This is a genomic window from Sphingomonas sp. 320_CC, from assembly GCF_059691795.1.
Genome location: NZ_JCAWAE010000001.1, coordinates 1,348,902 through 1,463,028, shown reverse-complemented (window position 1 = coordinate 1,463,028; position 114,127 = coordinate 1,348,902). Strand labels below are relative to the sequence as shown.

Genomic DNA, 114,127 nt, shown 5'->3' with positions numbered 1-114,127 from the left:
GGGTCAGCCACATCCACTTCGCCTTGTGACGGTTGGGGCCGAACCGATACAGGCAGGCCGCCGCCGTCACACCAAGCGAGGCGAGCACGGCGTAGCTTGCGAGGCGGATCGCCAGGAGCAGGATTTCCGGCGCGCCGGGTATCAGGCTGTCGAGAAGCGCGAACGACGCCGTCGAGAGCGCCGCGACAAGGGCCAGCATCACCGCACCACCGGTGATCGCAAAGGCGAGCAGGTTCAGCGTTATGAACCCGCGCGTTTCCTTTTCTTCATAGGCGATGTTGAGCGCGGTGACGATCGACGACGCACCCTTGGTGCCGCCGTACAAGGCGATGCCCAGCGCGATGAGGAGGCCGAAACCCTTTTTGCCTTCCGACGTGTTGACGACCGTCGCGAGCTGATCGCCGATTACCCTTGCCGCATCTTCGGGGAGGACGTTGAACAGCGCGCGGATGTTCGCGACCACCGTCGCGGTGTCGGCGACCAGACCGTAGATCAGTACCACCGACGCCAGCAGCGGAACGATAGCAGCGAACCCGTAGAACGCGGTACCCGCCGCGATGAGACCGATATTGTCATCGTTCCCCTCGGCCCAGGTGCGCTTCAGGACCTTCCACCATTCGCTTGCTGACATCGACCAGGGGCTGGTGGCCTGATGCTCGGATGATGTTTCGTGCGTGCTCAGCGTCTTGCCCCCTTCGGTGTATTGCGGCCCAACGCAGCACGGACGCAAACGGACCCTCAGAGTTGCCGCAACGCCTGTGCGGGCCGCGCGCCGAGAATGGGCCACGCACCGATCAACCCGATCACCATCGTCAGCCCCGCCCCGCCCAGCAACGTCGCCAAGACGGTCGCGTAATCCGGACGCCACTCGAAACTGAAAAGTTGCGTCACGACATACCAGGCACCACCGAGCCCGAGCAGCAATGCGAGTATCGACAGCACGATGCTGAGAAACGCGTATTCGAGCGCCTGCACCGCGAGCACCTGCCGCCGGGTCGCGCCGAGTGTACGCAGGATCACGCCGTCATAGGTGCGCGCCTCTCGCGCTGCGGCGATCGCGCCGATCAGCACCGCGATCCCGGCCAGGATCGCCACCGACGCCGCCGCCGTGATCGCGGTCGCCATCTGCGAGACGATATCACGGACCTGCCCGAGCACGCCGCGAACCTCGATCACCGATACAGATGGGAAGCGCGGCAGCAATGCTCGCATGACAGGCGCTTCCTGCCCTGGCGCAAGCTCGATTGTCGCCGCCAGATCATGCGGCGCGTCCTCGATCGCGTTGGGCGAGAAGACCATGACGAAGTTGAAGCCGAGCGTATCCCAGCTGATTCGTCGGAACGACGCGATATGCGCGGTCCGCTCTACGCCGAGCAAGGTGTAGGTGAGCGGATCACCGATCTTGAGGTCGAGCACCTTGGCCAGTCGCTCGTCGATCGAGACCAGCGGCTGACCCGTATAGTCACGCGGCCACCACCGACCGGCGGTGAGTTCGCTCCCCTCGGGCAAGGTCACGGAATAGGTCAGCCCGCGTTCGCCGCGCAACGCCCATGCGCCGTCGGGCAGCGTCTTGAGATCGGCGACGCGCGTGGTGCCGTAGCCGGTGATCGTGCCGCGCATTGCGGGCACGGTGCGGATCACCGGGTGGGTCGCTACGCCTTCGATCGTCCTCCGGAACTCCGCCTCGCGGTCCGGCGGAACGTCCAAGGCGAACAGTGCCGGCGCGCGCTTGGGTACGGTGAGCGCGATGTTCGCGTCGATACTGGTGCGGATGCCGGCGAGGAGGACGAACAGCGTAAGGCCGAGACCGAGCGCGACGACCAGGGTGCCGGTGCGAGCCCCAGGGCGATGGAGTCCGGCGATGGCGAGGCGGAGCAACGGCTTGCGCGAACGAGGGAGCGCCGCGGCGATCCGGCGTACGGCCCAGCCGAACCCAGCCAACACCAGCAACACGCCGGCCACTGCAGCGAGGAAGCCTGCGCTGAGACCGGGCTGGTCCGCGGTCGACAGCGCGAGTGCGACTATCGCGGCTCCTGCACCGAGAACCCAGGGCAAGGTCCGGCGCAACGGCACGGACCGATTGCCGAACACGCCGCGCAACAGGCCGGCTGCCGGAATGCTGCCAGCCTCGATCAGCGGTGGCGCGGTGAAGGCGAGCGCGATCAGCATGCCATAGGCAGCGGCGAGCGCGAGCGGCGCGAACTGGAGCGAGAATTGCGGCGCGACCGGCAGGACGTCGCCCGCGAGCCAGACGATCAGCGGCACCGTGACCGCGCCCGCGACCAACCCGGCAACGATCCCCATCGCGGCGACGACAGCGACTTCGAGAAGGTAGATTTTGGCAATCAGGCCGGACGTCGCGCCGAGCACCTTCAAGGCCGCGATGCTGCTGCGGCGTGCGGCGAGATAGGATGAGACGCCGTTGCCGACCCCGATTCCTGCGATGACGAGCGCGGACAGTCCGACCAGCAGCAGGAACTGGCCCATGCGCTCGACGAAGCGTTCGGCACCGGGCGCGGCACGATCGCGTGTCTTGGTTTCCCAGCCGCCGGTCGGGAATGCCGCCTTCAACCGATCGACCGCGGTCGTCGGCGAGGCGCCGGGTGAAAGGCGTACCCGGTATTTGCTCTCGTACAGGCTGCCGGGCTGGACCAGACCGGTCCGCGCTATACCCGCCATCGACACGATCGCGACGGGGCCAAGCGTAAAGCCCTCACCGAGCCGGTCCGGTTCGTTCGCGATCACCCCCGCGACGGTGAAGTCGGCGATCCCGAGCCGTACGCGCGCCCCGCGGCCGACGCGGAGCCTCTGCGCCAAGGCCGGGACGATCCAGATCGCCTTGGGATCGTCGACCTTCGCGACCGATCCACCCTGTACGGCCAGCGTCCCGTAGAGCGGATAGACCGCGTCGACGCCCTTGAGCTGGACCGGCACGCTGTTCGTTCCGCGGATCGCGGTCGCCTGCATGCGGACGGTCTCGGACACCGTCCCGAGCCGCGCCATCGCGGTGCGCTCGTCAGGCGTGGCGGCGCGCTGCGACGTGCCGAACTCGATGTCGCCGCCGAGGATCGCGCTACCGCGGGCCGCAAGCTCGCCGTCGATCGACTGCGTCAGGCTGCCGATCGCCGCCAGCGCGCCGACGCCGAGGAACAGGCATGCCAGCAGAAGCCGCAGCCCGCGAAACCGAAGATCGAGTTCGCGACGGGCAAGCCGCCACGCCAGCCGCCATTCGCTCACCGCAAGCGATCCGCGGCGATCCGGCCGTCGGCAAGTTCGACAATCCGATCGCAGCGCGCGGCGAGTACGGGATCGTGCGTGATGATGATCAACGTGGCGCCGGTCGCAGCGCGGCGGTCGAACAGCAGGTCCATGACCGAGGCTCCGGTGGCCGCGTCAAGGTTGCCGGTCGGTTCGTCGCCGAAGACGAGTGCTGGCCGCGGGCCGAGCGCACGGGCGATCGCCACGCGCTGCTGCTCGCCGCCGGAAAGCTGCGTGGGATAATGGCCGATCCGGTGCGACAGGCCGACCGCGGCGAGTTCCACTTCCGCGCGCTCGAAGGCGTCGGGCATCCCGGCCAGTTCCATCGGCACGGCGACGTTCTCCAGCGCGGTCATCGTCGGCAGCAGGTGGAAGGCCTGGAGGACGATCCCGATCCGCCCACGCCTCGCCCGTGCAAGGGCATCCTCGTCGAGCTTGCCGAAATCGAGGCCCGCCACCTGGACCCGGCCGCTAGTCGCCCGCTCCAGTCCTGACAGCACCGCCATCAGCGACGACTTCCCCGACCCGGACGGCCCAAGGAGCGCGACGCTGGTGCCCTGCGCGATGTCGAGATCGATGCCCTTGAGGATCGTCGTCGCGGCAGTCGAGGCGCCGAGTGTCAGCGTGACATCGCGCGCCGAGATCACCATATCGGCGGAAGCAGGTTCTGACATGGAGACCAATATCTTGGAGAAACAGATGCGATTCTGGCCTCTTTATGGGGGCGGACTGGCGCTTCTCCAAGCGGGGTTGCTGGCCGGCTGCGATCGGACACCCGAAGTCCCTGCCCCGCCGCCTGCGACGAAAGTGGTCGCGCCGGTTGTTGCGACCCCAGCCCCGCAGGGTCCCGAGCGCCTGATCCTAGCCTTCGGGGACAGCCTGTATGCCGGCTACGGCCTCGACCGCGGCCAAAGCCTGCCCGACGCCTTGCAGAACCGGTTGCGCAAGGACGGGATCAACGCGACGATCGTCAATGCCGGCGTCTCGGGCGATACCAGCGCGGCGGGACGGCAGCGGTTCGCGTTTGCGCTCGACAACATGAAGCGCAAACCAGACCTCATCCTGCTGGGCTTGGGCGGCAATGATGTTCTTCGCCAGATTTCGCCGGCCGAGACGCGCGCCAACATGACGGCGATGATGGACGAGGCGAAGCGTCGCGGCATCCCGGTGATGCTGACCGGGATGATGGCACCACCCAATCTGGGTCCGGAGTATTCGGCTCAGTTCAATGGGATATGGACCGACTTGGCCAAGACCTATCATGCGACGCTGTACCCGTTCATCCTGGATGGCGTCATTGGTAACGCCGCACTGTTGCAGGCGGATCGTGTTCATCCCAACCGGACCGGCGTCGACCGGATCACCGCCCGCGTTGCGCCACTGGTGGAAAGCGCGTTAGGACGGTCGCAATGACGGCATTGCATCGTCATCGATAGACTTACAAAGGATCGCGCGATCCACGACGCGCGGTACGATCAATTGGCGGCGGGACGGCAATAGCCGCGCGCAAGGAAAAGGGTAAAGCATGCAATTGAGCGGTTTGATCGCACGACTGGGGCGACATCTCGATCTCACCGACGCCGAACGCGAGGCGATCCTGCACGCCGAACGCGGCGAGCGGCGGTTGCGTGCGGGTGACGTGCTGGTCGCGGAAGGTGGCGAAAGCCATGCGCTGTACGTGGTCCGCCAGGGGTGGCTGCACTCCTCGACCAAGCTGGTCACCGGCGGGCGCCAGATCCTGCGCTTCCACTATGCGGGCGACCTGATCGGCACGTCGAGCATGGCGTGGTCGCAAGCGGCGGCGACGCTGACCGCGATCTCGGACTGTATCGTGATCGATTTGCCGAAGACCGAACTCGGTCTGCTCTTCCGCGCGCAACCGCGCATCGCCGGGCTGCTCTATGCGATCGCCGCCGCCGAGAACGTCGCGATGAGCGACCGGCTGACAACGATCGGGCGGATGGGGGCGAGCGAGCGGCTGTCGACGCTGTTGCTCGACATCATGGCGCGGCTGCGCGTGACGGCGGGCGGGATCGTCGATTCCTTCGACCTGCCGCTGACGCAGACCGATATCGGCGATGCGCTCGGGCTGACCAAGGTTCACGTGAACCGCACGATCCGGGCGCTGGAGAAGGCAGGCGTGATCGAGCGGAACGGGCGGCGGGTCCGGATCGTAGACGAAGCGGCGCTGGTCGAGGCGACCGGGTTTACAGACCGCTACGGCGAGATCGAAACCGGGTGGTTGCCGCCAGCGGTTTGAGGCGTCGCCTATACTCCGTCATCCTGACGAAAGTCAGGATCCAGAGCCATGATGGGCAGCGCCTGTTACTCTGGATCCTGACTTTCGTCAGGATGACGGAACGAAATCAGGCGAATAGCGCTCCGCAGGCGCCCTCGAAGACTTTTACGACCGATCGACGACGAACAGCGTGACGCGGTCGTACTTGATATCGCCGGGGTTGAAGATCGCGTCGGGTACGAACGGACGATCGGTCACTTCGATGTCCTTCAGCCCAGCGAGCTTGAACGTCCCGAGCTTGATCTCCTTGGGCGGCTGGCCGTCGCGCTCGAGCGTCACCGCATCGACGAACACATCGTCGTGCTTGGTGTACAGGATGTGCGGCGCAAGCGTGCAGACCATCCGGTTGTAGGTCGCGGTGATGCACTTGCGCAACGCGATCGCCTGGAGAAGCAGCGCGTTCGCGTTGTTCGGCGCGGAGGTGTCTGGGGTCGAAGTCATGTTGTGCATCGCAGCATAAGTTTGAGGATCGGTGCCGTTAGGCCGAACGCGACCTTACCCACAAGGGTTAAGTTTTCGCGGCCGCCGCTTCGGCTGCGCTTTTACCCGCTGGGCTGGTCGTCGGCAAAGACTTCGTCGGTATGCACGTCGAACCTTACCAACTGCGCCCGACCGAACGTCGTCGTGAGCGCGGTGTCCGTCGCATCGCGCCCCCGCGCCATCAGGATACGGCCGATCCGCGGGCGATTGTGGCGTGCGTCGAAGGTGTACCACGTGCCGCCCAGATACACGTCGAACCATGCCGAAAAGTCCATCGGCGCGTCGACCGGCGGGATGCCGATATCGCCGAGATACCCGGTGCAATAGCGCGCGGGAATGTTCATGCACCGGCACAGCGTGATCGCCAGGTGGGCGAAGTCGCGACACACGCCCTGGCGCTCCTGATGCACGTCCCACGCGGTCTTCGTCGGGCGGGCATAGTGATAGCCGAACTCGACGTGATCATGGACGAAGTCGACGATCGCCTGAACTCGCTGCCAGCCGGCCGGGACATGCCCGAACAGCGACCAGGCGGTCTCGGTCAGCCGGTCGGTCTCGCAATAGCGGCTGCCGAGCAGGTAGATCAGGACGTCGTCGGGCAGATCCTCGACCGCGTGCTGGACGGCGTCCGGCGTGATCGGATCGGGCTCGCCGCTGTCCTCGATCGTAAAGTCGCACGACAGCGTCAGGCCGCCCTTGGGCACGGTGATGCGCGTGCAGACGTTGCCGAACGCATCGAGATAGTCGTAGGTCGGCACGTCGGGGGTCGCGACGATCCGGTGCGGCGTCACGAGATCCTTGTTGCGGGACGGGTGCAGGCTCAGCATCGCCATCATCGGCGTCGCGACCTCGGTCTCGAAAACTATGTCGTATCCAGTCCGGATCAGCATGGAAGAGCCCCTTTTCACGCCTGTTTTAAAGTTTGTGCCAAGTGTTGCCCCGCCGCGTCGACGTCATCGAGCGTGATGTCGACCGACACGGTCATGTCGAGAAAGCTGCCGGGAAAGCCGCTCCAGGTGCCGGAGATCGGCACGGCCTGGTAGATGTCGCGCGCGACCGCGACACGGACGAGTCCGCGGTTGCCGACGATGCCATTGGTCGGATCGAACTCGACCCAGCCCGATCCCGGCAGGTACACGCGGACCCAGGCATGCGTGTTGCCGCCACCGGTCCGTTGCTCGCGAGCGCTGGGGTTGTAGACATAGCCCGAGATGAACCGTGCCGCGAAGCCGAGCGCGCGGACCGCCTCGATCATCAGCACGGCGTAATCGCGACACGTCCCCTTGCGCGTCGCGAGCGTCTCGATCGGCGACTGCGTGCCCTTTTCCGGTCGCGGGACATAGGTGAACTCACGCCGGATCGTCGCGGTCATGTCCGACAGCATCGCCAGCGTATCGGTCGGCCCGTCGGTCCGCACGAAGCGCCGTGCCCAGCTGTCGATCTGGCGCAGCGGATCGTGATGCTGACGCTCTATCGAGCGAAGCAAGTCGGGCATTTCCTCCGACGAATAGGTGAACGGATAAAGCCGCGCATACCGCTCGATATCGACGTTCTGGAGTTCGGCTGGCGTGTGCAGCAACTGCACGCGGCTGTCGAAGACGAGCTCCTTCGCGCGCTTGTCGAACGTCGCGATCGCAACCGAATTGCCGAACACGTCCTGCAGCCAGCGGACGTCCGAAGGCTCTGGACTGATCGTCAGCTGCGCATCGATCAGATGCTGGTCGAAACTCTCGCGCGGGCGAACCATGATCCGATGCTCGCCAAACGCTACCGGATGGCGGTAGGAGTATCGGGTTACATGAGAGAGAGTTAGAGATGGCATCGAGGATCCGTGTCGCATGAAGACCGCTATCAGCCAATCGCTGCTTGGGACCGAAGATGCCGCACCGGTCACATTGGTCAACCCCGAAGGCGCGTCATCGTTCCTGCTGATCGGCGATCACGCGGGGAAAGCCGTGCCGGCTGCGCTCGGCGCGCTGGGGTTGAGCGATGCCGAACTGTCGCGGCACATCGGCTGGGACATCGGCATCGCCGAGCTTGGCCTGCTGTTGGCCGAGCGGCTCGACGCGGTCTTCCTCCGCCAGACCTATTCGCGGCTGGTGATCGACTGCAACCGGAGCGCAGAGCAGCCCGATGCGATCGCCGCCGTCAGCGACGGGACCATGGTGCCCGGCAACCAGGCACTGTCGGACGCCGACGTCGCGGCGCGGTTCGCCGAGATCCACGAGCCTTATCAGGCGGCGATCGCGGCCGAACTCGCGCGCCGCGATGCGTTGGGGATCACGACGACACTCGTTGCGCTGCACAGCTTCACGCCGTCGATGCGCGGCATCGACCGGCCATGGCAGATCGGCATCCTGCATGACGGCGGCGATACCGGATTTGCGCACGCTCTGCTCGACGTCCTGCGCGAGGAGGCCGACCTGACCGTCGGGGACAACGAACCCTACCGCATGGACCAGATCGACTACACCATTCCGCGCCATGCCTACCCTGCCCGTCCCTATGCCGAGATCGAGATCCGGCAGGATTTGCTGGGCTCGACGGAAGGGTGCGCGGCGTGGGCGGATCGGCTGGCACGGTTGCTGCCGGTGGCCGCGGCACGCACCCGGGGAGCTTGAACACGCGCCAACCGGGATCGGTTTTCAGATTGGCGCGTTAGGCCGCAGGCCTTGGATTATGAGGTCGCGTCCTCCGACCCCTGAGATACGATGCAGCGACCGACGGCCCCGACCACCGATACCCCTATTTCGTCGCATGCGAGCGAGGACCGATACCGCGCCTTGGTCGACGCGATCGACGCCGGTTTCTGCATCATAGACCTGCTGTTCGACGGCGAACGCCCCGTCGACTACCGCTTTATCGAGGTCAATCCGCGGTTCGAAAGCCAGACCGGGCTGGTCGATCCGGTCGGCAGGACCGCCAGCGAACTGGTCCCCGATCTCGAAGCCTTCTGGTTCGAGACCTATGGCCGCGTGGCGACGACCGGCCAACCCGCGCGGTTCGATCATGGCTCGGAGCAGATGGGACGGTGGTTCGACGTCCACGCCTTCCGCGTCGGCGATCCCGAAGCCCGGCAGGTCGCGGTATTGTTCACCGATATCTCCGAGCGCCGCAGCATCCTCACCGCGGCGCAAGCCAGCGAGGAACGGCTCGGCCAGGCGCTGGCTGCAGGCAATGGTATCGGCACATGGGACTGGGACGTTCCAAACGACCGCGTCACCGCGGACGAGCGGTTCTCGACGTTGTACGGCGTCTCCCCCGAGCTTGGACGCGCCGGTGCACCGATCGAGCGTTTCTTCGGCAACATCCATCCCGACGATGTGCAAGCCGCGCAGTCCGCAATCGACACGGCCTTACGGACTGGAGGCGATTTCAATGCGGAATACCGTCTCGTACAGCCCGACGGCGCAATCCATTGGGTGACCGCGCAAGGTCGCTGTCGCTTGGCCGCCGATGGTACGCCGCTCCGCTTCCCCGGCATCAGCTTCGACATCACCGAGCGCAAGCAGGCCGAATTGCGACAGCGCGCGCTACTCGAGTTGAGCGACGCGATCCGCGACCTGACCGACCCCGACGAGATCGCCTATGCCGCCTCCGCGATCCTGGGCCGCGCCTTGCAGGTCAGCCGGGTAGGCTATGGCATCATCGACAAGGTGAACGAGACGATCACGGTCAAGCGCGACTGGAATGCGGAAGGCGTGACGACGCTTGCCGGTACGCTGCATTTCCGGGCGCATGGGACATATATCGAGGACCTCAAGGCCGGACGAACGGTGGCGATCGCCGATGTCGACAAGGACGACCGGACGCGCGACACCGGCGATGTCTTGAAGGCGATCGACGCGTGGTCGTTCGTCAACATGCCGCTCCTCGAACAGGACGATTTCGTCGCGTTGCTCTACGCCAACCACGGCGTCGCGCGAGTTTGGAGCGACGATGACCTGGTGCTTATGCGGGAAGTCGCGGAGCGAGTCCGTGCCGCTACCGAACGGTTGCGCGCGGAAACCGCGCGGCGTGAAAGCGAGGAACAGTTCCGGGTCTTCGCCGAAGCCGTGCCGAACCAGATCTGGGCGGCCAGGCCTGACGGGCATCTCTATTGGTTCAACCGCCAGGTCTATGACTATAACGGCCTCGAACCCGGTGCGCTCGACGGTATCGGCACCTGGAGGGACCGCGTCCATCCCGACGATTACCCAACTGCCTCCGAAGCTTGGCGGCATTCTCTTGCAACCGGTGAGCGGTACAGCGTCGAGTATAGGGCGCGGAGCAAGGATGGCGACTATCGCTGGTTCCTGGTTCGTGCGGACGCGGTCCGAGCGCCCGACGGCACGATTCTTCGCTGGGTCGGGACCAACACCGACATCGACGACAGCCGCCGCCAGACGGCCGAACTCGCGCGCTGGAACGAGACGCTGGAGGATCAGGTTGCGACCCGGACGCGCGAACTCATGGTGGCCGAGGAAGCGCTGCGACAAAGCCAGAAGATGGAGGCCGTCGGTCAGCTCACCGGCGGGATCGCGCATGATTTCAATAATTTGCTGACCGGCATTACCGGCAGCTTGGAACTGCTCGGAATCCGGATCGCGCAAGGTCGGCTGAACGATGTCGAACGCTATTCGCTGACCGCGCAAGGTGCCGCGAAACGTGCGGCGGCACTAACGCACCGGTTGCTCGCCTTCTCACGGCGACAGACGCTCGATCCCAAGCCGACCGACGTCAACCGGCTGGTCGGGGGGATCGAGGATATGGTCCGGCGCACGGTCGGTCCCGAAGTCGAGGTCGAGGTCGTCGCCTCGGTTGGGCTTTGGGCGACTCTGGTCGATCCCCACCAGCTGGAAAACGCGCTGCTCAACCTGTGCATCAACGCGCGCGATGCGATGCCGGGTGGCGGGCGACTGACGATCGAAACCGCCAATCGCTGGATCGATGCGAGGACGGCACGCGAGCGCGAACTCGATGCCGGGCAATATGTATCGCTGTGCGTGTCCGACACCGGCACGGGCATGACCCCGGAGGTGATCGCCAAGGCGTTCGATCCGTTCTTCACGACCAAGCCACTCGGGCTCGGCACGGGCCTCGGCCTGTCGATGATCTACGGCTTTGCCCGGCAATCCGGTGGACATGTCCGGATCTATTCCGAGGTGGGCGAGGGCACCAACGTTTGCATCTACCTCCCGCGACACTTCGGTGAGGTCGAGAATACCGAAACCGTCGCCGAACACACCGAGGCACCGCGTGCGAACGCGGGGGAGACGGTGCTAGTGGTCGACGACGAACCGACCGTTCGAATGCTGGTGGTGGAGGTACTCGAGGAGCTGGGCTATGCGGCGATCGAAGCGGCGGACGGGGCATCCGGGCTGAAGCTGTTGCAATCCGACATCCGCATCGACCTGCTGGTGACCGACGTCGGTCTTCCCGGCGGGATGAATGGGCGACAGATGGCCGACGCGGCGCGGATCGGGCGGCCGGAGCTCAAGATCCTCTTCATCACCGGCTATGCGGAGAATGCGGTCGTCGGTAACGGGCATCTCGATCCCGGCATGCATGTCATGACAAAGCCGTTCGCGATGGAGGCCTTGGCCACGCGCATCAAGGATTTGATCGTTGCGGGGTAATGGGGCGGGGTGTGGAGTCGGATTCTCCCCACTCCGTCATCCTGACGAAAGTCAGGATCCAGAGTAACGAACGCCCCCCGTCATGCCTTTCGATCCTGATTTTCGCCAGAATGACGGCAAGCGTTATCCCCGCTGACGACAGCAGCCATGTTGCATCGCGGTAACAGTCGCGACGCCATTCGCGTTCATGGCAACATTGTCACTTGATATGATGTATCATCAAATCTACCCGATTTGTCGTACAGGGACGACACAAGGGAATTTCATGAAGACGATGCTGTTCGGCGCCACCGCCCTGGCTGCGCTCCTCTCCTCGCAGGCGCATGCGCAAACCGTCGCCACGGATGCTCCGGCCCCTGCCCCCGCACCGACGTCGGTCGGTTCGACCAACCAGCGCGACATCATCGTCACCGCGCCGATCCAGACCAGCGAGCGCGACGTCCTGCAAGGCACGACCGTCCTCACCGGCCAGGAACTCACCCGCCAGCTGCGGCCGTCGATCGGCGAGACTCTCGCCCGCCAGCCCGGCGTATCGGCCAGTTCGTTCGGCCCGAGCGCCTCACGCCCGATCCTTCGCGGCTTCCAAGGCGACCGTATCCGCGTGCTGACCGACGGGATCGGATCGATCGACGTCTCGAACACCTCGGTCGACCATGCCGTCATCATCGACCCGCTGCTCGCCGAGCGTATCGAGATCCTCCGCGGCCCCAGCGCGCTGCTCTACGGCACGTCGGCAGTCGGCGGCGTCGTCAACGTTATCGACACGCGCATCCCGCGCACCGTGCCCGAGAACGGCTACCGCGTGAACGGCATCGCCAACTACGGCTCGGCTGCGAACGAGCGCTCCGGCGGGATGGCCGGTGACGTCGCCGTCGGCCAGCACCTCGTGCTTCATGCGGACGGCTCGTACTTGAAATCGGGCGACCTGCGCACCGGTGGCTACATCCTTTCGCGCGATGCCCGCGCCCAAGCGCAGGCTACCGCCGCCCTCCCCGTCGATCCCAACGAAGCCGACCCGATCGACTACGCCGCATCGGCACAGCTGAAGGGCAAGCTCCCCAACACGCAGGCCGAGACCTGGACCGCGGGTGCCGGCGCGTCGATCATTACCGACAACGGCAATCTCGGCATCTCGTACAGCCACTACGACAGCCTCTACGGCGTACCGATCCGCTACGCCACGCAGCCCGGCCAGGAGCAGGAAGCGCCGCGCCTCGACGTCCTCCAGAACCGCGTGGACCTGCGCGGCGAGATCGACACCGGCGGCGATTTCATCAGCAAGATCCGCGTCCGCGCCGGCCAGGCCAGCTATCGCCATTTCGAACTCGAGGAGGACAACTCCGTCGGCACCGCCTTCTACAACAAGGGTCTCGAAGGTCGTCTCGAAGTCGTCCAGGCGAACCGCGGCGGCTGGCAGGGCGCATCGGGCGTGCAGTTCTACAACCGGATCTTCAACGTGGTCGGCGACGAGGCCTTCCTGCCGAAGAACGAGACCAACCAGACCGGCCTCTTCACGCTCCAGCAATATGAGTCCGGCAAGTTCCACGCCGAGGGCGGCGTCCGCTACGAGATCACCGACCTCGCCGCGCGGACACCCGAGGATGATCTGCGCTTCTTCCGCGGCAGCCAGAGCTATCATTCAGTGTCCGGCTCACTCGGCGCATCCTACGCGCTGACCGACAGCATCCGCGTCGGCCTGAACGGCTCGCGCACCGAGCGTGCGCCATCGGCGGAAGAACTGTTCGCGAACGGCGCGCATGCTGGCACGCAGGCGTACGAACTCGGCAATCCGAACTTCCGGCTTGAAAAGTCGTGGGGCCTCGAAGGCACGCTGCACGCGCATGGCGACGGCTTCAGCTTCGACGCGTCAGCCTATTACAACTGGTTCTCGAACTACATCTCGGAGAACCAGGTCGCGTCGACGGTCTGCCAGGCGGCGGCCGATCCCTCGGGCCGCACCGTCGACCTGCCCTGCTTCCAGTATCAGCAGGCCGACGCCCGCTATTACGGGTTCGAGGCGGATGCATCGGTGAAGGTCGCGCAGATCGGCGGTTATGCGGTCAACGCCGACGTGCTGGGCGATTACGTCCACGCCAACATCGTCGACCAGGGCCCCGTCCCCCGCATTCCCCCGATGCGCGTGCTCGGCGGGATCGAGGCGCAGGGAGACCGGATCAACGGCCGCGTCGAGGTCGAGCATGTGTTCGACCAGAACCGCATCGCCGCATTCGAGACGAAGACCAACGAGTACACGATGGTCAACGCCTCGATCGGCCTGAGCCCGTTCGGCAAGGATTCAAAGACGACGTTGCTGCTGAGCGCGAACAACCTGTTCGACGTGAACGCACGCCGCGCGACGAGCTTCCTCAAGGACTTCGCCCCGCTCGCCGGTCGCGATTTCCGCGCGACGCTGCGCTTCGGTCTGTAACCTCTACCGGCCGTTCCAGCATCGAAGCGGGAACGGCCGGCTCGCGATCATTTGCCGATCAGGACGTCGCTCGCCTTGATCAGGACGGTCACGGTATCGCCGGTCGCGAGTGCGAGGTCGGCGATCGCTTCTTCGGTGATATTGGCGGTGACGACGTTGCCGCCGCCGATGTCGACCTTGATCGAACCATTGACCGCACCCGGCGTGATCGAGACGATGGTGCCGGAAATCTGGTTGCGTGCGCTGATCTTCATCGTTCTGTTCCTTCTGAAATCGTTCCCCGGCAGCGTATTGGTCACGCCGCCAGCGCTGGATCCGATGCCATGAGATCGACGCGCACGCCATCCTCGCCGAGCAGATTGCAAATCCGCTCGCCAGACGACAACGCGGTATCGCCCCACCACTCGGCCGCCGTCATCCCGTGGAGATAGCGCTCGGCACACCGCAACGCGATGATGCAGCGAAGCGTCATCCCCTCATGCTCCCGCTCGAACGCCATAACATGGTCGCGGCGCGGTCCGATGACGGCGATCGGCGCGTAGCTACCGTTCGAGAACAGCGCAGGATGCTTCCGCCGGAGATCCAGCAGATGCTTGATCGACCGCATCTTGGGTGCACCGCCAGCCCACGGCGTATCGCGCAGGAGAGCATAATCGACCGGCCGCCGGTTATCCGGATCGACTAGGCTCAAATCGGCGATCTCGGTACCCTGATACAGATCCGGCACGCCCGGCACGGTATAGCGCAATGCAACCTGCACGAGGCTGTTCTGGTCTGCGGCGGGGGCGATGCGATCGACGAATGCCGTCATGTCCTCAAGAAAGTCGGTCGACCGTTCGGGATCGAGTAACGCCCGCGCCAGATCGTGACAGCGGGTCTCGTACGCCTCGTCCGGCGCCTCCCAGGACGACCGGAGCTTGGCTTCGCGCAACGCCTTTTCCTGCCACGCGACGATTCGCTCTGCATACTCCGACAGAGCATCGGCGTCCGGCGCGCGAAGGTTCGTCGGCCAAGCGCCGAACAGCGTCTGGAGCAGCATATAGGCGTCGGCGGGATCGACGCCTTCCGCATACGGGGCAGCCTGTTCGAACCAATGCTCCGCAAGGGAACGCCAGAGATCGGGTATCTCGCTGAGCACCGCTAGCCGCGCGCGAACGTCCTCACCACGTTTGTGGTCGTGCGTCGCGGTGGCGAGCATCGCGGACGGCCAGTCGCGGGCACGCTCGATCATCGCGGCGTGGAACGCGTCGATATGAAGCGACATCCGCGCGGCGTCGAACCCGACATCGTTGCGCGAGAGCAGTCGGCCATAGCGGTAGAACGCGGTGTCCTCGACCGCCTTCGCCGCGATCGGCGCGGAGAGTTGCTGGAATTTGCGCGCCGCTTCGGCGGCGAGTGCGACGTCGCCTGGCCCCTCGCCTGCCAGCCAACCCAGGATCCGGTCCACGACCGCGCCTTCGCCGGGCGGGACGAACTCCGCAACCCGCTGGCGGACGGTATCGCGGATTCCGGCGTCAGCGAGCGGCGCAGATTCGCCCGTTCCGTAGGTCCGATACACTGGGAAGACCCAGAGCAACCGCTCGATCGCGCGGTGGAGCATGCCCCTCGTCACCCCGTCGCATTCAGGTGTCGAGCGGGCCAGCGCCACGAAAGCTTCGACGCAGCGGCGGTGCTGCGCATCGAACTGCCACGCGAGCAATTCCTGCCGCGCGCGCAGTTCCTCGGGCGCGAAGTCAGCGGAGCGGCCGCTTATGTGGGCCCAGAGTTCGGCTAGCGGTTCTGCGCCACCGGGCGCGTGGAGCAAGGCGGTGACCTGCTCCATGAAGTCGTACCCGCTGGTACCGTCGACGCCCCAGTCGGTGCTGAGTGGTTCACCGTCGGCGAGGATCTTCTCGATGACGAGATACGCCGGGCCGGGCGGCGCGTCGACGGGGCGCTCGATCGCGTCGAGCCTTGCGCGCAAGGTGCGGCAATAGCCGGCGGGGTCGGTCAGGCCGTCGACGTGATCGACGCGGACGCCGTCGATCAGGCCCTCGGCGTAAAGACGGAGATAGAGCGCATGCGTAGCCTCGAACACGACCGGGTCTTCGGCGCGTAGGCCGGCGAGGTCGTTGATCGTGAAGAACCGCCGCCAGTTGAGTTCGTCGTTCGCGACGCGCCACGAGGCGAGGCGGTAATGCTGGCGGTCGATGAGCGCGGCTATGTCGTCCGTCCCTGCGGTCGTTTGGTCCTCGTCGCGGATCGGGAGACGGTGTTCACCGTATGCTTCGAGGACGTAGCGGCCGTCGACCTGCTCGACCTTCAGCGCACCGCTGGCCAGCGTCTCGAAGAGCGGATCGCCGAGGATCGGGAGAACGAGCTTCTCGCGCCAGTCGATGTCGAAGTAGCGTGCGAATTCGCTGTCTTCCCCGTGCGTTAGAATGTGATTCCACCACGCGTTCTCACCGCCGGCGACGCCCATGTGGTTGGGGACGATGTCGATGATGACGCCCATGTTGAGGGCGCGGAGGGCTGCGACGAGGCTCCGGAAGGCATCCTCGCCGCCAAGTTCGGGGTTGATACGGGTCGGGTCGACGACGTCGTAGCCGTGGGTAGACCCGCTTGGCGCAGTGGTGATCGGCGAGGCGTAGAGGTGGCTGATCCCAAGGTCGTCGAGATAGGGCACCAGCGCTTCCGCGTCGGCGAAGGTGAAGTCCTTGTGGAACTGGAAGCGGTAGGTTGCGCGCGGCGTGGTGGGGGCGGTCATGCGGGTCTCGTGACGTTGAGCGTGTCGATGCGAGCGGCGACTTCGGGGCGGGCGAGCAGCGCCTCGGTCGTGTCGGGCATGCGGCGGCGCCAGTTGGGGTGCTCGTCGATCGTGCCGGGGAGGTTGGGTTGCTCGACCAACCCGGCGAGGTCTTCGATCGGGATAATGGCGAGCGCGCAGGGCGTGCTGGCGACATGCGCGATGGCGGCGTCGACGACAGGGTCAGTGTCTTCAGGGGTTGGCTGTTCGGTGCCGGTGTCGAATGCAGACCAGAGCGCGACGCGGTCCTTGGCGCGATCGGCAAGGTCCGTGGGCTTATCGACAGCGTCGGACTTGCGTCCGAGGTCCCACGTCCAGTCGATATCGCGGCCGCTCCACCAGCCTGCGGCGGTGGCAAGGTCGTGCGTACCGGTCATCGCCACCGCGTCGCGCGACCATTTGGTGGGCGGCACGAAGCCGTCGGCGTCGCGTTCGAACCACAACACCCGCATGCCGAGCATGGCGCGCGCGTCCATCGCCTCGCGGAAGCCATCGGGGACGGTGCCGAGGTCTTCGCCGATGACGATCGCCTTGGCACGCTGCGATTCCATCGCGACGATCCGCATCTGGTCTTCGAACGGCATGTCGAGGTACGCGCCCTCAGCGGCAGAAGCGTCTTCGGGAACGACCCAGAGGCGACGAAGGCCGAACGCGTGGTCGATGCGGATGCCACCGGCATGGGCGAGCGCAGCGCGGATGGTCGCGATGAAGGGGGCGAAGGCCGTGTCACGGAGCGCTTGCGGGTCGAAGCCAGTGATGCCCCAGCTTTGACCGTCCGGCCCCAGCGGGTCGGGTGGCGCGCCGATCGACAGGCCGGTGAGCAAGTCGCTGCGCCGGCTCCAGCCGTGGCTGCCGCCGGCGTCCATGCCGACGGCGAGATCGGCGATGAGGCCGATCGCCATGCCGGAGTCCTTGGCAGCCATCTGCGCGGCGTCGAGGTCGCGGCGGGCCAGCCATTGGAGGAAGATGTAGAACGTGACATCGTCCGCCTGCTCCGCGACGAAGCGGCGGACGGCGGGACTAGCGGGATCGTGATACTCGGCGGGCCATTGCTGCCAGCCGCGTGCGCGGGTGGTCGCGAAGAAGTGGGCGTGGAAGGCGTCGAACTCGGCATGGCGCTCGAGGTCGTCGCCGCCTTGACGCCTGAACGTTGTCAGCGTTTCCTTAATCTGTGGAAGCACTTGATCGAAGCTCTTGCGCAGTCGTGCGAGCTTTTCGGGGATCGCGGCGTGCCAGTCGATCAGTTCGGGGAGGTCGCGGCCGTCGGACTGTGCACCGAATGCAGCGGGATCGCCGTACAGGCCATTGAGGAATTGGCGGCTCGAGGGTGCGTAGGGGCCGTATCGGCCGGGGTCGGCGGGAAACAGCGCGTGCGTCGGGCTGATCGCGAGGGCATCGGCGCCGCGTTGGCCGAACGCGCGGGCGGCATCGGCTAGCGAAACGAAATCGCCGAACGCCTTCGGCGCATCGGTGCGGAGGCTCGGGATCTGGACGGCGGGCGCCCAGAGTTTACGTCCTGGTAGCGCGTCGGCGATCGTGTAGCAGCGGCGTGGTGCAACGAGAATGTCGATGACTTCGCCATTGATTTCAAGCTCGTGGTAGCCGCTTTTGCTTATCGGACTCAACTCGCCGTCATTGACTGTGACGGAGCGCATCGTACCGTCTTCGAACGTAAGTTCGGCTTTGCCCGATACCTTTGATTTCAGCCGGATCGGGTCTCCCACATCGATGGACAAGAAACGGACACCCTGCGCGTTTCGAGCTTCGATCGCGGCGAGGCTTTCGGCGATCTGCTTTTCACTTCCGGACGGATGGCCGAGACGATACAGGATCGCCTGTAACGCACCGTCGGCGACGGTCTGGCGACGACCTGCTGCGTCCTGCCATTCGGGTTGCAGGCCGGCGGCGACAGCGAGTGTTCGGAGGCTGCTCATCGATCCAGCCAGACTGCCACGCTGGCAGCCTCCCCCGGTTCGCCCTCGGCGAAGATCGGCGAAGCCTCTATTGCCGGAAAATCAACGACATCGTCGCCGAGGTTGAGCGCAATTGTCAGGATTGCGCCGTCACCCATTTTCCAGCGTGCAACGACCGCCCCCTCGCCGATCGCTTCGGCGCCGGTCGCGGTCGTGTCGCGCAGGCGGGGGATGATCTGCTCGTGGCGGATCTTGACCAGGGTGCGGTACAGGTCCTGCCACTCGGCCGCATCGGCGCCGGGCCGTGCTCCCGATTGCAGGAAGGTTTCTTGCGCGTTGGGGTCGGGGATTGCCTCGCGTGCTTCGGGATCGGCGAAGGCGGCGAACTTGGCGAATTCCTTGCGGCGGCCTTCGCGCACCGCGTCGGCGAGTTCGTCGTGGAAGTCGGTGAAGAACAGGAACGGGCTTTCGCTGCCGTGGTCGTCGCCGATGAAGAGCAAGGGTATCTGCGGGCCGAGCAGGAGCAACGCGGTGGCGGCGCGGAGCTTCTTGCGGTCCGCGAGCAGCGTCAGGCGTTCGCCCATCGCGCGGTTGCCGATCTGGTCGTGGTTCTGGAGAAACGCGACGAACGCGGTCGGCGACAGGTGGGCGCTGGGCTTGCCGCGAGTCTTGCCGTCTTGGTTTGGCGACGCCTCTCCCTGATAGATGAAGCCTTCGCCGAGGCAGCGCGCGAGGCGTTCGGCGGGGCGGTCGGCGAAGTCGGCATAATAGGCGCTGGTCTCGCCGGTGAGCAGGACGTGCAGGACGTTGTGGAAGTCGTCGTTCCACTGCGCGTCGAACGCTGCCGGGTGGAGCCGGTCGGCATCGTTGCCTTCGTTCTCGAGGACGAGGTGGACGTGGCGGCCGGCGGTCTTCTCGCGCAGTTCGGCAGCCATCGCGTCGAGAAAGGCATCGTTCTCGATCGCGTGGACCGCATCGAACCGGAGGCCGTCGAACTTGTACTCGTTCAGCCACATCAGCGCGTTATCGACGAAATAGCGGTGGACCGGCGCCTGGTCGACCGCAACTGCGCCACCCCATGGGGTATCGACTTCGGGGTGAAAGAAGCCCTTCGCATAGGCGCCGAGGTAGTTTCCGTCGGGGCCGAAGTGATTGTAGACCACGTCGAGGAACACGGCGAGACCGAGTTCGTGGGCGCGGTCGACCAGCGCTTTCAGTTCGTCGGGGGTGCCGTAGCTTTCGGCCGGGGCGTAGGGCAGCACGCCGTCATAGCCCCAGTTGCGGGTGCCGCCGAACGCGTTGACGGGCATGAGTTCGATTCCCGTGATGCCGAGCGCGGCGATTGCCGGGAGGTGGTCCGCGACGTCTGCGAAGCCGCCGAGCGTGCCGACATGGACCTCCTGGATGACCATCTCTTCCCACGGTCGGCCGCGCCAGTCGGGGGTCCGCCACGTATAGGCTTCAGGACCGACGACGACGCTCCAGCCGTGCACGCCGCCGGATTGCGCGCGCGAGGCGGGATCGGGAACCGCGAGGTCATCGGTCAGGCGGAACCGGTACCGTGTCCCTGGCCCCACCGACGCCTTCGCGCTGAACCAGCCTTCCGGTTCGCGGGTCATGACAACCGCGTCGCCTTCAGCGACCTCGAGCGTTACCGCGTCGCGATCCGGCGCCCAGAGGCGGAAGTTCGTTCCGTCGGCGGCAAGCGTCGGCCCCCAAGTCACGCTGCTTCGATCGTCCAGGAGAGCAACGCCGCGCCCTGCGGGGGAAGCTCGTAGCTGTTCTTGATCGGGGTGGCGCCCTGCTCGGGCTTGCTGCTGTCGATCAGGACGGTGCGCTCCACCTCCTCGGGCGGCGGCATGTGGAAGGTCAGCGGCCCCTCTGACGCATTGAGCAACAGCGAGATCACCTGCACCTCGCCCGACTCACGCTCGCAGGCGCGGCGCATCACCAACGCGCGGCCGTTGGTGTTCTCCCAATCTGCGGACGTGAGTTGCTGGCCACGCTCGTCCCACCATTCGATGTCCTTGAGGCCCTCGGCGGGCGTGTCCTCGCCGTAGAGGAAGTTTCCGGCGCGGAGCATGGGATAGTCGCGGCGAAGCGCGATCAGGCGCGCGGTGAAGTCGATCAGTGCGTCGCCCTCGGGGGACTTGGCCTTGTTCCAGTCGAGCCAGCTGATCTCGTTGTCCTGGCAGTACGCGTTGTTGTTGCCGTTCTGCGTGCGGCCGAACTCGTCGCCCGCGACCAGCATTGGCGTCCCGAGCGACGCGAACAGCGTGGTCAGCATCGACCGCATCACGCGCGACCGGGTTTCGAGGATTGCGGGGTCTTCCGTCGGGCCTTCCACGCCCCAGTTGCGCGAGCAGTTGTTCGAGTGGCCGTCGTTATTGTCTTCGCCGTTCGCCTCGTTGTGACGCTCCTCGTAGGCAACCGTGTCGGCAAGCGTGTAGCCGTCATGCGCGCCGAGCAGGTTGACGCTTGCCCAGGGTCGGCGTGCGCGGCGATCGAACAGGTCGGCCGAGCCGGTCAGGCGCGCGGCGAGGTCGGCACGCTGCGCATGGTCACCGCGCCAGAATTTCCGCACGGTGTCGCGGTACTTGTCGTTCCACTCGGCGAAACCGGGGGGGAAGTTGCCGAGCTGGTATCCGCCCGGGCCGATGTCCCAGGGTTCGGTGATAAGCTTCAGCCTGCCGAGCACGGGATCCTGGCGGAGCACGTCGAAGAACCCTGCGCCGGGATCGAAGCCGGTGTCCGTCCGGCCCAGCGTCAGGCCGAGATCGAAGCGGAAGCCGTCGATGCCGAAGCTGGTCGCCCAGTAACGCAGCGAATCGGCGACCATCTGGATGACGCGGGCCTTGGTGAGGTTCAGCGTGTTGCCGGTGCCGGTGTCGTTGATCGAATAGCGCGGGTCGTCTTTGACGAGGCGGTAGTAGCTCGCGTTGTCGAGGCCGCGCCAGGACAGCGTCGGACCTTGCTCGGAGCCTTCGCAGGTGTGGTTATAGACAACGTCGAGGATCACCTCGATCCCGGCCGCGTGGAGGCGGCGGATGGAGCGGCGGAGTTCGTCGTGGCTGTCTGTCGCGAAGAACGAACGCTCGGGCGTGAAGAAGTTGAGGGTGTTGTAGCCCCAGTAGTTGCGCAAGCCCTTTTCCTGGAGGAAGCGGTCCTGAATGTAGGTGTGGATCGGCAGCAGCTCGATCGCGGTAACGCCAAGGCGCTTGAGGTGATCGATGACCTTGGGATTGCCGAGCGCTGCGAAGGTGCCGCGTTCGGAGGGCTGGACCTCCTCGAACAGCTTGGTCAGGCCCTTGGTGTGCGCCTCGTAGATCACCGTCTCGGACCAGGGCGTGTTCGGGCGCACGTCGCGCGACCAGTCGAAATGGCTGTCGGTCACGACGCCCTTCGGCATCGTCAGCGCGCTGTCGCGCTTATCGAAGCTCAGGTCCGCGCGCGGCGACTTCACCTGGTAGCCGTACATCGCGTCGGTCCAGCGGAGTTCGCCGATCATCTGCTTGGCGTACGGATCGAGCAGCAGCTTGTTGGGGTTGAAGCGGTGGCCTTCCTCGGGCGCGTATCGGCCATGTGCGCGATAGCCGTAGACGAGGCCCGGCTGCGCGTCGGGGAGGTAGCCGTGCCAGACTTCGTCGGTCCATTCGGGGAGCGGATAGCGCTTTAGTTCGCGGCGGCCGGTCTCGTCATAGACGCAGAGTTCGATCTTCTCGGCATTGGCGGAATAGACCGCGAAGTTGACGCCGAGGCCGTCGAAGGTCGCGCCGAGGGGATAGGCCGAGCCGGCGTCGAGCGTGTCGGGCAGTAGATGCAATGCGAGGACCCTTTTCGTGTCGTAATCATCGCTGCGGGCACGACTTTATCGCGGTGCAGCATTCCTTGCCGTGAAACCCGCCCGCCCGTTCCTATGTTCCGCAGGCAGCAGCGAGTTTTCGCGGCACTTTTCTACGTATCAAGGACATGCACATGCCTTACACCATCCGATCGATCGCCGCATGAGCGGGCCGAAACTGTTCGAGCCTCTTCAGGTCGGCAACCTGACGCTCGCGAACCGGATCGTGATCGCGCCGATGTGCCAGTATTCCGCGACCAACGGTTGCATGAACGACTGGCACCAGATCCACCTGGGCCAGCTCGCGCTGTCGGGTGCGGCGCTGCTGACGATCGAAGCGAGCGCGGTGCTGCCCGAGGGGCGGATCACGCATGGCGACGTCGGGCTGTACGACGACGCGACCGAGGCGGCGATGGCGGGCGTGATCGAGAGCGTGCGGCGCTGGTCCGACATGCCGATCGCAATCCAGTTGTCGCATGCCGGGCGCAAGGCGTCGTGCGAGGTGCCTTGGAAGGGTGGGCTGCAGATCGCGCCGGGCGAGCCGAACGGGTGGCAGACCGAGGGGCCCTCCACAGTGCCGTTCCTGCCGGAGGAGAATGCTCCGGTCGCGCTCGACGCCGAGGGTTTGGCGCGGGTCCGCGATGCGTTCGTGGCAGCGACGGTGCGTGCGGCGCGGCTCGGGATCGACGCGGTACAGTTGCATGCGGCGCATGGGTATCTGCTGCACGAGTTTCTGTCGCCGCTGTCGAACCGGCGCGAGGACGAGTATGGTGGCAGTCTCGAGAACCGGATGCGGTTCCCGCTCGAGGTGTTTGACGCGGTACGGGCTGCGTTTCCGGCCGAGCGCGCGGTGACGATGCGCGTGTCGGGGACAGACTGGGCCGAGGGCGGTTGGGATTCCGATCAGACCGTGGCGTTCGCGAAGGTTCTGGAGGCGCGCGGTTGCAGTGCCATCCACGTGTCGAGCGGTGGGATCACGCCCGCGCAGCAGATCCCGGTCGGGCCGAGCTATCAGGTGCCGCTCGCGCGGGCGGTGAAGCAGGCGGTGTCGATCCCGGTCGTCGCGGTCGGGCTGATCACCGATTTCGAGCAGGCTGAGGCGATCGTCGGGACGGGCGATGCGGACATGATCGCGCTAGCTCGGACGATCCTCTACGATCCGCGCTGGCCCTGGCATGCGGCGGCGCATCTTGGGGGTAAGGTGAAGGCGCCGAAGCAGTATCTCCGGTCGCAGCCGCGGCAGTTTAAGGACTTGTTCGAGGGGTAAGGCCCACTTTTGCAATCCTCCCCCACCAGGGGGAGGTGGCGCGGAGCGACGGAGGGGGAGGACACGGAACAAAGGTTTCGCCTGCCTCCCCCTCCGTCAGGCTGCGCCTGCCACCCCCCCTGGCGGGAGAGGATTTCTTATTTACGTTCTAGCGATGCCTGAGCGTTCACCCCGCGACGGTCATCACCGAGCCCGAATCCACCCGGATATCCGCACCGTTGATGAAGCTCGCCCGCTCCGAGCACAGGAACACGATCGCCGATGCGACCTCTTCCGACGTCCCGCGGCGCTTCAAGGTCATCCCCGGGCGCTCCTCCTCGAGGAACGTCTCGATCGCCTCGTCGAAGCTCACCCCCTTCTCGTCGGCACGCTTCTGCATCATCTTGTCGGTCATCGGCGTCGCGATGAACGCGGGCGAGACGGTGTTCACCAAGACGTTGTCGCAGCCGTAAGCCTTTGACAGCCCCTTCGACAGGCTCGAAATCCCCGCCTTCGACGCACAATAGGCGAGCTCGTCGACATAGGGCTGCACCGCATCCTCCGAACTCATCAGCACGATGCGGCCCCATTTGGCGGCGCGCATCGCCGGAATCGCCTCGCGGCACACCCGCACGGCGCCCATCAGGTTGATGTCGATCGTCGACTGCCAGCCGGCATCGTCAACGTCGAGGAAGTCGCCGGTCGCGCCGGTCACGCCCGCGCAGTTGACCAGGATGTCCGGCTCACCGAGCTGCTCGCGGACCTTCGCGAACAGCGCCTTCACGTCGTCGAGCTTGGTCAGATCCGCCTCGACCGCGATCACCTCGCCGTGCGCCTTCAGCTCTTCGACACTCGCGTCGAGGTCGCCGCCGGGCTGGTCGGTGATCGCGACGCGGACGCCTTCCTGGAGCAGCATCCGGGCGGTTTCCTTGCCCATGCCGCTGTCCGCGCCGGTGATGAGTGCGATCTTGCCCGTGATATCGAGGTTCATGCTGTCGTCCTTGCGTCAGTGAAAATTGTCATGCCCATTCGCGCGGACCGTCACTGTCGAGCGCGCGGTCGAGGTAGAAGGCCGCGCTGATCAGCGCCAAGTGGCTGAAGCCTTGCGGAAAATTGCCGAGGAAGCTGCCGTCCTGCGCGATCTCCTCGGCGAACAGGCCGAGATGGTTGCCGTGCGCGAGCAGCTTCTCGAAGTTCAGCCGCGCCTCATCAAGGCGCCCTGCCCGCGCGAGGCATTCGACGTACCAGAACGAGCAGGCGACGAACGTCCCTTCCTGCCCCGGCAAGCCGTCGTCGATCCGGTAGCGGTAGACCTGCCCGTCGTCGGACAGGTCCTCGCCGATCGCCTCCAGCGTCGCGAGCCACTTCGGATCGGTCGCGCCGACGAAGCGGACCAACGGCATCATCAGCAGCGCGCCGTCGACCGCCAAATCCTCTGGCGCATCGCCGATCGCGCGGACGAAGCGGCCGAGATCGTCGTTCCAGAAGTTCGCCCAGATATCGTCGTGGATCGCCGTCCGCGTCTCCGACCAGCGGACCAGCGGCGCGGGGAGCGAACGCTTCTGCGCCAGCCGCACCGCGCGGTCGACCGCGACCCAGCTCATCAGGCGTGAATGAAGATAATGCTTCTTCGGCCCGCGGACCTCCCAAATACCAGAATCCGGCGTGTCCCACGTCTCGCAGACCTGATCGACGATCCGGCCGATCGCGACCCAGGAGTCATGCGCGATCGGCTCGCCGTATTTGCTGCCGAGATAGGTCGCATCGAGCAGCGCGCCGTAGATGTCGTGCTGCGTCTGGTCCTTCGCCTCATTGCCGACGACGATCGGGGTCGCGCCCTCGAACCCGGCAAGGTCGAGCTTGCGTTCGTCGGCGATCTCGCCGCCGTCGAGCGCGTACATGACGCCGAGATGACCCTTCGAACACGCCTGCGCGCGGTCCATCGCCCAGTGGAGGAAGCCGACCGCCTCGCCCTGATAGCCGAGCCGGAGCAAGGCATAGACGATGAAGGATGAGTCGCGGACCCACGTCGCGCGGTAATCCCAGTTTCGCACGCCGCCATGCGCTTCCGGCAAGCCGAAGGTCGCGGCGGCGGCGATCGAGCCGTGCTTGCGCGAGGTGAGCAGCTTCAGTGCCATCGCCGAGCGCTCGACCGTCTCGCGCCAGCGGCCGCGGTAGCGCGACTTGCGGCTCCAGGTCCGCCAATAGTTTAGGTCCTTCTCGACGATCGCGTCGAGCGCTTCGGTGTCGAGTGAGACGTCGTCGGGGTTGCTGAGGATCAGCGAGACGGTGTCGCCTTCGGTCAGGTGTATCTCGGCGGTCAGATCGCAGTCGTCCGCGACCAACGTCGTGGCACCGTGAACCGCGAGCGCGAGGCCGCTCTCGTGGTCGAACCGACCGCGCGATACGTCCGCGCCCGACGTCGTGACGGAAGCCGTGCGGCCCATCACGCCATAGTCGAACCGCGGGGCGCAGCGGACGCGGACCGTCGCCGATCCGCGCGTGCAGGTCAGCCGCCGGACCAACCGCGACGGCGCGTCGTCCTTGTCGTTGCCGACCGGCATGAGGTCGACCAGATCGACGCTCGCCGCGTTCGCCATCCATCGGGTCAGCAGGATGTTGGTCTCGGGCAGGTACATCTGGACGATGTTCGCGTCGGGCAGGCCGGGCTCGATCGAGAAATGCCCGCCCGTGTCTCCGTCGAGCAGCCTCGCGAACACCGACGCGCTGTCGAGGCACGGCCAGCAGAGATAATCGATCGTGCCGGCCGTATCGACCAGCGCGATCGTCTCCAAATTACCGATCGCGCCGTGGTCCGCGATCGATATGCCAGGCTTATCCATTATCGCGGAAGCCGGGATACAGGCTCATGCCACCATCGATGGTGAGCGTCGATCCGACGATATAGTCCGCTGCGTCCGACACCAGGAACAGGGCCGCCCGGGCGACGTCCTCGGGGTCGCCGATCCGGCCATAGGGGATCAGTTCGAGCAGCTTGTCCTGGTCGGCGGTCGCGTCCTCGTTGATCTCGGTCGCGATCGCGCCGGGGGCGATGCCGTTCACGCGGATGCGGTCGCCGGCGATCTCCTGCGCGAGCGTGCGCATCAGCATCCCGCTGCCGCCCTTCGACGCGGCGTAATTGGCGTGGCCCGCCCAAGGGATCACCTCGTGCACCGAACTCATGAACAGGATCTTCCCGATCGAGCGGCTGAACCCGCGGTCGCCCTGCTTGCGGAACCGACGGACGGCCTCGCGCGAGACGAGGAACTGGCCGGTCAAATTGACGTCGATGACGCGCTTCCAGTCCTCCAGCGTCAGATCGGCATAGGCCGCATCCTTCTGCATGCCAGCGTTGGCGAAGACGATGTCGACGCCGCCGAAACGCTGGACCGTCTCGTCGAACAGCTTCAAAACCGCCGCCTCGTCCGACGTATCCGCTTCGCAGGCGAACGCCTCGCCGCCGGCCTGCTCGATCGCCTCGACCACCTCGCGCGCCTTGTCCGCGCTGCTGTTGTAGTTGACCGCGATCTTCGCGCCGGCCTTGGCAAAGGCGATGGCGGAGGCGCGGCCGAGACCGGAACTCGCGCCGGTAACGATCGCGGCCTGGCCTGTCAGGTCGATGTGCATGGCTGGTCTTTCGCTGGGGATTATCGCGGCTTAACGCGCGCCCTCCGGCATTTCTCCCTGCTCACGCCCTCCCCCCGCAATCTTGCTGATCTGCATTAAGTCACCGTTTCCGGTGCAACTCTTAGCCCGTCCCGCGCGCTGTGGGTCCTGAGAAGCTACGAGGACGGCACATGACCAAGACCATCGCCAAGGATACCGGCACGCCACCGCAGGGCGCCAAGTTCGAAACGCAGGTCGGCGAAGGCGGCGAACTCCACCAGATCGCCAGCGGCGATGGCGACGTGCTGACGACGCAGCAGGGAATCCCGGTATTCGACGACCAGAATTCGCTCAAGGTCGGTGAACGCGGGCCGACTCTGCTCGAGGATTTCCACTTCCGCGAGAAGATCTTCCACTTCGATCACGAGCGTATCCCCGAGCGCGTTGTCCACGCGCGCGGCTATGGCGCGCACGGCACGTTCACGCTGACCGAGAGCCTGGAAGAGTTCACCAGCGCCGGCATCCTGACCGAAGTCGGCGAGCAGACGCCGATGTTCCTTCGTTTCTCGACGGTCGCGGGCAACAAGGGCTCGGCCGATCTCGCACGCGACGTACGCGGCTTCGCGGTCAAGTTCTACACCAAGGAGGGTAACTGGGACGTCGTCGGGAACAACATCCCGGTGTTCTTCATCCAGGACGCGATCAAGTTCCCCGACCTGATCCATGCCGCCAAGCAGGAGCCCGACCGCGGCTTCCCGCAGGCGCAGACCGCGCATGACAATTTCTGGGACTTCATCAGCCTGACCCCGGAATCGATGCACATGGTCATGTGGATCATGTCCGACCGCACCATCCCGCGCGGCTTCCGCTTCGTCGAGGGTTTCGGCGTGCACACGTTCCGCCTCGTCAATGCCGAGGGCAAGGGCACTTACGTCAAGTTCCACTTCAAGCCGAAGCTGGGCCTTCAGTCGGTCGCGTGGAACGAGGCGGTCAAGATCAACGGCGCCGACCCCGACTTCCATCGTCGCGATCTTTGGGACTCGATCGACCAGGGCAATTTCCCCGAGTGGGACATGGGCGTCCAACTGTTCGACGACGAGTTCGCCGACAATTTCGAATTCGACGTGCTCGATGCGACCAAGGTCATTCCCGAGGAGCAGATCCCGGTCCGCATCATCGGCAGCTTCAAGCTCGATCGCCTGGTCGACAATTTCTTCGCCGAGACCGAGCAGGTCGCGTTCTGCACGCAGAACATCGTGCGAGGGATCGGCTTTACCAACGATCCGCTGCTGCAGGGCCGCAACTTCTCGTATCTCGATACGCAGCTGAAGCGCCTCGGCAGCCCCAACTTCACGCATATCCCGATCAACGCGCCGAAGATCCCGGTGAACAATTACCAGCAGGACGGCCACATGGCGATGCATGCCCGCAAGGGTCGTGCGAACTATGAACCGAACAGCTGGGCCGGCACGCCGCGCGAGAGCCCATCGAAGGGCTACAAGCATTTCCCGTCGCAGGAGACGGGGCGCAAGGCACAGGTGCGGTCTGCCACGTTTGCCGATCACTACAGCCAGGCGCGGCAGTTCTTCATCAGCCAGACCGCAATCGAGCAGAAGCACATCGGCGATGCGCTGACGTTCGAGCTGTCGAAGGTCGAGCGAGTCGATATCCGCGAACTGATGGTCGGGCATCTGCTCAACATCGACGAGAAGCTCGCGAAGACGGTCGCGACCGGTCTTGGGCTCAAGGCGATGCCGCCAAAGGCCAAGGCTGCGGTCGAGACGCGGACCGACCTGCCCGCTTCGGATGCCCTCAGCATCCTGAAGAACACCAGCGGCAGTTTCGAGGGTCGCAAGCTTGGCATTCTCGTCACCGACGGTGCTCCGGCAGCAATCGTGCAGGCCCTGGTCGACGGGATCGTTGCGGCGAAGGCCACGTACGAGATCATCGCACCGAAGGTTGCCGGCGCAACGCTCGACGACGGGACGCTCGCGGAGGGCAAGCAGAAGATCGATGGTGCGCCTTCGGTGCTCTACGATGCGGTCGCGATCGTCGTGTCGGCGGACGGGGCCAAGAAGCTCGGCAAGGACAAGACCGCCAAGGACTTCGTCAGCGACGCGTTCGGGCATGCCAAGTTCATCGGCTTCAACGCCGACGCGAAGCCGTTCCTCGAAAAGGCCGGCATCGAGGACGAGGACATGGACGACGGCGTGATCGCGCTGGGCGGCAAGGGCGATGTCGATGCGTTCCTCAAGACGCTCGGCAAGCTCCGCATCTGGGAGCGCGAACTGAACGTCGACCTCGACGCGCCGGCGTTTGAAAACCCCGAGGCGGCTTGATCTCTTCGTTCAAACCCGGGTCGTCGCCACCGTACGCGCAGCGTGCGGTGGCGATCGCCATTCCGGTAAAGAACGAAGACCAGTATCTGCTTGGCTGCCTCGACGCGCTGGATCGTGCCGCGGGGCGCTACGGCGGCAAGGTGGTCATCGTCGCGATGGCGAACGACTGCACCGACGGCACGATCGATATCCTGACGAACTGGCGGCCGACGCATGCGACGCTTGCATGGTCGGCCGTTTCGCTTCTGCCAGGCGCGCGTCATGCCGGATGGGCCCGGCGGCTAGCGCTCGACGCTGGTGCCGCGCTGCTTACGCGTCATACCGATCTGCTGCTGTCGACCGATGCGGACACGAACGTCTCCGCGGACTGGATCGTGCGGATCGCCGCGCATGTCTATGCGGGCAACGACGCCGTGGCGGGTCGCGCGCTGACGCTTCGGTCCGACCGTGCGAGCCTTGGCGCCGCGGCACGACGGCGGCTCGATCAGCTCGGGCGTTATTACACCGCTCTGGATTATCTCCGCGCGCGCGCCGAGACCGAAGCGCATGATCCCTGGCCCCGCCATTTCTATGAAGGCGGCGCGAGTATCGCGGTGACCCATGCGATGTACCGCCGGATCGGTGGCGCCCCTACCCCGCCCGTTGCCGAGGACCGCGCGCTGTTCGATCGGATCCGGGCGCATGGCGGGCAGGTTCGACACCCGCTAGACGTTCGCGTCTTCACCTCATGCAGGATTTCGGGCCGTGCGCCAGGCGGCATGGCGGACGCGGTCGCGCGGTGGATCGACCAGCCGGTCGACGCACCGCTGCACGAGACCTACGCGGTGACGGCGGCGCTAAACCCCGCCTCCGCGAACCCCGGCGACCAGCTCAGCTTCGCAACGTTGCCCGCTGCGATCCACGAGGCGCAGGCGCTCATCCGTCTAACGCGCGTCTTCCAGCCGCCAGAGGTCGAGCCGATACGCTTCGTGCCGATCGCTGCGAACGACCGTGACGCGGTCGCCGAGCGCAGCGTGCAGTTCGGCAACGGCATCGTCCCCGCTTTTGGGATAGTCGGTCTCGCCGATCCAGTGGACCAGCATCACATACCCGCCTGACGCTGCCGCCGAGCGGACGTACGCGGCCAGCCGGACGATGTCGGCGCTGTCCCAGTAATACACCACCTCCGACAGCAGGATCAGGTCGAACGTCCCTGCGGGAGCGTCTTCGGGAAGTCGGCGCTGCTCGATGCGGATATGCGGTTGGTCTGCACACCGCGCCCGTGCAGCCGCGACCGCGGTTTCCGACACGTCGAGCGCGAGCAACGCGTCGCAGCGTGCACCGAGCCGCGCGGTCAGGACGCCGTTCGCGCAACCGACCTCCAACGCGCTCTCGAACCGCTCCTTCGGCAACGCGGCCAAGGTCTCGTCATACTTCGCCGCCTCGTACGGACTGGTCTCGAACTCCCACGGGTCGCCCTTGTCCTTGTAGAGCGCCTCGAAATATTCGGGCTCGATCGAGTGTTCACGGCGCATCGCGGGTCTCCAGCAACAGGGTGTTCGGCCGGTCCATCAGCCGCATCATCGCGTCGGGCAGCCGGAAGTTCTCGCGCGCGCCTACGATCCGCCCGCCCCGCTGGCTGCGATGGTACGCCATCGCGCGACGCTGTCTGGGCCGACCGGATGCCGTGGCGATCGAGACCGTGCGGGCGCTACGCAGGCGCTCGGTCAGGTCGGGGACGGTCCAGCCCCAGACGAGATACTGCCAGAGACGGCAATGCGCGCGCCGTGCCACCGCCTCGGCGAGTGCGGCGGCGGCCTCGTGGTCGCAATGCGGTTCGCCGGACCATGTCACGGCGATCTGGCGGACACCGCGGGCTTTGCACCACGTGGCCAGTCGATCGACGCTGCGCACGAACAGCAGATCGCCCTTCGAAGCCGGCGACGCGTCGGGCCAATCGAGATAAAGCGCGTCCTGCTGACCACCCAAGGCCGTCAACGCCGCCCGCGCCTCACCGCGCCGTAGCCCCGCGATTCGCTTCCCCGTCCAGCCAGGCGCATCAGGATGCGATCCCGCGCCATCGGTCAGGAACGCGGTATGAACCCGGCCGCCTGCCGCGGTTACCGAGGCGATGAACGCGCCGCAGCCGAGCGTCTCGTCATCGGGATGCGGCGCCAGCACGAGCCAGGGCCCCTGCCCCGCCGCCGTCCTGGCCGACATCCGCCGTGCCCGCCGCGTGAAGTTGCTCCAGGCCTTGCCGCCCGGTGCTACCACCACCGATCGTCGCCCCAGCAATCATCCTCAAGCCACGCCGCCGCCGCCCGGTCGCGCGCCTGGTCCGGGACCGGCTGGCGCAGGTAGAGCCCCAGATCGCGCGTGATCCGGTCGATCCGGCTGGCCGCGAAGAACGACGCGGTGCCGACCGAGCGCGCCGCCGCCTCCATCGTCTTCAAGCCCGCCTCTTCGACCACGCCGCGTGTCATCAACACCAGCGGGATGGCGTCGCTCGCCTGCGCCTCGGCCAGATGCGCCGCCTGGCGCACCCACAAGCCTGCGCTCCGCGTCTCGGTCAGGCAGGCGGCAAACCGCGCGCGCTGGATCGGGTCCGCCCCCTTGCCGGTCGCGACGAGGTGATCGCGCAGATGCCGGACGAGTGCCTCGACCGCGCCGAGCTGGACCGCCGTGAACCGCCACGCGCCCGCGCTGAAGCGTGGCTCGCGTTCATAGTCGTTCGGCGCACCGATCACGCCTTCGCGACCGATCTCCATACCCGTGAAGTCGAACCGCCCACTGCACGTGCCTCGCATCCCGCGCACCTGCCATCCGGAATTGTCGGTCCGTGTAGTCTCGCCCGCGATCGGGACCAGCACGAGCTGCTTGTCGCCGTTCGCATCGCGCGCCGTCACCAGGATGCGATCGAGATGCCCGGCCCCGGTCGCAAAGCTCTTCGCACCGTCAAGCGTCCAGCGACCGTCGCCAGCAGCGTGGATCGCGAGTCCCGGCGCCGGTTCGGTATTCCAGACTCCGAAGACCTTGCGCGCCGCGAGATCCGCATCGAGCGCCTTGCGCTGCGCGTCGTTGCCGTAGGTCGCGACGAGCTGGACGGCATTCACATGCCCTTCGAACACGCGCCCAAGGCTGAGATCGGCGCCCCCGATCGCGCGCAGAACGTCGAGCAGCGCGTCGGTCTGCACGCCCGTGCCAAGCGTCTTGAACGCGGCCAGCGCGCCCGCGCCGTGGAGGTCGGCTATCCGCTCCGCCGGGAATGTCTCGTGCGAATTGTCCTGATCCCATGCCGCGGCGAGGTGCCGGACGGTCTCCAGGACGGTCCAGCCGGTTGGATATGTGGTCAGTGGCCGACTCCCCGTGAAACCCATGGCGGTACGCCAGCTTCGTCACACAGAACGCGGGACAGGCGCCAGCGTTGCGTATCGCCATCATGGAGCGCGGAACTAATTTACGCGTCCGACACCGCAGCCGAACCTTTGGTTAACGCTTGGCCGGCATACTCCCATCCAACGGAAAGGATCGGACTCGATGGCACGCAAACAGGATGTCTTCACGCTGCTCGGCAAGCGTATGCAGATCGACCAGCCGTCGCTTCGCGGGCGTCGTTGCGATAGCGACATGCCGCCGATCGCGGACCTGATCCGGCGGATCGACCGTGCGCTGCTGGAACGCCGCGCGGCCTGACCATTAGTCGTCCGCGCCGGCTGCCCCGATTGCGGAGGCATACATCTGTGCCGCCCGCTGTTCCCGCGGATCCTTGAACGCCCGCATAGGGTCGGGCGCATCGCCGGTCGCGCGCAACACGGCCCAAAGCGCGAACCGCCGCCCAGCATCCCGCTCGGTGCCGAACGCGATCGACACGCGCTCGCGACCGGCCTCCAGAGCCCCCGAGCTCAGCGTATCGATGTCGGTCGTGCCGAAGAAGTGGTGCGAAATAGCGTCTAGGTCCATGCCAACAGCCTAGCGGACCACCTGCTCTCCGCGCAATCTGATGCAACCGTACAGACGGCGTATCGCAACGGTTGCGATCCCGACGCTCTCCGCTTAGACGCCGTCCTCCCGGCTCGCCGGGTACAGGTTGGAAGAGTGTCCGAGTGGTTTAAGGAACTGGTCTTGAAAACCAGCGATGGGGTAACTCATCCGTGGGTTCGAATCCCACCTCTTCCGCCAAGGCGCGGTTAGCCGCGGATCAGTTCACTTTTCCCGGTGGAACGATTGGCAGGGGAAGCGGGGCAACCGGAACGCCTTCGTCGACAAGGGCCTTCGCCTCAGCAAGGCTCGCCTGACCGTGGATGGTCGCGTGTTTCTCTTCCCCGAGGTGCATCGCGCGGGCGCGGTCGGCGAAGGCGGTGCCGACCCATTCCGAGGACTCGAGCGCCTTTGCCTGCCGGGTGGCAAGCATCTTCATCGCGACCTTGACCGCGTCCGGGGTCGGTGGTGCCGCCTTGCTGTTGCTCTTTGCCGAGATCGCGGGCGCCATCACCGCCTTGGTGATCGTGCCATCGTCGCAAACCGGACAGCGGACATGGCCCGCCGAGCGTTGCTCTTCATAGGAGCCGCTCGATCCGAACCACGCCTCGAACACATGGCCGCCACCGCACTTCAAGTCGAATACGATCAACCGACGGTCGATACGGGAGGAATCGTCCGGCGGTGCGCAAGGACTGGCATACGCGACCGCACCTGCTTAATCCGAGCGAGATCGATCTCCGCGAACGCCAGCCCTGCGCCCTCACCCATGTCGAGCAGCACATCGCCCCATGGATCGATCACAAGCGAATGGCCGTGGGTTTCGCGTCCGTCCTCGTGAACGCCAGTCTGCGCCGATGCAACGACGAACGCGCCCGCTTCGATCGCCCGCGCGCGCAGGAGGATTTCCCAATGCGCTGCGCCAGTCGGTCGCGTGAACGCGGCTGGGACCGACAGGATAGTCGCGCCCGCATCGCTCAATGCGCGATAGAGGTCGGCAAACCGGAGATCGTAGCAGATCGACGTACCGAGCTTGCCCGCGGGCGTGTCGACGACCGTCGCCGTCTCGCCCGCGACATAGGCTGAGGATTCCCGCCAGCTCTCACCGGACGGGAGGTCGACGTCGAACAGATGAAGCTTGTCGTAGCGTGCGCGGATCGCGCCGCTCGGGTCGATCACGAACCCACGGTTAGCGAATTTACCGTCCGCGCGTCGTACCGCAAGCGATCCCAGGTGGACCCAAATGCCGGCCGATGCCGCACCGTCACGGACGGCCGCCAGCACCGGGTCATTATCCTCGGCGACGATCGAGTTGGCAGCGCGGGCCCGATCGCGATCGACCAGACCCGACATTTCGGGCGTAAACAGCATCTCCGCCCCCGCTTCCGCAGCCATCCCAATCGCTTCGACAAGCGTCGCGGCGTTGACGGCGGGATCGATCCCGCTCGTCATCTGGAGGACGCCGATCTTCGCCATCAGGCGAGCAGTGCGTCGAGGCCGCCCTTCGCATCGAGCGCGGCCAGATCGTCGGATCCGCCGATATGCTTACCGTCGATGAAGACCTGCGGCATGGTCATGCGACCGCCAGACCGCTCGACCATCTCGGCCTTTTTCGGGCCCCCCATCGTGACGTCGAACTGCTCGGGCTCGACCCCCTTCGATGCGAGGAGCTTCAGCGCGCGCGTGCAATACGGACAGAACGCCTTGGTGTAGATTTCGACTTTAGCCATGAAGCGGGAAATGTGGTCTCGGTTTGCCGTTGTCAATCGTCAGACGCCGGCAAGACCCGCGCCCAGCACAGGATCATGACCGATCGCGCGCCCGCCTTGAGCAGCGCGCGGGTGCACGCGTCGGCAGTCGCTCCGCTGGTGTAGACGTCGTCCACCAACGCGATCGCCCTGCCCCGCACGCGGCCCGGCGCCGTAACCGCGAACGCGCCCGACACCGCCTTTGCCCGCTGTCGTCCGCCGAGCCCGCGCAACAGGATCGTCCGCCTGGGCCGCGTCAGAACGGTGCGATCGTGCCCTACCCCCGACAGCTTCGCGATGGCGTCGGCGATCAGCGCTGCCTGGTTGAAGCCGCGCGACCATATTCGCCAGCGGTGCAGCGGCACTGGCACCAGCAAGTCGACCTCGTCCGGCAGCAAGCGCCGCATCTGTCGCGCCATGGTCTCCGCAAAGGCGATACGCCCGCCATATTTCAGGCGCAGCGCCAGCGTCCGCGCGATCGGACCGTACGCGACGGCCGCACGGACGCCGGCATGACGCGGCGGATCCTCGAGGCATGCCGCACACCGTGCGTCGTCACCGCGATCGAACGCGAAGGGTCGGTTGCAGCTGGCGCACCACGGCGGTCCCAGGAAGCGCAACCCTGTCCAGCAGATCGCGCAGAACCGGTGATCCTCGGCAACCGGGGTGCCGCAACCGGCGCACCGCGGCGGCAAGGCGATCCCGGCGATGAAGCGGAACGGGGCGAGTATCTTCATCCAGCCCCCCCATGAGTGCCAGCCCTTGTCGGAGGCACGCGACCACGGCACAAGCGAAGACGTGTCCGATATCGTTTCAGAAAACTCCGCCCCAGAAATCTTCGACCGCGCCGCGCGCCGTGTCCGCCGGGACCGCGCCGCGCCCGGCTATGCCGAGCACGACTTCCTGCGGGCCACGATGCTCGACGGAATCGCCGAACGGCTGGATGCAGTGACCCGCGACTTTACCGACATCCTCGATCTCGGCTGCTTCGACGGCGCCTTCGCCCCGCCGCCGGGCGCTCGCGTGGCACGCTGCGATGCGGGGTTCGCGTTCGCTGCCAAGCCGGGCGGCGTGCAAGCCGACGAGGATCGCCTCCCGTTCGCCAATGCGTCGTTCGATCTCGTCGTAAGCGCCGGCGTACTCGATCAGGTCAACGACCTGCCCGGCGCGCTAGCCTTGATCCGCCGCGTGCTGCGTCCTGACGGCCTGTTTCTCGGTGCATTCGTTGGTGCGGGGAGTTTGCCGGCACTTCGCAGTGCGCTGAGGTCCGCGGAAAGCGAACGGCCCGCCGCGCGTCTCCATCCGCAGATCGACGTGCGATCCGCCGGCGACCTGCTGATGCGTGCGGGATTTGCCCTACCCGTGGCCGATGTGGAGACGCTCGACGTCGGGTACCGCGATCTCGGCCGGCTGCTCGGCGACCTGCGCGGAATGGGGGCGGGTAACATCCTGGCCCAGCGCCAGCCTCTCGTGTCGGCGACGGTGGGACGGACCGCTGCGGCTTTCGCAAGCGCATCGGACGATCGTGGCCGGACCCACGAGACATTCCAGATCGTGTTCCTGACCGGCTGGTCGCCAGACCCGTCTCAGCCCAAGCCAGCGAGACGCGGCAGCGCGACTGCATCGCTCGGCGCGGCGCTCGGGCGCCACGGTCAAAGCGACGCCTAGACGATTAGGCCGTCGCCGTCGGCGCCCCGTGCCAGGATCATACCCATCGCGTCGAACAGCGAATCCATCGCGACCGGTTTGAAAATAACGTCGTCTGCACCCGCCGTCAGACAACGCTCCCGCAGATCTGGCGCGATATCAGCGGTCACGACGATGATCGGCACCTTGGCTTTGGCGTCGCCCCGAGCACGGATATGCTGGATCGCGGTGATGCCATCCATGCCCGGCATCCGCAGATCGACAAGGATCATCGCGAAGTCCTGCTCGTCGAGGATCTCAAGACCGCGTTCCGCACTTTCCGCCTCGACCATAGCGACGCCTGCGACGTCGAGCATATCCTTGACGACGCGGCGGTTCATCCGGTCGTCCTCGATGAACAAAACGTTCACCGCACCCCCCGCTTAACATAGATCAAAGGAGGATATATCGTGGCCATATGGCCGCCTCTACGCCTCATGCAGCATGCGATACAAGGTCGGGATTCACGCCGTCGGTCGATACCGATCCATCGAACATTCTCGCAATCAGCGCCCCCCCGCTCACCGGCTTCGCAACGACCCGCGTGATCCCCGTACCCAGCAGTTCCTCACGCTCATCCTCTGCGGCAACGGGCCACAGCAACGTCGTTTCGGCACCCGAAATATACGCCGCCTCGGCAACCCGCGACAGTCCGCCCAGCGCGTCGTCGCCGACACGCACCGTCGCATCGTCGATCAACACGCGTGCGATGTCGCCATCGGCAAGACGCGTGACCGCTTCGTCGACCGAGGCTGCGAAGGTGATCGGGCCGCCGTGCGGTGCAAGCAACGTCCTGAACATGCTGCGCGTGATCGGGTTGCGATCGACGATCAGCGTACCCGGTCGCGTATCCGTCTCAACGATATCGACCGCCTTCGAGTCGGCACGGACCAACGGCAGGACCAGCGTGAAGGTCGCCCCCTGCCCCACGATGCTGCTGACGGACACGTCACCGCCCATGGCGCGCGCCAGATTGCGACAGATGGACAGTCCCAAACCAGTACCACCGAATTGCCGTGTCGTCCCGGCATCGGCTTGGCGGAACGATTCGAAGATTTCCTCGATCTTGTCGGCGGGAATACCGATACCGGAATCGGTGACGCCAACACGCAACCGGTCGTCGTCGCCAACCTGGATGCTCAGCGCGACATGGCCCGTCTTGGTGAACTTCAGCGCGTTCGACAGGAGATTGAAGACGATCTGCCGAACCCGTGCGGCGTCGCCCATGATCATTGCAGGGCAACCGCCGACATCGACGGTGAAGGAGAGGCCTTTCGCGCGCGCCTGCTCTTCCCACATCCGCGCCGCGTCCTTCACTGTCGCGCAGACGTCGAACGCAGCAGCCTCGATCGTCAGGTTGCCGGTTTCCATCTTGGCGATGTCGAGGATGTCGTTGACGAGCGCCCGCATCGTGATCCCGGCGCCATGTACCACGCCAAGCCGGTCGCGCATGTCCGCCGGAAGCGTCGGGTCCGCCAGCATCACCTGAGTCATGCCCAGAATACCGTTCAGCGGCGTCCGGATCTCGTGACTGGTCGTGGCCAGGAACTCGGTCTTCGCGGCCAGTGCCTTGCCCAATGCGCTGTTCGTCGTCGCAAGGTCGTCGTTGGCAGCACGTACCTGATCCCGGCTGCGACGGATCGTAACCAGCCCGATCGCCAGCAGAACGATAACGACCGCGACCGCAGCCCCCGTCGCGATAAAGATATTCCGCTGGGTCCGCGCCTGTGTGCGCTCGAACGCAATGCTGCGCTGCAATTCGCTGGCCTTGAGTTGGCTGATCCGTAACTCCTGATTGGCGAAATCGAATCGCGCCGCCATCAGCGCGGTCTTCGTGTCGGTGGCGAGCTTGGTGCCAGCGTCGTCGAGGCGCTTGAGAGCTTGCAGATGCACCAGCGCCGAAGTGGTGTCGCCCGTTGCCGTGAAGACATTGTACGCGGTCTGATGAAAATCGCGGTACGAAATGCCCGTGGTTTTCGGATCGATCCCGACCAGCGCACTTTCGATCAATCGATTAGCGCGCGGCAGGTCACCGTGTTGCAACGCCGCCTGCGCTGCCGTTGCCGTCAGGCGCCCTGCGAGACTCGGGTCACTGGGATCGGCCATCGCCCGCCCGTTCGCGATAGCCCGGTCCGCCAGCGTCAGGTTACCAAGTTCGAGCTGCACGCGCGCGATGTTCATATAGATCAGCTCGAGCAGGTTCCTGCTGTTAAGCTGCTTCGCGAGATCGAGCGCGTTCTTGAACTGCTCCGCGGCCTTCTTGTATTGTTTGTCCTCGGCGAACACCAAGGCACGGTTGTTGTAAACGGAGACGGCGATATTCACGTCCCCCCGATAGATATCGAGCGCCTGCTGATAATAGCGATCGGACGTCTCGGGGTCCTTAGCCTGCGTATAGAGCAACGCGATAAAGACCAGCGCCCGCGACTGCCCCCGAGCATCGCCAAGCTTTCGGTAGATACCGAATGCCAGTTGATAGTCGATAAGCGCATTGCCGACATGGCCCTGATAGCTGTCGAGCCACCCCATCGATATGAGCAGGTCGGCATGAAGCTTCGACTTTGGCTGATACCGTTTCACCGCCGCAAGTGCCCCCCGGATAAGCACATCCGCCTTGTCGGGGGTATTGATCCGGAGATACGCCTCGCCTTGGAGCCATTGTGCGGTGGCGATCGCAATGCCGCGAGCTTTCTCGTCGGCGATTTGTGCACCAAGGCGTTCGGCGACGATCGCTTTGGGCAACGCCTTGGCCGGATCGACCAGCATCGTCGCATTGGCATCCGCAACCGTCGTCTCGTATCGGTCGGCAGCAACGTCCTCTGCCTGGACGATAGCCGGTTGCGCCGACACGGCCGGGCCGATGAATGTCAGGGCTACGGCGGCGGCCGCTACGATCCAGCGCTGCGCCATTGCGATCAGGCGCGCTTCCAGACGGTCGCAAGACGATTGAACGGCGCGCGCATATCGGCTGCCAAAGCCTGATACTTTCCATCATCGAGAAAATGGATCAGCGCATCGAGGTTGATCGGTCGGCTAATGAGGAAGCCCTGGATCATGTCGCAGCCCATCACCGACAACAGTGCCATCGCCGCCTGGGTCTCGACACCCTCTGCGACCACCTCCATCTCGAGCGCGTGCGCGAGGTCGATCGTCGAGCGGACGATCAGCGGGTCGCGATTCGAACTCGTGAGCTGCGTCACGAAAAGCTTGTCAATCTTCAGTTCGCGTGCCGGCAACTGCTTCAGATACGCCAGCGATGACAGGCCGGCTCCGTAATCGTCAATCGCGATGACGATCCCAATATCCGCGAATATCTTGAGGTTTGCGATCGCGCTTTCCGGGTCACGGATGACCGACGTCTCCGTGATCTCAAACCCGAGTTGCGCCCCGCTCGCCTGCACCAACTCGCAGGCGCGACGAACGAAGCGCTTGTCGGCGAGCAATGCCCCCGCGATGTTGATGAAAATCCGGAGGTCGTGACCACTGGCAGCCAGTGCCTTCTGATCGGCAATCGAACGGCGGATCGTCCACAACGTAAGTGCGACGATATCCCGCGACTCCTCGGCCAGAGGAATGAAGTCGTTGGGCAGCACGAGCCCACGTGTCGGGTGGTTCCAGCGGACCAGGGCCTCGACGCTCGTGACCTGCTGGCGACGGAGGTGAACCTTTGGCTGGTATTGGAGGAACAGTTCCTCCTTTTCGATCGCACGCGTCAGGTCCAGCGATAGCTCGGCACGATCCATTGCCGCAGGGTTGCCGGTGACATCCCGCGCGATCGTGATTCGTTCGGCCCGAGCTTCGCGCAACGCGTGCTCGGCCTCTTCTATGAGCAGGACCTCGTCGCGGTGCGCCGAGGCGGCGGCAGCCCCCAACTGGATATGGATCACATACGACTCACCGTCGATGTCGAACGGGTCCTCGAACGCGATTTCCAGCGCGGCGATCGCAACGTCCAAGGCTAGCCGTGCCTCGCTCTCGAAGACGATTTCCGCCGTGTCGCGTCCCGCGACCATGACCCTGGCGTCGGGCAGCGTATTGGCGATCCGCGCCGCGACATCGACTATCACGGTGTCCGCCCTCGATCGCCCGAGATGACGCCGCAACACCGCAAAATTCGCAACCTCGGCAAGCACGAGAAACCGCCAAGAACCTTGTGAAGCCTGGCATATCGCATCCCGCGTGCGCTTTATCGACAGGTCGGCGTCCAACAGCCGAATGCCCCCTAAATGCGGGCTGCCTTCGACCTGACCGTGCGGAATGTGGCTCATCCCAACCCGCATAGCTCGGACGCATAAATATACCCTTAAGCACTTAGCACGCCCGGACGCCAAGAAGATGGTTAACAAATTACAAATGTTATTGTTTAACGCTTCATTAACCGATATTCGGAACCGGCACCTTCTCGGTGCCAATTAGGGAGCAAAACATGCTGAAGCTCATTATCGCGCTCGTTTACGGCGAAGGCATTCGCCCCTGGTGAATGCCGGTCGGCTCGAACATTGCGGAGGCGTCGAATAAGGGCGCGCCTCGGTGTTCGGGCCGACATTTTAAAGTGGCTGCTGTCTGGACCGAGGCACTTCGGCGCAACTGCCCGCCCGCTAAGTGCTGATTTTGCTTTATAGTCTTTCCATCGGCGAAGTGTGAACCTGCTTAGGCAAACCCCGCGCCGATCCTGGATGCCCCGACTGCTAGTCGGGACTCAAAACGGTACCCTCAGGCGGTAACGTGCTCGCGCCGCGCACGAGCCTGCATCGGGTTCGAGAACCGCATCGCATCATCGATTGAACCGAACTTGAGCGCGAGCACGTCCAGGGCGTAATTCTGGTTCAGCTTCCACGGCTTGCGCTCTCCCTGCGTCGGCAAAGCCGCGGCGGCGCGCTGCACGTACCCCGATGTGAAATCGAGGAACGACTCGCTCTTCATCGTCGGATCGTCATTGAACGGCGTCGCCTGACGCAGGCCGCGCTTCTTCATCGTATTCAACAGTCGGCACATGTAGATCGCCGTCAGGTCCGCCTTCAGCGTCCACGACGCATTGGTGTAGCCGAAGGTCGAGGACAGGTTCGGCACACCGTCAAACATCATACCCTTATATTGCAGCCGTCCGGCGAGCTCGATCGGCTTGCCGTCGAGGCTGAACGCGACACCGCTCATCAGTTGCAGTTCGAGGCCAGTGGCAGTGACGATCACGTCGGCGGGCAGGTCCTTGCCCGAATCGAGGCGGATGCCGTCGGGCGTGATCCGTGCAATCGTGTCGGTGACGATCGAGGCTGTGCCGGCGTTGATCGCGGTGAACAGGTCGCCATCGGGCACGAGGCAGACGCGCTGGTCCCACGGATTGTAGCGCGGGGTGAAGTGCGTCGCGACGTCGTAGTCCGGGCCGAGCTGATCGCGGACCATGCCGATCATCCGCTCCTTGACGACCGCCGGCTTCTTTCGCGCCATCCGGTAAAAGAACATCCCCATCAGCACGTTCTTCCACCGCGTGATGCCGTACGCTGCCTTTGCCGGCAGTTTCCCACGAAGCCAGTTCGCCACGCCGTCCTCGCCCGGCCGCGCGACGATGTAAGTCGGCGAGCGCTGGAGCATGGTTACGTGCGCCGCGGTCTTCGCCATCGACGGGACCAGCGTCACGGCAGTCGCGCCGCTGCCGATCACGACGACTCGCTTGCCGCTATAGTCGAGGTCTTCGGGCCAGAATTGCGGGTGGACGATCTGTCCGGCGAAACTGTCCGCTCCCTCGAACTCGGGCGAATAGGCCTTGGCGTAATTATAATAGCCCGCGCACATCGAGAGGAAGTTGCAGGTCAGCGTTACCGGGCCATCGGGGCCGGTGGCTTCGACGGTCCAGCGCGCGTCCTCGGTCGACCACGCCGCGGCCTTGACGTGGTGGCCGTAGCGAATCTTCCGATCGATTCCGTACGCTTGCGCCGTCTCCTCGACATAAGCACGGATCGAGGGGCCATCGGCGATCGACTTGGCCGCCGTCCACGGGTGGAAGACGAATCCCAGCGTATGCATGTCCGAATCGGAGCGAATGCCGGGATAGCGGAACAGGTCCCACGTCCCGCCCATCGACTGCCGACCCTCGAGGATCATGTAGCTGCGGTCGGGGCAGCGCGTCTGGAGGTGGTAGCCGGTGCCGATCCCGGAAATGCCGGCGCCCACCACGATCACGTCGACATGTTCGGTCATGCTGCATCCTCGCGCCCCGGCGTTACGCCGTAGGTTTCATAACCGAACCTATCCTGTTGTGATCTTTACTCAATAGTCCTTCGTATATTTCACGCTCGCGCTCTGCCCGCCGCTTGATCCCGCGGCCGACAACAGGCTTAGCGCCTTGGTCAGCGCGATCTCGAGCTGCGTCGAGGTGAAGCCCTTCGCGTCGGTCACGATCTCCACATAGATGTTCTTCGTGATGTACTTGCCCGCCGCGAGGCTCGTCCCGCGGCCGGTCGCTTGGTCGGCACCGAGCACGCGCAACCGGTCGAACCCGGTCGCCGAGCGGAGCTTGCCGAGCGGGTTCAGACCGCCGCCGCCCGATCCGCGCAGCGAGTTAAGCGCGGACGCCAGCTGAATCGCCTCGGTCGCCGACAAATTGGCCGGGCTCGACCCGAACAACAGGCGGCTGAGCACCTCGTCCTGCGGCAGGACCGGCGTCGACGTGAACGCGATCTGCGGCTTCTGGCCGGTCCCAGTGACGTTGATGACGACGGTGATGTCGCTAGTGGTCGTGGTCGCCTGGATGTTGATGTCCGGATCGGTCAGCGCACCGCCGCGGAAGCGGATCTGACCCTTGTTCACCTCGAACCGCTTGCCCGAGAACGAATAGGTGCCGCGGACCACGTCCATGCCGCCGGTGACGATCGGCGCGGCGGAGGTGCCGCCGATGTGCATGTCCATCTCCCATTCGGACTCGAGGCCCATGCCCGAGACGAACAGCTGGTTCGGCGCACGGACGCGAAGGTCGAGCTTGAACTTGCCGATAGCAGGCACGTCCGAGCGATCGGTCGAGACCGGCGTTCGGATGTCGCTCTTGCGGCGCACGCCCGTCAGTTCGGGAACCTCGGCCTGCCCTTGGCGGATGATCTGGTAGCGCGCCTCGGGGATCTGGAGATCACCCTGGATCAGGCCACCGTCGCGCCCGTTCGTCAGGTGGACCGTGCCCGTCGTAGTGGCGCTGATCGCGTCGCTCTTGGCGAGCTGCGCATTGTTCAGCGTCGCGCGGATGTCGATCGGGAAGCCGCTGTCCGCCGCAAACCCGATCCTGCCCTGCGCCTGCACGGTGCCGTCGCCGGCCTTCGCGTTGAGCTGCGTCAATTGCAGGTCGGTGTTCGAGAACCGCCCGGCGATCCGCATCTGCGACAGCCGCGTGCCATAGGTCTCGTTGTCGTAAGTCAGGTTGTCGGCGCGGACGACGCCGTTCAGCTGCGGTGCGGACAGGCGCCCGGAGAAGTCTGCCGCGACCGCGATCGGGCCCGACAGCTGCTGGTTCGGGATCGCGGCAAAGCTGAACAGCACCGCGGACGGACCGTTATAGCGGATCCCGCCCGACAGCGGCGCGGCCATCAGACGCGTGCTCCAAGAGCCGTTGCCGGCCGGCAGCGGCCGGAGGTTGGCGACCATGCGGCCGATGACCGACGTCCCGCGACGCACCAGGGCACGACCGGTCGCGCCGTCGCCGCCGAGCGTCCCGGCGAACACGATGTCGACGGGGTCGGAGACGGCAGCGAGACCCGAGCGCGTGAAGTTGGTGACGGTCACGCGTGCGTCTGCGGTCGGCAGTGCGGCCGAATTCGCCTGCGCAAAATCGAGGCTGCCGGTCGCCTTGCCGCCGATCCCGAGGTTGGGGACGAGAGCGGAGAGCGTCGACAGGTCGAGGCGATCGAGCCGGACCTGCGCGTTCGTGCCGCGGCCGTAGCTGCCAGCCAGGCGCGCCGAGCCACCGCCTGCGCCACCGAAGTCGATCCGGGTCGGCGACAGGCGATATTCGCCCTTTACCGCCTGGATGCGCGCCGGGTTGACGGTGCGGAAATCGATGCCGTTCGCTTGGCCCTGTGCGGCGACGAGGTAGGTGTTGGGGCTGAGCTTCGCGTTGACGGCGAGGCGGAACGGCACGCCGTTCGAGCCGGTCAGCAGCGCCTGCGCGGTGCCGTTGCCGCCGACATAGTTCACCTTCGCACGTGCCGCCGAGAGGACGATCGCGCCGTAACGCATGTCCGCGACCTGCGCGTCGGCGACGATCTGCGGCGTCGGCGTCAGCACCGCGGTGGCGTTGACGATCGCGCGGCCGATGGTGAAGTCGACCATGCCGGGGATCTTGGCGCCGTTGGCGCGCGCCGCGACATCGGCGCGCTGGTAGCCGCCCTGGTTGGCGAGACGGACATTGCCCGACAGGCCCTGGCCAGCGAACTGGAGCGCGCCCGCGAATGGGCCGGCCGCCGTCTGAACGATCCGGCCGCTGCCGACGATCCCGGCGAACACCACGCGGCGCACGTCGACCGCGAGCTGCGCCCCCGGCTTGACCAGCACGTCGGCGGTGAACGGCCCGTAATTGGTGCTGCCGCTCGCGGTGACGGCATAGGCGCCGCCGCGGCCGACGATCCGCGCGTTAAGGTTCACCAACCCGACGCCGACGCCCGGACGCGGTGCGCGCAGGACGACGACCGGCGCCGTTGCGCTGCCCGTCACGCGGGCGAACAAGGGACCGTAGGCGGTCGAATACGCGTCGGCATTCACCAGCACCGCACCGGTCGCCGGATCAAACCGGCCTTCGCCGCTGGTCACACGGAACTGTGGCGCGTTCATCCGGAGATTGCGGAAGGTGACGATGCCTTCGGGGCTGTAGCCGATGTCCGAGCGGACGATCGCGTTGCCGCCGAGGAAGCTGCGCGCACCTTCGTTGAAGATCTGCGAAGTCTGCGCGACGACGCGGCCGGTGATCCCGAAACCGCCGTTCGGGCCCGGTACCAGCTTGGCGTCGGTCGTCAGGTTGACGATGCCAATGCCGTCGACGCGGTAATTGTTGATCCGCCCCTTGAGCGCGCCGGTATAGCGCCCGGTCGCCATGTTCGCGACGACGACCGCGGTCGCGTCGATCTTGTCCGAACGGATCTTGAGGTTGTCGGAGAGGACGTTGACGCCCGAGATCGCGAAGTCGCCGTCGATCGCGACGTTAGTCGCGAGCCCGCCGACCGCGGCATTGAGCCCCGTCACGCGACGCGCGCGCGCCTTGATCGGTACGAGGATACGGTCCGAGTTCACGCGTGCGAGCCCCTCGGCGTAGAGGTTCTCGACGCCCATGTCGCCGAACGCGATCGTGGTGGCGCGGACCTTGTAGTCGACCGTCGGCGTCGCGAACGCACCGTCGAGGACGACCCGCGCCGTCACGTCACGACCGCGCAGGTTCGGCAAGATCGCGCCGGGCGTCAGGAGCTTCGCGTTCACCGCGAAATTGCCGAACCGGCTGTTGGCGAGATCGATCAGGCCGCCGGCGTCGACCGCGAGCGCGTCCGACTTCAGCGTCATCCGCGTGTCGGCCTTGCGGTCGTTCAGCGTCGTGTCGATCGCGACGTCGAGCTGCGGCGACGTCAGGCGCTCGACCGGCCCTTCGAGATACAGGCCGGGACGCGTCGAACCGCGCACTTCGATATGGCCGTTCTTCGCAGTCAGCCCGAGGTTGGCGAGTTGCCCGCCGCCGAGCGTTGCGACGGCGCGCCCCTGCCACGAGGCCCAGCTGCCGCGGCCATCGACGGTCGCGGTCAACGGTGCCTTGAACGACCCCATCGTCGACACGACGCCGCCGACCGGAGCGGTCAGCTTCAAATTCACGTCGAGCTTGTTCTGCTCGGGCACCGCGTCGAGCTTCAGTACGAGGCGGTCGCCGCCGGCGATGCCGGGGCCGGTCAGCGCGGTCGCGTTGGTGGTCAGCTGCGCGCGCTTGTCGGCGATGTGGACCGCGCCGTCGATCTTGACGATATGCGTCTGGCCGGTGACCGGCTTGGCGATCAGGAAGCGATCGATAACCAGGCGGTTCACGTCGATGTCGAGATCGGGGAGCAACGGCGCGTTGGGATCGGTCGGCGTCGCGTTGAGCACCGGGCGGCGCTGCAGCGTGACCAGCGGCGTGGTCAGCGAACGCACATCGACATGGTTCTTGGCAAACGCGAACGGACGCCAGTCAACGGCGAGCTTCGGGCTGGTCAGGAAGACGCCCTTGGGATCGGACACGCGCACGTCGCTGAGCGTCATCGCGCCGTAGATCGAGCCATCGATCCGGCCGACCTTGATGTTCAGCCCGGATGCGGTGGTGTAGCCGCCGATCTGGTCAGCGACGAGGCGCCGGCCCGGATCGGTGTTGATCCCGAACAGCACGATCAGGACGAGCGCGATCAGGCCGACGACCAGGATCGCCAGCCATTTCAGGATGCGCTGCCACAGGGGGCGACGTTCGACGATCACCGTTTCGGTCTGCTCGAACTGGTCCCGCTCAGTAGGGCCCTGTTCAACAGGTGGAGTGCCGTTTTCGGCCATCAGAATGCCTGCCCGATCGAGATGTAGAGGGCGATCTTGCCGTCGCCCTCGCGTGGGTTCAGCGGCGTCGCGACATCGAAACGCATCGGGCCGAAGCTGGTATAGAATCGCCCGCCGATGCCCGCGCCGTAGCGCAGGGACGACAGGTTCGGCGTGCTGCTCTCATAGCTGTTGCCGGCGTCGATGAACGGCACGATGCCGAAATCGCCGAACCGGTAGCGGGCTTCGAGCGCGAATTCGTTGAGCGAGCGCCCGCCGACCGGATCGCCGTTCGGATCGAACGGCCCGAGCCGCTGGTATCCGTAACCGCGCACCGATCCGCCGCCGCCGCCGTAATAGCGCCGCGAGGGGGCGAGGTCGTCACGGGAAACGCCTTGGATCGAGCCCGCCTTGGCGCGCCCGGCGATGACGATGCTACTGGAGACGGGGTAGTAGAACGTCCCCTCGATCATCGTCCGGATGTAAGGCTTTACCGACCCCTGCACCGACGTCTCGGGGCTGAGGTTGAGCGTCAGGCGATAGCCCTTGGTCGGGTTGAGCAAGCTGTCCGAGCGATCGAACTTCACCTGGCCCGGCAACGCGACGATGCCGTAGGTGCGGCGCACGTTCTCGCCGCGACCGAAATCATAGACGCTTTCGTTCGTGCCGACGAGTTCGCCGCCGTAATAATAGGTCAGCGGCTTCTGCCAGATCGGCGTGGAGTCGTAGCTCCAGCGGACGCCGACACTGGTCGTGAACGCGTCGTACGCATCGTAATTCGAATGGTTCGCGCCTGCGGTCAGGCTGAACGTCTTGTCGCGCTTGCCCGCATTGGCACGGCGGAACGTGCCCGACAGGCCCTGCTCCTGCGTACCCGCGATTACCGATCCGATCAGCGCGCCCTCGTACGGGAACAGGTTGCGGTGCTGCCACGTGCCTTCCGCGCGGAAGCCCTGCCCGGTCGAGAACCCGACATTGCCGCCGAGCGACCGCGGCTTGCCCTCGCTCTGGCGGACCAGCAGGTCGACCTGCTCGGTGCCGTCGGGGTTGATCGTGCCGGTGCGGACCGGTTCGACCGACACGGTAGAGAACAGCGACGTCGCGACCAGCGCATCGCGCAGGTCGTCGGTCATCCGGTTGTCGTAGAGTTCGCCCGCCTTGAACCGGGGGAACAGGTTCAGATGCTCGAGGTTGAAGACCGGATCGCCCTCGGTGCGAAGCTGCCCGAACGACGAGCGCGGTCCGGTATCGACGGGCAGCGTGTACGCGCCGGTCGGGGTCCGGTCGTCGAGCAGGATGTCGCGCTCGCCGACCTTGACGAATGGATAGCCCTGCTGCGGCAGCGTCAGGCTGACATTCGCCTCCGCGCCCTGAATGCGTGCGGCCTCGATCGGATCGCCGACCTTGAGCGGCAATTGCGTGCGGACGAGATCGGGCGGGGTCGTCGCGTCCGCTTTCACGGTGATCGACGACAGCGAATAGAGCCGGCCGGGTTGCGCGCTGACGGTCGCCTTCAGCCGCGCGGGCTTGGTCTTGTCGGCGTCGGGGATCGTCTCGATCGTCGAGATCGCCGTCGCATCGTAATAGCCGAGCGACTTCAGCAGCCGCACCGCCAGCGCCTCGTCCTCGCGGGCACGCGCCGCGACCTGCGTGGCGTTCGCCGCTTTGCCCTTGCCCTCGGCGAGCGCGGACAGCGCCTTGTATTCGCCTTCGAGCCCGTCGCCCGCCTTGTCGAGACCTTTGGTGGCGGTCTCGTAGCGGATTTCGGGCGCGTCCTTGTCCTTGATATCCGCCGCGGTCTGAAGCGGGGTCGTGTCGAAGCTCGACAGCGGCGTCAGCGGTTGCGCGAGCTGCGGATCGCTGGGGCCGGTCGGGGGCAGGACGTCGCCGGCCAGCGTGGTCGCGGGGGTCGTTGCGGTGGCGGGTGTCGCGGGTGTTTGCGTCGAGGGAGCGGGCAACGGTGCCATCGCTTCCAACGGCGCGTTGAGGTCGCCGCTCAACGGCGGCAAAGCGCTGTCGAACTCGGCGTCGGGCACGATCGGCGCGTCGGAACGCGGGTCGTTCGACTGCGACTGGTCGCTGGGCTTCGGCGCGTCGGGACCTTTGGCTGGGGCGGTGCCCGGCTTCACCAACTGCGCGGAACCGACGCCCGCGAATCCCGTTGTCGACGCTACCAACGCCAAAGCGAGCCAATGATGCCGGCTGTTAGAAGCTGTCACACGATCCCCTTTACAGGCAGCGATCGTGCTCGATTCACCCCCATCTTCGTCCTCGTAACGCACATAGGACGGCTTGGTTTCACAAAAATTAACCTCAGACACAGCCGATTAGGCCACCGACCGGTATGACGACAGTATCCCGTCCGGGGCGGTCGATCCGTAGCGTCGCGGACGTCACGGTCGCGCCTGCGGAGATGTCGGCGCGGACCGCGACCGCCATATCGAGCGTCGCGGTCACGTCGCCGCCGCGATATTGCGTGACGCCGCCGAAGCCGAAGCCGATCGCGGGCGACTGGGTCGTCATCGCGTAGTCATTGGTCTTGCCGTCGATCGCGAGACGGATCTGCGCGGGGTCGGCGGTGGCCATCGCGACGAGTTGCCGACCGGCGTCCATGCTCCAGAGATACGCGGCGCATCCCTTCGCGGGGAGCTTCTGCTGGCCGATCGCGCCGAGGGGGCCCGGACCTGAATTGGCAGCTGGCGCAGGCGTCGCGGCTTGCAGCGCGAGCATAAGAGCGAGCGATATCATGGCGTCACGCCTATCATGAACAGCCACGCGGGATAAGCCGCGATCGCCAGCAACGCGCCGAATGGAAGCGCCGTGTCCGCTGCCATGCTGCGTCCCTTGAGGTGTGCGGCAAGGACGACGCCGAGCCCAATCATGCTCGCGATCAGCAATACGGCGGGCAACATCTGCCACCCGAGCCACAGTCCGATCGCTCCGAACAGCTTGGGATCGCCGCCGCCCATCCCGTCGCGGCCACGTATGCGCCGATAGCCGACCGCGACCAGCCACAGCGTCCCGAACCCGGCGAGTCCGCCAATCAGCCGTTCCTGAAGCGGCGGGTCGATACCAAGCGCGGCGCCAATGAGCCCGGTCGCAGCCAGCAGGATCGTCAGCCGATCGGGCAGCCAGAATGCGACGAGGTCGAGGCTTGCCAACGCCAGCAACAGCCATCCGAACACCGCGCCGGCGATGCCGACCGTCCCCGGTGCGACGATCCCCGCTGCCAAGCCGATCGCCAACCCCGCCAACTCGATCCGCCAGTGCACCGGACTGATCGCAACGCCGCATCCTTGGCACCGACCGCGCAGGACGAGCGCACTCACCAACGGCACCAGCTCGACCGCGCGGAGTGTCCGCCCGCAGCCATCGCACGCCGAGCGCCCCTGCATCACCGATCGCCCGTCGGGCCAGCGCGTCACCAGCGCCGCGACGAAGCTGCCGATGATCGCCCCGAGCACGCCCAGCAGCACCGCCCAGAACGCAGCCTCAGACACCTGTTTTCCGCACTAGGTAGCGATACACGCCGAGGAGGTTGATCCCGAACAACACGATGTTCTGCGTGCCCAGCGCCCAGTCCCCGGTCAAGGCCGCACCGCTCAGCCACGCGATCGACGAGGCAACGAACAGCACGAACCCCCACCCCGTCACGCGCCGCCCGAAATCGAGCGACACCATGAAGGCGGCGATCACCCCCGACCCTGCTGCACACCATTTGAGCGTCGTGATGAGTGTTTCCATGACGGGAGGTCTAGGCGCATCCCGCGGTGCTTTGTATTGCCGCACATCAACCCCAGATACGGGGGCAGAAGAATATATGGAGAGTGAAGTGGCCGCCGATCGAGATCCTATCGTCATCCTGTCCTACGCACGTACGCCAATGGGGTCGTTCCAGGGTGCGCTTGCCGGCGCGACCGCGACGCAGCTTGGCGCCGATGCGGTGCGCGGTGCGGTCGAGCGCTCGGGCGTTTCGGCGGCCGAGATCGAGCGGATCTACATGGGCTGCGTGCTCCCCGCCGGGCTCGGCCAGGCGCCGGCGCGACAGGCTGCGATCAACGCCGGGCTCGGCGATCACGTCGAGGCGACGACGGTCAACAAGATGTGCGGTTCGGGGATGCAGGCGGCGATCCTAGCCGCCGATGCGCTCGCGGCTGGGTCGGTCGACCTGCTCGTCGCGGGCGGCATGGAGAGCATGACCAACGCGCCGTACCTTTCCAAGAGCCACCGAGGCGGCGCGCGGATCGGGCATGACCGGATGTACGACCACATGTATCTCGACGGGCTCGAGGATGCGTACGAACCCGGCAAGCTGATGGGCAATTTCGCCGAGGACACCGCGCACGAATACCAGTTCACGCGCCAGCAGATGGACGACTACGCGATCGAGTCGCTGCACCGGGCACAAGCCGCGCAGAAGTCCGGCGCTTTCGACCGCGAGATCGTCTCCGTCGATATTGCGGGGCGGAAGGGCACTACCACGGTCTCGCTCGACGAGCAGCCGGCGAAGGGCGACGTCGCCAAGATCCCGACGTTGAAGCCTGCCTTCTCGAAGGAGGGCACGATCACCGCCGCCAATGCCTCGTCGATTTCCGACGGTGCTGCCGCCTTGGTGATGACGCGTGCGAGCGTTGCAGAGCGCCTTGGCATTACTCCGATCGCGCGCGTCGTTGCACACGCCGCGCATGCCCACGCCCCGGCCCTGTTCACGACCGCGCCGGTGTTCGCGATGCGGAAGGCTATGGAAAAGGCCGGCTGGTCGGCGTCGGACATCGACCTGTTCGAGGTCAACGAAGCCTTCGCCGTCGTCGCGATGATCGCGATGCGCGACCTTGGCTTGCCGCACGACAAGGTGAACATCCACGGCGGCGCGTGCGCGCTAGGCCATCCGATCGGTGCAAGCGGCGCGCGGATTTTGGCGACGTTGCTTTCGGCGTTGGAGACGACTGGCCAAAAACGCGGGCTTGCCTCGCTCTGCATCGGCGGCGGAGAGGCGACTGCGATGGCGGTGGAATTGATGAACTGATCCGCTGACCTCCCCCTCCCTAAAAGGGGGGGCGGGGGTTGGTCGGTGTCCACATTACGCCATCATCAAGCCCCCTCAAACACTCACGGCAGAGCCTCACCGGCCTCGACACCCCAGAGACCACCGATCTGCACAAACCCCGCCTGCCCCTTCACGTCCATTCTACACCAGCCATTGCCGCACTGGCTCAGCCGCCCGACCACGCCCGGCGCTGCGCGCCAAAGCAATTTGGCGGACGAGACGGGCTTCTCGCGCATCTCCACCGGCCCCGCGCCGTGGACGATCGCGGTGCGCGTGCCGCTGAGCAGGTTCGCCTGCATCCAGCCTTCCGTGCCATCGGGATCAGCGACCTTGCGCCATTCCTTGAAGATCGCGACCACCTTGATCGGGAGATCCTGGCGTTGATACAGCCAGCTCGCCGGATACGTCCGCGCCGGCCCGGTCCGCATCCGCGCGCGCGACGCCGAGATCGACGCGTAATAGGGCACGCTCTTCTTCGTCGCGTCGGCAGCCGCCACGGGGTCGGGCACCAGCGCAGCGGCAACAAGAGCGGAAAGCGCGGCGGCGAGAATGCGCATGGTCATGTCCTAACTGGCGAGCCGAACTCCTATCGCGACCAACCGCTTTCCTCAACCGAAGTTGCGGCCCCGACGTTGACGGAACGTTGACGGGCACGAGCGCCTTCGCCAAGCCGGTCGCATGATCGACACACGCCGCTGTCCGAACCCCAAGGTCGTCGTCACCCGCGAGCTGGCCGATACGCTGATGGATCGGATGGAGGCGCTGTTCGACACGCAGAACAACCGCGCCGATGTGAAGCTCGACCGCGACCAGCTCGCCGCGGCGATGGCCGATTGCGACGTGTTCGTGCCGACCGTGACCGACGACATCGACGCCGCACTGATCGCCGGCGCGGGCGACCGTCTGAAGCTGATCGCGAACTACGGTGCGGGCGTGAACCACATCGACCTGAAGGCGGCACGCGCACGCGGGATCATCGTCACCAACACGCCGGGAGTGCTCACCGAGGACACCGCCGATATGACGATGGCGCTAATCCTGTCGGTACCGCGGCGGCTGGCCGAGGGCGAGAAGCTGGTACGGTCCGGCCAGTGGAACGGCTGGAGCCCGGGCGGCATGCTGGGCCATCGAATCGGCGGCAAGGCGCTCGGGATCGTTGGGATGGGACGGATCGGCCAGGCGGTCGCGCTGAGGGCGCGCGCGTTCGGGCTGACGATCCATTATCATAACCGCACCCGCCTGCCCGCGGTCCGCGAGGCGCAACTGGTCGCCACCTTCCACGCATCGCTCGACGACATGCTCGGGGCGGTCGACATCGTCACGATCCACACGCCCTTGAATGCCGATAGCCGCGACCTGATCGACGCCCGCCGGATCGGCCTTATGCAGCCGCACGTGTACCTCATCAACGCGGCGCGCGGCGGGATCGTCGACGAAGGTGCGCTGGTCGATGCACTGGAGGCGGGCAAGCTGGCGGGCGCAGGTCTCGACGTCTGGGCACACGAGCCGGTGATCGATCCGCGATTGCTTGCTCTGCCCAACGTCGTGATGCTGCCGCACATGGGCTCCGCAACGCTCGAGGGGCGAATGGCATCGGGCGAGCGCGTCATCCAGAATATCCGGATGTGGGCCGATGGCCATCGCCCGCCGGATCAGGTGCTCGACGGGTGGGTCTGAACCCGTCGATACAATCTAAATCAAGATTTGGAACCGATGCCGCGGTGCAGCATTTGTTGGATACCCCCGGAGAGACAGGAGTATCCAAGATGAAGAAGTTTGCCGTTTCCGCCCTGCTGGTCGCATCCGCCGTCTCGATGAGCGCATGCTCGACGCTCAAGGGCGCGGGCATCGGTGCAGCCGGTGGCGCAGGCGTTGCCGCCGCGACCGGTGGTAGCGTCGAGAAGGGCGCAGCCGTTGGCGGCGCTGGTGGCGCGGTCGTCGGCACTGTCGCCGACTGATCGATGGACGATCCCCCCCCGCCAGGGGAGGTGTCAGCGAAGGTGACGGAGGAGGAGGACGCGGAACAAAGGTTGTCCTTTCCTCCCCCTCCGTCTGGCAAGGGCCAGCCACCTCCCCCTGCGGGGGAGGATCGCAGCGATCTTAAACCGCGCGCATCCAATGTGTTCGCGCGACGTTCCCGGTCAGAACCTTCGACCCGAACGCCTTGATGATCTTCGCGGCATCGGCACTGTTCATCAGCACGACGCGCGTGCCACCTGATGGCAGCGTCTCGATCGCACTGATGATCGCGTCATGCTTCTTGCACATCGCAACGACCTGAGGCTGTTCAACGCTGACGTTGACGGCGCGCGAGATCGGCACGACCGTTTCGGTGCCCGTCGTCACGATGCGGCCCCTGAGATCACGAAGAAAGAATAGATCGTCATGCGGCATTCCCGGCTCGGAGCGGGAGCGCAAAGCATCTCTCAGTCGCAGCCTGCCCGTACGAAGCGCCGCGATGCCTCCACTATGCGCGCTATCGCTCCGAACGGCAATGGCGCGGCATGCTTTGGCTATGCTCGCACCCGCAGCAAAGCAAGACCGAACCCGACGAAGATCGCCCCCGTCACACGGTCGAAGGCGCGCCGCAACGCCGGGCGCGTCAGATAGCGCGCGAGCGTCCGCCCACCGGCTGCATACACGCCGTACCAAAAGCTCTCGACCACCGCGAAAGTCACGACGAGTATCGCGAACTGCGGCGCCTGCGGTGACGCGCGGTCGACGAACTGCGGCAGGAAGGCGGCGGCGAACAACAGCAGCTTGGGATTGCTGATCCCGATCACGAACCCGCCGCGATACAGCCGCCACGCCGATACGGTCGGGGGAAGTGCCACCGGCGACGTATCGTCGCCGACGTCGATCGGAGACCCCGCCCCGCGCCACGCCTTAATCCCGAGGAATATCAGATACGCAACGCCGCCATAGCGCAGCGCATCGAACACCCGCGGCCACGCCGCCAGCAACGCGGACACGCCTGCTGCCGACGCCGCCAGCACGAGCACCAGCGCGGTCAGGCACCCCGCCATCGCCGCGACGCTCCGCCGCGCACCGAAGGCAATGCTGCGCGTCATGACGTGCAGCATGTTTGGTCCGGGCGTCCCGCATAACAGGAACACCGCGACTACGAACAACCACCAGGCGTGTAGAGCCATTGTTGTTTCTACTCGCTCAGCTACTGAAAAACGCAAGCTAGCGCCACAACTCGGCAGTTCCGGCTCAGGACCTCGGTAGACTTAAAGTGTCTATCGAGACGTTGTCAGCAGTTGCTTCACCTCCCCGGCGCAGGCCGGGGTCCAGTTAGGGGACGCTGCTATGTCACGCAGAGCTCCGTTACTGCGACCTCTCCACCTGGACCCCGGCCTTCGCCGGGGAGGTGCACCGCTGGACAGAACGGTGCCCGGACAAGTCGAGCGACCCTGAGGCCCGGCCTGATGGAAAGGCCTCAATCCCCCGTCAAAATCCGGTCGACCAGCTGCCCGACGCTTGGCACGAACCCGTTCGAATAGAACGGATCCTTCTTGAAATTATACGCCGCATGGCCCGCGAACATCAGATTCTGGTCGATGTCCCCGCCGTGCGCGATGTCCTGCAACGTCTTCTGAATGCAGAAGCTGCGTGGGTCGGCGAGGCGTCCGGTCGAGTTAGTCTCGGTATCCGCCCAGCTCGAGAACGAGCATTGCGACAGGCAGCCCATGCAGTCGGCCTGGTCCTTGCGGATCATGCCCTTCTCGGTCGGGCTGACGAACACCAGCGTGTTGTCCGGCGTCTTCAGCGCATCTGTGTAGCCCTCGCCGAACCACTGCCGCGCACGCAGCAAATCGTTGCGCGTCACCCAGAAGTTCTTGCCCTTCACGCCGACGTCGAGCTGGAACACATGATCGCCAGCCTCCTGCGTCGAGAACGCGATCTGGCGCTCGGAGCGTGCTTCCAGCGAGCGCAGGAACGGATTGCGCACTGCCGACGAATAGAACCCAGTCGGCGAGAACTTATGCAGCAGCACATCGCCTTCCTCGATCTGCGTCAACGCGTCCTTCCACCCCTGCGGGATCGGGCTCTCGCGCGTCAGCAAGGGCCGCGTGCCGAACTGGAACGCGATCGTGCCGAGCTCGGGATTGTCGATCCAGTCGTTCCAGTCGCGCAGATACCAGACGCCGCCCGCCATCACGATCGGCACGTCGTCGCTGATGCCGCCTTCGCGCATCACGTCGCGCAGTTCCTTCACGCGCGGATACGGGTCCTGCGGCTTCAACGGGTCCTCGGCATTCGACAGGCCGTTATGCCCGCCTGCAAGCCACGGATCCTCGTACACCACCGCGGCAAGCCACTCGGCTGCCTTCGAATAGGCGCGCTTCCACAGCGCGCGGAAGGCACGGCCGGAGCTGACGATCGGCAGGTAGCTGACGCCGTAGGACGCAGTGATCTCGGACAGCTTGTACGGCATGCCCGCACCGCAGGTGACGCCGGCCACCTTGCCGCGGGTGCGTTCGAGCACGCCGTGCAGGATCCGCTGCGCGCCGCCCATTTCCCACAGCACGTTGATGTTGATCGCGCCCTTGCCGTCAGCGATCTCGTACGCGCGCTCGACCTGCTGGACCGCGCCCTCGATCGCGTACTGAACGAGCTCCTCGTGCCGGTCGCGTCGTGTCAGCGCCGCATAGACCTGCGGGATGATCTTGCCTTCGGGATCGTAGCTGTCGGCGTTGACTGCCGAGACGGTGCCGATGCCCCCGGCCGCAGCCCAGGCGCCGGCCGACGCGTGGTTGGTCGCGGCGACGCCCTTGCCGCCCTCAACCAGAGGCCAGACTTCCCGACCGTTATAGACGATAGGCTTCAGGCCCTTGAACACGACGTCACCTCTCCCGGAAAATACGGCCCCCTATATCGCAAGGACGCAACGCGCGAGCAATATTACGACCTAGGTTAGTAGTTCGCCTAGTACGCCAGGCCGTCCGAGTGCGTCTTCGTACAACGCACGATAGCGAGCGATCATAACCGCTTCGTCGAATTCAGCCCGCGCCTTGGCCTGGTTCGCGGCGCCGACCGAGGCGCGCAACACGGGATCGGCGACCAGCGCCTGCAACGCGTCGCGCAATCGCACTTCGCCGGGGAGTTCGGTCACGAACGGCAAATTCTCCGGCGAGACCATTCGCCTGATATCGCCGACCGGGTAGCTCGCGATCGGCAAGCCGGCCGCCATCGCCTCGACCACCGAGATCGGAAACTGCTCGCTCCGCGACGACAGCGCCAGCATGTCGAAATGGCCAATATAGCGGTACGGCCGATCGAGGAATCCGGGCAGTACCAGCTTGTCCGCCATCCCCATCGCCGCAGCGGCCTGCAGTATGTTCGCGCGCTCCGGCCCCTCCCCGACGATCACGAGGCGAACCCGCCCGGAAACGCCACCGACCGCACGCACCAGCGCAGTCAGGTCCTTCACGTCTCGAAGGCCCGCCAGCGCGCCGATCACGACTTCCTTTGCGTTGGGCGTAAATCCCGGAATCGCCTTGGGTTCGGGCTTCTGCGCGTAATAGGCGGTGCCGATTCCGTTGACGATCCGGTGGACCCGCTCGCGCGGCTGCTTCCACGTCTTCAGCGCGATGCCTTCCAGCACCTCGGACGGCACCGCCAGCGCATGCGCCGCGCCCAGCGCGAGCCGCCGGTAGATGTTGCGCTCGATCTTGAGCCCGTTCGCCTCGTCGGCGTTAAACCCATCCTCGTGATGCACCAGCGGCGGCGCGCCTTTGGCGAACGCCCGTCGCGCCATTGCCCCGTCGATCGCGCCCCAGTTGTACGTCAGCACCAGATCGAACCGCCGCATATACTGCGCTATCGCCTCGTAGCGCGCGACCGAAGGCTTGCCCGTCAGCGGCGGCGGGTTCTGCGCGATCTCGTAGCGCACCCCCTTCGCGATCGAGTCCCGCGCGCTCAGCGCATCGGGCACGCCCGACACGATGGTGTGTTTCGCGCGATCGCCGAACGCATTCATCAGCCGAACCGCGCGCGCTTCCTTCCCTCCTAGGTCGAACGAGGAGTGGAGGTGGAGGATGTTGACGGGAGCGGCCATGGCCGACGCGATGCCGATTTTCGCGAGCGCTTTCAAGGGCGCGTGCGGACTTACCGTGCGCGAGCGCTGGCAACACAATCTGCATCGGTACAGTATTGCCGTCGAATCGGACCATTCATCCAAGTCTTTGCATCGATAGCCAAGCGAAACGGACAATGTTCGCGTTGAGCCTTATGCGACCTAGCCCGTAAAACAGCTGAACCGGAATACCGGCAATAAAAGGATGACCGTCATGGCTGCCTATGATTTCGACCCAAAACAGATCCAGAGTGCTCTCGACGCCGCTGCGCAACATGCAAAGTCGGCCAATATTGCTTCGGTTAGTGCGGAGACCGACGTTTCCAATGGCGGCGCCTTGGTACTAGCCGGCGGGTGTATCAGCGTCACGGTTAACAACGGACAGGTCTGCGTCAATCTGCCACTAGGGTTCGGCTCGATCTGCCTGCCCATTCCGTCGATCTTCCCCAGCGGAACCGCAGCGCAGGCTTGCCTCGACATCTGCACGACATGGGGCATCCCTACCGGCGTGAAGGTCACGATCTCGGTCGCCGGCCATGTCGTCGTTTCGAAGTCGTTCGGCCGCTGCTGACCCGACTTTCCAGGAGGGAGGCTGCGCACCGCGTCCTCCCTCCGGGCTAGCGCTCAGCCTGCGAACACTTCCTTGGCGATGTGCGTGATCCGGCATGCCAGATCCGCCTCACCACTGACCACCACGTAGAAGTCGCCCGCGTCGGCGATGCCCGTCGTGAAGACGACGTTGTCGAGGTACATGCTGTCCTTCAACGGCTCGGTCAGCGCCGGGTTCGGCTCCAGCAGTGCGGCATGCTCGGTCGCCACCGTGATCGAGGGATCGTCCTTGTCGAGGATCGACCAGTACGTCCGGTAAATCCCGACCACGCCCGATGGCTCCACCCCGTGCCACAGCGTCAGCCACCCGCGATCGGTCAGGATCGGAGGCGCGCCGCCGCCCATCCGCGCGGTCGAGACGGTGGCCGCATGCGGCCGGATGCCGAGCTTGTCATGCGGCTTCCAATGGAGCGCGTCCGGAGACCGGGACAGGTTGATCGACGGTCCGCTGCGCCACTCGCTGCCCGGCGGATAGGCGAAATACAGGTCGCCGAGCGGGCGGGTCTGCGCCCAGTACTGCCCGTCAATCAGCCCTTCGAAGATCAGCATGTCCTTGTTCTGGTGATCGAGCACGATCCCCTCGAGCTGCCAGTCGAGCGCATCAGCGGACGAATATAGCGTCGTCGAATGCCGCTCCGGGCTGACCGAGCAGGTGGTCATCAGATAGCGGTCGCCGACCTTCGAGATCCGCGCATCCTCGACGCCGTAGCATTGGTATGACGTCCGCGGCGCGATCGCCTTGTCGTAATGCACCGCGACCACCGAGCGGCCCTCAGGCTCGAGCTCGACCGGCAGCAGCCACGACAGCGACGTCAGCGCCATCACCTTCCACCCGCCGCCGGGGATCAGGAATTTGCGTGGATCCTTGGTATCCACCATCGTCAGCGGCCAAGCGTCGAGCACATACGCGCCGTCTTCCCAGCGGATCGCATGGACGTTGCCGTTCTTGACCGGCTGCTTAAGCGCCTCCGCCACGCGCACCATCAACAGCAAATTGCCATTCGCCAGCCGCGTCATCCCGGGATTGAACGCACCGAGCACATAGGTCTCCGCGCCGACCTTCCCCGCCAGTGGCGAGCGCGACAGATCGATGTCGGCGGGGGTGAAGACGAGCTGGTCGAACATGGAAGCCTCCTAAGTGGTTACCTCAGCGCTCTGGCTGTTCCCCCGCGAAGGCGGGGGCCCAGGAGCCACAAACGCCGTTCCCAGTGACCCTGGGCTCCCGCCTTCGCGGGAGAACAGAAGGGATTACTCCCCCTCGAGCGCCCGCGGGACGATCACGATCTGCTGGATCACGGTCCGGGTCGGCTGCGTCAGCACGAACTCGACCCCCGCCGCGATGTCCTCGCCGCGCAGCATCTGCTCCGCCTCGATCATCTGGCGCTGCTTGTCGTCGGGCACGTCGGGATACTGCATGTCCGACCCGACCTTGCCCGGCTCGACCAGAGACACACGAATACCCTTCGGCCCCAGTTCGCGCCGCAACGCTTCGGAAAAACCCGCGATACCCGACTTGATCCCGGCATACACCGTTGAGCTTGGCCCAAGTATATGCGCGCTGAGCGAGCCGATGATGACCATGTCGCCGATCGGCGTCATCCGGTGCGCCGCATGATGCGCGCTGAGCAGGTACGCGGTAAAATCGACCGCGATCGCGTAGCGCAATTCGTCCTCGCTCATCTGCGTAAGGCCACCGGCCGCTACCGCGGCGTTGATGACGGTGATGTCGAACCCGCCTAGATACGCCTCGCCCGCATCGAAGAACGCGCGGACCTTGTCGGGGTCGGCGAGTTCGGTGATCATCCCGTCGCCTTCGCCGACTTCGCGGATGTGCGTCAGCGCATCGGCCAGGAACCGCTCGTCGCGCCCACAGATATAGACCTTGGCACCGTTCGCCGCGAGCATCACCGCGATCGCCCGGCCGATCCCGGTCGTGCCCCCGGTAATGATCGCGCGACGGCCCTTCAGCGGGCGGGCGGTCGTGTGGAGGTCGGCGCGTTCGGTCATCGAGTTTCCCGGCTTGTCAGTAAGGTCGACGCCAAACGCGCAGTCCCAGCCGGATGTCCCTAAGCGCGGATCGCCGCCCCCTCAAGCGCGCGCGCCAGCAACCGGTCGATCGGCTCCTGCAGCATCGTCTCGCTCAGAGTCGGCGCGTGGCCGACGCCCGGCACCGTCACCAGTTCGGCCTGATCGAGCGATGCCGCCATCCGCTCCGCCGTCGCCGCCGAGAGCAGGTCCGAGCGTCCACCGCGGACGATCAGCGTCGGCACGTCGCGCAACGACGCCAGCGCCGGCCACATATCCGGCCCCGCCTCGTTCCCCGGCACGCGGAACGGCTCGGCGATCTTCAGGTCGTAATCGAGCACGATCCGCCCCGAACTGTTGAGTCGGTACAGCCGCTTGGCCATCGCCAGCCAATCCTCGATCTGCCAGTCGGGATAGACGTCGGCGTTGTTCTCCGAAACGCAGCGCGCGGCGTGCATCCAGGTCGGGAAGACGCTCGCCTTGCCGACATAGCCGCGGATCCGCGACAGCCCCTGCGCATCGATCTCCGGCCCGACGTCGTTGAGCAGCGCCGCCACCATCCGGCCCCGCGATGGCCCAGCCATCAGCATCGTTACGATACCGCCCAGCGACGTCCCGAACGCGATGTACCGATCGATACCCTGGTCGGTCAGCAATGCCTCGACGTCCTGCACGTACGTCAGCGGGACGTACGACATCGGGTCTTTCGCATACGCGCTCTCGCCGCGCCCACGAAAGTCCACCGCGATCAGGCGCCAGCGCCCTGCCAGCCTGGCCGCGAGCGCATCGAAATCGCGCGCATTCCGCGTCAGGCCGGGCATGCAAATGATTGGCGGCTGGCCTTCCGCGCCGCCCGGATAGTCCCTCGCGTGCAGTCTCAGCCCGTCGTTGGACCACCAATAGAGGTTTTCGTAAGCGGCCATGGTTGCGTCCTTCGGGTAGCGGCCACCATATCGCCGCATGCCCATCTCCCCGCAAGCCTATCGCCCCGAAGCAAAGCTCCTCGACCTCGGCGACGGCTTCTTCGACCCCGTCGCGCCCGCCGACTTCCCCGAGACGCGAACCCGTTTCCGCAACGATCGCGCCGCCGCGCAGATCGGGGTCGACACGCTCACCGACGACGAATGGACGCGTCATTTCGGCCGGTTCGAGCCGCTCCCCGGCACGCTCCCCCAGCCGGTCGCGCTCCGCTACCACGGCCATCAGTTTCGCAACTACAATCCGGATCTCGGCGACGGCCGCGGCTTCACCTTTGCGCAGATGCGGGATGACCGAGGCCGGTTGATGGACCTAGGTACCAAGGGATCCGGCCAGACGCCGTGGAGCCGCGCGGGCGACGGCCGCCTCACACTCAAGGGCGGTGTCCGCGAAATCCTCGCGACGGAGCTGCTCGAAGCGCTCAACGTCCCCACCTCGCGGACGCTGTCGCTGATCGAGACCGGCGAGGAACTCCAACGCGGCGACGAACCAAGCCCGACGCGCTCGGCGGTTCTCGTCCGCCTCAATCACAGCCACGTCCGCATCGGCAGCTTCCAGCGTCTCGCCTACCACCGCGACGAAGCCGCCTTACGCAAGCTCGTCGGCTACACGCTGCGCAACCTCTACGACGAGGACAGCGACGATCCGGTCCGCCTGCTCGGCCTCGTCGTCGGCCGCACCGCGCGTCTCGCCGCACGCTATATGGCGGCAGGGTTCGTCCACGGCGTGCTCAATTCCGACAACATCAACGTCACTGGGGAGAGCTTCGACTACGGCCCGTGGCGCTTCGCCCCGACCTGGGACCCGGCGTTCACCGCCGCCTATTTCGACCATCAAGGACTCTACGCGTTCGGTCGCCAGCCCGAGGCGATCCACTGGGACGTGATGCAACTCGCCGTTGCGCTCCGCCAGATAGCCGAGAGCGACCCGCTGGTGGCGGCGCTCGACCAGTTCGGTCCGCGCTATCAATCGGAAGTCACGGAGGCGATCCTCTGGCGCCTCGGCGTCCGCCCGCGCGATCCCGATACCGACCGCGACCTCGTCCAGGCCACCGAACGCGCGCTCCGCACCTCCGGCGTCGGGATCGACCGGTTCTTCTTCGACGCATTCGGTGGGGATCTGCCCGGCACCTACGACGAACCCTGGGCCGAAGTCCGCGCCGCACTCGCGTCCTACGAACCCCGGAAAGACCGCTCGCACCCCTATTGGTCGGGCGAGCCCTGCAGCATGCTCATCGACGAGGTCGAAGCGATTTGGGTCCCGATCGCCGAGCACGACGATTGGACAGCACTAAATGCAAAAGTGGCCGTGATCCGCGGCATGAGCCAGGCACTGGCCGATTAATTGGAATCAAACCCGATTTGGGGCAAGAGCGGCACCATGTCCGACGAGATCATCTCCTACGAGCCAGCCACCGGCGCGGTCCTCTGGCGCCATCCGATCGGCGACGTCGATGCCGAGGTCGCCTGCGCGCGCGCCGGCTGGTCGAGTTGGGCGTCGAAACCACTCGCCTTCCGGATCGAGACGATGCGGCGTTTCGCGAACATCGTCCGCCAGCGCAACGACGCGTTCACCGACCTGATCGCGCGCGAAACCGGCAAGCCGATCTGGGAAGCACGGGGCGAGGTCGAGACGGTCATCGCCAAGGTCGACATCTCGGTCAGCGCCTATGCTGACCGCACGGCGCAACGCCGCCTCGAAGCGACGATGGGATCGCGGATCGCCGTCCGCCACAAGCCGCACGGCGTGCTGGCCGTGCTCGGGCCGTACAACTTCCCCGCACATCTGCCCAACGGCCACATCGTCCCCGCGCTGATCGCCGGCAACGCAGTCGTCTTCAAGCCATCCGAAAAGACCCCTGCCGTCGGCGCGTTCCTCGTCGAATGCTTCCGCGCCGCCGGCGTACCGCCCGAATGCATCCGTCTCGTGATCGGTGGCCCGAACGAGGGCAAGGCACTCGCCGCACATCCAGATATCGATGGCCTGTTGTTTACCGGCTCGGCACGCACCGGCCTCGCGCTCAATCGCGCGTTCGCCGACAAGCCCGAGAAGATCCTCGCGCTCGAGATGGGCGGCAACAACCCGATCGTGGTCTGGGACACGCCCGATCTGCACACCGCGGCGATCCTGATCATCCAGTCGGCCTTCACCACCGCCGGTCAGCGCTGCACCGCGGCGCGGCGACTGATCGTCGACACCAAGCTCTATGACCCGCTGATCGCGACCGTCGACAAGATGGTCGGCCGGATCATCGTCGGCGAACCGCACGCCAACCCCGCCCCGTTCATGGGCCCGGTGATCGACAACGAAGCCGCCGAGCAGCTGACCGAGAGCTTCCTCGAACTGCTCACGCGCGGTGGCCGCCCGATCCGCCATCTCGAACGCCCGGTCGGGGACCTGCCGTTCCTGAAACCCGCGTTGATCGACGTCACCGATATCGCAGACCGCCCCGATATCGAGCTGTTCGGCCCGATCCTGCAAGTCGTCCGCGTCGACGATTTCGACGCCGCGATCGCCGAGGCGAACAACACGCGCTACGGCCTGTCAGCCTCGCTGATCAGCCAGACTCCCGCGCTCTACGACCGCTTCTGGGCGAACATCCGCGCCGGCATCGTCAACTGGAACAAGCCCACCAATGGTGCCTCGAGCGGCGCGCCGTTCGGCGGCATCGGCTGGTCGGGCAACCACCGCCCAAGCGCCTATTATGCAGCCGACTACTGCGCGTATCCGGTGGTCAGCAGCGAGTCCGAAAGCGCGCGTGCGTCGATTGGGATCGGACTTGCCGACGGCTGATCACCTCATAATCTGATCCTCCCCCGCCAGGGGGAGGTGGCTGGCACTTGCCAGACGGAGGGGGAGGTAAGCGATTACGCCTCTTCCGTGTCCTCCCCCTCCGTCGCTACGCGCCACCTCCCCCTGGCGGGTGAGGATCGTCCGGTTCGCCGACAGCCACCTTGATCTACCAGCGCAAAAGCAATCCTACCTCCCGCCAAAGCATCATTCGGTTGCAGCGCAGCGCCCATCCGCCCATCTCCGGTCGCATGGCAAGCCTCCTAGACCCCACCGCCCGCGGGCGCGTCATCCTCGTCGGGGCGGGCCCGGGCGATCCCGGACTCCTCACCGTTCGCGCTGTCGAGGCGCTGAAGACTGCCGACGTCGTCGTGCATGACGGGCTGATCGATCCGCGCGTGCTCGACATCGCGCCGCCGGGGGCTCAGCGCATCTCGGTCGCCAAGCAGCGCGCGCGCCACACGCTGCCGCAGGAGGCGATCAACGCGCTGATCATCGCGCACGTGAAGACCGGCGCGATCGTCATCCGGCTCAAGGGTGGCGACCCGTTCGTGTTCGGCCGCGGCGGCGAGGAGGTCGAGGCGGTTCGCGCTGCCGGTCTCCCCGTCGAAGTCATTCCCGGCGTCTCGGCTGCACTAGGTTGCGCTGCGGAAGCCATGCTGCCGCTCACCCACCGCGATCATTCCAGCGCAGTCAGCTTCGTCGCGGGCCAGTGCAAGGGGCTGACCGAGCAGGACTGGTCCGGGCTCGCCGGCCAGGGCCGCACGCTCGTGATCTACATGGGCATCGCCACCGCGACCGAGATTGCCGACAAGCTGATGGCCGACGGCGTCGCACCAGACATGCCCGTTGCCGTGCTCGAACGCGGCACGTTGCAGGGCAGCCGTGCGATCCGGACGCTACTCGCCGATCTCGGCGCCATGGTAGCGCGCGAGGCGGTGAAAAGCCCCGCGATCATCGTCGTCGGCGAGGTCGTCGAACTGTCGGACGCCAAAGACAAACTCGCCCGCTGGGCCCGCGTAGCAGAGGACGCCGCCGCATGAAGCTGCTGACCGGAAACGACCTTCCCACCGGCGATGTTGTCTGGTGGACCGGCAATGGCTGGTCGCGCCACATCGAGGACGCTGCCGATGTCGGCGTCGCGGGTGAGGCCATCCTCCAGGCGGAGGAAGGCGCGCGCCGCGTCAACGTGCCGTATCTGATCGAGGCCACGCTGACCGACGACGGCCCCCGCCCCGCCCACATCAAGGACCGCATCCGCGCTCTCGGGCCCACGATGCGGCCCGACCTGACTCTCAAACCCGCCGACCCCAACGCCGGCAGCTGGGTAATCTGACATGTATAAATACGACGAATACGACCAGGCGATCGTCGACCAGCGCGTCGACGAGTTCCGCGACCAGGTCCGCCGCCGCCTTTCGGGCGAGCTGACCGAGGACCAGTTCAAGCCGTTGCGGCTGATGAACGGGCTTTACCTGCAATTGCACGCGTACATGCTGCGCGTTGCGGTGCCGTACGGGACGCTTGACGGGCGGCAGATGCGGATGCTCGGCCACATCGCGCGGAAGTATGATCGCGGGTACGGCCACTTCACCACGCGGCAGAACATCCAGTTCAACTGGATCCAGCTCGACCAGACCCCGGACATCCTCCAAGAATTGGCGACGGTCGAGATGCACGCCATTCAGACCTCGGGCAATTGTATCCGCAACATCAGCTCGGATCAGTTCGCCGGTGCTGCCGCGGACGAGGTCGCCGACCCGCGACCCTGGGCAGAGCTGATCCGCCAATGGTCGACGTTCCACCCGGAATTCACGTACCTGCCGCGCAAATTCAAGATCTGCGTGATCGCGGCGAACGAGGATCGCGCGGCGATGCGGCTCCATGACATCGGCATCGGGCTGCACGTCCGCGACGGTGAGCTCGGCGCGAAGATCTTCGTCGGCGGCGGCATGGGCCGCACGCCGATGATCAGCCACGAAATCCGCGACTTTGTCCCCGCCGACGATCTGATGAGCTATCTCGAGGCGTGCCTGCGCGTCTACAATCGCTATGGCCGGCGCGACAACATCTACAAGGCGCGGATCAAGATCCTGCTCCACGAGATCGGCCCCGACGAATATCGCCGCCAGGTCGAGGAGGAGTTCACCGCTGTGAAGGGCCTTGGGCTCGATCCCCCGCGGGCTGAGTTGGAGCGCATCACGAGCCACTTCGGTGCGCCAGCGTTCGACACGGACGCTGGCACGGACATCGATCGCAGCGACCCCGATTTCGCCGTCTGGCTCGACCAGAACGTCCGCACCCACAAGCAGGATGGTTACGCTATCGTAACGATCAGCTTGAAGCCGGTCGGTGGCATCCCCGGCGACGCCTCGGCCGACCAGATCGACCTGATGGCCGACCTCGCCGAGCGCTACAGCTTCGACGAACTGCGCGTCACGCACGCCCAGAACATCGTCCTGCCACACGTTCATAGGCGTAACCTTCATAACCTTTGGACCGCGCTGAACGAGGCAGGGCTCGCCGAAGCCAATCTCGACCTGATCAGCGACATCATCGCCTGCCCCGGCCTCGACTATTGCAGCCTCGCCAACGCGCGATCGATCCCGCTCGCGCAGAAGATCGCGACTCGCTTCGGCAGCCTCGATCGGCAGCGCGATCTCGGCGAACTGAAGCTCAAGATCAGCGGCTGCATCAACGCGTGCGGGCATCACCATGCCGGTCACATCGGCATCCTCGGCGTCGACAAGAAGGGTACCGAGAATTACCAGCTCTCGCTCGGCGGCTCGGGCGCGGAGGACGTCAGCCTCGCCAAGATCACCGGGCCCGGTTTCTCCGAGGATGGCGTGGTCGACGCGATCGAGCGCGTCACCGATCGGTACCTTCAGGTCCGCGATCCCGGCGAGCGCTTCCTCGACACCTACCGCCGCGTCGGCTTCGAGACGTTCAAGGAGGCGATCTATGGTTGAGTATCCGGACCAGACGCTGCTCCGCTTCCGCGACGACGAGCCGCATGACGAGCCTGCGGTGACGCTCGATTCGTTCATCGGGCAGAGCAACGCGGCCGCCGTTCGCCTGGAAGCGGGCGACGACGCACGTGCGTTGTTGCCGCAGATCGACCAGCTTGCGCTGATCGAGGTGAGCTTCCCCGGCTACCGCGATGGGCGTGGCTATTCGTCCGCCCGGATCCTGCGCGAGGCGGGCTATACCGGCGAACTGCGTGCGCAGGGTGACGTGCTGGTCGACCAGATTCCGCTGATGCGGCGGTGCGGGTTCGACAGCTTCGCACCGCAGGCGCCGATCGATATCGACGTGCTGCGCGCGAGTCTGGAGCGCTACGATACGCCGTACCAGAAGGCGGCGGACGGCGCGGTGCCGGTGTGGAAGCTGCGCCATGGGTGAGCCCGCGCGCCAACTCGACATGATCGACGTCACGCCGGCGTTCACGCGCGCCGATGCGATGGCGATGCAGGAGCGGTTCGAAGGCGTCTCCGCACAGGAGATGCTGTTCGAACTGCTGGTCGACGAGTTGCGCGGGCGGATCGCGGCGGTGTCTTCGTTTGGCGCGGAGTCGGCCGTGCTGCTGCACATGGTCGCGCAGGTCGATGTCGATGTGCCGGTGGTGTTCACGAATACGCAGAAGATGTTTGGGGAGACCTTGGCGTACCGTGACGAACTGGCGGAGAGACTAGGGTTCACGGACCTGCGCGTGTTCCGGCCCGATCCGCGGTTGCTGGCGATCAAGGACAAGACGGGGTTGCGGTGGTCGTACGATCCAGATGGCTGCTGCGATCTGCGGAAAGTCGAGCCGCTGCGGCGGGCGCTGGCGCCGTTCGATGCCTGGATTTCGGGGCGGAAGGGGTTTCAGTCGGGGACCCGTACTGCCTTGCCGCGGTTCGAGGAGGACGAGGGCCGCCTGAAGATCAACCCGCTGGCGGATTGGGACAAGGCCAAGCTCGACGCGTATTTCGCGGAGCATGAATTGCCGCGGCATCCGTTGGAGGCTCAGGGCTATCTCTCGATCGGTTGCGCGCCTTGCACGACCAAAGTCGCCCCCGGCGAGGACCCGCGCGCTGGTCGGTGGCGCAGTTTCGACAAGGTCGAATGCGGCATCCACGCCCCCACCGACTACGATCCGATGATTTGATCCAATTCCCTCGCCCCTACGGGGAGAGGGAGGGAGGAGCCACTTGGCGACGGAAGGGAGAGGGGAGTTGGGATGCGACGTCCCCAGCCACACTCCCCTCTCCCTTCCCACGGCAAGAGCCGCGGGCCCCTTCCCTCTCCCCGAAGGGGCGAGGGACTCAGACACTCAATACTCCGCTAGATCCGAGAACTTCGTAATCGTCGGATCGAACTTCATCCGAACCTTGCCGGTCGCACCGTGGCGCTGTTTGGCGATGATCAACTCCGCCAAGCCGTAGACCCGCTCCATCTCCGCCGCCCACGACGCATGGTCCTCGAAGATCTTCGAGCTATCCCCTTCCGCCGGTCGCTTCGGCTCCTTCGACGCGACGTAGTAATCCTCGCGGTACACGAACCAGACCATGTCGGCGTCCTGCTCGATCGACCCCGACTCGCGAAGATCCGACAGCATCGGCGTCTTGTCCTCGCGCGATTCCACCGCACGCGAAAGCTGCGACAGCGCCAGCACGGGCACGTTGAGGTCCTTCGCCAGCGTCTTCAGCCCACGCGAAATCTCGGAGATTTCCTGGACGCGGTTGCCGTCCTTGCTCTTGCCCGAGCCCGACAGCAGCTGGAGGTAGTCGACCACCACCAGCCCGATCTCGTTGTTATGCCGACGCTGCAACCGGCGCACGCGCGTGTGCAACGCACCGATCGACAGACCGCCGGTATCGTCGATGAACAGCGGCAAATTCTCCAGCTCGGCAGCGGCAGCGGCGAGCTGCGCGAACTCGGTACGGCTGATCTTACCCATGCGGAGCGATTCGGAACTGATCTGCGACTGCTCGGCGAGAATACGCGTCGCGAGCTGATCGGCGGACATTTCCAGCGAGAAGAATGCGACCTTCGCGCCGACCGAATCCTTCGGCGCGATCCCGTCGGCCATGTCGCGCATCCAGCGCCGCGCCGCATTGAACGCGATGTTGGTGGCGAGCGACGTCTTGCCCATGCCCGGGCGGCCGGCGAGGATCATGAGATCGCTGTGATGCATGCCGCCGATCTTCGCGTTGATCGAATCGATGCCGGTGGTGACACCCGACAGATTGCCGCCAGAGTTCAGTGCGCGCTCGGCCATCTTGACCGCCGCGGTCGTCGCCTGCGCGAACGATTTCACCGTGTTCTCGGAACCGCCATCCGCCGCGACCTTGAACAGCTCCTCCTCGGCCAGTTCGATCTGCGCGCGCGGATTGACCTCCTCGGAGGTATCCATCGCGCGATCGACCAGCGTGCGGCCGACCGACACGAGCGCACGCAACATCGCGAGGTCATAGATCTGCTGCGCGAACTGGCGCGCGCCGATCAGGCCTGCACCGCTGCCCGTCAGCCCAGCCAGATACGCCGGCCCGCCCAACTCGCGCATACCCTCGTCCGCATCGAACATCGGCCGCAGCGTCACCGGCGTCACCAGCATGTCGTTGCCGCGCAGCGTCTTGATCGCCGCGAATATCCGGCCGTGGACGGGTTCGAAGAAATGCCCCGGTTCGAGCTTGTCGACGAGATCGTCGGCAAGCCGGTTGTCGATCATCATCGCACCGAGCATCGCGGCCTCGGCCTCGACGTTGCGGGGAAGCTGCTGCGGTTCGGGGACCGCGGGAACGGGGAATGCGAGAGTTGCCATCCCCTGCACCTACGCGATGGACGGGTCCTCGTCCAAGCCGCTCGCGCCGGAATGCTGGGGATAAGTGACAGGGCGAATGTCCGCCGCTATCGAACCGGTATGGCCGACCCGCGGATCATCGACGTGCAACTCGACGAGACCAGTCTCGGCTGGCGTTCGCCTGACGTCGAGCAGGAGCGGCGGATCGCGATCTTCGACCTGATCGAGGGCAATCACTTCGCCCCGCAGCGTGCCTATGCCGACGGCTATACGGGGCCGTACAAGATCAAGCTCCAGTCGGAGGAAGGACGCCTCGGCATCCATATCCACCGCGAGGACGACACGCATCTCGAGACGCTGGTGCTCGCGCTGGGTCGGTTCCGCCGGCCGATCCGCGATTATTTCGCGATCTGCGACAGCTATTACCAGGCGATCCGGCAATCCTCCCCGGCGCAGATCGAGACGGTCGACATGGCCCGCCGCGGCGTCCACAACGAAGCCGCCGAGCTGCTCAAGGAGCGTCTCGACGGCAAGATCGAGGTCGATTTCGACACTGCGCGACGGCTGTTCACGCTGATCTGCGTCCTCCACATTCGCAACTAGAAGACCCATGGCTCACGCACTTTTGAAATTCGCGGCTGCGCTGGCCGCGACCGGCTTCGTCGGTATCTGCGGCTGGACCGCCGCGACCGGCTGGCACCCCGACGTCAAGCAATACCCGCTGCAGGGCATCGACCTCGCCGAGAACCCCGGTCCGGTCGAATGGGGCACCGTGCGCGCGAGCGGCGCCGACTTCGCCTACATCGTCGCGACGTCGGGCACCGACCGCCGCGATGCGGCGTTCGAGGCGAACTGGGCGGCGTTGCCCGACGCCGGCCTGCGCCGCGGCGCGGTCCATGTCTATTCCTTGTGCCAGCGCGCGGACGAGCAGGCGAACGCGTTCAACACCTTCGTGCCCCGGACGTCCGATGCCTTGCCGACCGCGGTCGACATCGCGTTCCACGATGATTGTAACGCGCGGCCGGATCGCGCGACGCTGATCGCCGACATCGCGCAGTTCGTGACGATGGTCGAGACGCACACCCGGCAACCGGTGATGCTGCGGATCAGCAAGGCGGTGGACTCGAAATATACGCTGTCGGACGCCGTCCCGCGGCCGCTATGGGCGGTGGAGAATATCCTCAAGCCCGACTACACCGCGCGACCGTGGCGGATGTGGCGGGCAAGCGATTTCCGCCGCATCGACGGGATCGAGGGACCGGTGAATTGGGACGTGGTGGCATCATGACTGAACAAGCAATTCAACTCGTGGCCGCAGCACGCGACGCAGCGCGCAACGCCCACGCGCCCTATTCGCGGTTCGCGGTCGGTGCTGCGGTACTGCTCGACGACGGTACGGTGATCACCGGCGCAAACTTCGAGAACGCTAGCTACGGCCTGTCGCTGTGTGCGGAAACAGTCGCGATCGCCACCGCGAGCGCCGCAGGTCGGCTCCGCGATATCGTCGCGATCGGCGTGATCGGCGGGGCGATGGATGCCGAGGGCCGCGCGACCGGCACGTCCCCCGTCAGTCCCTGTGGGCGCTGTCGCCAGGTCATCAACGAAGCGGCGCAGATGGGCCGCCGCGACCTGCCGGTGCATTGCGGCGCGGCGGAAGGCGATGCGATCCGCACCTACATGGTTTCGGAATTGCTGCCTGATGCGTTCGGCCCGGCGGACCTGGGGGTCAGCTAAGCCGCGCGTCCCACGGGGCCGCCGCCAGTCATGCGCGTACGCCGTTGGGCTGCGTGGTATTCGACACGACCAAACAACAGGTCGAGGTCCTCACGGCTGACGTCGAGCGTTTCGCCGAGATCGGCGAGCGCCTTGTCGAGATCCTCGGCCCGGAGCGCGGCTTCGATCGGCGCTGGTACCGCAACGGGCACCTTGTGCGGATAACTATGCCCTGAAAACCGGTGGAACAGGATTCCGCACGCCGTCAGTATCATGGCGTTCAGCGCGATCGGGACGAGGACGAACGCGAAGCCCGCGTCGACAACGGCCGGGCCCCCGACGACTGCGGTCAACGCGACCGCACCAGCGGGCGGATGCAGCGACCGGGTCAGCGACATCATCAGGATCGCCGCGCCGACCGCGATCGGCGCCGCGAGTTCGGGCGCCGGTACGAGCATTCTGACGGTGACCCCGACCAGCGCGGCGATGATATTGCCGCCGATGACCGACCAGGGCTGTGCCAGCGGGCTCGCCGGTACCACGAACACGAGGACGGCCGCGGCGCCCATCGGCGCGGCGATCAGCAGGAACGCGCCGTACGGGTGAACCACACCCGCGCTGATCGCGCTGGTCAGGCCGATGCCGAGCAGAGCGCCCAGGCACGCCCGGAGTCGATCCCTCAGGTTTCCCCCTGCGAGAATAGGAACGAAGAATTTGCGCATGCGAGACACCCGGTGAACGATGCCTGGTCCATATGGCGCGCACGCCGGCAAGTCACGGCGGCCGGCCCGTCGCGAGGTGGACCGATTACCCCTGTGCGGGCATTTCGTAGAAGCCGCGGAACCGCTTGCTCGGCGCGAACGCGCTTGTCTGGCCGATCACGGTTTCGCCCGCCCCCATGACCAGCACGCCGCCGGGCTTCATCGCCTTGGCGATCTTCGGGAACACCTCGGCCTTGGTGTCGGTCGACAGGTACAGCAGCACGTTGCGGCACAGGACGACATCGAAATGTCCTGGCGGCGCTGGGTCTGATACCAGGTTCATCCGGCGGAACGCGACCATGCCCAGCAGATCGGGCTTCGCCACCCAGTCGCTGCCGGTCGTGTCGAACCAGCGAACCATGCGACGCACCGGCAGGCCGCGCTGGATCTCGAATTGCGAGAAGCGACCGGATCGCGCGCGGGCGACAGCCGCATCGGACACGTCGGTGGCGACGATCTCGGGCATGGGCACGCCACTCGTCTCGCGCCGTTCGGCGAACTGCATTGCGAGCGAGAGCGGCTCCTGTCCGGTCGAACAGCCTGCGCACCAGATCCGCGCGCGACGACCGTCACGCTCGGCGTCGGCGACCGCCTCGGCGAGCATCTCGAATACCTGCGCGTCGCGGAAGAACGAGGTCTCCTGGTTGACGAGGGCGTCGACGATCGAGTCGCCGATCGAACGGTCGCTTCCCTGCAGCAACTGGGTCACCAACTGGTCGAGCGTATCGAGCTTGCGCGCGCGCAGCAGGGGCTTCAGCGCGGTGTCGAGCCGCCATGAGCGATAGGCGGCGATCTGTTGACCGGTACGTGCCTCGAGCAACGCGGTGAGGACGTTGATCGTGGCCTGCGACGCGGCAGGTGCGGGAGCGGCGCGCGACGTCATGGTCGGCGTCGCGTCGCCGCGAGGCGACCGATCGCGTCGGGGGCCAGCACGGCGTCGGCAATGCCCGAGGCGGCGATCGCACCCGGCATGCCCCACACCACCGAGCTTTGCTGATCCTGCACGACGACGCACCCGCCGCCGTCGTGGACGCGCCGTGCCCCCTCCGCACCGTCGCGCCCCATCCCGCTGAGCACGACCGCGAGCAGACGCGGGCCATAGACGTCCGCGAGCGAGGCCAGCATCGGGTCGACCGACGGCATGCACCCGCTAAGCGCGGCCTCGTGCGTCAGACGAAAGGCCGCGCCACCTTCGGACAGCTTCACAGCTTTAAGATGCGCGTCGCCGGGTGCGATGGTGATCCGGCCCGGTCGAATCCGCATCCGGTCGACTGCGACATCGCACGGGCGTCCGGCAAGCACTGCGATCTGCGCGGCGAAATAGGGCATGAACGACGCGGGCAGATGTTGGGTGATGACGATTGGCAGGCGGAACCCAGCGGGAATCTGACCGAACATCTGGCTCAGCGCATGGATGCCGCCGGTCGAGGCACCGATCGCAACGATGTCATAGTCGTCGCTGGTCGAGACCGGGCGGATCGGCAGCGGCGGGTCCGCGGGCGGCGTCGGCAAGACGGGCGCGCGCACGACCAGCGCAGGCGGCACCTGCGCCGAATACTCGCACAGCGCCTCGAGCTTGTTGACCAGTACCGACCCGAACCGCGTCGACAGGGCACTCGTGGACGGCTTGATCAGCGTCTCGGCCGCGCCGAGTGCCATCGCCCGCAAGGCGGTAGCCCCGCCTTCGTCCGCGCTCGACGACACGATCAGGACCTTCGCGCCCTGCCCCGCCGCGATCAGGTCGGGCAATGCGCTGAGCCCGTCGATCCCCGGCATCTCGATATCGAGCAGGATGAAGTCGACCATCGCGCGATCCAGGAATGCCAAGGCCGCAGCGACGTTGCCGACCGCGCCGACGACCGAGAACCGGTCGCTCGCATCGATCAGCCGCGCGATCACCGCGCGGACGACCACCGAGTCATCGACGATCAAGACCCTTGCGCTGTCGAGCCCGTCGCGGTCCGCATGCCGCTCGGCAGAGTGGGTCCGGGTCGTCACGGCCAGGCCTGGATCAGGCCATGCCGACGATCTGGAGTTTCGATTCCAGCGTGTCGCGGTCGAACGGCTTCATGACATACTCGTCTGCGCCTGCCTCGATCGCCGCACGGATATACGCCATGCCGTTCTCCGTGGTGCAGAACACGACCTTGGGGCGGCGCGGCACGTCCGCCTCGCGCAACGCGCGGAGGAAATCCATCCCGCTCATCACGGGCATGTTCCAGTCGAGCAGGATCACGTCAGGGATCGACGCCATGCAGGACGCCAACGCCTCGCGGCCATCGCACGCTTCGGTGACGGTAAAGTCAAGTGTCTCGAGGATGTGACGCGCGACTTTTCGGATCACTTTCGAATCGTCGACGACAAGACAGGTCTTCATGGAAAGCCTTCCGGGAAATCGTGCGACCGTCCTAGATCGCAAACAGTAAGGAGGGAGTTAAGCGTTGGAACGTCGGCGTAAAACGTCACGCCGCGAGCGGCGACGTCGGCAGGACGACAGCGAGATCGATGATCAGCAAGGGCTCGCCGTCGCGCTCGACAAGTCCCGTACCAACCGACGCCCAGCCGCCACGTAGCGCCAAGCCCGATGACAGCGGCAGCCGGACGAACGGCGCGACGTCCTCGACCGAATCGACCAGGATCGCGTAATGATGCCCATCGACGATCGTGATGACCGCGCGGCGCATCGCATCGGGGGTAGGTGCAAGTCCAAGCGCAATCCCCGTGTCGATCACGGTCACGACCCGGCTGCGCAACGCGGCCAGTCCGCGCACGAACGCCTCGGCGCGAGGCACCGCGACGATCTCGCCGATATCGACCACCGAATCGACCTGCGCCGCGTCGATCGCGACCCCGCGACCGGCGATATGCGCGATCAGGAACAGGTCGCTCACAATCCCCTCCGTGCGGCGATCGCCGCAATGAGCGCGGGGCGGTCATAGCGGTAGACGCTCGGGTCATCGTCGCCGTCCGCGACCCGCGATCGCCGCAGCGTCACCACCGGCGCGTGCGCGGCGGAGACCGGCGCATCCTCCATCGCCAGCGCGACCGCCGCCGTCTCGCCCACCGCCAACGCCGTTACGCAGCGATAGCCCGATGCCTCCAGCGCAGGTTTCAGGAAGGTTTCCATCCAGCCCGACCCGTCGACCTGCAACAGGCATAGCGGCGGCGTCGCGATCTTGACCGGCTCACCCGCGAACAACGCATGCGGATCGACCACTTCGACCTGCTCGCCGGCGATCAGCACGACACCCGCGATCGGAGCGCCTGCATCCGTTCCGCCACGCCGCGCCGGCGCCATTTCCGCGGGCAACGCCACGATTTCGATCGCTTCGGCGATCGCATAGGCCATCTCGCTCTCGCCATCGGTGAGCCGAAGCATCGCGATCTCGGTCCGATCGCCGAACCCGCCGACCGCATGGACCGGGATGATCGCGTCGCCGATCGTCAGTCTCATCGCCCCCGCGGTCCGGCGGATCGCGTCCACCGGTACGGGCTCGACGCGGTCGATCACCGCCAGCGCGATCGCGCGACGCTGCCCATCGAGATCGTCGAACAGCAATGCCGGGATGCCGGGAGCAGCGACCTCCTCGATCGCGTCGTTCACCACCACCGGCGCGAACCGCAGGCCAGCGACGGTCGCGATCCCCGCCGCATCGAGCAGCAGCATCGGCAAGCCGTTGTCGGGCAAGGTCATGCCGGCATACACGCCCGTCGCCATTATCGCGGGCGACGCCGGCTTTACGACCAGTTCCTCGGTATCGATCACGGTGTCGACGCCCAGCGCGTAATCGCCCTCGCGGGTCGATACGATCACCAGCGTCGGCGGCGGTTCCGACCCGAGCCCGAACAGTCCGGCAAGCGCCACCAAAGGCATGCGACGCCCCCGCACCAGCACCGCCGCCGCATCGCCGATCGTCTCGATCCGCACCTGATCGCCGCGCACCAGCACGATCTCCTCGACCGATTGGCGCGCGAGCGCGAAACGCTGAGTCCCGACTTCGACGATCAGCGTCGTGAGGATCGACAGCGTCAGTGGGACGCGCGCGATAATTCGCAGCCCCCTCCCCGGATCGTTGACGAGGACGATGCGGCCGCCGATCTGCTCGATATTGGCGCGGACCACGTCCATGCCGACGCCGCGTCCCGACGTCGCGGTGACGACATCGCGGCTCGAAAGCCCGGGCGCAAAGATCAGGTCGAGCTTCGCCGTATCGCTCATCGCCGCCAGTTCGGTCGCGGAGTGGAGCTTCTGCTCGGCCGCCTTGGCGACGATCCGCGCTAAGTCGATGCCCCGGCCGTCGTCGCTGATCTCGATGAGGATCTGGTTCCCCGATTGCCGCGCGGAGACGATCAGTCGCCCCGCCTCCGGCTTGCCGGCAGCCCGACGCGCCTCCGGCGTCTCGATACCGTGGTCGATCGCGTTGCGGATAACGTGGAGCAACGGATCGCGCATCAGCTCGATCATCTCGCGATCGAGTTCGACATCGGCACCGTCGATGACGAGGTTGACCGACTTCCCCAGTTCCGCGCTGGTATCGCGCACCATCCGGGGCAGCGCGGAGAACAGCGCGTCGACCTTCTGCATGCGCGTCCGCGTGACCGTGTCACGCATGTCAGCAACCGTCAGCGACAACCGCTCCAGCGCAGCCTCGACCTGCGGATCGGCGTCGCCATCGCGCAACCGCCGCGCGAGATCGTTCCGCGCGAGGACCATGTCGGACATACCGCTCATCATCCGATCGAGCAGATCGACGTTCAGCCGGACGCTGCGGCTGGTCGCCCGCCCCATCGGTACCACGGCCACTGCGGCCTTGGGTTTGGCATCCGGCGCCAGCGCGGCGATCAGTGAGTCTTCGGTCGAATCGTCCAGCGTTGCGCCCGCGTCGATCGCCTCGACGATCTCGCCGATACGGTCGACGATGCCGAGCACGGCGTCGACCAGCGCGGTATCGGGCGTCCGCTTGCCGTCGCGCACCGCCGCCAACACGTCCTCCGCCGCGTGACTGAGCCGGGCCAGCCGCGGCAAATCCAGGAACCCGCAGCTGCCCTTCACGGTATGCACGAAGCGGAAGATCGCATCGAGACGCGCACGATCGGTCGGATCGGACTCCCACGCGACGATCTCGCCGGCAATCGCTTCCAGCGTTTCGCGCGTCTCGGCAATGAATTCCTGTAACAGATCGTCCATGCGGCCCCGCGTTCGAGCCCGTCATGCATGCTTCAGGTTAAGGCGAGGTTGATTGTCCTGCCCGCCTCTACGGGATCAACGCGCGTTGAAGACTGCGCCGAAGATCATGATGCCCTCGGCAGGCTCCGATACGATGACCTTCCCGCCGGCTTCCGCGACGACGGTGTTGATCATGTACGCCGCCGCCGCACGCGGCGTGACAGTGTGCGCGCCCTCCCCCTCGACCAATGTTCGGCGAATCTCCGGGTCGAGCACGATCCGGGTGCCCTCGATCTTCACGACGATCTCCAGCTGACCGTCATTATCCTCGCCCCCGACCTCCATCGTGCCGCCGCGTACAAGCGACTCGGTTGCCACGAGGACTAGGTTGAGCAGTATTTTCACCGCGGACTTCGGCATTGCCGGCGTCTCGACAGCCCAGACGAAGGTGATCCGCTTGTTCTCGGCAACTAGACCTTCGATCGCGTTCCTGGCCTCGTGCGTATCGACCAGCTCGCCGAACCCGCCCGCCGCACCGAACGCCAGACGGAAGAACTTCAGCTTGCTGGCGGACGCGCGCGCGCTGTCCGCAAGCAGTTCCATGACGCGCTCGCGCATCGCCGGATCGGTCTCGTCGGCGAGCAGTTCTAGCCCGTTGTTGAGCGCGCCAACCGGCGACAGCAGGTCGTGACACAGGCGCGAACAGAGCAGGCTCGCGAAATCGACCGGGCTGACCGTCATGAAAATCCCCTAATTCTGGAAGGTCTTGTGGCTGGCGGGCGGCCGCTACGCAATGCCAACTTGCGGTACCCTATACAGTAGAAGCCGCCACCCTTCTTCCCCCCTCCCTTCCAGGGAGGGGGGAAGAAGGGTGGCGCTACTCAACGACCTCGATCGCCTCCTCGACAAACGCCCCCACCTCGGCCGACCGCCACGCCCGCGCCACACCGCCGCCGAGGATAACCCAAACCGCGCCATCCCCCATCGCCTGCGCCGCGTCCCGAGGAGACGGAACCGGAAGCCCGGAGGGATGCGAATGATAATGCCCGATCACTGCCAGCCCGCCTCCCCGAGCCCGCCGATGGGCCGCAAACAAAGCAGCCGGGTCGATCTCGAAAGCCCGCGCAGTATTCGCCGCCACGTTCGCGCACGCCTCCGCCGCCTCGATCCGTAGGGTTGTCCCGAACAGCAACCCACAGACCTCGGCATCCGGCGACTCAGCCGCTTCTGCGACCAACTGCTGCAGCAGTTCGCTTGAAATCGTCACGCTCATCGCCACATCAGTATGACATGGACCGGGGGGTTTCCATCATCGAAGCATCGATCACGCCGGCCACGGATGGCTGGAGACTCGATCGTGCGCTTGCCGAAGTGCTTCCCGACATGTCGCGCGAGCGGTTGAAGGGGCTGATCGCCACGGGTCAGGTTACCCTCCACGGTCGCGAATGGCGTGATTCGGCGAAGAAGGCGGCGGCCGGTCAGGTGTTCGCCGTCGCGATCCCGCCGCCGACCCCGCTGCACAACGAAGCGCAGGACATCCCGCTCGTCGTCGCGTACGAAGACGAGGACCTGATCGTGATCGACAAGCCCGCGGGCTTAGTCGTCCACCCCGCTGCGGGCAATTTCGACGGCACGCTCGTCAATGCGCTGCTCCACCATTGCGCCGGAAATTTGTCGGGTATTGGCGGCGTCGCGCGACCGGGCATCGTCCACCGCATCGACAAGGACACTTCGGGGCTGATGATCGCCGCCAAGACCGACCGCGCGCACGAAGGCTTGGCGAAGCAGTTCCACGACCACAGCATCGACCGCCGCTACAAGGCGATCGTCGGCGGCATCCCGCGGCCGCCAAGCGGCACGGTCAATGCGCCGCTCGCGCGGAGTCCGCAGAACCGCAAGAAGATCGCGATCGTCGAGGGCGGCAAGCGTGCGGTGACCCATTTTTCGACGATCGAAACTTTACGCGGTGCGGCGCTGATCGAGTGTCGACTAGAGACGGGCCGCACGCACCAGGTGCGCGTCCACATGGCGTCGATCGGCCATGCCTTGTTGGGGGACCCGGTCTATGGTAGAACAAAGCAAGCTCAGAAGTCGCTGCTCGAAACGCTCGGTTTCCGCCGGCAGGCCTTGCACGCGGCGCATCTGGGGTTCATCCATCCGGTGAAAAGCATCGCTTTGGCGTTCGAAAGCGAAATGCCCGCAGACATGCAGGAACTGTTCACCCAGCTTCACGTATAGGTAATCGAGCCCATGCCGCATTGCGGCAATCGGGGTCATCAGAAAGGGATTACGACCATGGCAGCCCGCTCCAACGTTCCAGCGACGATACCTGCGCTCGGCAGCGAGGCGGGTCTCAATCGTTATCTTGCCGAGATCAAAAAATTTCCGCTCCTGAAACCCGAGCAGGAATACATGCTCGCCAAGCGTTTCCAGGAACATGGCGACACCGAGGCTGCGGCGCAGCTGGTGACCTCGCATCTCCGCCTCGTGGCGAAGATCGCGATGGGCTATCGCGGCTACGGCCTGCCGACGTCGGAACTGATCTCCGAGGGCAATATCGGCCTGATGCAGGGCGTGAAGAAGTTCGAGCCCGAGCGTGGTTTCCGTCTCGCCACCTATGCGATGTGGTGGATCCGCGCTTCGATCCAGGAGTACATCCTGCGCTCGTGGAGCCTCGTGAAGATGGGCACCACCGCGGCGCAGAAGAAGCTGTTCTTCAACCTGCGCCGGATGAAGAGCCGTCTCGATGCGTTCGAGGATGGCGATCTGCGTCCCGAGCACGTCACCAAGATCGCGACCGACCTCGGTGTCGCGGAAACCGACGTCGTCAGCATGAACCGCCGCATGGCGATGGGTGGCGATACGTCGCTCAACGTGCCCATGCGCGAGGACGGCGAAGGCCAGTGGCAGGATTGGCTGCAGGACGATGCGCCGCTGCAGGACAAGATCGTTGCCGATGCGCAGGAGGCGGACGTTCGTCACTCGATGCTGGTGTCGGCGATGGACGACCTCAACGAGCGCGAGCAGCACATCCTGACCGAGCGTCGCCTGACGGATGATCCCAAGACACTTGAGGAATTGTCTCAGGTCTACGGCGTGTCGCGCGAACGCGTGCGGCAGATCGAGGTGCGTGCGTTCGAGAAGCTGCAGAAGGCGATGATGCGGATTGCCGGCGAGAAGCGCCTACTGGCAGCATAACATGGCGCGCACCGTCGTCATCGGCGGCGGTGCGGCCGGTATTGCGGCGGCAAGAATGCTGCACGACGCGGGGCAAGAGGTGCTGTTGGTCGAGGCCAATGACCGCCTAGGTGGCCGTGCGCACAGCCTGTCCCTCGCCTCCTTGTTCCCCCGCGAAGGCGGGGGCCCAGACTGGACTCCCGCCTTCGCGGGGGAACATGTAGACGCTGGTTGCGGCTGGCTACACTCCGCCCAGCGCAATCCTTGGACTCAAATTGCCGAGGCAACGGGCTTTACGGTAGACCGCTCCGACGCGAATTGGCGCACCCAGTGGCGGGACCTCGGCTTCCCACCCGAAGACCAGTCAGCCTCTGCCACAGCTTACCAAGATTGGAACGAGCGCGCCCTAGCCGCCCTTGAAGGCCCCGACCGCCCGCTGTCCGACTTCATCGCCCCCAACGACAAATGGCGCCCGAAGATCGACGCGATCTCCGGCTACGCAAACGGTGCGAACCTTACCCAAGTATCGCTCCACGACTGGGCCGCATACGAAGAGGCTGCTACCGACGACAACTGGACGGTCAAGGAAGGCTACGGCACACTCGTCTCCAGCCACGCCGGCGGCCTGAACATCCGCCTCTCCACCCCGGTAACGCGCATCGACCACAGCGGTCGCCGCATCAAACTCCACACCCCGGCTGGAACGATCGAGGCGGACCACGTGATCGTCTGCGTCCCCACTACCGTCCTCGCCAAGTCGCAGATCGTCTTCGATCCGCCGCTCCCCGATAAGCACGCCGCCGCCGCGGACCTCCCGCTCGGCCTAGCGGACAAGGTGTTCCTCCACGTCGACCGCCCCGAATGGCCGACCAACGCGCACCTGGTCGGCAACCCGTACAGCGCTTGCACCGCCAGCCACCGCCTTTCTCCGTTCAGCTGGCCGATCGTCGAGAGCTTCTTCGGCGGCGACTGCGCGGAGATGCTGGAGGACGGCGATGCGGCACAGTTCGCGATCGACGAACTGGTAGGGTTGCTCGGCAGCGACTGGCGCAAGCGCTTCACGCCGCTTGTCGCAACCCGCTGGCGCCACGAACCCTATATCGGCGGAAGCTATAGCCACGCGCTGATCGGCCGGGCCGATCAGCGCGCCATCCTCGCCGCCTCGGTCGACGACCGCATCCACTTCGCGGGCGAGGCCTGCCACCCATTCGATTTCTCGACAGCACACGGCGCGTACGAAACCGGCGTGACGGCCGCCAGTGCAGTCATTGGCGAGGCCGCGACGATCGCATAAGGAGCGGCGATGGGCCCTATCCGCATCGCTGCAAAGATCGTCTTCGCCTTCGTCCTGATCACGGTCGCGTGGGTCGGCATCTACCGCTTCGTGCCGGTGCCGTTCACCTGGACGATGATGGGCGACCTGCTGTCGGGCCACACCATCACCAAGGACTGGATGCCATTGTCGGAGATGGACCCGGACATGGCGCGTGCGGCGATCGCTGGCGAGGACTCGCGGTTCTGTTCGCATCATGGCTTCGATTTCAAGGCGATGGCGGGGGCGGCGGCGCGCAATGCACAGGGCGGACGCATTCGCGGCGGCTCGACGATCAGCCAGCAGACCGCGAAGAACGCGTTCCTGTTCCAGGGCGGCGGGTATGTGCGGAAAGCGTTCGAGGCGTATTTCACCGTGCTGATCGAGACGCTGTGGGGGAAGCGGCGGATCATGGAGGTGTATCTCAACATCGCCGAGACCGGGATCGGGACGTACGGCGCGAACGCCGGGGCGATCCGGTATTTCAATCACGATGCGTCGCGACTGTCGCCGACCGAGGCGGGGCGGATTGCTGCGGTGCTACCGTTGCCGAAGAAGCGGGCTGCGATCGATCCGCATGGTTTCGTGCGAAAACATGGGAATACGCTGTCGCGGCGGGTTTCTGTTGTGCGGAACGATGGGTTGGACAGCTGCTTGCGAACCTGACCCGTTCCGCCACCCCGGATCAATTCCGGGGTGGCGGAGTGGGAGGCAGCTGAACTCACCGTCAGCTTCCGTTCTGCTCACGAACCCGCCCCCTCACCCGTCACCCCAGTGAAAGCTGGGGTATCCTCGTGGCGAAGGGTGCGCGTCACCGAGGGATATCCTAGCTTTCGCCGGGATGACGGGCTCGTGAAGCTCGGGCGTGCGATTTGTAATGAGACAGTTGCAGGTATCAGAACGGCAGCTTGAACCCGGGCGGCAGTTGCAGGCCGCTCGTCATCTTCGACATCTCAGTGCCAGACACCGCATCCGCCTTGGCGCGCGCGTCGTTAAATGCGGCGGTGAGAAGGTCCTCGAGCATCTGCTTCTCGCTCACCTGCATCAGCGAATCGTCGATCGCGATGTTGATGATGCGGCCCTTGGCGGAGGCCTTGATCTTGACGAGTCCGCCGCCGGACGCGCCCTCGACCTCGATCGTGTCGAGATTGGCCTGCGCCTTTTCCATCTCGCTCTGGACGTTCTGCGCCATGGCGAGAATTTCATCGATATTCTTCATGCGTTGCTCCTTTGACCTGGCCACGATTCGAGCTGGGCGTCGGGAAACGCTGCCACCGCGGCCTTCATGATGGGGGATTCAAGAATGGCTTGCCGCACCGCCGCGTCGGCGGCGTCCTGCGCCTCGCGCAACGTGGGCTCACCGGGGGCGTCGACGATCGACACTTTCCACGCGGTCCGCGTCACGCTTTTCAACAGCGTGTTCAGTTCGGCGAGCGTGTCGGCCGAGACCGGGCGGCTGCCGCTGAGGACGAATTCGGGCGGCGAGTAACTGACGATCCGTGCGCCGTGACGAAGACGTGCGGCGATCGCGAGGCCGCCCGATTCGTCGAGCAGATCGACCAGCGCTTCGAACGTCGGCGGCAGGATCGGTCCGGTCGCGACGGGTTCGGGCGCCTTCGCAGCGGATCCAGCGTTCCAGGGCGGCGCTTCGCCGGAAGGAGGTGTAGGTGGTGGCGGCGCCGTTGGTGCAGCCGCGGGGGTCGCACCGCTGGCGATCTGCCGGGCAAGCTCGCCGGGATCCGGCAGCGTCGAGGCGTAGATCGCGCGCAACAACGCCATTTCCGCGGCCTCGATCGGCAGCGCGGCCTTGGCGACTTCGTCATGGCCCTTGAGGAACAGCTGCCACAGACGGTGGAGCGCGGGATAGCCGAGCGATGCCGCCCATTCCTCGCGCGCTGCACGCTCTTCCATCGGTTGCGCCGCGTCAGGGGGCGTGCCGACCTTGGTCAGCGTGATGCCGTGGACGGTTTCGAGCAGCGAGCGCAGCACCGACAGCGGATCGACGCCGTAATCATATTGCCGGCGCATCGAGGCGAGCGCCCCTGCCCCGTCGCCGGCGAGGATCAGCGTCAGCAGATCGCGCACCGCGCCCCGGTCCGACAAACCGAGCATCTGGCGCACAGCATCCGCGGTCACGCCGCCGCCTTCGAGCCCGGCATGCGCGATAGCCTGGTCGAGGATCGACAGGCCGTCGCGGGCCGAGCCTTCCGCGGCGCGCGCGATCAGCATCAGCGCTTCAGGATCGGCGACGACGCCTTCTTGCTCAGAAACCCACGCGAAATGCTTCGAAAGCTGTTCGGCGGAAATGCGGCGCAGATCGAAGCGCTGGCAGCGCGAGAGGACCGTCACCGGGACCTTGTTCACTTCGGTCGTCGCGAACAGGAATTTCACATGGGGAGGTGGCTCCTCCAGCGTCTTCAGCAGCGCGTTGAACGCGTTCTTCGACAGCATGTGGACTTCGTCGATGATGTAGATCTTGAAGCGCGCGGTGACCGCCGAATAGCGCGACGCGTCGATGATCTCGCGGACGTCGTCGACGCCGGTATGGCTCGCGGCGTCCATCTCGATCACGTCGATATGGCGGCCCTCGGCGATCGCTCGGCAGGGTTCGCAGACGCCGCAGGGGTCGATCGTCGGGCCACCGTCGCCGTCGGGGCCGATGCAGTTGAGCGCCTTCGCGATCAGGCGGGCGGTCGACGTTTTCCCGACGCCGCGGACGCCGGTCATCAGGAAGGCGTGGGCGAGCCGGTCGCGCTTGATCGCGTTGCCGAGCGTCTGGACCATCGCGTCCTGCCCGATCAGCTCGGAAAAGGTCTGCGGACGGTATTTGCGCGCAAGCACGCGGTAGGCGGGGGCATCCGGTGTTTTAGCCGGCTGCGGGGGTTCGCCCAGGTCGAAGGAATCTGACATTGCGGTCGTCATAGCGGGTGCTGCGCGTGCTGTCGAAGGGGTCGGAAGTTCACAAAGTTCACACGCTGGGAAGGGTCTGCACTTCGACGTACCCGGAGGCTGGCGAGTGGATTGTCGGAACCTGTGATGTGGGCAGTGCCGGTCATGCGCGGCTTATGCCACAACACTGCGGCGTAGGATAATTGTTTGGAACGTTGTGGGAACATCGGGGGTGGTTTCTACCCGGTTGCGCTTGGGTAACTGGTTCGCTGAGAAGTTTAGAAGTGCGCTGCGGCTTAGCCGCATCGTCAGACGGCGCTTTGCGCCGCTGGCCGCGCTCATATGTCGGAACGACATGTTCGCGGTGGGAGCCGGGACGACCCGGGGCTTAGTCGTTGTGGCTGCTTCCTTCCGGATCTGACCAAGTTGGCGACGACCACGTCCGCCCGACTCCCGCGGCGCATATGGCGGGGTCGGGCGGGATGATCAAGCCGCTTTAGCTTGAAGCGGGTTCAGCGCCCCGGCTCAGCGGTTGTAGCGGACCGTGCGGCAGATGCGCTGGCGATGATGGTTGCGATAGACGTTGCGGCAGACCTGACGCGTGCGGACGACATGGCGACGGTAGCCAGGGCGACGGTCGTCATGGCGAACGACGGTGCGCTCATGGACGACGGTACGCTGCGCCGAGGCTTCGGCCGCGATGCCGACGGGGGCAAGGCCGGTCAATGCGACGAGACCGGCGGCGGCGATGGTGAACAACTTCATGATACTCTCCTTTTGGGTGCGGGGCCTCCCGACCCCGGCAACCTATGTTATCAAACTAAAGGGGTTCGTTACGGTTCCGTACTAGCGGCGGAAGCAGCGACGAACCGGGCCATAATAGCCACGCTCTATCCGGCAGACGACGCGCGAGCGGCCGTATCCGCGAGGTCCGCGATAGCCGTAGCCGCCGCGATAGCCGTAGTCGCCACGATACCCGCCGCCATAGCCACGATAGCCGCGATCCCTGCCGCGCCAGCCACGGTCGCCGTGCCAGCCGCGATTGCCATGCCAGCCACGATCGCCGTGCCAGCCACCACCGTGGCGGGGGCCGTCCCAGCCGTGGCGTTGCGCATCGGCGGGGGCCGAGGCGAACAGCGTTCCGGCGGCCAGCGCGCCGGCGGCGAACATTGCGATGATCTTCATGTTCGGTACTCCTCTCAAGACCTCGTACATTGAGGCGATGAGGGGATAATCCGCTCCCGGCCGTGCACGTTCCCTGAACCGGCCGTTGTCTTCCTGTAAGCTTTGCTGTCGTTTATTCCGGGATGCGGACGGTCAAGCCGTCGAGCGCTTCGGTCAGGCGGATCTGGCAGGCGAGACGACTGGTGCGCGTCGCATTGTGCGCGAGATCGAGCATGTCCTCCTCGTCCTCGCTCGCCGGCGGTAGGCTGGCGAAGTCGGCGGGGTCGACGATGACGTGGCAGGTCGCGCAGGCGAGCTGGCCTTCGCAGGTGCCTTCGAGCGGCTGGTTATGCGCCTGTGCGGCGTCCAGCAGGCGGTCGCCGGGGGTTGCGGAGGTCGTCGTTGCGGTGCCGTCGCGGGCGATGAAGCGGACGATCATGGCCATTGCGCCTCGGCGGCGGCAACGATCGTATCGATCGCGTCGCGGAGTTCGGTTTCGGTGGTATAGCGGCCGAAGCCGAGGCGGATGCTGGACCGCGCCTGCGCTTCGGTAAGGCCGATCGCGCGGAGGACGTGGCTGGAGCGGCCAGACCCGCTGGCGCAGGCGGACCCGGCGGAGAAGGCGATCTCGCGAAGGTCGGACATCAGGCGGTTTACGTCGAGATTTGCACGGTGGACGTTTAGGTTGCCGTGGTAGCGATGTTCGGTCGAGCCGTTGATGGTCCATTGGGGGCCTAGGCGGTCGAGCGCGAGCGACCAGAGACGGTGGATGTGCGCGACGTCCTCGTCCTTGCGGTCGGCCATGAGTTGTGCGGCGATGCCGAAACCTGCGCAGAGTGCCGGTGACAGCGTGCCCGAGCGGCCGGGGGCTTCCTGCCCGCCGCCGTGCATCAGCGGCGCGAGGTCGATGCCGTCGCGGATCCAGAGTGCGCCGATGCCTTTGGGGCCGTGGATCTTGTGCGCGGAGATCGTGATCAGGTCGACGGTGTCGGGGATCGGAACGCGGCCATAGCCTTGTACCGTGTCGCAGAGCATCAGCGCGCCGGCTGCGTGGGCGATCTCGGCGAGCGCGGCGATCGGCTGGATGACGCCGATCTCGTTGTTGACGAGCATCGCGGCGACGAGCCCGGTGCCGGGTTGGATCACGGCGCGGGCTTGGTCGAGGTCGACCACGCCATCGGGGCCGACGGGAATAACCGTGACGGGGCGTTTCTTCACCGCTTCGGCTGCGACCGTGTCGAGGACGGCGGCGTGTTCGGTGGCGAGCGTCGTGACGGCGCCGGTCGTGCCCTTGATCGCCCAGTTGAGCGCTTCGGTTGCGCCGCTGGTGAAGGCGACGCGGCCACCGGGGGGGAGCAGCGCGGCGACATGGTCGCGGGCGACTTCGACGGCTGCTTTGGCGCGGCGACCTTCGCGGTGGGGGGAGTGCGGGTTGGCGTGTTGCGAATCGAGCCAGGGAAGCATGGCGGCGAGCGCTTCAGGCGCGAGCGGGGTAGTTGCCTGGTAGTCGAGGTACGTCATGCCCCCAGTCTCCCAGGGCGCTTTATGTCCTGGGCGATCCGCGTCCAGGCTTCGGCGAACTTCGCGACGTCTTCGGGTGTCGTGGTCCAGCCGAAGCTGACGCGGACGACTTCGGCGGCGGCTTCGGGGGGATAGCCCATCGCGGCGAGGACGTGGCTTGGGCGCATGCTGCCCGACGAGCACGCGCTGCCCGCGGAGACGGCGAACCCGGCCATGTCGAGGCGGATCAGCTGCGCGGCGGAACTGACGCCGGGCATGCGGTAGGAGGCGATCGTGGGGATGCGGGGGGAGTTTTGCGCGACGATCTCGCCGCCGCTCGCGAGGATGGCTTCGTCGAGTTCGGCGCGAAGATCGGCCATGCCCGGGAACCAGTCGCAAGGGGCTTCGAGTGCGGCGGCGAACCCGAGCGCGCCGGGGAGGTTTTCGGTGCCGCCGCGGTAACCGCGCTCCTGCCCGCCGGTCGGGTCGAGCATCCCGAGATCGCGGATCAGCAGCGCGCCGATGCCGGGAGGGCCGCCGAGCTTGTGTGCGGAGACGATGATAAGGTCGGCTTCGGGGAGCGGGAGCTTGCCGGCGGTTTGGGAGCAATCGGCTATCCAGAGACCGGTGGGGCGATCCTGGAGAACACCTGTTTCGCTGTTGGCGGACTGGAGTGCGATCGTCTGGGTTCCCTCCCCGTTCGTGACGGTACCGCCGGCATCGACCTCCAGCATCACCGGCTGTTCGGCCGCGCGGAGGACCGCATCATGCTCGACCGCCGCCACCGCGACACCCGGGCGGCCACGCAGCGCCAGCGCTGCGGACTCGCTCGCGCCGCTGGTGAGGATCACGTGCTGCGGCCAGTCCAGCGCCTGCGCGATCCGCTTCCGCGCATCCTCCAGCGCAGCCCGCGCCGCGCGTCCCTCGGCATGCGGCGAGGACGGGTTCGCCCAGCGCGCCATGCCTTCCGTCACCGCCGCGATGGCCTCTGGGCGCATCGGCGTGGTGGCGGCGTGATCGAGGTAGATACGCGAGTCGTTACGGGCCAGGGTCGGTTCCAATTGCGAAAAGGGGCTCGTTCCCTATATAGCGTCGATAATCCGGCACTCCACCCGAGTGCGTATCCCAGCTCGCGAGTGCCTATGCCAGAAGTCATTTTTCCCGGTCCCGAAGGCCGTCTCGAAGGTCGTTTTGCGCCGGGGCCACGTCCGCGCGCACCCGTCGCGATGATCCTGCACCCGCATCCGTCGGCCGGTGGCACGATGAACAACGCGATCGTGCAGCAGCTCTACAAGACCTTCCAGCGGCGCGGCTTCGCGACGTTGCGGTTCAACTTCCGCGGTGTCGGCAAGAGCCAGGGCGTGTTCGACAATGGCGTCGGCGAACTGAGCGATGCGGCGAGCGCGCTCGACTGGGTGCAGAGCTTCCACCCCGAGGCGCAGACGACTTGGATCGCGGGCGTCAGCTTCGGCGCGTGGATCGGCATGCAGCTGCTGATGCGTCGGCCTGAGATCCGCGGGTTCATCTCGGTCGCACCACCGGCGAATTTGTACGACTTCACGTTCCTCGCGCCTTGCCCGTCGAGCGGGATCATCATCCAGGGCGAGGCCGACGAGGTCGCGACGCCTGGGGCTACGCAGAAGCTGGTGGATAAGCTGCGGACGCAGAAGCACATCACGATCCATCACGACACGATCCCGAAGGCTAACCACTTCTTCGAGCATGAGATGCCGGAGTTGATGGGGAGCGTGGACAAGTATCTGGATATGCGTCTCGACCCGAACTCTCCGATCCGGTAATTTTCCTTCTCCCCTCGGGGAGAAGGTGGCGCGCTAGCGTCGGATGAGGGGGAGTTGGGATGGGCGATCGCTCGCCAACTCCCCTCTCCCTTCCCACCGCAAGCGCGGCGGGCCCCTTCCCTCTCCCCACAGGGGCGAGGGAGTTAGAGGGTCCAGATTGCTACGTTGGCTAGCAGGACTGCGGCCATTATCAGCATCAGGACGCCCTTCTTTGTATCGCGCTTCTTCGCGATCAGCGCGATGCCGCCGATCAGGCAGGCGAACATGCCCAGCATTGCTATGGCGGGAGCCGCAGCGGCGATCGAGGTCAGTGCGGGGTTCATGCTGCCATCGCCTTCGCGTAGGCGGCGAGGTCGACGTTGCCGCCGGACAGGATGACGAGCAGGCCGGGTTCGAGCTTCACCTTGCTGGAAAGGACCGCCGCCAGCCCAACTGCGCCGCCGGGTTCGATGACCAGCCGCAGTTTCTCCGCGGCCCATCGCTGCGCTGCGGCGATCTCCGACTCGCTGACCGCTACGCCGGTCGCGTCGCGGCGGGAGAGGACGTCGAAGGTCAGCGGCGATACGCGTAGGGTCTGGAGCGAGTCGCAGGCGGTCGGCGGGGGGTTGGGGCCGACGGGTTCGATCCATGACGCCTCCAGGGAGCGGCGCATGTCGTCCCAGCCCTCGGGTTCGACGACGGTGATCGCGCTGTCCTTCAAGGCCAGCGCGATGCCTGCCGACAGGCCGCCGCCCCCGCAGGGGATGACGACGCGGCTTGGTACGCCCATGCCTAGCGCTGCCATCTGTGCTGCTGCCTCGATCCCAGCGCTCCCCTGCCCCTCGATGATCCACGGGTCGTCGAAGCTCGGCACCAGCGTTGCGCCCCGCGCTTCGGCCAGCCCTGCGGCGATCGTTTCGCGGCTTTCGGTGGCGCGGTCGTAGGTCACTACCTCCGCGCCCAGTGCCAGGGTCGACTCGCGCTTCAGGCGTGGCGCATCCGACGGCATCACGATCGTCGCTGCGATGCCGAGGCGTTTCGCCGCCCAGGCAACACCCTGCGCGTGATTGCCCGAGGAGAACGCGACGACGCCTTTTTGTCGTGTCACGTCGTCCAATGCGGTGAGCCGATGCCACGCGCCGCGAATCTTGAAGGCGCCGATTGGTTGCAACGACTCGGCCTTGAAAGCGACCGGTACACCCTTGATTTCACTGATAAACAGTGGCGTCGGCGGGAGTATCCGGGCGATCTTCTCCGCGGCGTCGCGGACGCCCGCCCGCGTCGGTTGTCGCAAAATCGTCACACACCGTCTCCTATCCGCCAAACGCTATTTACATGGGGGGCGCGTAACCCTAGATCGCGCTTCCGCTGCCCCATGGGACTTCCAACCGCAAGGCAGTGTTTTTGTAATTTGTCTCAGGACATTGGAGGTCCCTTGAATTGGTCAAGCATCATATCGCGCTGGGGTTAGCGAAAGCCCATTCGACCGCCGACACCTCCCACATCGGGAGCGGCATCGACATCGCTAAAGGGCGTCCGGTCAATCCGGTCACGCTCGTTCGTCCGCACGCTGCTGCGCGCGCCGCTCGGTTCTTCGTCGAGAAGTTCCCGGGTCGCTCGATGTATGCGGTGAAGGCGAACCCGTCTCCCGAACTCCTGCAGATCCTGTGGGACAATGGCATCACGCATTACGACGTGGCGTCGATCGCCGAAGTGCGCCTGGTCGCACGGACGCTTCCCAAGGCTACGCTGTGCTTCATGCACCCGGTCAAGGCCGAGGAAGCGATCGCCGAGGCGTATTTCACGCACGGCGTCCGCACCTTCAGCCTCGACAGCCTGGAAGAGCTCGACAAGGTCGTTCGCGCTACGAAAGCCGCCGCCGACCTGACGTTGTGTGTGCGCCTGCGCGTGTCGTCGGAGCATTCGAAGCTGTCGCTGGCGTCGAAGTTCGGTGCAGCCCCGCATGAAGCCAAGGAACTGCTGTTCGCGGCCCGCCAGGCTGCGGACGCGCTCGGCATCTGCTTCCATGTCGGTTCGCAGGCGATGACCCCCGAGGCCTATTCGAACGCGATGGAGCGCGTCCGTGCGGCGATCGTCGAGGCGGCGGTCACGGTCGACGTCATCGACGTCGGCGGCGGCTTCCCGTCCTCGTATCCCGGCATGGAGCCCCCGCCGCTCGAGCATTTCTTCGAGACGATCCACCGTGCGTTCGAATCGCTGCCCGTCAGCTATTCGTCCGAGCTGTGGTGCGAGCCGGGCCGGGCGCTGTGCGCGGAATATTCGTCGATCATCGTGCGCGTCGAAAAGCGTCGCGGGACCGAGCTGTACATCAACGACGGTGCGTATGGCGCGCTGTTCGACGCGGCGCATATCGGCTGGCGTTTCCCGACCGAGCTGCTTCGTGAGCCGGACAGCCGTGCGAAGGACATGGAGTTCAGCTTCTATGGTCCGACGTGCGACGACATGGATTACATGGTCGGCCCGTTCATGCTGCCCGCGGACACGCAGGCCGGCGATTATATCGAGATCGGCATGCTCGGCGCGTATGGCTCGGCGATGCGGACCGCGTTCAACGGGTTCGGATCGGACGAGACGGTGATCGTGACGGACGAGCCGATGGTCTCGCTGTATGACGAGCGCTTCCAGGACCTCGCGTCGAACGTCGTCAAGCTGTAACCAAGCTTTAGTACCGCGCCCTTCTTCCTCCCCTCCCGTTTACGGGAGGGGTCGGGGGAGGGCTTGTCCGCGAGCGTGGCGTTCGCGGATATTTCAGTCCCTCCCCTAACCCCTCCCGCAAGCGGAAGGGGGATTTATGGAGCATGTTATGACCGAAGACACCCGCATCGACGCGCAGCGCAAGGCGGAACTCCTTTCCACCACCGTCGAGCATATCGACATCACCAGCTTCGACGCGCGGCCGATCGTCGACGCGATGAAGAAGATGTCGTTCACCAGCCGCGATCTGGGCCGTGCGACCGACATCTACAACCAGATGCTGGCCGACAAGGACTGCACGATCTTTCTCGTGATCGCGGGCTCGACGAGCGCTGGCGGTTGCATGGACCTGTATGCCGAGCTGCTGCGCAACAACATGATCGACGGCATCGTCGCGACCGGCGCGACCATCGTCGACATGGATTTCTTCGAGGGCCTCGGCCACAAGCATTATCAGGCGCTCGAAGTGCCGCACGACGACGTGCTGCGTTCGCTGATGATCGACCGGATCTACGACACCTATATCGACGAGGAAGAGCTTCAGCACGTCGACCACACGATCTTCGAGATCGCCGAGACGCTCGAACCACGCGCCTATTCGAGCCGTGAGTTCATCCGCGAGATGGGCAAGTACCTCGTCGAGCACGGCAAGAAGGATAACAGCCTCGTCAAGCTCGCTTACGAGCATGACGTGCCGATCTTCTGCCCGGCGTTCGTCGATTCGTCGGCGGGCTTCGGTCTGGTCAAGCACCAGGTCGACGCGGTGAAGGCGGGCAAGCCGTACATGGTCCTCGACGCGATCGCCGATTTCCGCGAACTCACCGAGATCAAGATCAAGGCGGGCACCACCGGGCTCCTCATGATCGGCGGCGGCGTGCCGAAGAACTTCATCCAGGACACCGTCGTCTGCGCCGAGATCCTCGGTCACGACGACGTCCAGGTGCACAAGTACGCGGTGCAGATCACGGTCGCCGACGTGCGCGACGGTGCTTGCTCGTCGTCGACGCTGCAGGAAGCGGCATCGTGGGGCAAGGTGAATACGGGGATCGAGCAGATGGTGTTCGCTGAAGCCGGTTCGGTCATGCCGCTGCTGGCGTCGGACGCGTATCATCGTGGGCTTTGGAAGGACCGTCCGGTCCGCAAGTGGGGCGCGAGCTTCGACAAGGCCTGAGGCTAGCTGATCCTCCTTGCAAGGTGGCGCTGGCGCGAAGCGGCGGAGGGGGAGGCGGCGATAACGCTGGTTGCCCTCTCCTCCCCCTCCGTCAGGCAAGCGCCTGCCACCTCCCCCTGGCGGGGGAGGATTAGAGATACCGTTGCCCCCTCCGGGCAATTGATGCAGCCTCCTCCGGATAACCGGGGGAGGCTTTTTCATGCACAGCGAGATCCTGCGACCGATGGTCGTGCTGATCGCGTGGACGCTCGTGATGCTGGGCTGGACGCTCGCGACGCGGTTGCCGGCGATGAAGGCGGCCGGCGTCGATATGGGCAAGCTCGTCGGCACCAAGGCGTCCGACGCGGATCGATCGCTGCCTCCGCAGGTGCAATGGAAGGCGCACAACTACAATCACCTGATGGAGCAGCCGACGTTGTTCTACGCGGTGTGTGCCGTGCTCGCGCTGAGCGGCACGGGCAGCGGCGTCAATGCCTGGATCGCCTGGGCCTATGTCGGGCTGCGGATCGCCCACAGCCTCGTCCAGGCGACTAGCAACCGCGTCAGGGCCCGCTTTCTCTTCTTCATGCTATCGAGTCTGATGCTCGTCGCACTCACGCTGCATGCCGCGCTCGCCGTGTTTTGATAAAGACCGCGAATAATCGCCGATCGCAGCGCCCGCCTCTCCCCGAACGCGATCCGATCGTCTAGGAGTTTGCCATGACCTTCGATCGCCGTTCGCTGCTCACCCTCCCCCTCGCCGCCGGGCTGGCGCTTCCTGCATTCGCGCGGAGCGGTGCGCAGTTCACTGCTGCTCAGCCTCGCGCGACGGACGTGCCGATGTGGCCGCCCGCAGAACGGTTTGCGCTTTGGCCCGGTATTCCGCCAGGCGCGCCGAACCCGCTGCCGGTGCCGCAGCCGCGGATGCCGCGCTACCCCGATGGTTATCGCGATTTCCAGATGCGCGGCGTGGTGCGGCCCGAGGTCGGCGTCTTCCGCCCGGCTCGGCCCGACGGTCGCGCGGTCCTGATCGTGCCCGGCGGCGGCTATTCGATCACCTCGCTGCGCAACGAGGGCATCGACGTCGCGCGCGTCCTGAACGGTTTCGGCATCACCGCGTTCGTGCTGAGCTACCGGCTGCCGGGCGAAGGCTGGGCCGATCGCGCCGACGTCCCGCTATCGGATGCGCAGCGTGCGATGCGGCTGATCCGGGCGAACGCTCGCGCCTACGAGATCAGGGCGGAGAAGCTCGGCGTGCTCGGTTTCTCGGCCGGCGGGCACCTTGCCGGGTCCGTGGCGGTCCTACACGAGTTCAAGGCGTATCGTCCGGTCGATGCCGCCGACCGGCACTCTGCGCGTCCTGCTTGGGCGGGACTCATGTACGCGGTCTCGAACATGGACCCCGGCCGCAGCCACGGCGGATCGCGCGCGAATCTGCTCGGTCCTGATCCGCTGCCTGCGGTCCAGGCGCGCTATGCGATCGACCGACAGTTGAAGGCTGGCGACCCGCCACTGTTCCTCGTGCATGCCGACGACGACAACACGGTCCCAGTCGCCAACAGCGTCGATACGCTCGCCGCCGCCCGCCGCGCCGGCATCCCCGCCGAAGCGCATTTCCTCCAGCATGGCGGGCACGGCTTCGGCACGCGCCTATCGCCTCGGTCGCCTGGGTCGCTGTGGCCGCAATTGTTCGATCGGTGGATGGGCGAACTGGTCGCTGGCTGACCATGGTCGGTCAGTATCGCGGACCTATCCGTCCTCACCGACGTTTGTCCTGAAAGATCAGGAGAGCGCGATGACTAGTCCGCATGCCGAGCCCCGCGACGTCTTCCATGAAAATGGCGAGGTCGTGATCGACGGGCCGGATGGCGCAGTCATCGCAATGACCCCCGAAGCGGCGTTGCGCACGGCGGGTCGGCTGGATGAGGCAGCGCTCGACGAACTGGTCGCGCGCGCTCAACTAGCCGGCAATGCTGATTAATTATACCTCTCGCCCATCTCGGCGGAGCGCTATCATCAGTTGACCATCGGACGAGACCGTCGCCGTAACGTCCAAATAGTCGCGGATGCGCAGATGACGAGCATCGAGCGCGTGGCTGGTCCCATGGGTCGCAGTGATCACCAGAACATCTGCGCCTGCCGCCTCGCCTGCCGTGATCCCGGCAAGAGCATCTTCGAAGATCAGGCAATCGCTGGCCATGACGCCGAGTCGTTCCGCCGCGACAAGGAAACAGTCCGGTGCGGGCTTGCCGTTGGGGATATCGTCCGCGGCGATCATCGTTGCGGGAACCGGCAGGCCGGCGGCCTTGAGGCGAACCTCGGCGAGAGCGCGGGGGGCAGAGGTGACGATCGTCCAGCGTTCGGATGGCAGGCTGGCCAGGAATGCGGCGGCACCCGCGATCGGTTCGATATCGCCAACGTCGAGCATTTCGGCGGCAGTGATCGCGGCTGCCTCGGCGACCGGGTCGACGCCGGGGAGGTTCAGGCGGCGGACCGTCTCGACCGATTGCACGCCGTGGATCGTCGGCACGAACGTCGCCGCGTCGAGACCGTGGGCGATTGCCCATTTGGTCCAGGTCCGCTCGGCGGAGGCGATCGAGGTGAGGATCGTGCCGTCCATGTCGAACAGGAATGCGGCGTAGCTGCGGGTCAGGAGAGTCATTCGGGTGCTCGTGATGGGAATTGGTGGGTTGGGCAAGTGAGTTTGGCCTAGCCCGCTACACCACCCCGGCGAAGGCCGGGGCCCAATTGGCATGTCCGAGCTAACTACGCGATACCGCTAGTCAGCTTCGTTCCCCAATTGGGCCCCGGCCTTCGCCGGGGTGGTAGCGGTCGGTATTGGCCACACAAAGAAAAGGCCGCTCCGGTTTCCCGAAGCGGCCTGTATTCCTGCACCAAGCTAAAGCTTAGATGTCGTCGCCGAGTGCGCCCTTGACGCTGCCCTTGACGTTCTGCGCAGTGCCCTTGGCCTGCTGCGCTTCGCCTTCGGCTACCAGCTTCTCGTTGTCCGTCGCCTTGCCGACGGCTTCCTTGACGTTGCCTGCAACCTTGTTGCCTGCTGCTGCGACCTTGTCGGTGAACTCGCCCATCAGAGCCTCCACTTGTTATGCGGGCCCGCCAACCGGGCCGCTTGAACTTGCAAAGGTATAACGGCCGTCTTTACCGTGGGTTCCGTGACGTTTGCGTCATGACCTATGTTTCAGATCAGTCCCGCCAGCGGGCTAGACGGATCGGCATAACGACGCTGCCCCATCCGCCCGGCACGGTACGCCAGACGCCCCGATTCGACCGCGGCCTTCATTGCGGCGGCCATCATCAGCGGGTCCTTCGCCTCGGCAATGGCCGTGTTCATCAGCACGCCATCGCAACCGAGCTCCATTGCCACCGCCGCATCGGACGCGGTGCCGACGCCGGCATCGACCAGCACCGGCACCCCTGCCCCCTCGACGATCAGCCGGATCGTCACGCGGTTCTGGATGCCAAGGCCCGAGCCGATCGGTGCGCCGAGCGGCATGATCGCGACCGCGCCTGCGTTCTCGAGGCGTTTGGTGGCGATCGGATCGTCGACGCAATAGACCATCGGCTTGAAACCCTCGTTGGCGAGAATCTCGGTCGCGCGCAGCGTCTCGACCATGTCCGGATAGAGCGTCTTCGCCTCGCCGAGCACTTCGAGCTTCACCAATTCCCAGCCGCCCGCCTCGCGCGCCAGTCGCAGCGTGCGAATCGCCGACTCGGCATCGAAGCAGCCCGCGGTGTTGGGCAGGTAGGTGATCTTCTTCGGATCGATGAAGTCGGTCAGCATCGGCGCGTTGCGATCGGACACGTTGACGCGGCGCACGGCGACGGTGACGATCTCCGCGCCCGATGCCTCGACCGCGGCAGCGTTCTGCGCGAAGTCCTTGTACTTGCCCGTGCCGACGATCAGCCGCGACTTGAAGGTCTGGCCTGCGACCGTCCAGCTGTCCTCATGATCGCCACCACCGACAAAATGCACGATCTCGAGGTCGTCGCCGTCCTCGACCATGACGTCTGCCAGCGTCGAACGCGGCACGACCTCCATGTTGCGCTCGACCGCGATCTTCTCGGGCACGAGGCCGAGTTCGGTCGCGAGTCCAGCCAGCGAAAGACCGGCAGAGACGCGCTTGTGCTCGCCGTTGACGGTGATCGAGACGGTGCCATCGGAATGGGGCATGGGTACAGGGTCCACTATATAGCGACGGCGCGGCTCGACTTGACGCGAGACGAACCTGTAAGGAATGGCGTGACGCGCATATAGAGACCGCTCCGCAGCACCCGCAACCGAAAGGCCGCCCTTGCCCGATACGATATTCGTCCTGAACGGCCCCAACCTCAATCTGCTGGGAACGCGCGAGCCGGAAATCTATGGCGACGAGACGCTCGACGACATCGCCGGGATGCTGGAGGACCGCGCCCGCGAGCTCGACCTGGAGATCGACATGCGCCAGTCGAATCACGAGGGGCACCTCGTCGACTGGATCCAGGAGGCGCAGGCGCGCGGTGCCAAGGCGGTGATCCTCAACGCGGGTGCGTTCACGCACACCTCGGTCGCGGTGCACGACGCGATCAAGGGCGTGAAGACTCTAGTGATCGAGGTGCATCTTTCCAATCCCCACAAGCGTGAATCGTTCAGGCATGTGAGCCTGGTCGGGCAAGCGGCGAAGGGCACGATCGCGGGTTTCGGCGCGCTTTCGTATCTGCTCGCGCTTGAAGCCGTCGCACGGTTCTGACAGGAGGCCCCGCCATGAACGATACAACTGAAAACACGGGCGCAATGCAGGTCGACGTGACCCTGGTGCGCCAGCTCGCCGAACTGCTAGACACCACGCAGCTGACCGAGATCGAGGTCGAGGACGGCTCGCGCCGGATTCGCGTCGCACGCAAGGCGGCCCCAGCGGCCCCAGCGGCACCCGTCGCGCATTATGCGCCAGCGCCCGCCCCGGCCCCCGTCTCGGCACCGCTGTCGATCCCGCAGGCCGAGGTCGGCGCGTCCGCCCCCGCGATCAGCGCTAGCGCGGTCAAGTCGCCGATGGTCGGCACCGTCTATCTCGCCGCCAACCCCGAGGCGAAGCCGTTCTCGACCGTCGGCCAGAAGGTCAATGCGGGCGACACGCTGCTGATAATCGAGGCGATGAAGGTGATGAACACGATCGTCGCGCCGTCGGCCGGCACCGTGACCGCGATCCTGGTCGAAAACGGCCAGCCGGTCGAGTTCGACCAGCCGCTGGTCGTGGTCGAATAATGCCGCAAATCAAGAAGCTGCTCATTGCGAATCGCGGCGAGATCGCGCTGCGAATCCACCGTGCCTGTCACGAGATGGGCATCAAGACGGTCGCGGTGCACTCGACCGCCGACGCCGACGCCATGCACGTCCGGCTCGCGGACGAGGCGATCTGCATCGGACCGCCGTCCGCCGCCGACAGCTATCTGAACATTCCGAACATCATCTCGGCCGCCGAAATCTCGGGCGCGGACGCGATCCATCCCGGCTACGGCTTCCTCAGCGAGAACGCGCAGTTCGCCGAGATCGTCGAGCTGCACAACATCCTGTTCGTCGGGCCCAAGCCCGAGCACATCCGCACGATGGGCGACAAGGTCCAGGCGAAGCGCACCGCGGGCGCACTCGGGCTGCCGCTCGTCCCCGGGTCTGACGGCGCGATCAGCGACATCGCCGAAGCGAAGCGGATCGCCGAGAACATCGGCTATCCGGTGATCATCAAGGCGGCGTCAGGCGGCGGTGGTCGCGGGATGAAGGTCGTCAACGACCCCGACGATCTCGAAACGCAGATGCAGCAGGCCGGCAGCGAGGCGAAGGCCGCGTTCGGCGACGCCACCGTCTACATGGAAAAATACCTCGGCAATCCGCGGCATATCGAATTCCAGATCTTCGGCGACGGCAACGGCAACGCGATCCACCTCGGCGAGCGCGACTGCTCGCTCCAGCGCCGTCACCAGAAGGTGCTCGAGGAAGCCCCCTCGCCGATCATCACCGCCGAAGAGCGCGAGCGGATGGGCGGGATCGTCGCCAAGGCGATGGCCGACATGGGCTATCGCGGCGCGGGGACGATCGAGTTCCTGTGGGAAGCGGGCGAATTCTACTTCATCGAGATGAACACCCGGCTCCAGGTCGAGCATCCGGTGACCGAGATGATCACCGGGTTGGACCTGGTGCGCGAGCAGATTCGGGTGGCCGAGGGCCATCCGCTGACGCTCCGCCAGGAAGACGTTCAGTTCCGCGGTCACGCGATCGAATGCCGCATCAACGCCGAGGACCCGCGCACGTTCGCGCCGTCGCCGGGGCTGGTGAAGGTGTATCACGCGCCGGGCGGGATGCATGTGCGCGTCGATAGCGGGCTGTATGCCGGGTATCGCGTGCCGCCTTATTACGACTCGATGATCGCCAAGCTGATCGTCTACGGGACGACTCGGCAGGGTGCGTTGCGGCGGTTGCGGCGGGCGTTGGAGGAGATGGTGATCGAGGGCGTCACGACGACGATTCCACTGCACCGTGCGCTGCTCGACGATCCCGAGTTCCAGGAGGGTGCGTACACGATCAAGTGGCTGGAAGAGTGGTTGGCCAAGCAGGGGGCGTAACGCCTGACTTCCCCCCTCCCTGAAAGGGAGGGGCCGGGGGTGGGTCGGCCTGGGGCTGGCCGGAAATTCCCTCGAAACCGACCCACCCCCTACCCCTCCCTTCCAGGGAGGGGAGTTTTGACGGAGCATTCGTGAAGGCGACGATCTACCACAACCCGCGTTGCTCCAAGTCCCGCGAGGCGCTCGCGCTGCTGCAAGAGGCAGGAGCGGACGTCACGATCGTCGAATACCTCAAGACCCCGCCCTCCCGCGCGGAACTCGTCCGCCTCTACGACCGCGCCGGCATGACGCCGCGCCAAGGGCTCCGCATGGCCGAGGACGGCGCCAAGGCGGTCAAGCATGGCGACGCCGAGGCGATCCTCGACGCGATGATGATCGATCCGCTGCTGATCGAGCGCCCGCTGGTCGAGACCGACAAGGGCGTCCGGCTCGGCCGCCCGATCGCGCGGCTGCACGAGATCCTGTGATCGAGTCCCCTGCCCTTACATTGCACACGCACTCCCTAAGTGCCGCAATTTCGGGCAGTGATATCAACGATATTCCGCGGTTGCCCGAGGGCGCTGCGGCTGGCACGCTTGGTGCAAGGCGCCCTTCAGGGCGGACGGCTCGCTCGCAAGAGCGAGGGTTTCAACAATCGGGGGCGTACCTGTGAAAAAGATCGAAGCCATCATCAAGCCGTTCAAGCTGGATGAGGTGAAGGAAGCGCTGCACGAGATCGGCGTGAGCGGCATCACCGTGACCGAGGCCAAGGGTTTCGGCCGGCAGAAGGGCCACACCGAGCTGTACCGCGGCGCGGAATATGTCGTCGACTTCCTGCCGAAGGTGAAGCTCGAGGTCGTCGTCGAGGACGGTCTCGCGCAACGCGTCGTCGAGGCGATCGCCGCAGCCGCGCAGACCGGCCGGATCGGCGACGGCAAGATCTTCGTTATCCCGGTCGAGAGCGCGCTCCGCATCCGCACCGGCGAGCGCGACGACGACGCAATCTAGTTCCTAGCCATGCATATTGCGTTGACGACGAGTGACGACATCGTCATTTGACGCGACGCAACATTGTGTGGAAATTCCGTTCCATACCGCAATTAGATTCCCCGCATGATGCGGCGGAAATCTCAAAACGAAGGGCAAGCATCATGGCGAATTCGGCCTCCGACGTTCTCAATATGATCAAGGACCAGGAGATCGAGTGGGTCGATCTGCGGTTCACCGATCCCAAGGGCAAGTGGCAGCATCTGACGATGGTCGCGAGCCTAATCGGCGAAGACGAGCTGACCGACGGCCTGATGTTCGACGGCTCGTCGATCGAGGGCTGGAAGGCGATCAACGAGAGCGACATGACGCTCAAGCCCGATCTCGACGCGGTCTATGTCGATCCGTTCTCGGCGACGCCGATGATGATCCTGATCTGCGACATCAGCGATCCGTCGACCGGCGAGCTGTACGCGCGCGATCCGCGCTCGACCGCCAAGCGCGCCGAGGCGTATCTGCTGACCACCGGCGTCGGCGACACCGTGTATGTCGGCCCCGAAGCCGAATTCTTCATGTTCGACGACGTCCGCTTCGAGAACAGCTATTCGACCAGCTACTACAAGATCGACGACATCGAGCTGCCGGGCAATTCGGGTCGCGAATATGAGGGCGGCAACCTCGGCCACCGTCCGCGCGCCAAGGGCGGCTATTTCCCGGTCGCACCGGTCGACAGCGCCGTCGACATCCGCGGCGAGATGGTCTCGACGATGATCGAGATGGGCCTGCCCTGCGACAAGCATCACCACGAAGTCGCGGCCGCACAGCATGAGCTGGGCCTGACGTTCGGCACGCTGACGCAGACGGCGGATCGCATGCAGATCTACAAGTATGTCGTCCACCAGGTCGCGCATGCGTACGGCAAGACCGCGACGTTCATGCCGAAGCCTATCAAGGAGGACAACGGTTCGGGGATGCACACGCACTTCTCGATCTGGGAAGGCAAGACCCCGCTGTTCGCCGGCAACGGCTATGCGGGCCTGAGCGACATGTGCCTGTATTTCATCGGCGGCATCATCAAGCACGCCAAGGCGGTCAACGCGTTCACCAACCCGTCGACCAACAGCTACAAGCGCCTCGTCCCCGGTTACGAAGCGCCGGTGCTGCTCGCCTATTCGGCACGCAACCGCTCGGCATCGTGCCGCATTCCGTACGGCACCGGCCCCAAGGCGAAGCGCGTCGAAGTGCGCTTCCCGGACGCGCTGGCCAACCCGTATCTCGCCTATGCGGCGCTGATGATGGCGGGCATGGACGGCATCCTCAACAAGATCCATCCGGGCGAAGCGATGGACAAGAACCTGTACGACCTGCCGCCCGCAGAGCTCGCGCAGGTCCCGACTGTCGCGGGTTCGCTCCGCGAGGCGCTCGAATGCCTGCTCGCGGATCACGACTTCCTGCTGAAGGGCGACGTGTTCTCGAAGGACCAGATCGAGAGCTATGTCGAGATCAAGTACGCCGAGGTTGCGCGTTGGGAGATGACGCCTAGCCCGGTCGAGTATGACATGTACTATAGCGGCTGAGCCGTGCGGGCCGCACGGCGGTGCGCGAAAGCGCACAGCCGCTGTCGGCCGGCGTCGCGGGTAGCGACGACCGACGGCGTGGCTTTGCCACGTCGCTGATTTGGAAGAGGGCGCCCGGAGCAATCCGGGCGCCCTTTTTGTTTCAGGCCAGTCTCAATCCTGTCCTCACCCTTCCCACCCGGCAAGAGCCGCGCGGGCCCCTTCCCTCTCCCAATTGGGAGAGGGAGAGACGCCGAAGGCGGCGATGGGTGAGGACGGTTCCCCCGAAGCTTGTCTGCCCGCGAAGGCGGGGACCCAGTCTGGGCTCCCGCCTTCGCGGGAGAACGAGAAGGGGTAGCCTCGGTTAACTTCGCGCGTTGGGTCCGATTGATCGACTGCTTCCGCAACCCATATCCCAATCGCAACGCACCGCCCCCAAAACCCAAGGAACACCCGTGACCGAAGACAGCGGCAACAGCGCCGGACGCGCTATCCCCAGCGGCCGCCTCGCCCGTCTCGGCGTCTTCGGCAAACTCGCTGGCGGCGTCGCCGGCGGAGTCGTCGCAGAAGGCGCCCGCCGTCTAGCAAACGGAGAGCGCCCCAAGATCGGCGACCTCCTCCTCACCCCCGCCAACGCCACCCGCGTCGCCGATCAGCTCTCTCACCTCCGCGGCGCCGCGATGAAGTTGGGGCAAATGATCTCGATGGACGCGGGCGACATGCTCCCGCCCGAACTCGCGACCATCCTCGCGCGCCTGCGCAACAATGCGAACCACATGCCGCCGCAGCAGCTCGACCGCGTGCTCGCCGCCGAATGGGGCAAGGACTGGCGCCGCAAATTCGCACATTTCCAGGCGCACCCGGTTGCCGCCGCCTCGATTGGCCAGGTCCATCGCGCGCGCCTGCCCGACGGCACCGAACTGGCGATCAAGGTCCAGTATCCCGGCGTGAAGGAAAGCATCGACGCCGACGTCGACAACGTCGCGACGCTGCTGCGCGTGTCGGGCATGCTCCCCAAGTCGCTCGACATCGCGCCGTTGCTCGACGAGGCGAAGAAACAGCTTCACGAGGAAGCCGATTACCTCCGCGAAGCGCAGATGCTGGCGCGCTACGGCGAGTTGCTTGCCGACCAGCCGCAATTCGTCGTGCCCGCGCTTTATTCCGAGCTCACCACGCCCCGCGTCCTCGCGATGAGCTTCGTCACCGGCGTGCCCGTCGAGACGCTGGAGACCGCGCCGCAAGACGTCCGCGACCGCGTGATGCACGACCTGATCTCGGTCGTCCTGCGCGAACTGTTCGACTGGCGGCTGATGCAAACCGATCCGAACTTCGCCAACTATCGCTGGCAGCCCGAGACGGAAAAGCTCGTCCTGCTCGATTTCGGCGCCGCCCGCCCCCTCCCCGCCGAGACCGGCGAAGGCTATCGCCGCTTGCTCACCGCAGCCCTCGCCGGCGACCGCGACGCGGTGCGCGAAGCCGCGATCGCTGCGGGGTTCCTCGGCGAGGCGGCCGTACTCCAGCACCCCGCGCTGGTCGACCGGATGATCGACGTCATCCTCGTCGAACTCGCCAAGCCCGGCCCGTTCGATTTCGGTGATCGCGCGTTCGTCGGCGTGCTGCGCGAACAGGGCACCGAGATCGCGCGCGACCGCGATACCTGGTACCTGCCGCCGATCGACACGCTGTTCGTCCAGCGCAAGATCAGCGGCACCGCCCTGCTCGCCGCTCGCCTCAAGGCGCGGGTCGATATCCGCACGATGGTCGCCGCCTATTGCGACGGCGCGCCGTCGTGAGGATCAGCGCAGTTTGAGCGCGCGCTTCACCCCGGCCCAGCTGACGTATTTGAAGTTCTGCGTGGCCGGCGCATTGTCGCCATCCTGTGCGACCAACAGGCCTTGGGGGTAGGCAGGGCCGAAGTTGCCGAGCATCAGTTCGATCCCGTCGGTATCGCTCGTCCCGTCGATCGCGCCCCCGCCGATCCGGAAGCGACCGGCATAGGTGACGCCCGGCAGGCGGTAGAGCGTGTAGGCGTTATCGCCCTGGCTCGACACGACGAGATAGCCGCCGTTCCTGCCCGATGGGGCGAGCGCGAGGCCCTCCGCGTCGGCGACCAGCGTCTTGCCGTCGACCTTGGCGATCGGGGTTGCCGTGACCGGTACCGATGGGTCTGCGTCGAAGCGCCAAAGGCCGACATCTTCCTCGGCGACGTAGAGCTGCCCGGTGCGATCGTCGACGACGCAGCCTTCGGACTGGGTGCCGAGCTTCATCGAGCGGACCGTCGTGACCTTGGGCGCTGCGCCGGAGACGTCGATTGCGACCTGGTCGATGCGGCCGTCCTTGAGCACGACGAAGCCGAACAGCGCGTGATCGCGCGCGCGGGTCCAGAGGCACATGCCATACGCCTCGCCCGGACCGACCGGGAATCGGCCGATGGGCACGAGCTTTGCCGCCGCCGTGTCGAGCTTAAACAGCGAAACGTGCGCAGTGGCGATGTCGGCCCGGTCGCTGGCAGCGGCGATGACTCGTCCCCCGAGGTCGCGCAGGTCGACATTGTTGAGCCGCGCGGCCGGGGTAAAGCTGAGGCGCTTGCCCGCCAGGCTGTAGACGTGGATGCCGGCTTTCTTGTCGGTGCCGATGACGAGGCTCTTCGCCGGATTGCTCGCGTTACGCCAGATCGCGGGATCGTCCGCGGCATCGGCGGCGGTGTCGACCGGGTCGGTCTCGGCGGTTGCAGCGACTGTCGGCGCCTCGACCGCCACGGGGGTCGAGGTCGTTACACATCCCGCTAGCAACACCGCGATGAGGGGCAGCGCGCGCATCAGAACGTCACTCGCACGCCGCCGGTGTATCGCCGGCCGAACGTCTCATGCTCGATCGTGTAGGCCGAGGAACCGACATAGCGGCGGCCTGGGCCGTTCAGCAGATTGGCGAAATCGCCGTAAATCTCGACATTGCCGTTGATCGCATAGCGGACGGACGCGTCGAGTTCGTTGTCCTTGGCCCAGTAGAAATCGCCGCCATCGACACCGCGGACGACGCCACCGATCGTGTCGACCGCACCGATCGCATCGAGCCACGCCGACCGGTTCTGATAGGAAACGCGGGCCGAGAAGCCGTATTTTTCGTAATAGGCGATCAGATTGTAGATCGCGTCCGATGCGCCGGGCAGCCGTACTTTGCGCGACGGGATCGCGCCGGTTGCCGGCGTATCGGCACGGCTCTTATTGATCGTTGCATTGAGCTGCACGCCGAAGCCGCCCATCCAGTCGGGCAGGCCGAGATCGGCGGTGAAGGGGTCGAGCTGCTGCTGGATCGCGCCCTCTATCCCCATGATGTAGCCTTTGCCGCCATTGATGATCGTCGAGTAGACATAGCCCGACCGATCGACGCCGGCGGCGTTCAGGTTCGTCTGGCCGTAGGTCCGGGTCGAGTCGAACAGGACATCGGTGACGTCCTTGTAGTACGCGCCGATCGACAGGAAGCCGCGCGGCATCGTGTAATATTCGACGTAGAGATCGACGCCCTTGGCCTTTTCGGGCTTCGCGTCGGGGTTGCCGCCGGAGATGGTCGCGTTCGCGTCGTTGATGCTGAGATTGGGGCGCAACTGATCGTAGTCGGGACGTGCGGCGCCGGTGTTGAATGACAGCCGCGCCTTCATCCGGTCGTTGACGTCCCAGTTCACGTGCAAGCTTGGGTAGACGAGCGTCTGGCTCGACTTCACGTCGATCAAGCCGAGCGACGAGAACGCACGGGCATCGTTGCGGATATGCTCGACGCGCGCGCCACCGATGACGCTGCCCCAGTTGGTGGTCGTCGTCGCCATCGCATAGGCGGAATAGACCTTCTCGCCGACATCGTAGAAATTGGCGTCGGTGGACACGAACGGGCTGACCGCCTTGGCTTGCTCGACCAGCCCTAGGATTTTGTCCCGATCGAAATACTGGAAGGTGTAGCCGAGCGGGATCTCGCCCTGGAACCCGCCCGGCTTGGCGATGGCGGCGTACCCCGTCGGAATGCCCGCCGCGGCGAACTGTGCCGGCGTACTCAGCTCGAGCAGATACTCATTCGCGGTCTTGGTGCGATCGTCGTAGCGAAGGCCAGCCGCGAACACCGTCTGCGCGCCGAACACCGAGGCCTCGCGGCTGATGTCGAGCTTGGCGGTATAGGCTTCGGTCACGTCCTGCGCCTTCAGCGACCGCAAGCGGGCCAGCGTGCGCGGGAAGTCCTCGATCGACGTGACCTGAGCGCCGCGCGAGAAGGTGCCGTCGGCGTTGCGGATCGTGCGGAACAGCTGGACCTTGGCGAGCTGCGGGTCGGTCAAATTGTAGCCGACGGTCAAACGGTTGGCGGCGTTCGCGCCGTTGGTGCCGAACGACGGGCTGTCATAGTTCAGCTGCGCAGGCTGCGAGCGGTCGTCGATCGAGCGGGTGAAATTACCGCGCCATTTGACGTTCCAGGCGCCGAGTTCGTGATCGCCGCCGATAGTGTTCGTGAACACCGACTGCTTGTATTTGCGCACGGTGAAGTTCGAGTTGAGATCGATGCCGTAGACAGTGCCGAGCAGCGGCGTGTTGCCGGTGCAGACGTCGGCATAGCCGGTCGTGCCGGTCGCGGGGCGCGCGTTGACGGTGCAGGCGGCGGTGCCGTTGGGCGTGCGCGACTGCTGATCGTCGAGGTCGAAGATGTAGTTGTTGCGCTGTTCGTCGTCCTGGAACGCCGAGTAGATCGATTCCGCGAACAGCTTGTGGCCGGGCGCCGGGCGCCAGTCTAGCCGGGTCGACAGCGAGTAGTTCTTTCGCGTCAGGCGATACAGCTTGTTCTCGGTCTCGCGCGCCCAGTTGCGCGTCTCGAAGCCGGGGCGGCGATCGCGGTCGACCGCCTCGAAATCGGTCTCGAAATTGTCGGTGACCATGCCGCGACGATACAGGCTGGCGGACGAGACGATGCCGAACTCACCGATGCCGGTGTCGATCCGGTCGGAGATGACGAGCGAGCCCTCATATTCGGTCTTCTTGCCGAGTTCGACATGGCCGAGGCCGCCCTTGGCCTGCACCTTCATGCCCGGATAATCGAACGCGGATCGCGTGATGATGTCGACGTTGCCTGCGATCGTCTCGCCGGTCATGTCGGGGGTGACGGCCTTCCGCACGATGATCTGCGAGGCGATCGCGGAAGGGATCGAATCGAAGCGGGCGTCGCGGCCTTCGGGGCTGACGACGTTGATGCCGTCGATCGACAACGTAGTCCAGTTGATCGGTGCACCGCGCAGCGTGATGTAGCGTGCCTGGCCCTGGTCGCGCTGGACGCCGACGCCGGGAAGGCGGCTGACCGCCTGCGCGATATTCTGGTCGGGGAGGCGACCGATCGAATCGGAGGCGATGACCGAGACGAGCGAGGGGCTGGTCCGCTGGATCTGGAGCGCGGCGGCTTCGGACTCTGCGATCGGCCGCGAGCCGGAAACGACGATCTCGTCGCCCTCGCCCGCGTTCGCACCGACTTCGGTGGTCATCGCAACGTCGAGCGTCACTACGGCATCTGCGACCGTCACGGTCCGGTGCGCGTCGGGGAAGCCGACATAGCGGATCACGAGTTCGTGCGTGCCGGCGGGAACACCGACCAGCGAGAACCGCCCGGTGCGATCGACAACGGTCGACAGTTCGAGCGTCGGGATCGAGACCGATGCACCGTCGAGATAGTCGCCGCTGCCTGCCTGCGACACGGTACCGGTGATGCTCCCAAGTGCCCGCGGCGCGCTGACCGGGGTCGCGGCATCGGGACGCGCATAGGCGCTGGTGGCGGTCAGCGAAGTCAGCGCGCAGCCAGTCAGCAGCGCATGCGCGAGGACGCGACCGCGGACGCGGGTCGACAGGTTCGATTTCATGGTATTCCCCCGGGTGGTCCCGACTTCTTCAGCCGGCTTGGGAGGCGCGGTAGCGGCCGTGCATGGCACCGACGTTACTTTTGCATGACATTCACATGACAGCGGCGTCATCTGGAATAGGCTCACGTACGCGCGAGGATAAACCTACATTAAACCAACGTTAAAATCGCCGGACACGCGATTCTTATATTCGTAACGGACGTGCCACGACCGCCGCCTATCGCGCCCTTCAAGGCAAAGACTGCCGAAAAAGGGAAACTCTCGATGTTGAATTCAGCAAGCCTGCGCTTGCGGCTGCTGGCCGGCGCCGCCCTGACGGTCGCGATCGCGTCGCCAGCGTTCGCGGCCCCCGCGCCGACCGCCGCCAAGGATGCGGCGCCCGCTGCCGCTGCCGCGGACCCCGTGATCGATCCGGCCCCCGCAGCTGTGGAACCGGCCGACCAGACCGGTCTTGGCGAGATCGTCGTCACCGCGACCAAGCGCGAGACGAACCTCCAGAAGACGCCGATCGCGATCAACGTCCTGAGCAGCCAGGCGCTGACCGACCGTCACGTCCAGAGCCTGTACGATCTCGCCGACGGCGCCGTGCCGTCGTTGCGCGTTGCGACGTTCGAGGCGCGCCAGTCCGCGCTGACGATCGGTATCCGCGGCATCGTTCCGCTCGATGCCAACCAGCCCGCACGCGAGCAGGGCGTCGGCGTCTACATCGACGGTGTCTATCTCGGTCGCCAGCACGGCCTGAACGCCGCGCTGTTCGACGTCGACCGGATCGAAGTGCTCAAGGGCCCGCAGGGCACGCTGTTCGGTCGCAACACCGAAGGCGGCGCGCTCAGCATCGTCACCAAGGGCCCGAGCGGCAAATGGGGCGGCAGCGCAACCGGCGGGATCGCGAATTATGGCAGCTATAACGGTACGCTGCATGTCGACCTGCCCGAAACGTACGGCGTATCGCTGAAGCTCGACGGCGTCATCCAGCATCAGGACGCGACCACCAAGAACCCGCTCGCGGACCAGACCGGCTTCAATTATTATCATCGCCGCGGCTTCAAGGCGACCGCACGCGTCCGCCCGATTTCGGGCATGACCGCCGATTTCAGCTACGATAACGGCTACGACTCGAACAGCCCGTTCTACAGCCAGTTGCTCAACGTGAACCCGAACGGGTGCAAGGCCGGTGCGCAATCCGCGTCCCCTGCTTGCGCGCTGCCCGGCACCAACTACACGACGCTAACCGGCAGCGTGAAGCCGCTCCCGAGCCAGGTCGTCGTCAATGGCGACAGCCGCATGAAGGTCGCAGACATCGGCGTCCCTCAGCAGCCGAGCATCGACAAGACGCACGGTTTCACCTCGAACATTCGCTGGGACGTCGCGCCCGAGATCGAACTCCGCTCGATCACCGCATGGCGCGGCGTGAACGCGACGCAGTACGACAATAGCGGCGGCTATCACCGCGTCCCCGTCGTTGCCGCTGGCTGCGTCGGCAGTGCGTGCAACTTCAGCCGCTACAGCCTCGCCGACCTGCATCAGAACCAGTTCAGCCAGGAATTCCAGGCGGTCGGTACGGTCGGCCAGTTCGACTACGTCGCCGGGCTGTATTACTTCAACGAGCACATCAGCGACGACGCGGCGACGCCGAACTCGCTGGCGTTCAATTCGGCGCTGACGACGATCTCGGTGCTCGATCCCTGCACCGGGTCGGGCGGGTTCGGCTCGCTCGTGGGCTGTCGCTCGATCGATCGTGCCTCGGAAGTGCATTCGAAGAGCTATGCCGGCTATGGCCAAGTCACCTGGAACGCGACCGACCGCGTTCACCTGACCGCCGGTGGCCGCTACACGCGCGACGAGAAGCAGGGCGTGCTGCATTTCTCGCGTAACTTGAACTACGACACGGCGACCCAGGCCCAGTTGACCGCGGCCGGCTATGCGCCGCTCGACGCCACTTGGAACCGGTTCAATCCGATGGCGACGCTCGCCTATGACGCCAGTGACACGGTCCACGTCTATGCAAAATACGCAACCGGCTACCGTGCCGGCGGTGCCAGCTCGCGGACGTCCAACTACCAGACGTTCAACCCCGAGGACGTGAAGTCGTACGAGATCGGCGCCAAGACCGATTTCTGGAACCACCGCGCCCGCCTGAACCTTGCCGGCTACATCATGGATCGCAAGAACAGCCAGGTCGACATCAGCTCGATCCAGACGACCGCGTCGGGCAGCTTCAACAACCTCGTGACGATCAATGCGCCCGGCATCACCAAGATCCGCGGGATCGAGGCCGACCTGACCGTGCAGCCGGTCGACGGCCTGACGCTGACCGCGGGCTATGCCTACACCTACACGAAGATCCCGCCGGTGCTGATCACGTCGACCGGCGTGTATCAGAACTTCTACATCGTGTTCACGCCGCGCAACGCCGCCAACGGATCGGTCGACTACACGATGCCGATCGGCGCCATGGACCTGAAGTTCCACCTCGACGGCAACTACTCGCAGGCGACGCAGACCTTCGATCAGTTCGCGACCAAGAACGATCCGGCGTTCATCGCCAACGCCCGCCTCGCCTTGGCGAACATCCACGTCGGCGGCAGCAACGCGGTGACGATCTCCGCCTGGGTCCGCAACCTGTTCGACAAGCAGTATGTCTTCCGCCGCGACCCGTCGAACAGCCTGCCGGGCGCTCCGACGACCAACCTCACGTCGGGCAGCGTCAACAACGTGCTGGGCGACTACGGCAATTTCAACGCGCCGCGCACCTACGGCATGGAGGCTTCGGTCAAGTTCTGATCGGGCTTGCCGCGTAAAAATGGAAACCCGGGCAGGCGCTCAGCCTGTCCGGGTTTCGTCGTTTCAGCCCTTGGGCAGCGCAATGACGACGCGCAGTCCGGGGGCCGCGTCTTCGAGTGCGATCGTGCCGCGGTGAAGACGGACTATCGCCTGGATCAGCGGCAGCCCGAGACCGTGCCCTTCGTCGTGGCGGCTGGCATCGAGCCGCCCGAACCGCCGCAACGCCAGCTTGCGCTGATCCACCGGAATGCCGGGGCCGGTATCGGTCACCGTGAGCGTGGCAGTCTTGCCGGTGTTCGTGACGCCGATCTCGATGCGGGTGCCGGGTGGGGTGTGGCGGAGCGCATTCTCGATGAGGTTCACGAGCATCTGGCCGAGCAGTTGGCGATCGCCGACGATCTCCGCCTCTGGCGATGTTTCCAGCGTCAGCGTGCGGTCGCCATCGGCGACTACCGGTTGCATCATCGTCGCGATCTCTTCGGCCAGCGCCGCCAGATCGAGCGCCGCGAACGCCGCGCGCCGATCGCCGCCTTCGATCTCGGCGATCCGCAGCATCGCCGCGAACATCTCGAGCAGTTCGTCGCTCATCGCGATCGCGGTTTCGAGACCGTCGCGTTGGCTGTCCGTCTGCGCCCGACGCAACGCCAGCGCCAACTGGCTGCGCAGGCGCGCCAAGGGCGTGCGAAGATCGTGCGCGATATCGTTGGAGACGTTGCTGATACCGGCCATCAGCTCCGCAATACGGTCGAGCATGCGGTTGAACGCCATCGCCTGATGCGCGAACTCGCCGCCCGATCGATCGACCGGTACGCGCCGCGACATGTCACCATCGATGATCGCGTCGACCGTCCGCCGGGTCTCGCCGATCCTCCGTCCGATCGTGATGACGAAGAACAGCAGGCCACCGATGACGACCAGCAGGATCGATCCGAAACCAATGAGGTAAATCCGGACACGTGCCGCATTATAGTCGTCGAACGGTTCGGTCTCGGCGATCGTCACCAGCGTCATGCCGTGCCCGACGTCGCGGACCAGCGCACGCCCGGCGGACAGCCCGGCGATCTGGTCCTTTAACGCGACCGTCGAGAACCCGATCGGCAGGCGGCGCGGCAAGGCGATGTTGCCGCCGAGCCTGCGACCGGTCGCATCCAGCAGCAGGAAGCCTATGTCGCCGGTATCACGCTCGCGGGACGCGGCGTTGATCCGCCGGACGAGCTCTTCGGGGCTGCGGTCGCCGGAGATGCCGGCGGCGGCATCGCTCACGACCAGGATGCGGCGATCGACCAGTCGCTCGATCGTGCGCTGCGTCGCGGTGTAGATCGCGAACCCGGTGCCGAGCGTCGCGACGAGGAACGCGATCAGGAACGCCAGCGTCAACGCGCGCAGCGATCGCAGGCGCGTCATCCGCGCAGCATGTATCCGACGCCGCGCACCGTGCGGATGGGATCGTCGCCGCCCGCCGCGGTCAATTTGACGCGCAGGTGGCGGACATAGACGTCGACGATGTTGGTGGTCGGTGCGAAGTCGTACCCCCAGACCCGCTCGACCAGCATCGCGCGGGTCAGCACTGCGTCGGCATTGGCGACGAACTCGGCGAGCAGCTTGAACTCGAGCTTGCCGAGATCGAGCGCGATGCCGTCGCGCCACGCGCGGAACTTGGTCGGGCTGACGACGATATCGCCGGCGTGGATCGTGTCGCCGGCGCTACCGGTCCAGCCGCGCCCGCGCATCAGCGCGAGCAGGCGTGCGTTCAGTTCGACCGCCGCGATCGGCTTGACCACATAGTCGTCCGCACCGGCCTCCAGCCCCTCGACTTTCTCGACCGAGCGGCCGAGAGCGCTGAGCATGATGACCGGCATCGTGATGTTCGCGCTCCGCAGCCGCTCAAGCACGAAGATGCCGTCGATCTTCGGGAGCATCCGGTCGAGGATCACCGCGTCGAACGCCTGGCTGTCGACCGCGGCAAGTGCGTC

106 protein-coding genes, 1 tRNA gene, 1 other RNA gene and 1 pseudogene (2 of these 109 only partly in view) are annotated in these 114,127 nt (G+C 65.7%); 44 read left to right on the top strand and 65 right to left on the bottom strand.

All coding sequences use genetic code 11. The features are described 5' to 3' along the window. From AC59GX_RS06835 to AC59GX_RS06825, 3 genes are all read right to left on the bottom strand, one after another. A protein-coding gene (locus AC59GX_RS06835) for a YihY/virulence factor BrkB family protein (protein ID WP_426280405.1) crosses the window boundary here: on the bottom strand, nt 1–631 show its 5' portion. Its footprint begins 515 nt before the window's first position; the window shows 631 of its 1,146 coding nt (coding positions 1–631); it begins with the start codon at nt 629–631; the stop codon falls past the left edge of the window. Between the two features lie 107 nt (nt 632–738). Continuing rightward, nucleotides 739–3,237: an ABC transporter permease gene (locus AC59GX_RS06830; RefSeq protein ID WP_426280406.1), complete on the bottom strand. Its 2,499-nt coding sequence runs from the start codon at nt 3,235–3,237 to the stop codon at nt 739–741. Continuing rightward, entirely contained in the window at nt 3,234–3,932 is a 699-nt protein-coding gene (locus AC59GX_RS06825) for an ABC transporter ATP-binding protein (protein WP_426280407.1), read from the bottom strand. Before AC59GX_RS06825 ends, AC59GX_RS06830 begins: the two co-directional genes overlap by 4 nt. 25 nt (nt 3,933–3,957) lie before the next feature. Between AC59GX_RS06825 and AC59GX_RS06820 the strand changes: the two genes are divergently transcribed. Beyond that, a complete protein-coding gene (locus AC59GX_RS06820) occupies nt 3,958–4,671 on the top strand; it encodes an arylesterase (protein ID WP_426280408.1) in 714 nt (237 codons plus the stop codon). A 118-nt stretch (nt 4,672–4,789) separates the two neighbouring features. Then, a complete protein-coding gene (locus AC59GX_RS06815; RefSeq protein WP_426280409.1) occupies nt 4,790–5,518 on the top strand; it encodes a Crp/Fnr family transcriptional regulator in 729 nt (242 codons plus the stop codon). A 144-nt stretch (nt 5,519–5,662) separates the two neighbouring features. Here AC59GX_RS06815 and AC59GX_RS06810 read toward each other — a convergent pair whose 3' ends face one another. The 3 genes from AC59GX_RS06810 to AC59GX_RS06800 all read right to left on the bottom strand — a co-directional run bounded on the left by AC59GX_RS06810 (nt 5,663) and on the right by AC59GX_RS06800 (nt 7,859). Next, the gene (locus AC59GX_RS06810; RefSeq protein WP_056063484.1) at nt 5,663–5,998 is read right to left on the bottom strand and encodes a WYL domain-containing protein; all 336 of its coding nucleotides are present in this window, start codon (nt 5,996–5,998) and stop codon (nt 5,663–5,665) included. 101 nt (nt 5,999–6,099) lie between these two features. After that, nucleotides 6,100–6,927 carry a transglutaminase-like domain-containing protein gene (locus AC59GX_RS06805; protein ID WP_426280410.1) on the bottom strand — a complete coding sequence of 276 codons (828 nt, stop codon included), beginning with the start codon at nt 6,925–6,927 and terminating at the stop codon, nt 6,100–6,102. Nucleotides 6,928–6,941: 14 nt separating this feature from the next. Further along, complete coding sequence (locus AC59GX_RS06800; protein WP_497301291.1) at nt 6,942–7,859, bottom strand: transglutaminase family protein; 918 nt, start codon at nt 7,857–7,859, stop codon at nt 6,942–6,944. A 16-nt stretch (nt 7,860–7,875) separates the two neighbouring features. Here AC59GX_RS06800 and AC59GX_RS06795 point away from each other — a divergent pair, with 16 nt between their 5' ends. From AC59GX_RS06795 to AC59GX_RS06785, 3 genes are all read left to right on the top strand, one after another. Beyond that, nucleotides 7,876–8,658 carry an N-formylglutamate amidohydrolase gene (locus AC59GX_RS06795; RefSeq protein WP_426280412.1) on the top strand — a complete coding sequence of 261 codons (783 nt, stop codon included), beginning with the start codon at nt 7,876–7,878 and terminating at the stop codon, nt 8,656–8,658. Nucleotides 8,659–8,748: 90 nt separating this feature from the next. Then, nucleotides 8,749–11,655 carry a PAS domain-containing protein gene (locus AC59GX_RS06790; RefSeq protein WP_497301288.1) on the top strand — a complete coding sequence of 969 codons (2,907 nt, stop codon included), beginning with the start codon at nt 8,749–8,751 and terminating at the stop codon, nt 11,653–11,655. A gap of 265 nt (nt 11,656–11,920) precedes the next feature. After that, nucleotides 11,921–14,083 (top strand): TonB-dependent receptor, encoded by a 2,163-nt coding sequence (locus tag AC59GX_RS06785; protein ID WP_426280414.1) that lies wholly within the window; start codon nt 11,921–11,923, stop codon nt 14,081–14,083. A 47-nt stretch (nt 14,084–14,130) separates the two neighbouring features. Here the strand turns inward: AC59GX_RS06785 and AC59GX_RS06780 are convergent, their stop codons facing one another. The 5 genes from AC59GX_RS06780 to glgX are packed head-to-tail and all read right to left on the bottom strand — an operon-like array spanning nt 14,131 to nt 22,604. Beyond that, entirely contained in the window at nt 14,131–14,337 is a 207-nt protein-coding gene (locus AC59GX_RS06780; protein ID WP_056063255.1) for a TOBE domain-containing protein, read from the bottom strand. A gap of 41 nt (nt 14,338–14,378) precedes the next feature. After that, on the bottom strand, nt 14,379–16,829 hold the full coding sequence (gene treY, locus AC59GX_RS06775) for a malto-oligosyltrehalose synthase (RefSeq protein WP_426280415.1): 2,451 nt from the start codon (nt 16,827–16,829) through the stop codon (nt 14,379–14,381). Beyond that, a complete protein-coding gene (gene malQ / locus AC59GX_RS06770) occupies nt 16,826–18,802 on the bottom strand; it encodes a 4-alpha-glucanotransferase (protein WP_426280416.1) in 1,977 nt (658 codons plus the stop codon). The genes treY and malQ overlap by 4 nt, the downstream gene beginning before the upstream one ends. Continuing rightward, nucleotides 18,799–20,505, bottom strand: a complete 1,707-nt coding sequence (gene treZ, locus AC59GX_RS06765; protein WP_497301285.1) for a malto-oligosyltrehalose trehalohydrolase — start codon at nt 20,503–20,505, stop codon at nt 18,799–18,801. Before treZ ends, malQ begins: the two co-directional genes overlap by 4 nt. After that, nucleotides 20,502–22,604 (bottom strand): glycogen debranching protein GlgX, encoded by a 2,103-nt coding sequence (gene glgX / locus AC59GX_RS06760; RefSeq protein ID WP_426280418.1) that lies wholly within the window; start codon nt 22,602–22,604, stop codon nt 20,502–20,504. Before glgX ends, treZ begins: the two co-directional genes overlap by 4 nt. Before the next feature lie 181 nt (nt 22,605–22,785). Between glgX and AC59GX_RS06755 the strand changes: the two genes are divergently transcribed. Continuing rightward, on the top strand, nt 22,786–23,889 hold the full coding sequence (locus AC59GX_RS06755; protein ID WP_426280419.1) for an NADH:flavin oxidoreductase/NADH oxidase: 1,104 nt from the start codon (nt 22,786–22,788) through the stop codon (nt 23,887–23,889). A 166-nt stretch (nt 23,890–24,055) separates the two neighbouring features. Here AC59GX_RS06755 and AC59GX_RS06750 read toward each other — a convergent pair whose 3' ends face one another. The 3 genes from AC59GX_RS06750 to AC59GX_RS06740 are packed head-to-tail and all read right to left on the bottom strand — an operon-like array spanning nt 24,056 to nt 27,495. Continuing rightward, the gene (locus tag AC59GX_RS06750; RefSeq protein WP_426280420.1) at nt 24,056–24,859 is read right to left on the bottom strand and encodes an SDR family NAD(P)-dependent oxidoreductase; all 804 of its coding nucleotides are present in this window, start codon (nt 24,857–24,859) and stop codon (nt 24,056–24,058) included. Nucleotides 24,860–24,887: 28 nt separating this feature from the next. Continuing rightward, nucleotides 24,888–26,711 (bottom strand): glycoside hydrolase family 15 protein, encoded by a 1,824-nt coding sequence (locus AC59GX_RS06745; RefSeq protein WP_426280421.1) that lies wholly within the window; start codon nt 26,709–26,711, stop codon nt 24,888–24,890. Beyond that, nucleotides 26,704–27,495, bottom strand: coding sequence for a glucose 1-dehydrogenase (locus AC59GX_RS06740; protein WP_426280422.1), 792 nt, complete (start codon nt 27,493–27,495; stop codon nt 26,704–26,706). The genes AC59GX_RS06745 and AC59GX_RS06740 overlap by 8 nt, the downstream gene beginning before the upstream one ends. A 170-nt stretch (nt 27,496–27,665) precedes the next feature. On the opposite strand from AC59GX_RS06740, the gene AC59GX_RS06735 reads away from it, so the two are divergent. Both AC59GX_RS06735 and AC59GX_RS06730 read left to right on the top strand, forming a co-directional pair. Beyond that, a complete protein-coding gene (locus AC59GX_RS06735; protein WP_497301281.1) occupies nt 27,666–29,813 on the top strand; it encodes a catalase in 2,148 nt (715 codons plus the stop codon). 47 nt (nt 29,814–29,860) lie between these two features. Beyond that, nucleotides 29,861–30,226 (top strand): annotated as a pseudogene (locus tag AC59GX_RS06730) (glycosyltransferase); the annotation flags it as partial. Nucleotides 30,227–30,736: 510 nt separating this feature from the next. Here AC59GX_RS06730 and AC59GX_RS06725 read toward each other — a convergent pair. The 3 genes from AC59GX_RS06725 to AC59GX_RS06715 are packed head-to-tail and all read right to left on the bottom strand — an operon-like array spanning nt 30,737 to nt 33,169. Beyond that, entirely contained in the window at nt 30,737–31,327 is a 591-nt protein-coding gene (locus AC59GX_RS06725; RefSeq protein WP_426280424.1) for an SAM-dependent methyltransferase, read from the bottom strand. Beyond that, nucleotides 31,317–32,069 carry a PIG-L deacetylase family protein gene (locus tag AC59GX_RS06720; protein WP_426280425.1) on the bottom strand — a complete coding sequence of 251 codons (753 nt, stop codon included), beginning with the start codon at nt 32,067–32,069 and terminating at the stop codon, nt 31,317–31,319. The genes AC59GX_RS06725 and AC59GX_RS06720 overlap by 11 nt, the downstream gene beginning before the upstream one ends. Beyond that, nucleotides 32,060–33,169, bottom strand: coding sequence for an acyl-CoA dehydrogenase family protein (locus AC59GX_RS06715; protein WP_497301279.1), 1,110 nt, complete (start codon nt 33,167–33,169; stop codon nt 32,060–32,062). Before AC59GX_RS06715 ends, AC59GX_RS06720 begins: the two co-directional genes overlap by 10 nt. A 160-nt stretch (nt 33,170–33,329) precedes the next feature. On the opposite strand from AC59GX_RS06715, the gene AC59GX_RS06710 reads away from it, so the two are divergent. Next, a complete protein-coding gene (locus AC59GX_RS06710) occupies nt 33,330–33,485 on the top strand; it encodes a hypothetical protein (protein ID WP_168711596.1) in 156 nt (51 codons plus the stop codon). A gap of 3 nt (nt 33,486–33,488) precedes the next feature. On the opposite strand, the gene AC59GX_RS06705 is transcribed toward AC59GX_RS06710, so the two are convergent. Further along, nucleotides 33,489–33,752: a hypothetical protein gene (locus AC59GX_RS06705; protein ID WP_136189876.1), complete on the bottom strand. Its 264-nt coding sequence runs from the start codon at nt 33,750–33,752 to the stop codon at nt 33,489–33,491. 129 nt (nt 33,753–33,881) lie between these two features. Here AC59GX_RS06705 and AC59GX_RS06700 point away from each other — a divergent pair. Further along, a tRNA-Ser gene (locus AC59GX_RS06700) sits at nt 33,882–33,971 on the top strand. 19 nt (nt 33,972–33,990) lie between these two features. On the opposite strand, the gene AC59GX_RS06695 is transcribed toward AC59GX_RS06700, so the two are convergent. From AC59GX_RS06695 to AC59GX_RS06680, 4 genes are read right to left on the bottom strand one after another with little or no spacing between them, the layout of a single operon-like run. After that, a complete protein-coding gene (locus AC59GX_RS06695) occupies nt 33,991–34,422 on the bottom strand; it encodes a DUF1178 family protein (RefSeq protein WP_426280427.1) in 432 nt (143 codons plus the stop codon). Further along, nucleotides 34,419–35,246 carry a carbon-nitrogen hydrolase family protein gene (locus AC59GX_RS06690; RefSeq protein WP_426280428.1) on the bottom strand — a complete coding sequence of 276 codons (828 nt, stop codon included), beginning with the start codon at nt 35,244–35,246 and terminating at the stop codon, nt 34,419–34,421. The genes AC59GX_RS06695 and AC59GX_RS06690 overlap by 4 nt, the downstream gene beginning before the upstream one ends. Then, complete coding sequence (grxC, locus tag AC59GX_RS06685; RefSeq protein ID WP_056063132.1) at nt 35,246–35,500, bottom strand: glutaredoxin 3; 255 nt, start codon at nt 35,498–35,500, stop codon at nt 35,246–35,248. Before grxC ends, AC59GX_RS06690 begins: the two co-directional genes overlap by 1 nt. A gap of 32 nt (nt 35,501–35,532) precedes the next feature. Further along, on the bottom strand, nt 35,533–36,255 hold the full coding sequence (locus tag AC59GX_RS06680) for a ComF family protein (RefSeq protein WP_426280429.1): 723 nt from the start codon (nt 36,253–36,255) through the stop codon (nt 35,533–35,535). A gap of 70 nt (nt 36,256–36,325) precedes the next feature. Between AC59GX_RS06680 and AC59GX_RS06675 the strand changes: the two genes are divergently transcribed. Further along, nucleotides 36,326–37,186, top strand: coding sequence for a class I SAM-dependent methyltransferase (locus AC59GX_RS06675; RefSeq protein ID WP_426281096.1), 861 nt, complete (start codon nt 36,326–36,328; stop codon nt 37,184–37,186). Here AC59GX_RS06675 and AC59GX_RS06670 read toward each other — a convergent pair. The 9 genes from AC59GX_RS06670 to AC59GX_RS06630 form a co-directional block, all read right to left on the bottom strand. Further along, nucleotides 37,183–37,575, bottom strand: a complete 393-nt coding sequence (locus tag AC59GX_RS06670; RefSeq protein ID WP_426280430.1) for a response regulator — start codon at nt 37,573–37,575, stop codon at nt 37,183–37,185. The two genes, AC59GX_RS06675 and AC59GX_RS06670, sit on opposite strands and share 4 nt — an antisense overlap. 64 nt (nt 37,576–37,639) lie before the next feature. Continuing rightward, nucleotides 37,640–40,114: an ATP-binding response regulator gene (locus AC59GX_RS06665; protein ID WP_426280431.1), complete on the bottom strand. Its 2,475-nt coding sequence runs from the start codon at nt 40,112–40,114 to the stop codon at nt 37,640–37,642. Between the two features lie 5 nt (nt 40,115–40,119). Further along, nucleotides 40,120–41,472 (bottom strand): EAL domain-containing protein, encoded by a 1,353-nt coding sequence (locus AC59GX_RS06660; RefSeq protein WP_497301274.1) that lies wholly within the window; start codon nt 41,470–41,472, stop codon nt 40,120–40,122. A gap of 445 nt (nt 41,473–41,917) precedes the next feature. Beyond that, nucleotides 41,918–43,399 (bottom strand): flavin-containing monooxygenase, encoded by a 1,482-nt coding sequence (locus AC59GX_RS06655; protein WP_426280433.1) that lies wholly within the window; start codon nt 43,397–43,399, stop codon nt 41,918–41,920. A 69-nt stretch (nt 43,400–43,468) separates the two neighbouring features. Further along, nucleotides 43,469–47,737: a translocation/assembly module TamB domain-containing protein gene (locus AC59GX_RS06650; protein WP_426280434.1), complete on the bottom strand. Its 4,269-nt coding sequence runs from the start codon at nt 47,735–47,737 to the stop codon at nt 43,469–43,471. Then, nucleotides 47,737–49,899 (bottom strand): autotransporter assembly complex protein TamA, encoded by a 2,163-nt coding sequence (locus AC59GX_RS06645; RefSeq protein WP_497301351.1) that lies wholly within the window; start codon nt 49,897–49,899, stop codon nt 47,737–47,739. The genes AC59GX_RS06650 and AC59GX_RS06645 overlap by 1 nt, the downstream gene beginning before the upstream one ends. Nucleotides 49,900–50,029: 130 nt before the next feature. After that, nucleotides 50,030–50,464 carry a hypothetical protein gene (locus AC59GX_RS06640; RefSeq protein WP_426280436.1) on the bottom strand — a complete coding sequence of 145 codons (435 nt, stop codon included), beginning with the start codon at nt 50,462–50,464 and terminating at the stop codon, nt 50,030–50,032. Continuing rightward, a complete protein-coding gene (locus AC59GX_RS06635) occupies nt 50,461–51,216 on the bottom strand; it encodes a prepilin peptidase (protein WP_426280437.1) in 756 nt (251 codons plus the stop codon). Before AC59GX_RS06635 ends, AC59GX_RS06640 begins: the two co-directional genes overlap by 4 nt. Continuing rightward, a complete protein-coding gene (locus tag AC59GX_RS06630; protein WP_426280438.1) occupies nt 51,209–51,460 on the bottom strand; it encodes a hypothetical protein in 252 nt (83 codons plus the stop codon). Before AC59GX_RS06630 ends, AC59GX_RS06635 begins: the two co-directional genes overlap by 8 nt. An 88-nt stretch (nt 51,461–51,548) precedes the next feature. On the opposite strand from AC59GX_RS06630, the gene AC59GX_RS06625 reads away from it, so the two are divergent. Continuing rightward, nucleotides 51,549–52,742 carry an acetyl-CoA C-acyltransferase gene (locus AC59GX_RS06625; protein ID WP_426280439.1) on the top strand — a complete coding sequence of 398 codons (1,194 nt, stop codon included), beginning with the start codon at nt 51,549–51,551 and terminating at the stop codon, nt 52,740–52,742. An 83-nt stretch (nt 52,743–52,825) separates the two neighbouring features. Here the strand turns inward: AC59GX_RS06625 and AC59GX_RS06620 are convergent, their stop codons facing one another. Further along, nucleotides 52,826–53,326, bottom strand: coding sequence for an SH3 domain-containing protein (locus AC59GX_RS06620; RefSeq protein WP_426280440.1), 501 nt, complete (start codon nt 53,324–53,326; stop codon nt 52,826–52,828). 115 nt (nt 53,327–53,441) lie between these two features. Here AC59GX_RS06620 and AC59GX_RS06615 point away from each other — a divergent pair, with 115 nt between their 5' ends. Both AC59GX_RS06615 and AC59GX_RS06610 read left to right on the top strand, forming a co-directional pair. Further along, nucleotides 53,442–54,440: a 2-hydroxyacid dehydrogenase gene (locus AC59GX_RS06615; protein WP_426280441.1), complete on the top strand. Its 999-nt coding sequence runs from the start codon at nt 53,442–53,444 to the stop codon at nt 54,438–54,440. Nucleotides 54,441–54,529: 89 nt separating this feature from the next. Continuing rightward, a complete protein-coding gene (locus AC59GX_RS06610; protein WP_093399163.1) occupies nt 54,530–54,721 on the top strand; it encodes a YMGG-like glycine zipper-containing protein in 192 nt (63 codons plus the stop codon). 142 nt (nt 54,722–54,863) lie between these two features. On the opposite strand, the gene AC59GX_RS06605 is transcribed toward AC59GX_RS06610, so the two are convergent. From AC59GX_RS06605 to AC59GX_RS06590, 4 genes are all read right to left on the bottom strand, one after another. Beyond that, the gene (locus AC59GX_RS06605) at nt 54,864–55,109 is read right to left on the bottom strand and encodes a hypothetical protein (RefSeq protein WP_133019121.1); all 246 of its coding nucleotides are present in this window, start codon (nt 55,107–55,109) and stop codon (nt 54,864–54,866) included. A gap of 167 nt (nt 55,110–55,276) precedes the next feature. Further along, nucleotides 55,277–55,915 carry a LysE family translocator gene (locus tag AC59GX_RS06600; protein WP_497301269.1) on the bottom strand — a complete coding sequence of 213 codons (639 nt, stop codon included), beginning with the start codon at nt 55,913–55,915 and terminating at the stop codon, nt 55,277–55,279. Between the two features lie 290 nt (nt 55,916–56,205). After that, nucleotides 56,206–57,609: an NAD(P)H-dependent flavin oxidoreductase gene (locus AC59GX_RS06595; RefSeq protein ID WP_056063082.1), complete on the bottom strand. Its 1,404-nt coding sequence runs from the start codon at nt 57,607–57,609 to the stop codon at nt 56,206–56,208. A 69-nt stretch (nt 57,610–57,678) separates the two neighbouring features. Beyond that, complete coding sequence (locus AC59GX_RS06590; protein ID WP_426280443.1) at nt 57,679–58,827, bottom strand: glycosyltransferase; 1,149 nt, start codon at nt 58,825–58,827, stop codon at nt 57,679–57,681. Here AC59GX_RS06590 and AC59GX_RS06585 point away from each other — a divergent pair. Together AC59GX_RS06585 and AC59GX_RS06580 are read left to right on the top strand one after the other, a co-directional pair. Beyond that, nucleotides 58,826–58,966 carry a hypothetical protein gene (locus tag AC59GX_RS06585; protein WP_426280444.1) on the top strand — a complete coding sequence of 47 codons (141 nt, stop codon included), beginning with the start codon at nt 58,826–58,828 and terminating at the stop codon, nt 58,964–58,966. The two genes, AC59GX_RS06590 and AC59GX_RS06585, sit on opposite strands and share 2 nt — an antisense overlap. Nucleotides 58,967–59,059: 93 nt before the next feature. Then, nucleotides 59,060–59,416, top strand: coding sequence for a hypothetical protein (locus AC59GX_RS06580; RefSeq protein ID WP_056063078.1), 357 nt, complete (start codon nt 59,060–59,062; stop codon nt 59,414–59,416). 53 nt (nt 59,417–59,469) lie between these two features. Here the strand turns inward: AC59GX_RS06580 and AC59GX_RS06575 are convergent, their stop codons facing one another. The 3 genes from AC59GX_RS06575 to AC59GX_RS06565 form a co-directional block, all read right to left on the bottom strand. Beyond that, entirely contained in the window at nt 59,470–60,579 is a 1,110-nt protein-coding gene (locus AC59GX_RS06575) for a glycoside hydrolase family 130 protein (RefSeq protein ID WP_497301265.1), read from the bottom strand. Between the two features lie 123 nt (nt 60,580–60,702). Next, the gene (locus AC59GX_RS06570) at nt 60,703–61,461 is read right to left on the bottom strand and encodes an SDR family oxidoreductase (RefSeq protein ID WP_426280446.1); all 759 of its coding nucleotides are present in this window, start codon (nt 61,459–61,461) and stop codon (nt 60,703–60,705) included. A gap of 59 nt (nt 61,462–61,520) precedes the next feature. Then, entirely contained in the window at nt 61,521–62,402 is an 882-nt protein-coding gene (locus AC59GX_RS06565) for an alpha/beta fold hydrolase (protein ID WP_426280447.1), read from the bottom strand. A gap of 37 nt (nt 62,403–62,439) precedes the next feature. Between AC59GX_RS06565 and AC59GX_RS06560 the strand changes: the two genes are divergently transcribed. The 7 genes from AC59GX_RS06560 to AC59GX_RS06530 all read left to right on the top strand — a co-directional run bounded on the left by AC59GX_RS06560 (nt 62,440) and on the right by AC59GX_RS06530 (nt 69,394). After that, nucleotides 62,440–63,801 (top strand): protein adenylyltransferase SelO family protein, encoded by a 1,362-nt coding sequence (locus AC59GX_RS06560; RefSeq protein WP_426280448.1) that lies wholly within the window; start codon nt 62,440–62,442, stop codon nt 63,799–63,801. 36 nt (nt 63,802–63,837) lie between these two features. Continuing rightward, complete coding sequence (astD, locus tag AC59GX_RS06555) at nt 63,838–65,250, top strand: succinylglutamate-semialdehyde dehydrogenase (RefSeq protein ID WP_426280449.1); 1,413 nt, start codon at nt 63,838–63,840, stop codon at nt 65,248–65,250. Nucleotides 65,251–65,498: 248 nt separating this feature from the next. Then, nucleotides 65,499–66,290, top strand: coding sequence for a uroporphyrinogen-III C-methyltransferase (gene cobA, locus AC59GX_RS06550; protein WP_426280450.1), 792 nt, complete (start codon nt 65,499–65,501; stop codon nt 66,288–66,290). After that, nucleotides 66,287–66,583, top strand: coding sequence for a DUF2849 domain-containing protein (locus AC59GX_RS06545; RefSeq protein WP_426280451.1), 297 nt, complete (start codon nt 66,287–66,289; stop codon nt 66,581–66,583). The genes cobA and AC59GX_RS06545 overlap by 4 nt, the downstream gene beginning before the upstream one ends. Nucleotide 66,584: 1 nt before the next feature. Beyond that, complete coding sequence (locus AC59GX_RS06540) at nt 66,585–68,216, top strand: nitrite/sulfite reductase (protein ID WP_426280452.1); 1,632 nt, start codon at nt 66,585–66,587, stop codon at nt 68,214–68,216. Continuing rightward, a complete protein-coding gene (locus tag AC59GX_RS06535) occupies nt 68,209–68,649 on the top strand; it encodes a DUF934 domain-containing protein (RefSeq protein WP_056050673.1) in 441 nt (146 codons plus the stop codon). The genes AC59GX_RS06540 and AC59GX_RS06535 overlap by 8 nt, the downstream gene beginning before the upstream one ends. Further along, nucleotides 68,642–69,394: a phosphoadenylyl-sulfate reductase gene (locus AC59GX_RS06530; protein WP_426280453.1), complete on the top strand. Its 753-nt coding sequence runs from the start codon at nt 68,642–68,644 to the stop codon at nt 69,392–69,394. Before AC59GX_RS06535 ends, AC59GX_RS06530 begins: the two co-directional genes overlap by 8 nt. Before the next feature lie 165 nt (nt 69,395–69,559). Here AC59GX_RS06530 and AC59GX_RS06525 read toward each other — a convergent pair whose 3' ends face one another. Next, nucleotides 69,560–71,050, bottom strand: coding sequence for a replicative DNA helicase (locus tag AC59GX_RS06525; RefSeq protein WP_056050676.1), 1,491 nt, complete (start codon nt 71,048–71,050; stop codon nt 69,560–69,562). A 99-nt stretch (nt 71,051–71,149) separates the two neighbouring features. On the opposite strand from AC59GX_RS06525, the gene AC59GX_RS06520 reads away from it, so the two are divergent. The 3 genes from AC59GX_RS06520 to AC59GX_RS06510 are packed head-to-tail and all read left to right on the top strand — an operon-like array spanning nt 71,150 to nt 72,763. Further along, complete coding sequence (locus AC59GX_RS06520) at nt 71,150–71,632, top strand: UPF0262 family protein (RefSeq protein WP_353467793.1); 483 nt, start codon at nt 71,150–71,152, stop codon at nt 71,630–71,632. Nucleotides 71,633–71,639: 7 nt separating this feature from the next. Next, nucleotides 71,640–72,317 (top strand): glycoside hydrolase family 25 protein, encoded by a 678-nt coding sequence (locus AC59GX_RS06515; protein WP_426280454.1) that lies wholly within the window; start codon nt 71,640–71,642, stop codon nt 72,315–72,317. Continuing rightward, nucleotides 72,314–72,763: a cytidine deaminase gene (locus AC59GX_RS06510; RefSeq protein WP_426280455.1), complete on the top strand. Its 450-nt coding sequence runs from the start codon at nt 72,314–72,316 to the stop codon at nt 72,761–72,763. Before AC59GX_RS06515 ends, AC59GX_RS06510 begins: the two co-directional genes overlap by 4 nt. Here AC59GX_RS06510 and AC59GX_RS06505 read toward each other — a convergent pair. From AC59GX_RS06505 to AC59GX_RS06470, 8 genes are all read right to left on the bottom strand, one after another. Continuing rightward, nucleotides 72,760–73,464, bottom strand: coding sequence for an HPP family protein (locus tag AC59GX_RS06505; protein ID WP_426280456.1), 705 nt, complete (start codon nt 73,462–73,464; stop codon nt 72,760–72,762). The genes AC59GX_RS06510 and AC59GX_RS06505 overlap by 4 nt on opposite strands. A gap of 85 nt (nt 73,465–73,549) precedes the next feature. Then, nucleotides 73,550–74,386, bottom strand: coding sequence for a CheR family methyltransferase (locus AC59GX_RS06500; protein ID WP_426280457.1), 837 nt, complete (start codon nt 74,384–74,386; stop codon nt 73,550–73,552). After that, the gene (locus AC59GX_RS06495) at nt 74,383–75,501 is read right to left on the bottom strand and encodes a chemotaxis protein CheB (protein ID WP_426280458.1); all 1,119 of its coding nucleotides are present in this window, start codon (nt 75,499–75,501) and stop codon (nt 74,383–74,385) included. Before AC59GX_RS06495 ends, AC59GX_RS06500 begins: the two co-directional genes overlap by 4 nt. Nucleotides 75,502–75,514: 13 nt before the next feature. After that, nucleotides 75,515–75,880 carry a response regulator gene (locus tag AC59GX_RS06490; RefSeq protein WP_055878033.1) on the bottom strand — a complete coding sequence of 122 codons (366 nt, stop codon included), beginning with the start codon at nt 75,878–75,880 and terminating at the stop codon, nt 75,515–75,517. 85 nt (nt 75,881–75,965) lie between these two features. Beyond that, complete coding sequence (locus AC59GX_RS06485; RefSeq protein ID WP_426280459.1) at nt 75,966–76,394, bottom strand: chemotaxis protein CheW; 429 nt, start codon at nt 76,392–76,394, stop codon at nt 75,966–75,968. Continuing rightward, a complete protein-coding gene (locus tag AC59GX_RS06480; RefSeq protein WP_497301259.1) occupies nt 76,391–78,691 on the bottom strand; it encodes a chemotaxis protein CheA in 2,301 nt (766 codons plus the stop codon). Before AC59GX_RS06480 ends, AC59GX_RS06485 begins: the two co-directional genes overlap by 4 nt. A 75-nt stretch (nt 78,692–78,766) precedes the next feature. After that, nucleotides 78,767–79,411, bottom strand: coding sequence for a histidine phosphotransferase family protein (locus AC59GX_RS06475; RefSeq protein ID WP_426280461.1), 645 nt, complete (start codon nt 79,409–79,411; stop codon nt 78,767–78,769). A 136-nt stretch (nt 79,412–79,547) separates the two neighbouring features. Continuing rightward, nucleotides 79,548–79,943, bottom strand: a complete 396-nt coding sequence (locus AC59GX_RS06470) for a M67 family metallopeptidase (RefSeq protein WP_426280462.1) — start codon at nt 79,941–79,943, stop codon at nt 79,548–79,550. A 17-nt stretch (nt 79,944–79,960) separates the two neighbouring features. Between AC59GX_RS06470 and AC59GX_RS06465 the strand changes: the two genes are divergently transcribed. The 4 genes from AC59GX_RS06465 to mtgA are packed head-to-tail and all read left to right on the top strand — an operon-like array spanning nt 79,961 to nt 83,825. Then, nucleotides 79,961–80,908: an RluA family pseudouridine synthase gene (locus AC59GX_RS06465; protein ID WP_426280463.1), complete on the top strand. Its 948-nt coding sequence runs from the start codon at nt 79,961–79,963 to the stop codon at nt 80,906–80,908. A 57-nt stretch (nt 80,909–80,965) separates the two neighbouring features. Further along, complete coding sequence (gene rpoH, locus AC59GX_RS06460; protein ID WP_056048373.1) at nt 80,966–81,868, top strand: RNA polymerase sigma factor RpoH; 903 nt, start codon at nt 80,966–80,968, stop codon at nt 81,866–81,868. Between the two features lies 1 nt (nt 81,869). Then, nucleotides 81,870–83,141 (top strand): flavin monoamine oxidase family protein, encoded by a 1,272-nt coding sequence (locus tag AC59GX_RS06455; protein ID WP_497301257.1) that lies wholly within the window; start codon nt 81,870–81,872, stop codon nt 83,139–83,141. Between the two features lie 9 nt (nt 83,142–83,150). Further along, on the top strand, nt 83,151–83,825 hold the full coding sequence (mtgA, locus tag AC59GX_RS06450) for a monofunctional biosynthetic peptidoglycan transglycosylase (RefSeq protein WP_426280465.1): 675 nt from the start codon (nt 83,151–83,153) through the stop codon (nt 83,823–83,825). Nucleotides 83,826–84,054: 229 nt separating this feature from the next. Here mtgA and AC59GX_RS06445 read toward each other — a convergent pair whose 3' ends face one another. From AC59GX_RS06445 to AC59GX_RS06410, 8 genes are all read right to left on the bottom strand, one after another. After that, the gene (locus tag AC59GX_RS06445; protein WP_426280466.1) at nt 84,055–84,378 is read right to left on the bottom strand and encodes a YbaB/EbfC family nucleoid-associated protein; all 324 of its coding nucleotides are present in this window, start codon (nt 84,376–84,378) and stop codon (nt 84,055–84,057) included. Continuing rightward, nucleotides 84,375–86,069: a DNA polymerase III subunit gamma/tau gene (locus tag AC59GX_RS06440; RefSeq protein ID WP_426280467.1), complete on the bottom strand. Its 1,695-nt coding sequence runs from the start codon at nt 86,067–86,069 to the stop codon at nt 84,375–84,377. The genes AC59GX_RS06445 and AC59GX_RS06440 overlap by 4 nt, the downstream gene beginning before the upstream one ends. A gap of 341 nt (nt 86,070–86,410) precedes the next feature. After that, nucleotides 86,411–86,504, bottom strand: an RNA gene (gene ffs, locus AC59GX_RS06435) — signal recognition particle sRNA small type. Nucleotides 86,505–86,573: 69 nt separating this feature from the next. Then, on the bottom strand, nt 86,574–86,813 hold the full coding sequence (locus tag AC59GX_RS06430) for a hypothetical protein (RefSeq protein WP_426280468.1): 240 nt from the start codon (nt 86,811–86,813) through the stop codon (nt 86,574–86,576). 81 nt (nt 86,814–86,894) lie between these two features. Next, complete coding sequence (locus AC59GX_RS06425; protein ID WP_497301254.1) at nt 86,895–87,233, bottom strand: hypothetical protein; 339 nt, start codon at nt 87,231–87,233, stop codon at nt 86,895–86,897. Between the two features lie 112 nt (nt 87,234–87,345). Then, nucleotides 87,346–87,651, bottom strand: coding sequence for a 2Fe-2S iron-sulfur cluster-binding protein (locus AC59GX_RS06420; RefSeq protein ID WP_426280470.1), 306 nt, complete (start codon nt 87,649–87,651; stop codon nt 87,346–87,348). Then, nucleotides 87,648–88,733, bottom strand: coding sequence for a cysteine desulfurase family protein (locus AC59GX_RS06415; RefSeq protein ID WP_426280471.1), 1,086 nt, complete (start codon nt 88,731–88,733; stop codon nt 87,648–87,650). The genes AC59GX_RS06420 and AC59GX_RS06415 overlap by 4 nt, the downstream gene beginning before the upstream one ends. Continuing rightward, nucleotides 88,730–89,773: a cysteine desulfurase family protein gene (locus AC59GX_RS06410; RefSeq protein WP_426280472.1), complete on the bottom strand. Its 1,044-nt coding sequence runs from the start codon at nt 89,771–89,773 to the stop codon at nt 88,730–88,732. Before AC59GX_RS06410 ends, AC59GX_RS06415 begins: the two co-directional genes overlap by 4 nt. Between AC59GX_RS06410 and AC59GX_RS06405 the strand changes: the two genes are divergently transcribed. After that, on the top strand, nt 89,726–90,511 hold the full coding sequence (locus AC59GX_RS06405) for an alpha/beta hydrolase (protein ID WP_426280473.1): 786 nt from the start codon (nt 89,726–89,728) through the stop codon (nt 90,509–90,511). The two genes, AC59GX_RS06410 and AC59GX_RS06405, sit on opposite strands and share 48 nt — an antisense overlap. Nucleotides 90,512–90,654: 143 nt before the next feature. Here the strand turns inward: AC59GX_RS06405 and AC59GX_RS06400 are convergent, their stop codons facing one another. Continuing rightward, nucleotides 90,655–90,834 carry a hypothetical protein gene (locus AC59GX_RS06400; protein WP_192238768.1) on the bottom strand — a complete coding sequence of 60 codons (180 nt, stop codon included), beginning with the start codon at nt 90,832–90,834 and terminating at the stop codon, nt 90,655–90,657. After that, nucleotides 90,831–91,793, bottom strand: a complete 963-nt coding sequence (locus AC59GX_RS06395; protein ID WP_426280474.1) for a threonine ammonia-lyase — start codon at nt 91,791–91,793, stop codon at nt 90,831–90,833. Before AC59GX_RS06395 ends, AC59GX_RS06400 begins: the two co-directional genes overlap by 4 nt. Nucleotides 91,794–91,930: 137 nt before the next feature. Here AC59GX_RS06395 and AC59GX_RS06390 point away from each other — a divergent pair, with 137 nt between their 5' ends. The 5 genes from AC59GX_RS06390 (at nt 91,931) to AC59GX_RS06370 (ending at nt 96,336) form a co-directional block, all read left to right on the top strand. After that, nucleotides 91,931–93,166 (top strand): type III PLP-dependent enzyme, encoded by a 1,236-nt coding sequence (locus AC59GX_RS06390; RefSeq protein WP_426280475.1) that lies wholly within the window; start codon nt 91,931–91,933, stop codon nt 93,164–93,166. A gap of 148 nt (nt 93,167–93,314) precedes the next feature. After that, nucleotides 93,315–94,376, top strand: coding sequence for a 1,9-bis(guanidino)-5-aza-nonane synthase (locus AC59GX_RS06385; RefSeq protein WP_426280476.1), 1,062 nt, complete (start codon nt 93,315–93,317; stop codon nt 94,374–94,376). Between the two features lie 199 nt (nt 94,377–94,575). Next, entirely contained in the window at nt 94,576–95,001 is a 426-nt protein-coding gene (locus tag AC59GX_RS06380) for an MAPEG family protein (protein ID WP_426280477.1), read from the top strand. A gap of 74 nt (nt 95,002–95,075) precedes the next feature. Continuing rightward, on the top strand, nt 95,076–96,080 hold the full coding sequence (locus AC59GX_RS06375; RefSeq protein WP_497301250.1) for an alpha/beta hydrolase: 1,005 nt from the start codon (nt 95,076–95,078) through the stop codon (nt 96,078–96,080). A 70-nt stretch (nt 96,081–96,150) separates the two neighbouring features. Then, nucleotides 96,151–96,336 (top strand): hypothetical protein, encoded by a 186-nt coding sequence (locus tag AC59GX_RS06370; protein ID WP_426280479.1) that lies wholly within the window; start codon nt 96,151–96,153, stop codon nt 96,334–96,336. Here the strand turns inward: AC59GX_RS06370 and AC59GX_RS06365 are convergent, their stop codons facing one another. From AC59GX_RS06365 to thiS, 3 genes are all read right to left on the bottom strand, one after another. Next, entirely contained in the window at nt 96,337–97,017 is a 681-nt protein-coding gene (locus tag AC59GX_RS06365) for an HAD-IA family hydrolase (protein WP_497301249.1), read from the bottom strand. Nucleotides 97,018–97,261: 244 nt separating this feature from the next. Then, on the bottom strand, nt 97,262–97,444 hold the full coding sequence (locus AC59GX_RS06360) for a CsbD family protein (protein ID WP_056050734.1): 183 nt from the start codon (nt 97,442–97,444) through the stop codon (nt 97,262–97,264). 110 nt (nt 97,445–97,554) lie between these two features. Further along, nucleotides 97,555–98,547: a sulfur carrier protein ThiS gene (gene thiS, locus AC59GX_RS06355; RefSeq protein WP_082441445.1), complete on the bottom strand. Its 993-nt coding sequence runs from the start codon at nt 98,545–98,547 to the stop codon at nt 97,555–97,557. Between the two features lie 121 nt (nt 98,548–98,668). On the opposite strand from thiS, the gene aroQ reads away from it, so the two are divergent. From aroQ to AC59GX_RS06320, 7 genes are all read left to right on the top strand, one after another. Next, a complete protein-coding gene (gene aroQ / locus AC59GX_RS06350) occupies nt 98,669–99,103 on the top strand; it encodes a type II 3-dehydroquinate dehydratase (RefSeq protein WP_426280481.1) in 435 nt (144 codons plus the stop codon). 14 nt (nt 99,104–99,117) lie between these two features. Then, nucleotides 99,118–99,615, top strand: coding sequence for an acetyl-CoA carboxylase biotin carboxyl carrier protein (gene accB, locus AC59GX_RS06345; RefSeq protein ID WP_426280482.1), 498 nt, complete (start codon nt 99,118–99,120; stop codon nt 99,613–99,615). After that, entirely contained in the window at nt 99,615–100,967 is a 1,353-nt protein-coding gene (gene accC, locus AC59GX_RS06340; protein ID WP_426280483.1) for an acetyl-CoA carboxylase biotin carboxylase subunit, read from the top strand. Before accB ends, accC begins: the two co-directional genes overlap by 1 nt. 131 nt (nt 100,968–101,098) lie before the next feature. Then, nucleotides 101,099–101,434, top strand: coding sequence for an arsenate reductase family protein (locus tag AC59GX_RS06335; RefSeq protein WP_056052772.1), 336 nt, complete (start codon nt 101,099–101,101; stop codon nt 101,432–101,434). A 181-nt stretch (nt 101,435–101,615) separates the two neighbouring features. Continuing rightward, nucleotides 101,616–101,954, top strand: coding sequence for a P-II family nitrogen regulator (locus AC59GX_RS06330; protein WP_055875939.1), 339 nt, complete (start codon nt 101,616–101,618; stop codon nt 101,952–101,954). A 143-nt stretch (nt 101,955–102,097) separates the two neighbouring features. Then, nucleotides 102,098–103,510 (top strand): type I glutamate--ammonia ligase, encoded by a 1,413-nt coding sequence (glnA, locus tag AC59GX_RS06325; protein WP_056062965.1) that lies wholly within the window; start codon nt 102,098–102,100, stop codon nt 103,508–103,510. A 434-nt stretch (nt 103,511–103,944) separates the two neighbouring features. Further along, nucleotides 103,945–105,282: an ABC1 kinase family protein gene (locus AC59GX_RS06320; protein WP_426280484.1), complete on the top strand. Its 1,338-nt coding sequence runs from the start codon at nt 103,945–103,947 to the stop codon at nt 105,280–105,282. 3 nt (nt 105,283–105,285) lie between these two features. Here the strand turns inward: AC59GX_RS06320 and AC59GX_RS06315 are convergent, their stop codons facing one another. Next, nucleotides 105,286–106,308 (bottom strand): phytase, encoded by a 1,023-nt coding sequence (locus tag AC59GX_RS06315; RefSeq protein ID WP_426280485.1) that lies wholly within the window; start codon nt 106,306–106,308, stop codon nt 105,286–105,288. After that, nucleotides 106,308–109,370 carry a TonB-dependent receptor gene (locus tag AC59GX_RS06310; RefSeq protein ID WP_426280486.1) on the bottom strand — a complete coding sequence of 1,021 codons (3,063 nt, stop codon included), beginning with the start codon at nt 109,368–109,370 and terminating at the stop codon, nt 106,308–106,310. Before AC59GX_RS06310 ends, AC59GX_RS06315 begins: the two co-directional genes overlap by 1 nt. A gap of 264 nt (nt 109,371–109,634) precedes the next feature. On the opposite strand from AC59GX_RS06310, the gene AC59GX_RS06305 reads away from it, so the two are divergent. Continuing rightward, entirely contained in the window at nt 109,635–112,154 is a 2,520-nt protein-coding gene (locus AC59GX_RS06305) for a TonB-dependent receptor (RefSeq protein ID WP_426280487.1), read from the top strand. Between the two features lie 63 nt (nt 112,155–112,217). Here the strand turns inward: AC59GX_RS06305 and AC59GX_RS06300 are convergent, their stop codons facing one another. Continuing rightward, nucleotides 112,218–113,558, bottom strand: a complete 1,341-nt coding sequence (locus tag AC59GX_RS06300) for a HAMP domain-containing sensor histidine kinase (protein ID WP_426280488.1) — start codon at nt 113,556–113,558, stop codon at nt 112,218–112,220. Beyond that, a protein-coding gene (locus tag AC59GX_RS06295) for a response regulator transcription factor (protein WP_426280489.1) crosses the window boundary here: on the bottom strand, nt 113,555–114,127 show its 3' portion. It continues 108 nt past the right edge of the window; only the last 573 of its 681 coding nucleotides appear in the window; its start codon lies off the right edge, out of view; it ends in the stop codon at nt 113,555–113,557. Before AC59GX_RS06295 ends, AC59GX_RS06300 begins: the two co-directional genes overlap by 4 nt.

Bases quoted from the DNA above. Each gene is read 5' to 3' on its own strand.
- AC59GX_RS06825 (WP_426280407.1), bottom strand. From the start codon at position 3,932: ATGTCAGAACCTGCTTCCGCCGATATGGTGATCTCGGCGCGCGATGTC.
- AC59GX_RS06820 (WP_426280408.1), top strand. From the start codon at position 3,958: ATGCGATTCTGGCCTCTTTATGGGGGCGGACTGGCGCTTCTCCAAGCG.
- AC59GX_RS06810 (WP_056063484.1), bottom strand. From the start codon at position 5,998: ATGACTTCGACCCCAGACACCTCCGCGCCGAACAACGCGAACGCGCTG.
- AC59GX_RS06805 (WP_426280410.1), bottom strand. From the start codon at position 6,927: ATGCTGATCCGGACTGGATACGACATAGTTTTCGAGACCGAGGTCGCG.
- AC59GX_RS06800 (WP_497301291.1), bottom strand. From the start codon at position 7,859: ATGCCATCTCTAACTCTCTCTCATGTAACCCGATACTCCTACCGCCAT.
- AC59GX_RS06795 (WP_426280412.1), top strand. From the start codon at position 7,876: ATGAAGACCGCTATCAGCCAATCGCTGCTTGGGACCGAAGATGCCGCA.
- AC59GX_RS06790 (WP_497301288.1), top strand. From the start codon at position 8,749: ATGCAGCGACCGACGGCCCCGACCACCGATACCCCTATTTCGTCGCAT.
- AC59GX_RS06785 (WP_426280414.1), top strand. From the start codon at position 11,921: ATGAAGACGATGCTGTTCGGCGCCACCGCCCTGGCTGCGCTCCTCTCC.
- AC59GX_RS06780 (WP_056063255.1), bottom strand. From the start codon at position 14,337: ATGAAGATCAGCGCACGCAACCAGATTTCCGGCACCATCGTCTCGATC.
- treY (WP_426280415.1), bottom strand. From the start codon at position 16,829: ATGACCGCCCCCACCACGCCGCGCGCAACCTACCGCTTCCAGTTCCAC.
- malQ (WP_426280416.1), bottom strand. From the start codon at position 18,802: ATGAGCAGCCTCCGAACACTCGCTGTCGCCGCCGGCCTGCAACCCGAA.
- AC59GX_RS06755 (WP_426280419.1), top strand. From the start codon at position 22,786: ATGAGCGGGCCGAAACTGTTCGAGCCTCTTCAGGTCGGCAACCTGACG.
- AC59GX_RS06750 (WP_426280420.1), bottom strand. From the start codon at position 24,859: ATGAACCTCGATATCACGGGCAAGATCGCACTCATCACCGGCGCGGAC.
- AC59GX_RS06745 (WP_426280421.1), bottom strand. From the start codon at position 26,711: ATGGATAAGCCTGGCATATCGATCGCGGACCACGGCGCGATCGGTAAT.
- AC59GX_RS06740 (WP_426280422.1), bottom strand. From the start codon at position 27,495: ATGCACATCGACCTGACAGGCCAGGCCGCGATCGTTACCGGCGCGAGT.
- AC59GX_RS06735 (WP_497301281.1), top strand. From the start codon at position 27,666: ATGACCAAGACCATCGCCAAGGATACCGGCACGCCACCGCAGGGCGCC.
- AC59GX_RS06725 (WP_426280424.1), bottom strand. From the start codon at position 31,327: ATGCGCCGTGAACACTCGATCGAGCCCGAATATTTCGAGGCGCTCTAC.
- AC59GX_RS06715 (WP_497301279.1), bottom strand. From the start codon at position 33,169: ATGGGTTTCACGGGGAGTCGGCCACTGACCACATATCCAACCGGCTGG.
- AC59GX_RS06710 (WP_168711596.1), top strand. From the start codon at position 33,330: ATGGCACGCAAACAGGATGTCTTCACGCTGCTCGGCAAGCGTATGCAG.
- AC59GX_RS06705 (WP_136189876.1), bottom strand. From the start codon at position 33,752: ATGGACCTAGACGCTATTTCGCACCACTTCTTCGGCACGACCGACATC.
- AC59GX_RS06690 (WP_426280428.1), bottom strand. From the start codon at position 35,246: ATGGCGAAGATCGGCGTCCTCCAGATGACGAGCGGGATCGATCCCGCC.
- grxC (WP_056063132.1), bottom strand. From the start codon at position 35,500: ATGGCTAAAGTCGAAATCTACACCAAGGCGTTCTGTCCGTATTGCACG.
- AC59GX_RS06680 (WP_426280429.1), bottom strand. From the start codon at position 36,255: ATGAAGATACTCGCCCCGTTCCGCTTCATCGCCGGGATCGCCTTGCCG.
- AC59GX_RS06665 (WP_426280431.1), bottom strand. From the start codon at position 40,114: ATGGCGCAGCGCTGGATCGTAGCGGCCGCCGCCGTAGCCCTGACATTC.
- AC59GX_RS06660 (WP_497301274.1), bottom strand. From the start codon at position 41,472: ATGAGCCACATTCCGCACGGTCAGGTCGAAGGCAGCCCGCATTTAGGG.
- AC59GX_RS06655 (WP_426280433.1), bottom strand. From the start codon at position 43,399: ATGACCGAACATGTCGACGTGATCGTGGTGGGCGCCGGCATTTCCGGG.
- AC59GX_RS06650 (WP_426280434.1), bottom strand. From the start codon at position 47,737: ATGGCCGAAAACGGCACTCCACCTGTTGAACAGGGCCCTACTGAGCGG.
- AC59GX_RS06640 (WP_426280436.1), bottom strand. From the start codon at position 50,464: ATGATATCGCTCGCTCTTATGCTCGCGCTGCAAGCCGCGACGCCTGCG.
- AC59GX_RS06630 (WP_426280438.1), bottom strand. From the start codon at position 51,460: ATGGAAACACTCATCACGACGCTCAAATGGTGTGCAGCAGGGTCGGGG.
- AC59GX_RS06620 (WP_426280440.1), bottom strand. From the start codon at position 53,326: ATGACCATGCGCATTCTCGCCGCCGCGCTTTCCGCTCTTGTTGCCGCT.
- AC59GX_RS06615 (WP_426280441.1), top strand. From the start codon at position 53,442: ATGATCGACACACGCCGCTGTCCGAACCCCAAGGTCGTCGTCACCCGC.
- AC59GX_RS06610 (WP_093399163.1), top strand. From the start codon at position 54,530: ATGAAGAAGTTTGCCGTTTCCGCCCTGCTGGTCGCATCCGCCGTCTCG.
- AC59GX_RS06600 (WP_497301269.1), bottom strand. From the start codon at position 55,915: ATGGCTCTACACGCCTGGTGGTTGTTCGTAGTCGCGGTGTTCCTGTTA.
- AC59GX_RS06585 (WP_426280444.1), top strand. From the start codon at position 58,826: ATGGCCGACGCGATGCCGATTTTCGCGAGCGCTTTCAAGGGCGCGTGC.
- AC59GX_RS06590 (WP_426280443.1), bottom strand. From the start codon at position 58,827: ATGGCCGCTCCCGTCAACATCCTCCACCTCCACTCCTCGTTCGACCTA.
- AC59GX_RS06580 (WP_056063078.1), top strand. From the start codon at position 59,060: ATGGCTGCCTATGATTTCGACCCAAAACAGATCCAGAGTGCTCTCGAC.
- AC59GX_RS06575 (WP_497301265.1), bottom strand. From the start codon at position 60,579: ATGTTCGACCAGCTCGTCTTCACCCCCGCCGACATCGATCTGTCGCGC.
- AC59GX_RS06570 (WP_426280446.1), bottom strand. From the start codon at position 61,461: ATGACCGAACGCGCCGACCTCCACACGACCGCCCGCCCGCTGAAGGGC.
- AC59GX_RS06565 (WP_426280447.1), bottom strand. From the start codon at position 62,402: ATGGCCGCTTACGAAAACCTCTATTGGTGGTCCAACGACGGGCTGAGA.
- AC59GX_RS06560 (WP_426280448.1), top strand. From the start codon at position 62,440: ATGCCCATCTCCCCGCAAGCCTATCGCCCCGAAGCAAAGCTCCTCGAC.
- astD (WP_426280449.1), top strand. From the start codon at position 63,838: ATGTCCGACGAGATCATCTCCTACGAGCCAGCCACCGGCGCGGTCCTC.
- cobA (WP_426280450.1), top strand. From the start codon at position 65,499: ATGGCAAGCCTCCTAGACCCCACCGCCCGCGGGCGCGTCATCCTCGTC.
- AC59GX_RS06545 (WP_426280451.1), top strand. From the start codon at position 66,287: ATGAAGCTGCTGACCGGAAACGACCTTCCCACCGGCGATGTTGTCTGG.
- AC59GX_RS06540 (WP_426280452.1), top strand. From the start codon at position 66,585: ATGTATAAATACGACGAATACGACCAGGCGATCGTCGACCAGCGCGTC.
- AC59GX_RS06535 (WP_056050673.1), top strand. From the start codon at position 68,209: ATGGTTGAGTATCCGGACCAGACGCTGCTCCGCTTCCGCGACGACGAG.
- AC59GX_RS06530 (WP_426280453.1), top strand. From the start codon at position 68,642: ATGGGTGAGCCCGCGCGCCAACTCGACATGATCGACGTCACGCCGGCG.
- AC59GX_RS06525 (WP_056050676.1), bottom strand. From the start codon at position 71,050: ATGGCAACTCTCGCATTCCCCGTTCCCGCGGTCCCCGAACCGCAGCAG.
- AC59GX_RS06520 (WP_353467793.1), top strand. From the start codon at position 71,150: ATGGCCGACCCGCGGATCATCGACGTGCAACTCGACGAGACCAGTCTC.
- AC59GX_RS06515 (WP_426280454.1), top strand. From the start codon at position 71,640: ATGGCTCACGCACTTTTGAAATTCGCGGCTGCGCTGGCCGCGACCGGC.
- AC59GX_RS06510 (WP_426280455.1), top strand. From the start codon at position 72,314: ATGACTGAACAAGCAATTCAACTCGTGGCCGCAGCACGCGACGCAGCG.
- AC59GX_RS06505 (WP_426280456.1), bottom strand. From the start codon at position 73,464: ATGCGCAAATTCTTCGTTCCTATTCTCGCAGGGGGAAACCTGAGGGAT.
- AC59GX_RS06500 (WP_426280457.1), bottom strand. From the start codon at position 74,386: ATGACGTCGCGCGCCGCTCCCGCACCTGCCGCGTCGCAGGCCACGATC.
- AC59GX_RS06490 (WP_055878033.1), bottom strand. From the start codon at position 75,880: ATGAAGACCTGTCTTGTCGTCGACGATTCGAAAGTGATCCGAAAAGTC.
- AC59GX_RS06480 (WP_497301259.1), bottom strand. From the start codon at position 78,691: ATGGACGATCTGTTACAGGAATTCATTGCCGAGACGCGCGAAACGCTG.
- AC59GX_RS06475 (WP_426280461.1), bottom strand. From the start codon at position 79,411: ATGACGGTCAGCCCGGTCGATTTCGCGAGCCTGCTCTGTTCGCGCCTG.
- AC59GX_RS06470 (WP_426280462.1), bottom strand. From the start codon at position 79,943: ATGAGCGTGACGATTTCAAGCGAACTGCTGCAGCAGTTGGTCGCAGAA.
- AC59GX_RS06465 (WP_426280463.1), top strand. From the start codon at position 79,961: ATGGACCGGGGGGTTTCCATCATCGAAGCATCGATCACGCCGGCCACG.
- rpoH (WP_056048373.1), top strand. From the start codon at position 80,966: ATGGCAGCCCGCTCCAACGTTCCAGCGACGATACCTGCGCTCGGCAGC.
- AC59GX_RS06455 (WP_497301257.1), top strand. From the start codon at position 81,870: ATGGCGCGCACCGTCGTCATCGGCGGCGGTGCGGCCGGTATTGCGGCG.
- mtgA (WP_426280465.1), top strand. From the start codon at position 83,151: ATGGGCCCTATCCGCATCGCTGCAAAGATCGTCTTCGCCTTCGTCCTG.
- AC59GX_RS06445 (WP_426280466.1), bottom strand. From the start codon at position 84,378: ATGAAGAATATCGATGAAATTCTCGCCATGGCGCAGAACGTCCAGAGC.
- AC59GX_RS06440 (WP_426280467.1), bottom strand. From the start codon at position 86,069: ATGTCAGATTCCTTCGACCTGGGCGAACCCCCGCAGCCGGCTAAAACA.
- AC59GX_RS06430 (WP_426280468.1), bottom strand. From the start codon at position 86,813: ATGAAGTTGTTCACCATCGCCGCCGCCGGTCTCGTCGCATTGACCGGC.
- AC59GX_RS06425 (WP_497301254.1), bottom strand. From the start codon at position 87,233: ATGAAGATCATCGCAATGTTCGCCGCCGGCGCGCTGGCCGCCGGAACG.
- AC59GX_RS06420 (WP_426280470.1), bottom strand. From the start codon at position 87,651: ATGATCGTCCGCTTCATCGCCCGCGACGGCACCGCAACGACGACCTCC.
- AC59GX_RS06415 (WP_426280471.1), bottom strand. From the start codon at position 88,733: ATGACGTACCTCGACTACCAGGCAACTACCCCGCTCGCGCCTGAAGCG.
- AC59GX_RS06400 (WP_192238768.1), bottom strand. From the start codon at position 90,834: ATGAACCCCGCACTGACCTCGATCGCCGCTGCGGCTCCCGCCATAGCA.
- AC59GX_RS06385 (WP_426280476.1), top strand. From the start codon at position 93,315: ATGACCGAAGACACCCGCATCGACGCGCAGCGCAAGGCGGAACTCCTT.
- AC59GX_RS06380 (WP_426280477.1), top strand. From the start codon at position 94,576: ATGCACAGCGAGATCCTGCGACCGATGGTCGTGCTGATCGCGTGGACG.
- AC59GX_RS06375 (WP_497301250.1), top strand. From the start codon at position 95,076: ATGACCTTCGATCGCCGTTCGCTGCTCACCCTCCCCCTCGCCGCCGGG.
- AC59GX_RS06370 (WP_426280479.1), top strand. From the start codon at position 96,151: ATGACTAGTCCGCATGCCGAGCCCCGCGACGTCTTCCATGAAAATGGC.
- AC59GX_RS06365 (WP_497301249.1), bottom strand. From the start codon at position 97,017: ATGACTCTCCTGACCCGCAGCTACGCCGCATTCCTGTTCGACATGGAC.
- AC59GX_RS06360 (WP_056050734.1), bottom strand. From the start codon at position 97,444: ATGGGCGAGTTCACCGACAAGGTCGCAGCAGCAGGCAACAAGGTTGCA.
- thiS (WP_082441445.1), bottom strand. From the start codon at position 98,547: ATGCCCCATTCCGATGGCACCGTCTCGATCACCGTCAACGGCGAGCAC.
- accB (WP_426280482.1), top strand. From the start codon at position 99,118: ATGAACGATACAACTGAAAACACGGGCGCAATGCAGGTCGACGTGACC.
- accC (WP_426280483.1), top strand. From the start codon at position 99,615: ATGCCGCAAATCAAGAAGCTGCTCATTGCGAATCGCGGCGAGATCGCG.
- glnA (WP_056062965.1), top strand. From the start codon at position 102,098: ATGGCGAATTCGGCCTCCGACGTTCTCAATATGATCAAGGACCAGGAG.
- AC59GX_RS06315 (WP_426280485.1), bottom strand. From the start codon at position 106,308: ATGCGCGCGCTGCCCCTCATCGCGGTGTTGCTAGCGGGATGTGTAACG.
- AC59GX_RS06310 (WP_426280486.1), bottom strand. From the start codon at position 109,370: ATGAAATCGAACCTGTCGACCCGCGTCCGCGGTCGCGTCCTCGCGCAT.
- AC59GX_RS06305 (WP_426280487.1), top strand. From the start codon at position 109,635: ATGTTGAATTCAGCAAGCCTGCGCTTGCGGCTGCTGGCCGGCGCCGCC.
- AC59GX_RS06300 (WP_426280488.1), bottom strand. From the start codon at position 113,558: ATGACGCGCCTGCGATCGCTGCGCGCGTTGACGCTGGCGTTCCTGATC.